The following is a 114,480-nucleotide window of genomic DNA, read 5'->3' as shown; positions in this document are numbered from 1 at the left end:
CAGGTATCTCCCCGGCTGATAACAATCGGGCATGGCACGGGAAGCTCGCTGGCAGCGGTTCTGGGATCGCAGTGCACCCAACTACGACAGACAGATGGCCTACTGGGAACGCAAGCTCTTCCGCGACTCCCGCCAGTGGGCCTGTGGGCAGGCCACCGGGGACGTGCTGGAGGTCGCCGTCGGGACCGGGCTCAACCTGCCCTTCTACCCCGAGGACGTCGCGATCACCGGGCTCGATCTCAGCGACGGCATGCTCGAGCTGGCCAGGGCCCGGGGGCGGGCCGCGGTACTCCAGCGGGGCGACGCCCACGACCTGCCCTTCCGCGACGGCTCGTTCGACACAGTCGTCTGTACGTTCGGGCTCTGTGCCATCCCCGACCCGGACCGCGCCGTCGGGGAGATGGTGCGCGTGCTCCGGCCCGACGGGCGGCTGATCCTCGTCGACCACGTCGCCGGTACGTCCTGGCCCGTGCGGACACTGCAGTGGCTGCTCGAACGCGTGACCGTCCCCCTCCAGGGTGAGCACTTCCTCCGGCGGCCGTTCCTGCGGGTCCAGGCCCTGGGCCTCCACGTCGAGCAGCGGGAGCGGTTCGCCCGCGGGGTGGTCGAGCGGCTCGTCGCACGCAAGGGTGTGTGAGCCGCGACCCGATTGGACCCGGTCGGCATGGCCGTTCTCGCCCGGCTGCGTAGGCTGAGGTCGTGCGACGCTGGCGTGGGTTGGACGACCTGCCCGGTGGCTGGGGACGATGCGTTGCCACCATCGGGGTCTTCGACGGGGTGCATCTCGGGCACCAGGAGCTCATTCACCGGGCCGTGACGCTCGCCGAGGAGCGGGACGTCCAGAGTGTGCTGCTCACCTTCGACCCCCACCCCTCCGAAGTCGTGCGGCCCGGCAGCCACCCCGCGCAGCTGACGACCCTCCACCGCAAGGCCGAGCTGGTCGAGGGCATGGGCATCGACGTCTTCTGCGTCCTCCCCTTCACCCTCGAGCTGTCCAAGGTGCCGCCGGACGAGTTCGTGCACGAGATCCTCGTCGAGAAGCTGCACATCGCGGCCGTCGTGGTCGGCGAGAACTTCCGGTTCGGGCACCGCGCCGCAGGCAGTGTGGCCACGCTCACGCAGCTCGGCTCCCGGTTCGGGTTCGCGGTCGAGGGGGCCAAGCTCGTCACCGTGCCCAACCACCGGGCCGGCGAGGAGATCACCTTCTCCTCCACCTACATCCGGGCCTGCATCAACGCGGGCGACGTCACCGCGGCCGCCGCGGCACTCGGGCGCCCCCACCGGCTCGAAGGGATCGTCGTCCGGGGTGACCGGCGGGGCCACGAGCTGGGCTTTCCCACCGCCAACCTCTCCACCCCGCGCTATGCCGCCATCCCGGCCGACGGGGTCTACGCCGCCCGGTTCTCCCTGCTGAACTCGCCCCACCGGGGATCGCTCGCCGCGGCCGTCAGCGTGGGGACCAACCCGACCTTCTCCGGGCGGGAGCGGCGCGTCGAGGCGTTCGTGCTGGACGTCGACGAGGACTTCTACGGCCAGCGGGTCGCCGTCGACTTCATCGCCAAGCTGCGTGACATGGAGAAGTTCCCCTCGACGGAGGCACTGGTCGAGGAGATGCACCGCGACGTGGCGAGGACCCGCGACCTGCTTTCGTGATCACCCCGAGACCGTGCAGATGCGAACAGCTGTCCGGATTTGCCGCGTATCCCGCGCACTACTGGCAAGATGCTCTGAGGTCGGGAGCGAACACAAAGCGTCAGGTGAGCGGGACCCAGGGGAGTAAACGACGGTGGAGGACCACAAGATCGTCCAGCGCAACCTCGCGCTGCAACGCGAGTGGTATGGCGAGCCCCTCGGCGACCGGGTGCGCAGGCTGGTCGTCGCCTTCGACATCTCCCAGGCCTACCTCGCCGAGGTGCTCGGCATCAGCGCCCCCATGCTCAGCCAGGTGATGAGCGGGAGGCGCGCCAAGATCGGCAACCCCGCGGTGCTGGCCAGGCTGATCATGCTCGAGCGCAAGGTCCTCGTGCCGGACGTCGCGGCAGGCAAGAAGGAGGCGCTCATCCGCGCCCTCGAGGAGGTCCGTGCCTCGCGACCGTCCGTGACCAGGGACAACCTTCCGGTCGACATCGGGCGCAACGACCGGGTGGCGGTCGCCGCGTTACGCCGCGTCGCCGACGCCGGTGACCTCACCGCCGCCGCCGGCCTGCTCAACGGCCGGTTCCCCGAGCTGGCCGACCTGCTTCGGCGGGCAGGTCAGCCCCAGTAGGGACATGGTCCGCCTCTTCTCCGCGATCGAGCTGCCCGGCGAGGTCCGCGACGAGCTCGCCGACCGGCTCTCCGCCGTCCGGGCCACCGCGCCCGAGCTGAGCTGGAGCCCACCGGAACGCTGGCACATCACCCTCGGCTTCTACGGCGACCGCGAGCACGCCGACCGGCGCACCACCTGGTTCCGCGAGCGGGCCGCCCCGCTGCGTGGCTTCCGCGCCAGGCTCCGGGCCGCGGGCCGCTTCCCCGGCGTCCTCTGGATCGGCGTCAACGTGCTGGACGGCGAGCACGCGACCGCCCTGCGCGAGATGGCGGGTGCCCTCGCCGACCAGCACGTCGACCAGCTGGCGTTCGTCCCGCACGTCACCGTCGCGAGGTGGCGGCGGGGGCGTCCCGGCAACGACGTCGCGGCACGGGCGGCCGCCGCGCTGGACGGGTATCGTGGACGGTGGTGGCTGACCGACGAGGTCGTGCTGTACCGCAGCGACCCGACTCCGGAGGGACCGACGTACACGGCCCTGGACCGGGTCGCACTCTCGGGTGCGCCCGGTAAACAGCACTGATTACTCGCCTGTTAACCTTGGCCTTTGGGTCCGGCTGCGGTCCGTGGCGGCTGGTACCGACAACTCGGGTTTCCGGGACCGGAATCACGGCACATCTCAACCGAGGAGAACAACGAGTGGCGCTGTCCACCGACCAGAAGAAGACCATCCTGGACGAGTACGGGGTCCACGAGAAGGACACCGGCTCGCCGGAGGCCCAGGTCGCGATGCTGACCAAGCGCATCAGCGACCTGACCGAGCACCTCAAGGTGCACAAGCACGACCACCACTCACGTCGGGGCCTGTTGCTGCTGGTCGGCCGTCGCCGCCGGTTGCTCAACTACCTGACCAAGGTGGACATCGAACGCTACCGGTCGCTCATCCAGCGACTCGGCCTGCGCCGATAGGGACCCGGAGGGGGAGTGGTCAGATCGAGACCGCTCCCCCCGAGTCTTTATCGGACTGACAGAAAGACGTAAAGGGTTAGCGCTCGCCGCGTGCGGGGATCAGATCGCCGGTCCTCGGTAGTGGTCTCCGGGTGAAGAAGAACCCCGGGGACTTCGATCGAAGACCGGCCTTGTTCGGACCTCGACCCCCGTGCCCTGTTGCCCCGTATGGGGTGTGCGCGCGCCCGTGAGGACAACGAGGAGTTTCTACATGACCGACTTCAGCCAAGCTGGAGTTCACGAGACCACCGCCGTGATCGACAACGGCAACTTCGGCAAGCGCAGCATCCGGTTCGAGACCGGTCGCCTTGCCAGGCAGGCAGCGGGCAGCGTCGTGGCCTACCTCGACGAGGAGACCATGCTGCTGTCCGCGACGACGGCCTCCAAGCACCCGAAGGAGCACTTCGACTTCTTCCCGCTGACGGTCGACGTCGAGGAGCGCATGTACGCGGCGGGCCGCATCCCGGGCTCGTTCTTCCGCCGTGAGGGACGTCCCTCCACGGACGCGATCCTGACCTGCCGCCTGATCGACCGCCCGCTGCGCCCGTCCTTCGTGGACGGTCTGCGCAACGAGATCCAGGTCGTCATCACGGTCCAGTCGCTCAACCCGCAGGACCCCTACGACGTGCTGGCCATCAACGCGGCCTCCGCGTCGACGCAGCTCGCGGGCCTGCCGTTCTCCGGTCCGGTCGGCGGTGTCCGGGTCGCGCTGATCGGTGAGCAGTGGGTCGCGTTCCCGACCTACGAGCAGCTCGAGAAGGCCGCGTTCGACATGGTCGTCGCGGGTCGGGTCACCGACACTGGCGACGTCGCGATCATGATGGTCGAGGCCGAGGCCACCGCCAACGTGCTCGACCTGATCGCCGAGGGCCAGCAGGCGCCGACCGAGGAGGTCGTCGCGTCCGGCCTCGAGGCGGCCAAGCCGTTCATCAAGGCACTGTGCGAGGCGCAGGCCCGGCTCGCCGAGGTCGCCGCCAAGGAGACCCGCGACTACCCGACGTACCCGGCCTACCAGCCGGACGCGCTGGAGGCCGTCACGGCGGCGGTGTCCGACGAGCTGGCGCAGGCGCTGACCATCGCGGGCAAGCAGGAGCGCGAGTCGACGATCGACGAGCTCAAGGCCACGACCCTGGAGAAGGTCGGTGCGGTCGAGGGCGGCGCGTTCGAGGGTCGCGAGAAGGAGATCGGCGCCGCGTTCCGGTCGCTGAACAAGAAGCTGGTCCGCCAGCGCATCCTCCGCGACAAGATCCGCATCGACGGCCGGGGCATCACCGACATCCGGCAGCTGTCCGCCGAGGTCGCGATCATCCCGCGGGCGCACGGCTCGGCGCTGTTCGAGCGCGGCGAGACCCAGATCCTGGGTGTCACCACGCTGAACATGCTGCGCATGGAGCAGCAGATCGACTCGCTGTCCCCCGAGCAGCACAAGCGCTACCTGCACCACTACAACTTCCCGCCGTTCTCCACCGGTGAGACGGGCCGCGTCGGCTCGCCGAAGCGGCGCGAGATCGGCCACGGCGCACTCGCCGAGCGGGCACTGCTCCCGGTGCTGCCCAAGCGCGACGAGTTCCCGTACGCCATCCGCCAGGTCTCCGAGGCGCTGGGCTCCAACGGCTCGACGTCCATGGGCTCGGTGTGTGCCTCGACCATGTCGCTGCTCAACGCCGGTGTGCCGCTGAAGGCGCCGGTGTCCGGCATCGCCATGGGCCTGGTGTCCGACGAGGTCGACGGTGAGACCCGCTACGTGGCGATCACCGACATCCTCGGTGCCGAGGACGCGTTCGGCGACATGGACTTCAAGGTCGCGGGCACCAAGGAGTTCGTGACCGCGCTCCAGCTGGACACGAAGCTCGACGGCATCCCGTCCGACGTGCTCGCCGGCGCGCTGGCCCAGGCCCGCGACGCCCGGTACACGATCCTGGAGGTCATGGCCGAGGCCATCGACCGCCCGGACGAGATGAGCCCGTACGCGCCGCGCGTCACCAGCGTGAAGATCCCGGTCGACAAGATCGGCGAGGTCATCGGCCCCAAGGGCAAGATGATCAACTCGATCACCGAGGAGACCGGCGCCGACATCTCCATCGAGGACGACGGCACGATCTACGTCGGTGCGGCGGACGGCCCGTCCGCGGAGGCCGCGATCAACAAGATCAACGCCATCGCCAACCCGCAGCTGCCGAAGGTGGGCGAGCGCTTCCTGGGCACCGTGGTGAAGACGGCCGCGTTCGGCGCGTTCGTCTCGCTGCTGCCCGGCAAGGACGGCCTGGTCCACATCTCGAAGCTGGGCAACGGCAAGCGCATCGGCAAGGTCGAGGACGTCGTCAAGGTCGGCGACAAGCTCCGCGTGGAGATCGCCGACATCGACCAGCGCGGCAAGATCAGCCTGGTGGTCGTCAAGGAGGACGCCGAGGGCGACAAGGCCGAGGCACCGACCGACGTACCAGCGGAGGCATAACCGCGTTGGCGAGTAGTGCGAGCACCCGGGTCCTGGAGCGGACCGACGGCGGGTGCGTGGTCAAGCGCACCGTGCTGCCGGGTGGCCTCCGGGTCATCACCGAGCACGTGCCGGGTGTCCGGTCGGCCTCGGTCGGCATCTGGGTAGGAGTGGGTTCCCGCGACGAACAGCAGTCCGTCGCGGGGGCCGCCCACTATCTGGAGCACCTGCTCTTCAAGGGCACCGCGAAGCGCACCGCGGTGCAGATCGCCGAGGAGATCGACGCGGTCGGCGGTGAGCTCAACGCGTTCACCGCGAAGGAGCACACCTGCTACTACGCGCACGTGCTCGACACCGACCTGCCGCTGGCCATGGACCTGGTGTGCGACGTCGTGTTCGACGCGGTGCTCGCCGAGCGGGACATGGAGATCGAGCGCAGCGTGGTCCTCGAGGAGATCGCCATGCGCGACGACGACCCCGAGGACCTGCTGCACGACACGTTCTGCGAGGCGTTGCTCGGCGACCACCCGCTCGGCCGCCCGGTGCTCGGCACCGAGGAGTCGATCACGGGGATGAGCCGCAACGCGCTGAACGGGTTCTACCGCCGCCGGTACGCGATGCCGAGGATGGTGCTGGCCGCGGCGGGCAACATCGACCACGGCACCGTGCTGCGGCACGCACGCAGGCTGCTGACCGACCGGCTGACCGGCGAGCCCGCCGCCGTCCCCCCGAGGACGGGCCGGGCACGTATCGCGCAGCCGCAGAAGCTGGTGCTGCACACCGACGACACCGAGCAGGCACACCTGATGCTCGGCATGCGTGCCCTCGACCGGCACGACCCGCGCCGGTGGACGCTCGGCGTGCTGAACACCGCGCTGGGCGGCGGCATGAGCTCGCGGCTGTTCCAGGAGGTCCGTGAGCGGCGTGGCCTGGCGTACCAGGTCTACTCGTCGGTCGCGTCCTATGCGGACACCGGCCATCTGTCGGTGTACGCGGGTTGCCAGCCCGACCGCCTCGGCTCCGTCGCGGGCGTCGTGCACACGGTGATCGAGGACGTCGCGAAGGACGGCTTCACCGACGACGAGGTGGCGCGTGCGAAGGGCCAGCTGCGGGGCAACCTGGTGCTGGGCCTGGAGGACACCAGCTCCCGGATGTCGCGGATCGGCAAGGGCGAGCTGAGCTACGGCCAGTACCTGACGGTCGAGCAGACGCTCGAGCACATCGACGCGGTCACCGCCGAGGAGGTGGCCGACCTGGCCGCCGTGCTGCTGGCGCGGCCCGCCGCGGCCGCCCTGGTGGGACCCTACGCGAGCCGGGACGACGTGCCCGTCGAAGTGGTGAGGTGAACGTGGTGGGGACCTCCGTGCGGGTCGGTGTGCTCGGTGCGGGTGGCCGCATGGGTGCCGAGGTCTGCGATGCCGTGGACGCGGCACCGGACCTGACGCTCGTGGCCAGGGTCGACATCGACGACTCGCTGTCCGACCTCGTGGACGCGGGCGCCGACGTGGTCGTGGACTTCACGCACCCGGACGTCGTCATGGACAACCTCCGGTTCTGCGTGGAGCACGACCTCCGCGCCGTCGTCGGCACGTCCGGCTTCGCCCCCGAGCGGCTGGAGACGGTCCGAGGGTGGCTGTCGGCGAAGCCCTCGCTCGGCGTGCTGATCGTTCCGAACTTCGCGCTCGGTGCCGTCCTGTCCATGAAGTTCGCGCAGCTCGCCGCGCGGTTCTACCCGTCGGCGGAGATCATCGAGCTGCACCACGCCGGCAAGGCCGACGCCCCGTCCGGCACGGCCGCGCACACGGCGTCCCTGATCGCGGCGGCCCGCGCGGAGGCAGGCCTCGACAAGGCGCCGGACGCGACCACGTCGGCTCTGGAAGGCGCAAGGGGAGCGTTGGTCGACGACGTCCGCGTCCACTCGGTCCGCCTGGCCGGCCTGGTGGCCCACCAGGAGGTCCTCTTCGGTGGCGAGGGCGAGACCCTGACCATCCGCCACGACTCCCTCGACCGGAAGTCGTTCATGCCGGGTGTCCTGTTGGGGGTCCGCGAGGTCATGGGCCGCCAGGGCCTGACCGTCGGCCTGGAGAACGTCCTCTCCCTCTAGCCTCTTTGGTCGCTGTGCACGTCGCTGTTCGCGCTGTTCACAGCCGTCCGACCGTGCAACTGTGACTGAATTGGTCCATTCGCGGTGTCCACCTGCTCCGGTTGGTCGACGCGCGAAACGGGTACCGGCAAGTAGCGTCGGGCCTGTCAGTAGCTAACTAACTCTTGTCTGTTCGTGCGAAAGTCCCACCCCTGCTCCGGGACCTGTGCGCGATGAGGGCCAGGCGAGAGACCAGGTGAGCCCATGTTCCCTGCACGGGCCGCACCTCTCCTCGTCATGCCCTCGTGACGCGTGGCTCCGGGCTTCCCGAAGGGAACGACCCATGACAGAACTGGATCCGAGGGCACCCACGACCAACGAGGCGTCGTGGTTCTGTTGCGGCGCGGCCTGGGGCCCCTGCGGCTCCGCGGGCGGCGGCGCCTGTGGCAACTGCAAGTCCGGCAGCAGGCACTGCGCCTGGCCCAACACGTCCGACTCGTGCTACTCGATCACCAGGCCCGACAAATGCGGTAACGACGTCTTACGCCGCACCTGCGGGCACACCTTCTACGTCAAGAACCTCTGTGGCACAACGGAAATCTCCGTGGCGATCGCCGACTGCGGGCCGCAGACCGACCTGTGGTGCGGCGAGAAGGTGTGCTGCAGCGGCAAGTGCGCGACCAACCGCCTGATCGACCTGACGCCGTCCGCCTACAGCGCGATCGGCAACCTGTCCACCGGCATCATCCCCGTGACCATCAGGAGCTGAGGAACATGGCGGACATCCTGGGACGCAGGCGTTTCCTGTCCAGTGCCGTGCTCGGCACCACCGCGACCGTCGTCGCCGCGACGACGATGGGTTCACTCGCCCCCGAGGCCATGGCCGACCCCAAGCTCGACGTCGAGGCAGGCGCGGTCGACCCGAACTTCGTCGAGGGCCGGATCACCGGCATCGTCGGCGGCCTGCTGATCACCACCAGCTCCGACCGGACGATCAACCAGATCCACCTGACCAAGGCGACCAGCGTGTGGAAGCTGCGCCCGACCACGACCGACGCGGCGCAGGTCGGTGACGGCCTCTACGCGCGGGGCGTGCGCATGCCCGACGGGACCCTCGCCGCGGACGCCGTCTGGCTCAACATCGTGAACCTGCAGGTCCACATCACCTCCATCGGGCGCAACGTGCTGCACCTCGACCACAACGGCGACCGGATCGTCGGCCACGTCGTCGCGGGCACCACTGCGGCGGTCTACAACAACACCCCCGCCGTCGTGGACCTCTCGCTGCTTGAGGTCGGCAGGCACGCCCAGGTGATCGGCGCGTGGCGGCCGGACACCAACGAGGTCGACGTCGCAACGGTCTACGCGGCCGCGTGACCCCGGACGGCCGGGCCCACCACCCCGGCCGTCCCTTCCCAAGGAAGGACCTGCCCGTGATCGAACTGTTGGCGAGCACGCAGCAGGCCGTCGTCGGCGGCGTGCTGCTGTGGGCTAGTTGGTTCAAACTCCTACACCGCAACGCTTCCGCGGCGGCGCGCCGATCAGTGCTCGCCCGGCTGGTCGGCAGGGACCGTGCCCCGGCCGCGTACCGCGTGGTCGGCGTGGTCGAGGCCGCGGTGGGCCTGCTGCTCATCGCGCCACCCGCCCATCCGGCGGAAGCCGTTGCGGCGGCGGCACTCTCGGTCGGCATGCTGGGATATCTGGCGTACGGCAAGCTCAGGGCGCCGGAGTCGTCGTGCGGGTGCCTCGGCGACAAGCAGACACCGGTGCGCGGCCGAGCCTTCGCGCGGGCGGCCCTGCTGCTCGTGCTGAGCGCTTTTGCCGCCACGGCAAGCACTCCGTGGCTCGAACGTCCACTCGCGACGATCGGGCTCGTGGTCGTGGAGGCGGCTCTCGTCGTCGCACTGTCCCCGGAGCTGGACCGGCGGTGGCTGATCCCCCTGAGGCGGTGGCGGGTCCGGCGCAGCCACCCGCTGGCGACCCGCAGCGTCGAGGTGCCGCTGGAGTCGACCGTGCAGCAGCTGACGAAGAGCGAGGCCTATCGGTCGGTCGTCACACAGCTGACGTCTGACCTGATGGACCACTGGGACGAGGGTGAGTGGCGAATTCTCACCTATTCCGCGCGTATCCCGTCCGGTCCGGTAACAGCGGTTTTCGCGGTTCCCCGCCTGGCTTACGAGCCGGACCGGGTACGCCTCGCACTGGTGCCAACAGACGAAGAAGTATTCGTGTGACAATCGTACGGGTGGCGGATCTGCGGCTCCGCCGCCCGTACGACAAACTGTGCGCCATGAGCGACCAGGTGCGCGTGAGCTTCGCATTGGTGCAGGACTCGGAGGGTTGGCCGCCCGTGTCCGCCGAGCGGATGTGGGCGACCCCGACGAGCCAGGACAACGTGGTCGTGCTGGACAACATCCCGTTCTTCGTGCGCGATGTCGCGTGTTACGACGTTGTTGCCGTCACCGAGGACGACGAGGGTGTGCTCTGGGGCGGAAAGACCCTCAAATGGTCCGGTAACTGCACTATTCGGGTTATCCCGTTCCACGACGGCCCGTTGCAGGGCAACCGGCAGGCGGTGCTCGACGCGTTCGCACCGTTCGGTGTCGACGGGGAGGGCGCCGCGTCGCTGGCTCTCGTCGCCCTCAACGTGCCCGCGGACGCGGATCTGGTCGCGGTGAAGCGTCTTTTACGTGAAGGCGAGAAGGACAGGCGCTGGACGTGGGAGGAGGCCTGCATCGGCGACGCGTGGGCGGACGCCTAGAAGAACCATCCCGCGCAGATCGCGGGTGACGCGGCGAGCACGCTGAACCGGATGAACCGTCCGACCAGGCCCGCCCCGAGGAACGCCGCGAGGCTCATCCGCACCATCCCGGCGAGCACGGACGTCGCCATGAACGGCGGCAGGCCGAGCACCGAGCTGACACCGTAGGTGCCGACCATCCACCGAGGGTGCCGGTGACACTTCTCCCGCAACGCTTCCACCCACATGCGGATCCGCTTCGTCCTGCGGTGCCAGCGGACCTGGCGGGGCGTCTCGATCTTCTGCTTGCGGTGCATGAAGTTCGGCAGGTGCAGGTCGCCCTTGGCCGCGTAGTAGTACAGCAGCTTGCCGCTGACCTGCCCGATCGCGACGACCGCGCCGAGACACAGCCACGGGATGTGCGGCTGCTGCACGACCAGCCCGATCAGGAAGATCTCGATGCTGATCAGCGGGATCAGCGCGGACCCGAAGGCGACGCCGAGCGTCAGTCCGAGCCACGCGATCACCGGCAGACCTCCAGGTCGAGAACGGCGAGCAGCGTACCCGAGCGTTCGGCCGCTCGAGGCCACTCCTGCGAACAGCGGGCGACCGGGTCACCCACACTAGGGAGACGTCGCACACCGCCATGCGGTTGTGTCTTATTTCTCGAGTTCGAGACTCAGCGTGCCGGTCATACGTACCTCACGTAGCGGCCGGCCACCGGCATCGAGGGTACGCACCGTGCCGTCGGCCGCCCATCCGGCCAGCCCCCAGAAACCCATCGACGCCTTGTCCGCCTCGGCGACCCAGCTGATGCCCCTGGCCAGGCCGTCCTTTCGCATCGCGGCCGATGCGGCGGCGAGCAGCCTGCCGCCGTGGCCGCGGCGCCCCCAGCGTGGTTCGACGAGCAGCGTGCTGACGAGCGCGACCTGGTCGGCGTCCGGCACGGGCGTCCCGTCCGCCGCGGCGGACTCGTCCTGGGGTGACATCCCGGCGGCCACGAAACCGACGTGCCACGGGCCCTCGGTCGCCACGAACACGCGGGCGGGGCCCTGCTCGATGGTGTGCCGCCAGGTCTCCTCGGCCTCGGCGCCGTCGAGGGCGTCGAGCACGTCGGCGGGCAGCAGGTCGCGGTAGGCGGCCCGCCAGGTGGTGACCTGGATGCGGGCGATCTCGACGGCGTCGGAGGGCTCGGCGAGGCGGACGGAGGCTTCGGCCATGCGGACGAAACTAGTTGCTCTCGGCGACGGGCCCACCACGAGGTTCGATACCGGGCCGATCGCGAATATTGCTCAGCTACGCTTCCGTCCGTGACCGTCTCCGTCCCCGGCTACCAGATCGCCGACGTGCTGGGACGCGGCGGTTTCGGCGTGGTGTACCGCGCCCGCCACCTCACGATCGACCGTGAGGTCGCGATCAAGGTCGACACGCGGGTGATCCTCGACGACCGCGACCAGCGCCGGTTCCTCCGCGAGGTCAGGGCCGCCGGGCGGCTCTCGGGGCACCCGCACGTGGTGGAGATCTACGACGCGGGCGTGCTGCCGGACTCGCGGCCCTACATCGTGATGGAGCTCTGCTCCGGCGGGTCGCTCGCCGATCGCGGCCCCATGGCGCCCCGCGACGTCGCCGAGATCGGCCAGAGGATCGCGGACGCGCTGGCCGCCGCGCACGACCTCGGCGTGCTGCACCGGGACATCAAGCCGGGCAACATCCTGGTCAAGCGGTACGGCACGGTGGCGCTGTCCGACTTCGGCCTCGCCGCGCTGATGGAGACCGGCCGGGACACGTCGGTCACGCTGGAGGCACTGACCCCGGCCTACGCGGCGCCCGAGCAGTTCCACCTGGTGCCGCCGACGCCGCGGTCGGACGTGTACGCGCTGGCCGCGACGCTCTACACGTTGCTCAGCGGCCACCCGCCGCGTTACCCGGCCGACCGCGAGCTGAGCCTGCCGGAGATCATCCGGCTGCACGACACGCCGCTCGACGACCTGCCGGGCGTGCCGCCGCAGTTCATGGCGGTGCTGCGGCGGGGGCTCGCCAGGGACCCGGCGCACCGGTACCAGGACGCCGCGGCCCTGCGGGCGGACCTGTCGCAGCTCAACGTGGGTGACCTCCCGAGCCCCCGGCACGCGGTGACGTCGCCGGTCATGACGGCGGCCACGCCGAGGTACCCGCCGCCGACCCCACCGGGCGGGATGCCGCCGCAGTACCCGGTGGCCCAGCACCCGACGCCGCCCCCGTCCCGCCGCGCGGGCAGGGTCGGGATCTGGGTGGGTGCCGCGCTCGCGGCCGTGCTGGTGGTGACGGGGGTCTGGTACTTCGCGTTGCGCGACACCGGTGGCGGGGGCCACGGGGCGGCCGACACGATCAACCCCACGACGACGAGCCCCACGAAGACGCCGACCGAGACCTACGGCGTCCGGACGGTGACCGAGGGGTGTCCGGCGGCCGGGATCAAGGACGCGCAGGCCGCGTGCGTGGAGAAGGCCGAGTGCTGGTCGGGCATGGTCGTGATCAACGGCGAGATCGAGAGCATCCGCAGGCTGCCCTGCGACCAGGGGCACGTCTACGAGACGTACGCGATCGCGCTGGTGCCCGGCGACGTCGCGGACCCGTACGCGGACGTGCTCGAGGCGCACCCCGTCGTGCAGAAGGTGTGCTCGATGGACACGCTGCTGGCGTCGCGGTACGGGGACGCGTTGCAGTACGGGCCGGAGCGGTGGAAGCCGGAGGTCCTGCCGCCGTCCTCGGACGACAGGTCCACGGAGCTGGGTGTCTACCGCTGCGTGGCCACGATCACCGAGATCGGGACGATCCAGGGATCGGCCTTCCGCCCCCGCTGAGTCCTTTTTGTCGGTGCTCCGTGCGATCGTGTCCGTCATGAACGTCACGACCACGCTCAGCGCCGACGCCGCGCGGCGGATCGCGCTGGGCGCGCAGGGCTTCACCGATGCCCGGCCCGGGGGAGAGGTGTCACGGCGACACCTGCGCAGGGTGCTCGACCGGGTGCGGCTGATCCAGCTCGACTCGGTGAACGTCGCGGTCCGTGCGCACTACATGCCGCTGTTCAGCAGGCTGGGTGCCTACCCGGTCGACCTGCTGGACGAGGCCGCGTGGACGCACCGGGCGCGCCGCCCTCGGTTACTGGTCGAGTACTGGGCACACGAGGCGAGCCTGCTCCCGGTCGAGGACTGGCCGCTGTTCCGGTGGCGGATGAGGCACTTCGAGGCCAAGTACGCCCACCGGTACGCCGCGCTGCTCAAGCGTGCCCCCGGCCTGTTCGCCGACGTGCTGGCCGCGGTCAAGGAGCTGGGTCCGGTCGGGGCTGGCGCGCTGGAGGACGAGCTGGGCCTGACCAGGGCACAGGCCAGGAAGGCGCCGGGCGGCTGGTGGAACCGCTCGGACGTCAAGCACGCCTGCGAGTGGCTGTTCTCGACCGGCGAGCTGACGACCGGAACACGCCGCAGCTTCCAGCGCCTGTACGACTTACCCGAGCGGGTGCTCCCGCCCGAGGTGCTGTCCGCACCGCCGGTCCCCGACGACGAGGCCGCGCGACGGCTGATGCTGGGCGCCGCGGTGGCGCACGGCGTCGGCACCGAACCGGACCTGCGGGACTACTACCGCCTGCCGCCCGAGCGCAGCAAGGCGGCCCTGTTCGACCTGGTCGAGGAGGGGCTGGTCGAGGCGGTGACGGTCGCGGGCTGGCGCCACCCCGCGTACCGGCACGTCGACGCGCGCACGCCTCGTGGCATCACGGGCCGGGCGCTGCTGTGCCCGTTCGATCCCCTGATCTGGCGCCGCGAGCGAACCGAACGGATCTTCGACTTCCACTACCGCATCGAGATCTACGTGCCGGAGCCCAAGCGCGTGTACGGCTACTACGTCTTCCCGTTCCTGCTGGACGGCGAGCTGGTGGGGAGGGTGGACCTGAAGACCGACCGCCCCGCGGGGGTGCTGCGCGCCCGCGGCGTGTTCGCGGAACCCGGCGTGGATACCAGGCGGGTGGGCGTGGAGCTGGCGGCAGAGCTGCGGTCGATGGCCGACTGGCTGGGCCTGGACGAGGTGGTCGCCGGCCCGAACGGCAACCTGGTGAAGGAGGTGGGCGCCGCTCTGGCGGCGAGCGGGTGAGCTAGGGTCGCGCACCTGAAAACGCTGTGGGGGCCACGTGAACACCGACGATCTCGACGATCACCCTGACTTACAGAACCTGAGGCTGTCCAGGAAGGACCAGCGAGCGGCCCAGGCGGAGGCACGACGAAGGCAACGCCAGGCGTTCGACATGCCGGCGGCGCCGTCGTTCCTGCGCCGAAACCGAACCGTGTTGGTGGTGGTCGGCGTCCTGGCGGCGCTGGTGGCGGCGAGTGTGGCACTGGTGGACCGCGCGCGTCCGGATGCGGCTCCGACCGTCAGGAACACGCTGGTGGCCGAGTCGCCGAGCGTGGACCTGGCGCACCCGTTCACGGGCACACCGGCCGCCGACTGGGCGGATGGCGTGGCGGGCATAGCGCCGCCGGCCGCCGCACCGGTGGGCTCGTACGGGGCCGACCAGGTGGCAGCGGGCTTCGAGCGTGTCCGGCAACTGCTGGTGACCGAGCGTCTGGATCCCGCCGTGCTGACCGGCCACGACTTCGGCCGCGTACTGACGCTCCTGGCGCCGAGGGCCCGGTCCGAGGTGGACCTGTCGACCCCGTCCCAGAACGCCTACCTGACGGCGACCCGAGTCGCGGACGGCTTCACGCTGCTGCCGGTCCCGCCGAAGGTGACGGGCACCATGTCGGCGGAGCAGGCCCCGGACGGTGCGCTCGTGGTGCACACGAACTACGTGTTCGCCTACGCCTTCGCACCCGAGGACCCGGACGAGATCACCAACCCGATGGAGATCGTGACGGTGGACCGCTTCGAGACCGACTACACGATCACCGACGAGCGCTGGACCCCCGAGGACCAGGGCGTCTGGCTGACCTCGATCCAGGGCTTCGGCTACGCGATGGCCTGCGACGCCTACGAACGAGGCGAACTCGCCCCCGGCTACAGCGAGCCACCGAAACCGGGCGCCGACACCATGGACAGCACGAGGGCCTTCGACCCCGACGTCCCGATCCCGACCACCTCGAACTGCTGACCGCCAGGTCGACCCGCCGAAGAGGCCTGGGCGGCGCCGCCGCGCTGGGAGCGGAGGCACCACCCAGGCCAGCCCCTCGGTCGGGCTCGGTGGGCGCCCTACTCGGCGGCCGTCGTGACCAGTGCGCCGCCGGAGCCGCTCCGGCCCCGGACACGCAGCGCGGGCTTGCTCACCGGCGGCGAGTTCGTCAGTTCCAGCTCACTGCGGACCTCACCCGAGCCGGACGACAGGTCGACCTCCGCCGGACTCCCCCTGCGGACACCGACGTGGATGGCACCGGACCCGGTGTGCAGCTCCAACTCCCCGGACGCGGCGTTCGCGATGGTCACCCTGCCACTCCCGGTGCGCGCGAGGACGTCACCGGTCACCGCGCCGAGCCAGACGTCGCCGCTGCCGGTCACGACCGTGCTGGCAGCTCCGATGGCGGACACCTCGATGTCGCCCGTGCCCGACTTGGCCCGCAGGCCCGCGACCATCGGCCCCAGGCGGACCGTGCCGGAGCCCGTGTCGACCTTCGCCGAGCCCTCGGCCTGGTCCGTCGTGATGCGGCCCGAGCCCGTGTGCAGCGCGAGACGCCCCGCACGGCCCGAGACGGTCACGTGCCCGGCGCCACTGGACGCCTCGACGTGCGACCCGGCCGGCGCCTGCACGGACACGGCGATCGGCACGTTGCGCAGCTGCATCTCCTTCGGGGTCCGGACCACGAGCCTGCCCGCGGCGTAGTCCACGCGGGTCTGCCGCACGGCCTCGGCCTCGGCGCTGGAGTCGGCGGGCACCGTCTCGCCGAACTGGCCGCCGAACTGCGGGAACTGTGTGTTCACCCAGCTCATGATGCTGGTCAGGCCCTGCGCCCACGGGCTGCCCGCCCCCGGGTCGTGCCTGACCTCGACGTGTACCCCCGGCTCGTCGACCAGACGAACCGTGATCGTGCCGCCCCCTGTCCCGAGGTCCAGCTCGACCGGCCCCTCGGCCTCGAAGCTCTGCCGCCGCACAACCTTGTCCTCGGTTCCCTCGGTCACCGCTACCTCACCCCTCGTACCAGCCGTGCACCCTGTTCGACCCGCGTTCGGGGCCCCCGCCCCAGCCGCCGCGGTTCCACTCGCGGCTCCAGTCCTTGCCGCCGCCGAAACCGCCGCCCTTGCGGTGCAGTGCCCCCTGGACGGCCTGCTGCACGAAGGTGTTCAGCGACACCCCCTGCGCCGACGCCGCCTGCTCGGCCTTGGCCTTGAGCTGCTCGAACAGCCGCAGCGTCATCCGGCTCATGTCGCCGGACTCGTCGACGGGTGGCACGTCCTCCGTGCGCGGGTCGTCGTGCGGCGTCCCCCTGCCGGTGACGACGACCTGCACGTCCCGTCCGGCGAGCCGGACGTCGACCACGTGGTCGTCCAGCGACGCGGTCACCTCGGCGGCCAGGTCGGACAGCGCGGTCATGATGGCGAGGCGTGCGGCAGGCTCCAGGGCCGCCGCGAGCACCTCGGCCGCGCGACGGGTGTTCTCGTCGCCGGCAGACGCGGCTGTGACGAGATCCTCCCGCAACGAGGCGATATACGGTGTGAGATCCATGGTGCCATGTTGACACCACATCTGACATCACGCAAGTGTCGGCGGTGACAGCACCATCGGCGACGAGTCGTTCACCCGGGCACCCGAGTCCGGCGGTTACGCTCTTCGGCATGACGGAGACGGTGTCGCCCAGGGTCCAGCTGATCGCGAAGACGGAGTTCTTCCCGCCGGAGGACGTGCCGTGGTCGACCGACGCGGAGGGTGGCGAGGCGCTCGCCGAGTTCGCGGGCCGGGCGTGCTACCAGTCGTGGAAGAAGCCCAACCCGGCCACCGCGACCAACGCCGGCTACCTGCGCCACATCCTCGAGGTCGGACACCTGTCCGTGCTCGAGCACGGCACCGTCAGCTTCTACATCTCCGGCATCTCCCGCTCGCTGACCCACGAGCTGATCCGCCACCGCCACTTCTCCTACTCGCAGCTCTCCCAACGGTACGTCCCCGAGCGCAACGCAGCCATGGTCGAGCCGTCCGTCATCGCGAGCGACCCCGTGCTGCACGAGAGGTTCCTCGCCGCGGCCGAGGCGAGCGTCGCCGCGTACGCCGAGCTGCTCGAGGGCCTCGAGGAGCACTTCGCCGACCTCCCGAACGCGACCCTGCGCCGCAAGCAGGCCCGCCAGGCCGCCCGCGCGGTGCTCCCGAACGCGACCGAGACCCGCATCGTCGTGACCGGCAACTACCGGGCCTGGCGCCACTTCATCGCCATGCGGGCCAGCGAGCACGCCGACGTCGAGATCCGCGAGCTGGCCGTGGAGTGCCTGCGCCAGCTGCAGAAGGCCGCGACGAACGTGTTCGACGACTTCGTGGTGTCCACGCTGCCGGACGGCACAGAGGTCGCGTCCAGCCCCTTCGTCACCGAAGGCTGACGCGGGTGAAGCGGCTCGTCGTCGACGTCGCGCCGGGGGAGTACACGATCACGCGCCTGCCGCAGGGTGAGCTGCCCGGCATCCGGACGTCCGGTCTGGTCTCGGTCACCACCACGGCCGACGGGATGTCGGTGATCTGCCCGTCGAGTGCGGCGCCGCCGAGCGAGGACAGCAGGCCGGGGTGGCGGCTGTTGACCGTCCGGGGCCCGCTCGAGTTCGACCTCACCGGCATCATGGCGGCCATGGCCGGCGAGCTGGCCGCGGCGGGCGTCACCATCCTCGCCGTCTCGACCTACGACACCGACCACGTGCTGGTGCCCGCCACCGACCTCGACCGCGCCGTCGAGGCGCTCCGCGAGGCAGGCCACGAGGTCGCCTAACCCCCGCCGGCCGTACTGAAGGACGCCTTCGTAACGCCGGCCGTACTGAAGGACGCCTTCGTAACGCTGGCCGTACTGAAGGACGCCTTCGTAACGCTGGGCGTACTGAAGGACACCTTCGTAACCCTGGACGTACTGAAGGGCGCCTTCGTAACGCCGGGCGCGCCGAACGCCGGCCGTACCGAAGGACGCCTTCATTACGTTGGGGCGTGCTCGTCCGGGAACTCCGCCCGCACACCGAGCAGCCGGATCGGCCGGTCCAGGTCGAACTTGGCCAGCACCTCCAGCGCGGCCTCCTCCAGCAGCGCCGCGTCGGAAGTGGGCGCGGGCAGCGTGATGCTGCGGGTGTGCGTGAAGAACGGCGCGAACCGCACCTTCACCGCCACCCGGCTCGCCGGCCTGCCCTCGTCGACCACGTCCTCGGCCACGCGGTGGGCCAGCGCCACGACCTCCGCGGTGATGTCCGGCGGCGACGTCAGGTCCTCCTGGAACGTCGTCTCCCGGCTCCGCGACTTCGCGACGTACGGCGTGCTCGAGACCTCCGCGCTGCCCGCACCCCGCGCCAGCCCCCGGTACCAGGGCCCCATCCTCGGCCCCAGCTCCGCGGCGAGCACCGACGGGTCCGCCCTGGCCAGCTCCGCCACGGTCGCGAACCCCAGCGTCTCCAGCTTCTTGGCCGTCTTCGACCCGATGCCCCACAGCGCGGACGTCGGCCGGTTCGCCATCACCGCGAACCAGTTGACCCGCGTGAGCTTGAAGATCCCCGCCGGCTTCGCGAAACCCGTGGCGAGCTTCGCCCTCGGCTTGTTGTCGCCGATGCCGACCGAGCAGGCCAGTCGCGTCGACGACAGCACCTCCTCCTGGACCGTCCTGGCGAACGCGAACGGGTCCTCGACGTCGACGCCGAGGAACGCCTCGTCCCAGCCGAGGATCTCCACCGGCACGTCGAACGACCGCAGCACGGCCATCACCCGCGCGGACGCCTCGTCGTAGGCGCGGGCGTCGTGCGGCAGGAACACCGCGTCAGGACAACGCCGCAGCGCGAGCCGCAGCGGGATTCCCGAGTGGACCCCGAACTCCCTGGCCTCGTAGGAGGCCGTGGCCACCACCGCACGCTCGCTCGGGTCGCCCCGACCACCCACGACGACCGGTCTCCCGGCCAGCGACGGCTGCCGCAGGACCTCGACCGCCGCGATGAACTGGTCGAGATCGACGTGCAGGACCCAGGACGGCATGACGCCATCTAACATGCTGCGGGTGACCCAGCAGCCTGAACAGGTCACCCGACAAAGGGTGATCGCCGGCCGGTACACGCTCCTGCAGGAGATCGGCCGAGGTGGGATGGGCGTCGTGTGGCTGGCCGACGACCGGACCATCGGCAGGCACGTCGCCATCAAGGAGCTGCACCTGCCCGCGGGCGTGCCCGCCGAGGAGCGGCGGGTGCTGGAGGAACGCGTGCTGCGGGAGGCCCGTGCCGCAGGCCGCCTCAACGACCCTGGCGTGGTCACGGTGTACGACGTCGTCCAGGAGAACGGCGCCACGTTCATCGTGATGGAGCTGATCCAGGCCCCCACGCTCACCGCGATCGTCGAACGGCAGGGTCCGCTCTCGCAGGACGCCGTCGCGCGCCTCGCCGGGCAGCTGCTGGACGCACTGGACTCGGCCCACGCGGCGGGCATCGTGCACCGCGACGTCAAGCCGTCGAACATCATGGTCCTGGCCAACGGGCGGGTGAAGCTCACCGACTTCGGCATCGCACAGTCCACCGACGACCCGCGCCTCACCACCAGCGGCACGCTCGTCGGCTCGCCGACCTACCTCGCCCCCGAGGTGATCCGCGGTGAGCAGGCCGACGCGGGCTCCGACCTGTGGGCGCTGGCCGCCTCCCTGTTCTACGCGGTCGAGGGGCGTGCGGCGTTCGACCGCCAGACGACGGCCGCCACCATGCACGCCATCCTCAACGAGGTCCCGTACCTGACGCGCTGCCAGGGCCCGCTCGCGTCGGTGATCATGGGCCTGCTCAACGTCACGCCGCAGGCCCGTCTGAGCACCCAGCAGGTCCGCGGCCTGCTCGCCCAGGTCACGCAGCCGAACACCGACCCGCGCGGCACCGCCATGTACACGCCGCCGCCGACCACGCTCCCCGCGACCGCCGCCCCGGTCCGGCGCGGGCCGCGGTGGCCGTGGGTCGCGGTGGCGGCCGTGCTGGTCGTGGGCGCCTTCGCGGGCGGCTGGTTCGCCGGGCGCACGGGCCTCGTCGAGCCGGTCGTCGACGAGGCGAAGGGCTCGACCTACAGCTTCGGCGGCAGCGGCGCCGACATCCCGGCGTTCGAGCTTTACCAGAGCCAGTGCGCGCCTGCCCAGCTCGAGTCCGGCCGCAGCTACACCAACAGCGCGGACTGCGCCGGTCCGCACGACTTCGAGGTGCTGTACGTGCTCGACCCGTTCAACTCCGAGGACGACATCCCCTACCCGGGGCTCGCGTCGCTGAAGGCACTGGGTGAGGCGTCGTGCGCGCTGGTGTTCGGCATGGAGGACGTGATCCCGGCCGACGACCGCGGCCGGCTGCTGCACTCGTCCATCGTGCCGACGGAGGACTCCTGGGTCGGTCCGTCGTCCGACCGCGACCGGTCCATGTACTGCGTGATCTCGCGCCGCGACGGCAAGCAGCTCACCGAGCAGGTGCTTCCGCAGAACTGACAGAGTGGTGGCATGTCTGTCAGCAGCGATGAGCGTGCCGCCCTGTGTGACCTGTTCGACCGGCTCGGTCCCCACGAGCCGACCCTGTGCAGGGGGTGGCAGACAAGGGACCTCGCCGCGCACCTCGTCGTGCGTGAGCGCAGGCCGGACGCCGCGCCCGGCATCCTGCTGAAGCCCTTCGCGGGCCACACCAGGCGGGTACAGGACTCCTACGCGCGCCGCCCGTGGCGCGAGCTGGTCGACCTCGTCCGGGGCGGTCCGCCCGCGTTCTGGCCGACGCGGCTGCCTGCCGTCGACAGCGCGGTCAACAGCGTCGAGTTCTTCGTCCACCACGAGGACGCGCGCCGGGGTCAGGACGGGTGGGAGCCACGCGAGCCGGACGCCGCGCGGGACGCGGCCGTGTGGACGGGCGTGCGTCGCACGTCGCGGATGACGCTGCGCCGGTCACCCGTCGGCCTGGTACTGCGCACACCGGGCGGCGAGGAGGTCGTGGCCAAGCGCGGCCCGGACACCGTCACGGTCACCGGTCTACCCGGTGAGCTGCTGCTCTTCGTGACCGGCCGGGACGCGATCCGGGTCGGGTACGAGGGCGGTCGCGAGGCGGTCGCCGCCGTCCAGGGCCTGCGCCGAGGTTTGTAGCGCGGTCGCGGGAACCGTTCTGCCCTTCCCCCGGTCGGATGACCGAACAGGACAGTGGGAAGGACACGACGGTGACCCAGGACCAGCTGCGGGCGACCGAGCGCGTGGTCGCGGGCCGGTACTCGCTCGTGCGGGAGATCGGCCGGGGCGGCATGGGCATCGTGTGGCTCGCGGAGGACCGGACGATCGGCAGGCGCGTCGCGATCAAGGAGCTGCACCTGCCAGACGACGTCGACCCGGCCGAGCGGACCGTCTTCGAGGAGCGGGTCCTGCGTGAGGCGCGTGCCGCGGGCCGCCTCAACGACCCGGGCGTCGTCACGGTCTTCGACGTGGTGCGCGAGTCGGGCACCACGTTCATCGTGATGGAGCTGATCCAGGCCCCGACGCTGGCGCAGCTCGTCGAGCAGCGGGGCCCGCTGCCGCAGGGCGCCGTCACACGTCTGGCGGAACAGCTGCTGTCCGCGCTGGAGGTCGCGCACGCCGCGGGCGTGGTGCACCGGGACGTCAAGCCGTCCAACATCATGGTGACGCCCAACGGGCGGGTGAAGCTGACCGACTTCGGCATCGCGCAGTCCACCGACGACCCGCGCCTCACGACCAGCGGCATCCTCGTCGGCTCGCCGGTCTACATGGCGCCGGAACGCCTGCGCGGCCACGACGCGGACGCGGGCTCCGACCTGTGGTCGCTCGGCGCCGTCCTCTTCTTCGCGGTCGAGGGCTACGACGCGTTCGAACGCTCGTCGACGGCCGCGAGCATGAACGCCATCCTCAACGAGGTCCCGTTCCTGTCCCGCTGCCACGGCCCGCTGGCCGCGGTGGTCACCGGCCTGCTGAACACCCACCCGCGGGCCCGGCCGACCGCGGCCCAGGTCAGGGGCCTGCTCGCACAGGCGACGCACACGCCGCCCGCAGGCCTCACCGCGCCGGTCCCCGGCCATCCGGGCACCGCCCGCTACCAGCCGCCGCCACGGCGGCGCCGGACGAGGCCGACGGTCGTGCTCGCGGTCGTGCTCGCCGTGGCGCTGCTGGCGGGTGGCTACCTCCTGCGCGTGGCCACCGAGCCCGCCGACACCGGCCCGGTCGCCCGGGACTCGGCGCTCACCTACGGCGAGGGCGGCTACCTCCCCGAACTGACCTGGAACCCCGACTACCCGGCGGGCGGGTGCCTCAACAGCGACCTCGGCCAGGGCAGGCGGATCACCGACAGCGCCCAGGTCGAGTGCGACGACCCGCACGGCCTCCAGGTCTTCGAGACGAGGACGTTCTGGGCCAGGCCGGACGAGTACAGCACCGGCGCCGTCGACCTCGACTACCCCGGCGAGGCGGGCCTGACCGGGTACGCCGAAAGCGTTTGCACGATGGTCTTCGGGTCGAACGAGGTGCCCGACACCCGCGGCCTTCGCTACCGGGCGCTCGTACCGACGCGGAAGGGCTGGGACAGCGGTGAGCGGGAGGTCGTCTGCGTGCTCTACCACGAGAAAGGCGACCAGCTCGACAAGTCGTACGTCGCGGGCGGCGAATAGCCGGAACGTTTCCTGCCGACGACCGCTTGACAGGCGCGCCGGGCGTCGTGGAGTAGCGTCTACGGGCATGAACACGTGTCCGACCGCCAAGCCAGGAAGGCCGTTCGGCCAGGTGCTCACCGCCATGGTCTCCCCGTTCGACGCGAACGGGAAGCTCGACCTGGGTGGTGCGCAGCGCCTCGCCGCGCACCTCGTCGACCTCGGCAACGACGGTGTGGTCGTCAGCGGGACCACCGGCGAGTCGCCGACGACCTCCGACACGGAGAAGGCCGACCTCATCCGCGCGGTCGTCGACGCGGTGGGGGACCGCGCGACCGTGGTCGCCGCCGTCGGCACCTACGACACCGCACACTCCGTGCACCTCGCCCGCGAGGCCGAGCAGGCGGGTGCGCACGGGCTGCTCGTCGTCACCCCGTACTACTCACGGCCGCCGCAGGCAGGCCTCATCGCGCACTTCACGGCCGTCGCCAACGCGTCCGGCCTGCCGAACATGCTCTACGACATCCCGCCGCGCTCGGTCGTGCCCATCGAGGTCGACACGCTGCGCAGGCTCGCGGAGCACCCCAGGATCGTCGCCGTGAAGGACGCCAAGGGCGACCTCCTCGCGGGCAGCGAGGTCATCGCCAGCACCGACCTCGCCTACTACTCCGGTGACGACGCGATGAACCTCCCGTGGCTCTCGGTCGGCGGCGTCGGCTTCGTCAGCGTCATCGGGCACGTGGTCGCCGGGCGGCTGCGCCGGATGCTGGAGACCTACGAGAACGGCGACGTCGGCACCGCGCGCACTGTCCACCGTGGCCTTCTGCCGGTCTACCGGGCGATGGGTAGGGTCGGTGGCGTGATCTTCGCCAAGGCCGCGCTGCGGCTGCGCGGGCAGGACGTGGGAGACCCGCGCCTGCCGCTGCCGCCTGCCACGCCGGAGCAGTTCAAGCTGATCGCGGGTGACCTCGGCGACGCCGGGGTGCCCCTCGCGGACGCGTCGCCGTCCGACCTGGCCGCCTCGCGGGTCGCCAGGGCCGACGCGGCCGCCGCGTACGTCTCGCCAACCACTCACACGAGCGCCGGGCAGGTTCATTAGTGATTCCACAGGCTCCACCCGGTCCACTCGCCGAAGGGGGACTGCGCGTCGTCGCGCTGGGCGGGATCGGCGAGATCGGCCGCAACATGACCGTGTTCGAGTTCGGTGGGCGGCTGCTCATCGTCGACTGCGGCGTGTTGTTCCCCGAGGACCAGCAGCCGGGCGTCGACCTGATCCTGCCCGACTTCCGCGCGATCGAGTCCAGGATGGACCAGGTCGACGCGGTGGTGCTCACGCACGGCCACGAGGACCACATCGGCGCGGTGCCCTTCCTGCTGCGCCACCGGCCCAACCTGCCGGTCGTCGGGTCGCGCTTCACGCTCGCGCTGGTCGCGGCCAAGTGCAAGGAGCACCGGCTCACCCCGAACCTCGTCGAGGTAGCCGAGGGCGGCCGCGTGTCGTTCGGCGACTTCGAGTGCGAGTTCTTCGCGGTCAACCACTCCATCCCGGACGCGCTGGCGGTCGCCATCCGCACCCCCGCCGGCGTGGTCCTGCACACCGGCGACATCAAGCTGGACCAGCTGCCGCTCGACGGCAGGCTCACCGACCTCGCCGGGTTCTCCCGTCTGGGTGACGACGGCGTCGACCTGTTCCTCGTGGACTCGACCAACGCCGAGGTGCCCGGCTTCGTCATGGCGGAGCGGGAGATCGGCCAGGTACTCGACGGGGTGATCGCGCGGGCACAGCAGCGGGTGATCGTGGCGTGCTTCGCGAGCCACGTGCACCGCGTGCAGCAGGTGCTCGACGTCGCCGTGCGGCACGGCCGCAGGATCGCGCTCGTCGGCCGGTCGATGGTGCGCAACATGGGCATCGCGGCCGACCTCGGGCTCCTGCACGTGCCGGAGGGCCTGCTGGTCGACCTGGACGAGGCACTGCACCTGCCGGAGCACGAGGTGCTGTTCGTGTCGACCGGCTCGCAGGGCGAGCCGCTGTCGGCGCTGTCCAGGATGGCGCGCGGCGACCACCGGCAGATCAAGATCTTCCCCGGAGACACGGTCGTGCTGGCCAGCTCGCTGATCCCCGGCAACGAGACCGCGGTGTTCGGCGTGGTCAACGAGCTGTCCCGGCTCGGTGCCAACGTGGTCCACCAGGGCAACGCCCGGGTGCACGTGTCCGGCCACGCCTCGGCGGGCGAGCTGCTGTTCCTCTACAACGCGGTCCGGCCGTCGAACGTCATGCCGGTGCACGGCGAGTGGCGCCACCTGCGCGCCAACGCGGCACTGGCGGTCGCGACGGGCGTGCCGCCGGACCACGTGGTGATCGCCGAGGACGGCGTGGTGGTCGACCTGGTGGACGGCCGCGCCGCGATCAGCGGGCGCGTCGAGGTGGGACACGTGTACGTCGACGGCCTGTCGGTCGGCGACGTGGGCGACTCCACCCTGTCCGACCGCCTGATCCTCGGCGAGGGCGGCTTCATCGCGATCACGGTGGCCGTCGACTCGACCACCGGCCGCGCGGTGGCGCCGCCGACGATCTCGGGCCGCGGCTTCTCCGACGACCCGAAGGCACTCGACGAGGTCGTCGCGCTGGTGGAGAAGGAGCTGTCCCACTCCGAGGCCGAGGGCATCACGGACACGCACCGCATCGCCCAGTCGGTGCGGCGGGTGGTGGGCCGCTGGGTGGCCGACACCTACCGCCGTCGCCCGATGATCGTCCCGACTGTCATTCCGGTATGAGAGCGTCGCCCGGGACGACCGGGCGACGCGACGCCAGCTGCACCACGGTCGCACCGGCCAGGAGCACCACCGCGCCGACGACCTGCGCGGCCGAGAGTTCCTGGCCGAGCACCAGCCACGCGAGCACGGTCGCCACGATCGGCTCGACCACGGCGATCACGCTGACCACGTTCGCGGGCAGGAACCGCATGGAGTTGATCGACAGCAGGTAGGCCACCGCGGTGCTCACCACCGCGCACGTCACCAGCAGCACCCACACCGGCACCTGCCACCCGCCGAACGCCGCGTCGGCGCCGAGGACCTCACCCGGCAGCGACCACGGCGGTGCGATCACGCCGATCACGACCGCGCCGATGACCATGCCCCAGGTCACGAGCCCCAGCGCGGGCAGTGCGCCGACCGCGCGGCCGCCGACGAGGAAGTACGCCGCCGCGCACAGGGCCGCGCCGACGCCGAACAGCAGCCCGAGCGCGTCGAGCCGGAGGCCCTGCCACACCTCCGCGACGAGGGCGAGCCCGACCAGGGTCAGCGCGGTGCCGACCCACATCCGTGGCGGCAGCACGACCCGTCGCACGAACCGGACCCACAACGCGACCAGCACCGGCGAGGTGAACTCCAGCAGCATCGCCACGCCGATCGGGATCCGGGACACCGCGGCGAAGTACAGCAGCTGCACCGCCGCGACACCGACCAGCCCGTAGCCGAACAGCAGGGGAAGGGCGGCACGCGGCACCTTCAGCAGCGCGGGCCTGGTGAGTCCCACGAACCCCAGCAACAGCACGGCCGCGAGCGCGATCCGGAAGCTCGCGACCTGCTGCGGCGAGAGCCCGGCGTCCATCGTCGGCTTCACGAGCGGTCCCGAGGTGCCGAAACAGACCGAAGCGAACACGATGAGCGCCGTCCCACGCGTGACGGTCGAACTGGACTCACCGGTGGTCTGCGGCGAGGGAGCCGTGATCGTCATAGAGGCCCGACCCTTTCGTCAGCGGGGACTTCGTGTCACAACGCTAAGCGAATCGCCGCGGACGGCGATTGAATTCTTTCCCGGGCTGACGCAATATTTTTGCGTGAAGCTGGACGAGATCGACCACCTGCTCCTCGACGAGCTGCAGACCGACGCGGGCCGGACGCTGCGGGAACTCGGCGAGATCGTCGGCCTGTCGCCGAGCGCGGTGCACCGGCGGATGGAGCGCTACCGCGAAAGTGGCCTCTTGGCCCGCATCGCGGCCGTCCTCGACCCCAAGGCGGGCCACGACCTGGTGATGGCGGTCGTCCTCGTCGCGGTCGAGCGTGAGTCACCGCGCCTGCACGGCTCGTTCCGGCGTCGCATGCTCGCGGCGCCGGAGGTGCAGCAGCTCTACGACTGCTACGGCGAGTGGGACTACGTCGTCGTGCTGACCACGTCCGGCATGGCGCATCTCAACGAGCTGTCCGAGCGCCTGTTCAACGCGGCCCCGAACGTCCGGCGCTTCACCACGATGCTCGTACTGAACCCCATCCGGACCGGCATGGCCATCCCGACCCGCGTGCTGGACCTATAGGGCGGGTTTCCAGGGAGACGTGCTGTCCGTTGGCCGCGTCGGGTCGTGGAACCTGGGGCGTTCCAGCTGGTCGGCACGCAGCGGGACGAGATTGTCGGTGATGGCGCGCATGATGCGACCATGAGCACGCATCGCGTCACCCCGAGTAGCCGCCGACAGGTCGGACAGGTCGACCACGGGTCCGAAGTGGACCTTGAACTTCGGCCTGCGCCAGATGGCCCGCAGCCACGACGTCAGCCCCGGCACGAGGTCCCGCCAGCCGGTCACCACCTCGGTGCCCCAGTACACGGCCTCGTGCGCACCCCACTGGCTGATCGTGAGCACGGGAATCTCGCTGGCCAGCGCCATCCGCGCCACGCCGGTCTTGCCCTTCTCCGGCCACAGTCCCGGCTCCCGGCTGACCCGGCCCTCCGGGTACACGAGCACCGGGCCGGGGGACTCCCGCAGTGCCGAGGTGGCCCGCTCGAACGCCTCGGCGATGTTGGCCTTGCCGCGGTCCACCCGGATGCTGCCGCCCTGGCGCAGCCCCCACCCGACCACCGGTGCGTCCAGCAGGCCGCCGGTGAGCATGAAGCGCGGGGTGATCCCCGCCTCCTCCAGTGCGCAGGTCAGCACGAACGGGTCGAACATCCCGATGTGGTTGGCGGCGATCAGGAGCGGCCTGTCCCGCAGCTCCGGCGGGATCGTCCCGGTGACCTCCAGCCGTCCGACGAGTCGGACGAAGCCCCGGTTGACGTACATCATGGCCTTCCACGCCGGCGACACCTTCCGGGGCCGGGACGGCGGCCACCGGCGTGTCGACTCGGAACTGCGGCGAGACAGCGCGACCATGACCGGAGCATCGCACGAACCCAACACGATCTCGTCAGCGGTACCACCCGATGGAGTGACCGCGTGCCAGGGGAATGCGGAGCGGAGTCATCGGGCACTACTCCGCTCGCGTTGTTCGTGTGGTGGGAGTGACTGATGTGGCGAGAGCCGACTACCGTGTGGGGTATGGCGAACCGGACAGCCTCTTCCAGGTCCAAGGGCCGCGGCTCGGGTAGCGGCTCCGGAAGCGGTGCTCGCAAGCGTCCGCCTGCCAAGTCCACGGCACGCACCACGCGTACGTCGACGGCACGCAAGCCCCCGATCCGCAAGACCACCAGCAAGCACTCGGTCAGCCGCGCGCTGTTCCGCGGGCTGCGCGGTGGCTGGAACCTGCTGGCCAAGGGCGTCGGCGGCATCGCCCGCACCGTCGGGCGCACCAAGGACCTCGACCAGGCCCACCGCCGTGACGGGCTCGCGTTCGCGCTGATCGCCGTCGGCGTGATCGCGGGCGCGGGCATCTGGTGGCACGCGGCCGGCCCGATCGGCCACTACCTGGAGGTCGGCGCGCGGTCCGTGGTCGGCGCCGCCGCCATGGCCCTGCCGCTGACGCTGCTGGTCATCGGCATCGCGCTGATGCGCTCGGACCCGCTGCCGGAGAAGCGGCCGAGGCTGGTGATCGGCACGCTGCTGTTCGTGCTGGCCATCCTCGGCATCCTGCACATCTTCTCCGACCTGCCCGCCGACAACTACAACCAGCGCTACGCGGGGGGCGCACTCGGCTACTTCTCCGGCGGGCTGCTGTCGAAGGGCGTCACCGCGTGGGTCGCGCTGCCGCTGCTGGTCCTGGTGCTCGGCTTCGGCGTGCTCGTGTTCACCGGCACCCGGTTCAGGGACATCCCGTCCCGGCTGCGTGAGCTGGGCATGGACCCGGAGGACCGCGAGGCGGAGGGCCTGGACCTGCCCGGCCTGGAGGAGCCTGACGTCGACGCCACGGCCGCCCAGGAGGCGTCCGAGGCACCCCGCCTGCGCCGCCCGTCGCGCCGTCGCCAGGCGACCATGGCCGACGAGACCGAGCAGCTGCCGCTGCCCGAGACCGGCGTCGGCGAGGAGATCCCGCCGCCGCCGGAGCCCCCGGCCGCATCCGTTCCGCCGCCCCGCAAGCGCCCGAAGGCCACCGAGGTCAAGGAGACCCCGCAGGCCAAGGAGCAGCAGGGCCAGCTCGCGCTCACGCCGCGCGTGGTGGACGGCGACTACACGCTGCCGGACCCGAACCTGCTGGAGGCGGGTGCCGAGCCGAAGTCCCGCAGCCGCGCCAACGACGCCATGATCGAGGCGATCACCGGCGTGCTCGACCAGTTCGGCATCGACGCGCAGGTCACCGGCTTCACCAGGGGCCCGACCGTCACGCGGTACGAGGTCGAGCTGGGCATGGGCGTGAAGGTCGAGAAGATCACCGCGCTGACGAAGAACATCGCCTACGCCGTGGCCACGGACAACGTGCGCCTGCTCGCGCCGATCCCCGGCAAGTCGGCCGTGGGCATCGAGGTGCCGAACTCCGACCGCGAGATGGTCCGGCTCGGCGACGTCCTGCGGTCCAACACCGCGGTCAAGGACACCCACCCGATGGTGATCGGCCTCGGCAAGGACATCGAGGGCCACATGGTCACCGCGAACCTGGCGAAGATGCCGCACCTGCTGTGCGCCGGTTCGACGGGTTCCGGCAAGTCGAGCTTCGTCAACTCGATGCTGGTGTCGCTGCTGGCCCGCGCGACGCCGGACGAGGTCAGGATGATCCTGATCGACCCGAAGATGGTGGAGCTGACCCCGTACGAGGGCATCCCGCACCTGATCACCCCGATCATCACGCAGCCGAAGAAGGCGGCGGCCGCGCTGACGTGGCTGGTCGAGGAGATGGAACAGCGCTACCAGGACATGCAGGTCAACCGGGTCCGGCACATCGACGACTTCAACAAGAAGGTCAAGTCGGGGGAGATCGCGGCCCCGCCGGGCTCCGAGCGCGAGTACCGGCCCTACCCGTACATCCTCGCGATCGTCGACGAGCTGGCCGACCTGATGATGACCGCGCCGCGCGACGTCGAGGACGCGATCGTCCGCATCACCCAGAAGGCCCGTGCGGCGGGCATCCACCTGGTGCTGGCGACACAGCGCCCGTCGGTGGACGTGGTGACGGGCCTGATCAAGACGAACGTCCCGTCCCGCCTGGCCTTCGCGACGTCGTCGCTGACCGACTCGCGGGTCATCCTGGACCAGCCGGGCGCGGAGAAGCTGATCGGCATGGGCGACGGCCTCTACCTGCCGATGGGCGCGTCGAAGCCGGTCCGCATCCAGGGCGCGTTCATCACCGACGAAGAGATCAACGCGATGGTCTCGTTCGTCAAGGAACAGGCGCAGCCCGAGTACACCGACGGTGTGACTGCGGCCAAGGCGGCCGAGAAGAAGGACGTGGACGAGGAGATCGGCGACGACCTCGACGTCCTGCTCCAGGCGGCCGAGCTGGTGGTGACGTCCCAGTTCGGGTCGACCTCGATGCTCCAGCGCAAGCTCCGCGTCGGCTTCGCGAAGGCGGGTCGCCTGATGGACCTGCTGGAGAGCCGGGGCGTGGTGGGCCCGTCGGAGGGCAGCAAGGCCCGCGACGTGCTGGTCAAACCCGACGAGCTGGACGCCGTCCTGTACACCATCCGCGGCGGCGGCCCACCCCCGTCGGAGGACGAGGACTTCGACGAGGACTGAGGCGTAACGCGGCCCGACCACTCCGCCGAACGGCCCTTTGCTCTGCGTCGCAGGGTGCCTACTGTGGGGTAGCTACCTTCGAGTAGCTACTTCTGCGAACCGGAACCCTGCCGATCGCAAAGGAGCGATTATGCCTGTTCGCCGCCTCTTCGCCCTGCTCTCCTGCGCCCTGCTGGCGCTCTTCGCGCTCACCGTCACCGACGCCGCCGCCGAGCCGAGGGCCGCCGCCGGCGATGTCGTCACCGCGCGGTCCGTCAACGCGCCCGGCTTCTTCTACGCCAGGACCTGGATCATCACCTACCGGTCGACCTCCACGACCGGGCAGCCCATCACGGTCAGCGGCACGGTCATCGTGCCGTTCGGCGCCAACGCCAACACCCCGGTCATCGGTTACGCGCCAGGCACGCACGGCCTCGGCGACCAGTGCGCGCCGTCGGTCCACCTCGAGGCGGGCGACGAGACCGAGGGCCTGCTGATCCACCAGTACGCGACCCGCGGCTACGCCGTCGCCGTCACCGACTACGAGGGCGTCGGCACGCCGGGCCCGCACACCTACATGGCCGGCCGCTCCGAGGGCGCGGCGACGCTCGACATCGTGCGGGCCGCGCTCAGGCTGCCGGGCACCGGGCTGTCGACGGGCGCGAAGGTCGCGATCGTCGGCTACTCCCAGGGCGGGCACGGCGCGGGCTGGGCCGCGCAGCTGGCCCCGACCTACGCGCCGGAGCTGAACATCAGGGCGTACGCGGTGGGCGCCCCGCCTGCCAACCTGAAGACCGTGGCCGACCACAACGACGGCGGCGACAACGCGGGCCTGGTCTTCGCCGCGGGTTACGGCATCGACGTGACCTACCCCGAGCTGGACATGACCCCGTACCTGAACGAGACGGGCCGCGCCGTGCTCGCGGACCTGTCCGACGACTGCACCGAGGAGCTGCAGTCGGACAAGTACGCGGGCCACAGCCTGTCCGAGTACACGACCGAGGACGTCCTGGCCCGCCCGGAGTGGCGCGCCAGGGTCGACGCCCAGAACCTCGGTGCCACGGCCCCGCGTGCTCCCGTCCTGCTCTACCACTCCAACAACGACGAGATCCTGCCCGTCGAGGTGAGCGTCAACCTGCGAGCGGCCTGGTGCGCGGGTGGCGCGAACGTGACGTTCATGCGCACGAACACCGGCCCCCACTTCGTCACGGCGGCCCTCATGAGCCCGACCGCGACCAGCTGGGTGGCCGACCGCCTGGGCGGCAACGTCCCGACCGGCAACTGCTGAGCCGGCAGGCGTGTTCCCGAGGGGCAGTGCCCGTCCTACCGTGGCGGGCGGGCACTGCCCCTCGACGGCTCAGGCGATGTTGGCCAGGGCCTGGGCGGTGGTCACCGAGCTGTTGCCGAACTGGCGGACGGCCGCGTAGTACACGTCCGCGACCCGGTTGCACGCCCAGTTGCCCGCGCAGATCTCGTACAGGTCCGACTTGAAGTGGTTGTCGATGGACAGCCGCGTGGTCTCGTTGAACCGCGCCTGCCGCTTGAAGTTGCGGTAGCCGAAGTCGTGGCGGTAGCAGGCCTTCACGAAGTTGAACCCGAACGGGTTGTCCGGTGAGCTCGAGCACCCGTCCGAGCCCCAGTCGAGCTGGTCGGCGTACGGCTGCTGCGCGCGAATGGTCTGGAAGGTGTTCAGCGCGGTCGAGAACGAGTACTGGTCGGTCACCTGACGTAACTGCGCCGGATCGAGCGCGGCGGACGCGGTGGCGGCACCGGCCAAGACGGTCACGGCGACGACGACTGTGGTGATGGTCGCCCGGGCGGCACGACGCAGGGTTGACGTGGCCACGGATGATCTCCCTCACGATCGGGGGACAGGGTCCGGACCATTACGCACGCCCGCACGTGACGTGCAAACCCCCGATCGGCCGAAGATCAGGTATCGATTCGGGTACTCGGCCGCTCACAGCTCGAGGAGCATCCGCGAGTTGCCCAGGGTGTTCGGCTTGACGTAGGGCAGGTCGAGGAACTCCGCGACCCCCTCGTCGAACGAGTGGCGCATCTGCTCGTACACCTCGGCGGTCACCGGCGTGCCCTCGATCTCGACGAAGCCGAACCTCGCGAAGAACTTCGTCTCGAAGGTGAGCACGAACACGCGTTGGAGGCCGAGCTGCCGCGCGACCGACAGCAGCCGCTCGACCAGGTAGCCGCCGATGCCGAGGCGACCCGCGTTCGGGAGTACCGCGATCGAGCGGATCTCGGCGATGTCCTCCCACAGCACGTGCAGGCCGCCGCAGCCGACCAGCTCGCCATCCACCTCGGCCACCCAGAACTCCTGGACGTCCTCGTAGAGGGTCACGAGTTCCTTGGCCAGCAACACCTTGCCGACGTACGAGTCGATGATGGACTTGATGCCGCGCACGTCACTGACCCGCGCCCTGCGCACAACAACCGGCTCACTCACGGACACCAAACCTGCCACGTCCGGGCCACGCCCCACACATCGGGCCATGTAGAGGCGCGCGTGCAAGTTACTCTGAACCCCGTGCCAACACCACCACCGTCGCGTCGTGCCGCCCTGCTCACCCTCGGGTGCGCCCGCAACGAGGTCGACTCCGAGGAACTCGCGGGCCGGCTGGCGGCTGGTGGCTGGGAGATCTCCGACGACGGTGCGGGCGCTGACGTCATCGTGGTGAACACCTGCGGCTTCGTCGAGTCGGCCAAGAAGGACTCGGTGGACGTGCTGCTCGACGCCGCGGAGAGCGGCGCGAAGGTCGTCGCCGTCGGGTGCATGGCCGAGCGGTACGGCGCCGAGCTGGCCGAGAGCCTGCCCGAGGCCGCCGCCGTGCTCGGCTTCGACCACTACCCGAACCTGGGGGAGCGGCTCGACGACGTGGTCGCGGGCCGCGCCATCGCCGCGCACACCCCCGTCGACCGGCGCACGCTGCTGCCCATCACCCCCGTCGAGCGCACGGCGAAGGACGTGAGCGTGCCCGGCCACGGCTGGGGCCCGCGCGTGCTGCGCAAACGCCTCGACGACGCCCCGTTCGCCTCGCTCAAGATCGCCTCCGGCTGCGACCGGCGGTGCTCGTTCTGCGCGATCCCGTCCTTCCGGGGCGCGTTCGTGTCCCGCACGCCGGACGAGATCGTCGCCGAGGGCGCGTGGCTCGCCGAGCAGGGCGTGCGTGAGCTGTTCCTGGTCAGCGAGAACTCCACCTCCTACGGCAAGGACCTCGGCCGCGAGCACGGCGGGCCCGACGCGCTGGCGCTGCTGCTGCCACGGCTGGCGGACCTCCCCGGCATCGCGCGGGTCCGCGTGTCCTACCTCCAGCCGGCCGAGACCCGGCCCCAGCTCCTCTCGGCCATCGCGGGCACCGAGGGCGTGGCCGACTACTTCGACATGTCCTTCCAGCACGCCAGCTCGACCGTGCTGCGCAGGATGCGCCGCTTCGGCGGCACCGAGTCGTTCCTCGCGCTGGTCGACCAGATCCGCGCGCTCGCCCCCGACGCCGGCATCCGCAGCAACGTGATCGTCGGTTTCCCCGGCGAGACCGAGGAGGAGCTGGCGGAGCTGGAGCATTTCCTCACCGAGGCACGGATGGACGTGGTTGGCGTGTTCGGGTACTCCGACGAGGACGGCACCGAGGCCGAGAGGCTGCCGGACAAACTCGATCCCGAGGAGGTCGCCGCGCGGGTCACGCGCGTGTCCGGCCTGGTCGAGCAGCTCACGGCACAGCGTGCCGAGGACCGCGTCGGCGACGAGGTGCGGGTGCTGGTCGAGCGCGACGACGAGGACGGCGTCGCAGGGCGGGCCGCGCACCAGGGCCCCGAGGTGGACGGCGAGTGCCTGCTGCTCGACGCCGACGACGTGTCGGTCGGTGACTTCGTGGTGGGGAAGGTCGTCGGGTCCGAGGGCGTGGACCTGGTGGTGCGGCCGATGGAGGTGCTTCGCGAGCTCTCGGGCGTCGCGTCGGGGCCGGGCGACCGGGAGGGGTCGTCGTGAGTGCCACGCCTGCCGACGGCACGACGCCCGCCGAGGCGTTGGGCGCTGCCGTCGCACGGGTCCCGCTGGTCAACATCGCCAACATCCTCACCGTGACCAGGCTGGTGCTGGTGCCGGTGTTCCTGATGGCGCTCTTCCAGGACGGCGCGCACGCGACCGGGTGGCGGATGGTGGCGTTCGTCGTGTTCGCCGTCGGGTCGATCACCGACTTCATCGACGGCCACCTCGCGCGCAAGTACGGCCTCGTCACCGACTTCGGCAAGGTCGTCGACCCCATCGCGGACAAGGCGCTGACCGGCGCCGCGCTGTTCGGGCTCTCGATTCTCGGCGAGCTGCCCTGGTGGGTGACCCTCACGATCGCCGGCCGCGAGCTGGCGATCACGCTGCTGCGTTTCTGGGTGATCCGCTACGGCGTGATCGCGGCGAGCTACGGCGGCAAGGTCAAGACGTTCGCGCAGATCATCGCCATCGGGCTCTACCTGCTGCCGCTGCCTGCCGCACTCGACCCGCTGCTGTGGGTGGGCATGGGCATCGCGCTGGTGCTGACCGTGGTCACCGGCCTCGACTACGTGGTGCGCGCCACCCGCCTCCGCGCCACCCGTGGCTAGGAACCCGCTGGCCGAGGCCGTCGGTGTCGACCCGGAAGGACTAACCGGGCTGATCGCCGCGTTGAAGGACAGGGGTCAGACGGTCGCCACGGCCGAGTCCCTCACCGGCGGGCTCGTGGCGGCGGTGCTGACCAGCGTGCCCGGCTCCTCGGCCGTGGTGCGCGGTGGTCTGGTCGTGTACGCGACACCGCTCAAGCACCAGCTGGCAGGCGTGGACGAGGACCTGCTCGCCGAGTACGGCCCCGTTCACCCGGACGTGGCCGCCCAGCTGGCGGACGGTGCACGCACCGTGTGCGGCGCCACCTGGGGCATCGGCCTGACCGGCGTGGCCGGTCCGGACCCACAGGATGGGATCGAGCCCGGTGTCGTGTACGTCGGCGTGTCGGGTCCGTCCGTCGTCGAAGTTCGCACGATCGGGTACGACGGAAACCGTCACCAGGTGCGCGCGGCGGCCGTCGGCACCGCGTTGGACCTGCTCAGAGGCCTGGCGAACTAGCGAGCCTAGGGCTGTCCTCCAGTGTTGGCGTCATACTGGGGGGAACACCGCGGTGTGGCCGGTCGTTCGCCCTTGGCGTACGGAAGGTGATGTCGGTGCCGATGATCGCAAGGTCTCGGTAACGTGGTCACCATGCCGGACCCACCCGATCCGGCGGATGATCTTGAAGGGAGGCGAGCGATGACCGTGCTGTTGCGCGAGGCGATCGGTGATCGGCTCCGACACGCCCGCACGAACCAGCGACGAACGCTGCGTGAGGTCTCCCGAGCCGCCAGGGTGAGCCTGGGATATCTGTCCGAGGTCGAGCGCGGGCGCAAGGAGGCGTCGAGCGAGCTGCTCGCCGCCATCTGCGACGCACTGGACCTGCCGCTGTCCGCACTCATGCACAACGTCGCTACCGACATCGGCGCGCTCGAGTCCGTCGAGCTGCCGGAGACCGCGGAGCAGGTCGAGCGGAGCGAGGTGGGGTCCGGGGACAGCTCCGGCGCCCGCGCGTCGGTCGGCGCGGTCGAGGGCGGTCGCCTGGTGCCTGCCGTGGTCGGCGACAACCTGGCCGACCTGCGTCTTCAGCCGGTGCTGAGCCACCGCATGGAGTCCTCGCTCGGCATCCGCAAGGCCGGGGCCATCTTCGCGGCGTAGTAGACACACCAGCTCGGAAAGGGCCGTTCGGACGCTCACGCGTTCCGAACGGCCCTTTCCTGTCGGATGACCGTCACCGCGGGGGAGGGGGAGCGGCCCGCGTTCGGCGCCGTGGCCGGCGGACACGTCGTCATGGAGCTGAGGATCACAGTGCGCCGCCTGGCCGGGCGCAACGACTCGTTGCCCCTGTCGGGGGACGAGCACTCGACCCTGACCGTGGCGGTCGCCCAGGCCGAGGGCACCCCGGCCTGACCCGCTCGCTCGATGCGGTGATCGCCCGGCTGGATGCCGCGTCCGGTCAGTGCGAGGCCGGGGACGCGCTGGTCGGGAGGGTGTGCGCCACGGTCACGGTGCCGGCTCGGACGAGGGACGAGCTGTCCGGGCCGATCACGGGAATGACCAGGTCGTTGACGGTGAGTGCCGAGACGATGGCGGCGCTCGCGAGTAGGCTCGACGGCCTGCGGGAGGGTCTGGTCGAGGGGCGTGGCGAGGTGCACCCCGAGATCGGCCCGCCCGGTCAGGGCCATCCCTGAACAAGTCCTGATTTCTACCGGGTCCAGTGGTGAGGAGCACCGCGTACCTGACACGATGGAACCCACAGTGATGACGGGGCGTTGCCATACCAACCGGTAGTCCGGTAGGTGCGGTAGACGGTGAACGAAGCGACCAGCGCGGAGAAGGCAGGCGGAGGAGATGGCCAACCCGTTCGTGAAGGCTTGGAAGTACCTGATGGCGGCCTTCTCGTCGAAGATCGACGAGCACGCCGACCCCAAGGTGCAGATCCAGCAGGCCATCGAGGAGTCACAGCGTCAACACCAGGCGCTCTCCCAGCAGGCCGCGGCCGTGATCGGCAACCAGCGTCAGCTGGAGATGAAGCTCAACAGGCAGCTCGGCAACGTCGAGAAGCTGCAGGCGTCGGCGCGTCAGGCGCTGGTGCTGGCCGACGAGGCCCGCTCCAAGGGTGACGAGGCCAAGGCCACGCAGTACGAGCAGGCAGCGGAGTCGTTCGCGACCCAGCTCGTGACGGCCGAGCAGGACATCGAGGACCTCAAGACGCTGCACGACCAGGCACTGCAGGCGGCGACGCAGGCCAAGTCCGCGGTCGAGCGCAACGCGATGATGCTGCAGAACAAGCTGGCCGAGCGCACGAAGCTGCTCAGCCAGCTCGAGCAGGCGAAGATGCAGGAGCAGGTGTCCAAGTCGCTCAACCAGATGAGCGAGCTGGCCGCCCCCGGCAACACGCCGTCGCTCGAGGAGATCCGCGACAAGATCGAGAAGCGGTACACGACCGCGCTCGGGTCCGCGGAGCTGGCGCAGAACTCGGTGCAGGGCCGCATGATGGAGGTCCAGGCGTCCACCACGGAGATGGCGGGCAAGTCGCGGCTGGACCAGATCCGCGCGTCGATGGCGGGTGGCGGCACACCGCAGGTCACCAGCGGCAACAGCGGGTCCACGTCGCAGAACATCCAGGCGGAGATCGCGCAGCGGGTGGCGCAGGAGCAGAAGGCGAACCCACAGGGCAACTGATCCCTGTCGTTTCGACAACCTAGGGGAGGCTGCCGATGGCGCCGCGTGGACGTGACATCTACCAGCTGACCCAGATGGTCCAGAAGTACGTGAACGCCGACGTGCGGAACTCCGTGATGACGCACGTCCAGGAGGCGATGGCCCGCAGTCAGGAGGCCATCGCCAGGAGCCGGGACGAGAACGTCCGCCTGGAGCGCCAGCGCCGCAAGCTGGAGCGCAAGCGGCTGTGGGCGTCGCGCTGGGCTCTCGCGTGGGCGATCGTGTGCGTGTTCCTGGTGGTCTACGTCGCGATGGCCTTCACCGGCATGGTCGGCGACGGCCCGGACGCGTCGATGATCGCCGGTGGCGTCGCGGGCGTGGCCGCCACGGGTGCACTGTCGATCCGCTCGACGCGCCGGATGGTGCTGCTGAAGCGGGCAGGCGAGCGTTTCGACGCGGAACACCGGCCGGCGGTGGTGGCCCCCACCCGGCCGCCGCTCCCGCCGAAGAGCTCGGCCGCCTACGAGCCGATGCAGCGGCTGGGGGAGGCCGAGGACGCGTTGGCACAGCTGGTTCGCCAGCTGTCCGGGACGCAGGGCACGCCGGCCTCGGTCCCGCTGGAGTCGGTGCTGGAGGCGGAACGCGCGGCTGCCGAGGCGGCGCAGGCGCTGCGAGCGGTCGCGGCGCAGCTGGCGGCGGTGGAGCTGGCCCGTGACCATGCCCCGCCGATGGAGCGCGCGCCACTGGTCGAGGGCGTCCGCCGTCTGCGTGAGCAGCTGGACGAAGGCCTGACGGGCTACCGAGGTCTGCTGGCGGCGGCAGGACGCGTCGTGGCGGCGAGTACGTCGGCGGGCCCGAAGCAGGAGCTGGCGGACGCGACGGACCACCTGGCCGGCCTCGCTGTGGCGCTACGGGAGCTGTCCGACCCGAGCTGAGTCCTGGCGGTTGATCGCGCGGACCAGCGCGGGCCCCCGGTAGATGAACCCGGTGTAGACCTGCACGAGCGAGGCGCCGGCGTCGAGCATGCGCATGGCGTCGTCTGCGGAGTGGATGCCGCCGACGCCGATGACGGGCAGCGAGCTCTCCTTGGCCACGAAGGTGACCACCTCGAGGGCGCGGCCGGTGAGAGGTCGCCCGCTCAGGCCGCCGGCCTCGCCCGCCGTCCCGCTGTCGGCGGCGGCGATCCCGTCGCGGGACAGCGTGGTGTTGGTGGCGACGAGCCCGGCGACGCCGTGTGCGGCGCACACCTCCAGAACGTCGCCGATGGCGTGTTCCGAGAGGTCGGGTGCGATCTTGACCAGGAGGGGCACGGCGGTGTCGAGGGCGCCGAGCAGGGCGTCGAGCGCGCCCTTGTCCTGTAGCCCGCGCAGCCCGGGGGTGTTGGGCGAGCTGACGTTGACCGCGAAGTAGTCGGCGAAGGGTTCCAGGACCGCCAGGGACGACCGGTAGTCCTCGACGGCCTCGTCGACGGGCGTGACCTTGGACTTCCCGATGCTGATCCCGAGCGGGACGGTCAACGGCCCGAGGGCCGCCAGCCGGTCGGCGAGTGCCGAGGCGCCGCCGTTGTTGAACCCCATCCGGTTGATCACGCCCTCGCTGTGGGGCAACCGGAAGAGCCGAGGTCGGGGGTTCCCAGGCTGGGCGTGCCGGGTGACGGTGCCGACCTCGACGAACCCGAACCCGAACGCGGGCCACGCCTTCAGCGCGCGCCCGTCCTTGTCCATCCCGGCGGCCAGCCCCACCGGCCCGGGAAACCGGACCCCGAAGACCGTGCGGCTCGCGGACCCGCCGAAGTACCGCCGCAGCCCGGCCACCACGGGCGCCGCGCCGGCGAGGCGAGCAGTCATCCGAAGGGTGCGCTCGTGTGCCACCTCGGCGTCCCCGCCGCCCATCCGGAACAGGGCCCGTCGCACGACCCGCTGGTAAACCACCCGAACATCGTCGCACCGCCACCGGCGGGGCAGGATGGGGGTGTGCCTGCCGACCTGGACGCCGCCGCCGACGAGCTGTACGCCGGCACCCGCGAGGACTTCACGCCGAGACGCAAGGAGCTGTCCAAGGAGGCGAAGACGGCGGGCGACACCACGCTGGCTGCGGCGATCGACAAGCTGGCCAAGCCGACCACGTCGGCGTGGATCGCGAACCAGCTGGCGAGGGACGGGTCGTCGGACGTGGACCAGGTGGCGACGCTGGGGGAGTCGCTGAGGAAGGCCCACACGGACCTGGACGGCGCGGAGCTGCGGACCCTGTCCCAGCAGCGGACGAAGCTCGTGAACACGCTGATCCGCCAGGCGGGGAAGGTGGCGCAGCTGACGGAGTCGGTGACCAGGGAGCTGGAGGACATCTTCACGACGGCGATAGCGGACCCGGAGGTCGCGCGGGTGCTGCTGGCGGGCCGGTTGACGTCGGCGAAGGACCTGGCGGCGGCAGCGGCGGCATGGCCGTCGTCAGACGCCTCGGCAGGCGTGGCGGACACACTGGCGGCGAGCGTGGCGGCCAGACCCAAGAAGCCGAAACAGGACACCGCGGAGCTGGACCGCAAGCGCGAGGCGGCGCGCAGGGAGCTGGACGAGGCGAAGGCGGCGGTGAAGGAGGCGGAGGCGGACCGCAAGGAGGAGGAACGGATCCTCGAGCAGGCCCAACACGCCGTGGACGAGGCGACGGAGCGCGTGCGGCGGGTGTACGAGGAGCTGGACGCAGCGGAGGCCGAGGAGAAGGAAGCTCGCCGGCGTGTGGGCTCGGCGAGCCGGTCGGTCAAGGACGCCGAACGGCGGGCGGGCCAGGCGTGGCGCACGGTTCAGCAGACAGAACAGAAGCTGGCGGACCTGAAGGACTGAAGGTGTTTCTTCGGGTCGGCGGGGTGGGCCCAGGGTCCGGGCGGCGTCGGGACATGGCGCTTCCCGAGGCCGGGCCAGGGCATAAAGCAGCCCCCGGGCTTCTCCTGCCGTAACAGGCTCAGGGGCGGACTAGGTCCCTGAGGGCACCGGGGGCTGGGTGACTGCCTGGTATTCGCCGACCACACCGCGCGTCTACGGCATCGGCAGAGCCGATGTCAGCCGTGTTGCGCAGCCGGCACCAATGTCCGAATGGGTGGTCCTAGCGGACAGCCACCTCACGCGTCCTATGGGAATACACCGTTGGACCACCTCCTCTCTCGTGTACAGCCGACATTACGTCGGAGTGGCGGGACTGGCAAAGGCATTTAGAGGCATTCACCCGGAGCGAAACTGGATCTTCTTGTGATCCTTTAGGTGACTCACCCGTACGGGTGAGGTAGATTGCGCCTCTAACTACCAGTGGTCGGCTGGACACACCCGAAGGACACCAACATGGGGTCCACCCTGCATCCCGGGCACGGCAGGCTGGCCGTGGGAGCCGTCGTGGGCGCGATCGTCTGCACACTGTTCGCCCTGGGCACGCTCACTGACGACGCGCCAGAGCGCGACCCGTCCGAACTGGGGGCGGTAGAGCCGATCCCGCCGGCCTCACAGTCAAGCGGCGCCGCCACGACGACAGCCAGCACCACACCCGAGCAGTCCGGCGAAAACCCCGCCACGACAACAACGACGACAACCACCACCTCGACCAGGTCCACAACAACCACGACCAACGACAAGCCGACCACGACGACCACCACGACGACCACAACCACCCGCAGACCAACCACGACGACGACCACACGGCGCACCCCCACCACGACGACCACGACGACGTGCTCGGCGCTGATCTGCATCGGCGGTTGAGTGGGGTCTGACGTTGGGATCAGGGCTCGCGCGATCACGCCTGACGGACGAGGCACCAGGGCGGCGGCTTGGTATCCGACGATGAGCTGGAGGGTGCCGGGAGTCGTTGATCCCCCGGCGTTGATCCGCGTCCGCAAGGTGGTGGCCAACGCCACGCGAGCCACTTCGACGCATCCCCCGAACCAGGGGCCCTCCCTCATCTGGAGCCTGACTCACAAGATCAACGAGGAGGAAAGCGGCCTGAGACCCCAGCCGATGCAGTTCACCCGTTGGTGAAAACGAGCACCCTTCGGGTGACAAACACTTCCGAGGGTGACGGCCTCGACCTTGTGATCGAGGTGCGGCGAGTGGCGACGGCCCGACTGTTTCGTGACGACGCCTCCGTCGATGCCGGCTCGACGGTCAGTGAGGACGCGGCGATTGGTGCCGGCTCGACAGTCAGTGACGACGCGGCAATTGGTGGTGGCTCGACCGTTGGTGGTGGCCGGCGGTTCGTGGTGGGGCAGCAGTTGGTTGCGGCGCGGCGGTTGGCGTGGTCGGCTGTTCGCGACGAGACGACGGCTGGTGACGACGCGGCAGTCGACGGTGGCGGACTGATGGTGATGGCTCAGCAGTTTGGTGGTGGGGCGTCATCCCCACGGACGCCGCCCACGCAGCGCTCGGTGACGAGGCGGTGGTTGGTGGTGGCGCGGCTGTCGTGACGGGCTCGGCGGTTGGTGATGCTCGGCTGTAGGCGGTGGCCGGCGGCTGGTTGCGGCGCGGCGGTTGGTGTGGCCGGCTGTTCGTGACCAGACGGCGGTTGGTGACGACGAGACGGCAGTTGGTGACGACGGGGCCGTTGGTGGTGGCTGGGCGGTTGGTGGGGCGGCTGTTGGTGGTGGGGCCGCGGTTAGCGGTGGCTCGGCGAGTGGTGGTGGGGCGGCTGTACGTGGCGGCTCGGCGGTTGGCGACGACGCGGCCGTCGGTGATGGCCTGCGTTGGTGGTGGCTCGGCCACTGGGGTGGCTCGGCTGTTCGTGAGGACGCAGCCGTTGGTCTTGGCCAGCCGTGGGTGGTGGCTGGGCGGTTGGTGGTGGGGCGACCGTGAGTGTGGCTCGGTTGTCGGTGAGGTCCAGCCGTGGGTGGTTCGGCGGTTGGCGACGGCTTGGCGGTGGTGGCGGGTGGGACCACGCGGTCGTCGGTGGTGGCCTGCGTTGGCGGTGGCTCGGTCTTTTGGAGGTGGCTCGGCTGTTCGTGACGACGCGGTCGTTGGCCTTGGCCAGCCGTGGGTGGCGGTTCAGCGGTGTTCGTAGTGGCGCGGCTGTCGTGGCCGGCTCGGCGGTAGATGGCGGCGCGGCTGTCGTGGCGGGCTTGGCGGTTGGTGGCGGGCTCGGCGGTTGGCCGGTGGGCGGCAGTCGGGGATGGCGGCCGTCGGGGATGGGCGGCCGTTGGTGGTGGTCCTGCCGGGGATGGTGGTCCAGCCGTGGATGGCTCGGTCGTGAGTGGTGGCCGGCGGTCGGGGCTGGGCGTGGGTGGTGCGGCCGTGGTGGCTCGGCCGTGGTGAGGGCTTGGGGTTGTGTTGGTCAGCCGTCTGTGACTACGCGCTCGTCGTCGTCCTCGTCCTCGGTTGTGCGGATTACTGGGCGTGGCCTTGGCTTGCCGGTGGTGCGCAGCACCCTTGCCAGCAGCAGGTTCAGGGCCAGTGCCACCTCGCGGGAGCCTGGGGTGCCCCACGCGTGGATCGGTAGGCACGCGCCCTGTGCCTGTTGGACGGCGAGCCTGTCCGGTAGTGCGACCGGCATGACCAGGTTGCCGAAGTGCTCGCGCAGTTCGGCGATCCGGTACTGGTGTTCGTAGGACTGCGGCCGCACTCGGTTCACCACCACACCGAGCGGCGACAGCCCTGAGTTGTGCTCCTCCGCGGCCTGCTCCACCGCCTCGAACGCGCGTTGTGCGCCGGACACCGCGAACAGCGTCGGCTCCGTCACCAGCAACGCGCCGTTTGCCGCCATCAGGGCCGACTTGGTCAGCCTGCCCAGTGATGGCGGACAGTCGAGCAGGACCAACCGGTAGGGCTGCTCCTCGTCCTCCACCAGGTGCTTCAGCTCCGTCAGCGCCACCGAGAGCTTCTGTAACCGCCGGGGATCCGGGTCCTGGTCGTTCAGCAGCTCCAACGACTCGGACCCGACCAGTACGTCGACCTCCTCGCCCCAGCCACTACGGCCGATCGCCTCCCGGATCACGGCGGGGCGCGGCGTCTCCAGCACGTCCGCGAGCGTCGCCTTGGTGTCTTCCGGGTCGAGCGTGGCCGTCGCGTTGCACTGTGGGTCGAGGTCGACCACCAGGGTGCGCGCGCCACGACGCTGCGCGGCCGACGCCAGGCCGAGCACGATGGTCGTCTTTCCGACACCACCCTTGAGGCTGAGCACCGCCACCGTTTGCACGCTATGCACCCTACGGGGCTTACCCTTTCGCATCATGCGACCGGATGCAGTTCGCCTCGCGCTCGACGCGGAGCTCGCCGCCGCGCGACGCCGTCGCGGCGGCGAACCACCACGCGTGCTCGACGTCGGCGGTGGTAGTGGCGTTCTGGCGGTCCCGTTCGCGGCCGGAGGCTGTGTCGTGACCGTCGTCGAGCCCAACCCCAACGCGCTCGCGACCCTGTCGCGACGGGCGACCGACGCGGGTGTCGGCGACCGCATCACGGTGTTCCAGGCGGACAGCGACGCCCTCGGACAGGTGGTCCCGGCGGGCTCCGCGGACCTCGTGCTGGCGCACGGGCTCCTGGAGGTCGTCGACGACCCGAAGAACACCGTCGCCGCGATGGCCGAGGCGGTCGCTCCCGGTGGCGTGGTGTCGGTGCTGGCGGCCAACCGCACGGCGGCGCTGCTCCACCGCGCGGTGACGGGCAAGCTCGACGAGGCGACGAGGCTTGCCGAGGACCCGACGGGACGACTGCCGGGGGAGACGCTGCTCCGCCGCTTTGACACCGAGGGCCTGCTCGCACTGCTGACCGACGCGGGGTTGACGGTCGAGATCCTGGTCGGGCACGGCGTGCTGAGCGAACTGGTGCCGGGATCGGTGCTGCGGCAGGACTCCTCGGCCCGGGACGCGCTGGCCGCGCTCGAGCTGAAGCTGGCGTCGACCCCGCCGCTGCGGGACATAGCGGCCCGTCTGCACGCGATGGCTCGACGGGCCGGGGGCGGAAGCAGATGACTGGCTGTGTTCGTGTCATGACTCAACGATGACACCGGGTGGCGGAGTTGTCAGCGGGGAGCCCGCGCGAATGGGACTCTCGCACGGGTTTGTGAACGGCGCGGCGCGGAACTGTCGGTCGTCTCTGCTTAGCTGCACACATGGGTCGCAGCGGGGATCTGCCGCGCGGTTTGGTGGACCGCTACAAGGCGAAGGACGGTACGTGGCCGGATGACACCGGCTGCTCGGTGCTGCACGTCGACATGGACGCCTTCTACGCGTCCGTGGAGATCCGTGAGCGCCCCGAGCTCGCGCACCGGCCGGTCGTCGTCGGCGGCACCGGTGGCCGAGGCGTGGTCAGCTCGGCCAACTACCTGGCGCGCACGTTCGGCGTCCGCTCCGCCATGCCCACCGCGCACGCCCGCCGCCTCTGCCCACAGGCGGTCTTCCTGCCGCCGACGTTCTCCCTCTACACCGAGGCGTCCGCGGGCGTGATGGCGATCTTCCGCGAGATCACCCCGCTCGTGGAGCCGCTGAGCCTCGACGAGGCCTTCCTGGACGTCGCCGGCGCACTGCGGCGGTTACGCATGACCCCCGGCCAGATCGGTGAGCAGATCCGGGCACGGGTCCTCGCCGAGTGGGGCATCACGTGCTCGGTCGGTGTCTCGGCGACCAAGTTCGTGGCCAAGCTCGCCTCCGGCCTCGCGAAGCCGGACGGCATGCTGGTCGTCCCCGGCACCGACATCCTCGACTTCCTGCACCCGCTGCCGGTGTCCGCGCTGTGGGGCGTCGGCAAGAAGACGGCCGAGCGCCTGACCGGCATCGGCCTGAACCGGGTGTCGGACGTGGCCGCCATGCCGCTGCCGAGGCTCAGGAAGGCCATCGGTGTGGCCGCCGCCGAGCACCTCCACGCCCTCGCCCTCGGCCACGACAACCGCGCGGTGGTCCCGGAGTCGGTCGACAAGTCGGTCGGCGCGGAGGAGACCTTCGAGGTCGACCGCACCGACCGGGAGGCGGTCAGGCAGGAGCTGCTGCGCCTGGCCGAGCGCACGGCGACCACCCTGCGCCGCAGGGGCCTGTGCGGCCGGACGGTGTCGATCAAGGTCCGCTTCGGCGACTTCACGACCATCACGAGGTCCCGCACCCTGCCGGTGGCCACGGACGTCACCCAGGAGATCTACCGCACCGCCTGCCGGTTGCTCGACGAGCAGACGCCGCCGGGTGCCATCCGCCTCATCGGCGTCCGGGTCGAACAGCTCGAGGAGGGCGCCGCGGGCGGCCAGCAGCTCCTCCTCGACGCCCCGGAACGCGGCTGGCGCGACGCCGACCAGGCCGCCGACCTGGCCCGCGCCAGGTTCGGCGGCACCGCCATCCGCCCGGCGTCCCTGCTGGGCGACACGAGAGGGGAGTCCCCGAACCGCCGCCGGTGACCAGGGGCGCGATTCCTCGTAAGGTGTGGTCATGGCAGGCAACCTGGTGTTGCTCGCGATCGCGGTGATCGCGCCCAGCCTGCTGTTCTGGGCGATCGTGCGCGTCCCGAGGACCGTCGACGCGGTAGGCGCGCACCTTCGGGCGCGACGCGGCCCCGTGCCCACCGCACCGCCCATCGAACGGCTCGCCGCCGACCTCCGACGCGTGCACCGGACCCTCGCCGAGTTCCCACCCGGCACGCCTGCCCTGCGGCGACGGGCCACCCGCCAGGCCTACGACGCGCTCCTGGCGCAGGCCTGTGCCGCGGTCGACGTGCCGCACCGGTTGGACGGCATGGCCGAGGGGGTCGACCGCGAGGTCGAGCGGCTGCGTGTGGCGCAGGCCCTGCGCGACGCGGGCGTACGGGTCAGCTGACCAACGCGGGCAGCACCTCGCCGAGGGGACCCCGCAGCACGACCGCCGCCATGTCGTCGTACGGCGTCTCCGACGCGTTGCAGATGACCACCGCCGCGCCGGCCCGTGCCGCGAGCCCGACGAGCCCCGCAGCCGGCTGGACCGACAGCGAGCTGCCCACCGCGAGCATCAGGTCGCACGACAGGACGGCGTCGCGCGCCGCCGTCAGCACGTCCGTGTCCAGGGGCTGGCCGAACGAGATGGTCGCGGACTTGAGAATCCCCCCGCAGACCAGGCACTCCGGGTCGGCAGCGCCTGCCGCCACCCGGTCGAGCGCCTCCCGCATGGGCCTGCGGTCGTCACACGCCAGGCACACCGTGTCGTGCATGGTGCCGTGGATCTCCAGCACCGACGCCGAGCCCGCGCGCTGGTGCAGGCCGTCGATGTTCTGCGTGACCAGCGCGACGAGCCTGCCCGCCTCCTCCAGCGACACCAGCGCCCGGTGCGCGGCGTTCGGCTCGGCCGTCCACGTCGGGTGCGTGAGCCGCGACTGCCACGACCGCCGCCGTACCTCCGGGTCGTCGCGGTAGTCCTGGAAGCTCGACATCTTCTCGGCGCTCGGGTCGCGGGTCCACAGCCCGTTGGGGCCGCGAAAGTCCGGTATGCCCGACTCCGTGGAGATGCCGGCGCCGGACAGCACTGTGATTCGCGTCGCTTCCGCCAGCACGGCCACGCCGTCCGCCAGCTCGTCCGGTTCCCTCACCAGCCGCCACCTCCGCCGCCGAACCTACCCCCGGGCCGTCCACGCCAGCAGATCCTCCGCGGACCACGTGTTGATCACCCGTCCGGGTGGCACGCCGGACTCCTCCGCCCGCTCGCAGCCGTACGGCAGCCAGTCCAGCTGGCCCGGCGCGTGCGCGTCGGTGTCGATGGAGAACACGCAGCCGATCTCCACCGCCTGGGTCAGGAGCCTGCGGGGCGGGTCGAGCCGGTCCGGCCGGCAGTTGATCTCCACGGCCTTCCCGTGGTCGCGGCAGGCGGTGAACACGGCCGCCGCGTCGAACTCCGACTCCGGGCGCCCCCGGCCGACGACCTTGCGGCCGGTGCAGTGGCCGAGGACGTCCAGGTTCGGGTTCTCGACCGCGGCCAGCATGCGTGCGGTCATCTCGGCGGCGGGCATCCGCAGCTTCGAGTGCACGCTGCCGACCACCACGTCCAGCCGTTCCAGCAGGTCAGGCTCCTGGTCGAGGGCGCCGTCGTCGAGGATGTCGACCTCGATGCCGGTCAGCAGCCGGAACGGCGCCAGGTCGCGGTTCACCTCGGCCACCACGTCCAGCTGGCTGCGCAGGCGCTCCGCGGACAGCCCGTTCGCGACCGTCAGGCGGGGGGAGTGGTCCGTCAGGACCATCCAGTCGTGCCCGAGGAGGACGGCGGTCTCGGCCATCTCGCGGATGGGGCTGCCGCCGTCGGACCAGTCGGAATGGGTGTGACAGTCGCCCCGAAGGGCCGCCCGCATGGCCTCGCCACCCGGCACGACCGGTTGCAGCCCGTTCGCGAGGAGGCGCTGGAGGTAGGCGGGGGACTCGCCCCTGGCGGCCTCGAAGATCACCGAGGCGGTCGTCTTGCCGATGCCGGGCAGCGTGGAGAGCGTCCCAGCCCGCAGCCGATCGTCGAGCTCGCCCTCCGCGAGCCCGTCGACGACGGCCGCCGCACGGCGGAACGCCTTTACCTTGTGTGTGGGCTCGCCTACACGTTCGAGTAGGAACGCGATCTGCCGAAGCGCTGTCGAGGGGTCCATCAACCCACCTGACGAGGGCGGAGCGGCCCCGTGACACACTTCGTAACGGCCGGGTTTTGCTGACGCATACGACCATGATTCCGGATCGGGTAGTCGCGGAGGCCCGGGACTCGTATCCTGGGGAGTGACGCCCCCACAGTGGGGCGCCCGCCGGGTCCGGCGGCCAAGACCCGTATCGCCCGGCGCTCGCGACCGCTGTGCCGGAGGAGGAACTGATGCCACTCTCCGAGCACGAGCAGCGACTGCTCGACCAGATTGAGCGTGCGCTTTACGCCGAGGATCCCAAGTTCGCATCCAGCGTGCGGGGTGCGCGGCTGCGCCGCCCCTCACGGCGTCGACGCCTGCAGGGCATCGCGCTGTTCGTGCTGGGTGTCGCTCTTCTGGTCCTGGGAGTCATCCTGCCGCTGAAGCCTGGCGGTGTCCCCGTAGTCAGCTTGCTCGGCTTCCTGGTCATGTTCTTAGGTGCGCTGCTCACGCTCTCCGCCATGCGACGAGGCGGGGACGGTGAGGAGAGCACCGCGGACGGTGAGGGCGGCGGCACGCCGAAGGCGCGCCGAAGCTCGTTCTCACAAAGGATGGAGGACCGCTTCCGTAAGCGGTTCGAGGACGAACCCTAGTTAGTCAGTCGACCTGGTCGGGCGTCCGTACGCGGACGCCCGATTCGACTGCGCCTAACGGGTGACATTCTTACTCGTGGGTAACTTTCGGGCGTGACTTCCGACGCAGACTCGATGACTTCTCCAACCTCCCGGGTGACGATCGCTGTGGGATCTCGTCACTGCGATGGAGGTTGGGTCGTGGCTTTGCGCATCCCCGAGCACGCACAGTGGGCACGTTTGGCGGAGCGGGTCGCCCAGGTGGCGCCCGACGGTTTCGCTGGTGATCGCCTGCGCAACCTGTACGAGGGACGGTGGCAGGACGGCGGCGAGCGGGCGCCGATGGTCTCGCCTGTCGACCAGTCCACGATCGGCCAACTGTCCAAGATCGACGAACCGACCGCGCTGAAGGCCGTCTCGGCGGCCCACCAGCAGCACCGCGACTGGGGCGAGGTCCCGCTCGCGGAGCGCAAGGACAGGGTGAGCGCCGCGGTCGACGCCATGACCGGGGCGCGGGACGACCTCGCCCTGCTGCTCGCCTGGGAAATCGGCAAGCCGTGGAAGCTGGCCTGCGCGGACGTGGACCGGGCGCTCGACGGCGTCCGCTGGTACCTCGACAACATCGAGGAGATGCTCGGGACGGACGCCCAGGGCAGGCCGTTCGAGCGGACGCCGTTGCCGGGACCGGTCAGCAACATCGCGAGCTGGAACTATCCGATGTCGGTGCTCGTCCACGCCGAGCTGGTCCAGCTGCTGGCAGGCAACGCGGTGATCGCCAAGACACCGACCCAGGGTGGCGCGGTCTGCCTCACGGTCGCCCACGCCCTCATGAACGACGCGGGCCTGCCCGTCACCCTGCTCTCCGGTGACGGGTCGAAGCTCTCCAACGCGCTGGTGCGGTCGGTGGAGATCGGCGCGCTCGCGTTCGTCGGCGGCCGCGACAACGGCGGCAAGATCGCCGCGCAGCTCGTCGACACGGGCAAGCGGCACATGCTCGAGCAGGAGGGTCTGAACTGCTGGGGAATCTGGGACTTCTCCGACTGGGACGGCCTCGCCAAGCACCTGAGGAAGGGCTTCGAGTACGCGAAGCAGCGCTGCACCGCCTACCCGAGGTTCGTGGTCCAGCGTGATCTGGTCGACTCGTTCCTCGCGACGTACCTGCCGGTCGTGCAGTCGATCCGGTTCGGGCACCCGCTCGCGGTGGACACGAACGCCGACACGCAGGAGCTGCCCGTACTCGACTTCGGGTCGATGATCTCCTCGGCCAAGGCACGCGATCTCGGCAAACGGGTCGACGAGGCCCTGCGCCACGGGGCGGTGCCGCTCTACCGGGGGTCACTCGACCAGGGCAGGTTCCTGCCGGGTCAGGACACGTCCGCGTACGTCGCGCCGACCGCGCTGCTCGCGCCGCCCGGGGCGTCGCGGCTCATGCACGAGGAGCCGTTCGGGCCGGTCGACACGATCGTCGTGGTGGACACCAAGGCCGAGCTGCTCGCGCAGATGAACGCGTCCAACGGCGCGCTCGTCGCGAGCATCGCCTGCGACGACGAGGAGCTGGCCACCGACCTGGCCCAGCACGTGCAGGCGTTCAAGGTCGGCGTCAACAAGCCCCGCTCGCGTGGCGACCGCGAGGAGCCCTTCGGCGGGCGCGGCGGTTCGTGGAAGGGCGCGTTCGTCGGCGGGGTCCACCTGGTCCACGCGGTCACGCAGGGCCCGACCGACGAGCTGCTGTACGGCAACTTCCCCGACTACAACCGCTACCCGGCCGTCTAGCGCCTGGCCAGCGCCACCAGGTACCGGCAGGGTTCGCCGGTGCGGTTGACGAACGCGCACGCCTGGGGCGGGCCGAGCTGGAGACAGTCGCCCGCCCCGAGGTCGTGCTCGACCGGACCCTCGCGGAAGGTCAGCCTGCCCGCGAGGACCCAGATCTGGTGGTGCGTCAGCACGTACGCCGCGGCCGGGAAGGCGACCTCGGCGCCCGAGGGCAGCTCGACCTCGACCAGCTCGAGCGGGCCGCCCGCGATCGGGGACACCGCGCGCCGGACGTAGCCGGTGTCCGGGTCGGTCCAGGTCGGCTGGTCGGGGTGGCGGACGAGCCGGCGCTGGTCCTGCTCGGCCTGCGCGACCAGCTCCGACAGGGTCATGCCCAGTGCCGCCGCCAGCCGCGCGAGCAGTGCCGCGGTCGGCTGGGTCTCGCCCCGCTCGATCTTGCTGATCATGGCGCGGGACACCCCGGAGCGGTCGGCCAGCACGCCGCCGGACAGGCCACGTGCCTGGCGCGCGGCATGCAGTGTCTCGGCGATCGCGGTGCTCAGGTCAGTCACGTCTTCACAATAGTGGACGTTTCTGTTTACTATCGTTGACATGTTGGTTCGGGACGCCTCAGCGGCCGGGGACGCGGCGGCATGCGCGGCGATCTACGCGCCGTACGTGCGGGACACGGCGATCACCTTCGAGTGGGACCCACCCACCGTGGCGGAGATGTCGGAGAGGATCGCGGCGTCGCGGCGCTCCCACGCCTGGCTGGTCGGCGAGGAGGACGGCCGGGTCGTCGGCTACGCGTACGGCGGCCCGTTCAAGACCCGCGCGGCCTACCGGTGGTCCTGCGAGGTGAGCGTGTACGTCGAGCTGGGCCGCCGCCGCACTGGCGCGGGCCGCGCGTTGTACGAGGAGCTGTTCACCCGCCTCGCCGACCGCGGCTACCAGACGGCGGTGGCGGGCATGACCCTGCCGAACGACGCGAGTATCGGCCTGCACAAGGCGCTCGGCTTCGAACCGGCGGGCACCTACCGCCGCATCGGGTGGAAGCACGACGCCTGGCACGACGTCACCTGGGCCCAACGTCCCCTCGGCGAGCAGGTGACCCCACCGACCGGGCCGGCCTAGTGCCGTGTCCAGGAGGGGTGGGTCGTTTATCCGTGGATCCGCCTGGGCCGCGGAGAAACGTGCCCTCCTCGCCTGGACGCGGCACTGGTCCTCACCGGCGCAGGACCGACTTCGGGAGGATCTTCCCGCGCAGGCCGAGCGGCGCGTTGCGCCGGATGCCGTCCATCAGGTCGTCGTAGGCGGGGGCCAGGGTCGGGTCGGGGGTCTCGCTGTCGCCGTACCAGGACCTTTCGACCTCGCTGACGACCGTGCGCAGGGCCCGCTTGCCACCGTCGTCGAGGGAGTGCTCGCGGGCGATCCGGCGCGCTGCCGTGCGGACCGTCTCCGTCGAGCCGACCTCGATGCCGCGGTCACGGGACTCGGCAAGCAGTTCCGACCACGCGGAGGACGCCGCCGCAGGCCCGCCCCGGTGCACGTCGTTGCGGTGGGACAACCGTCTGCGTTCCCGGATGACGCCCGGCGTCGCCGAGAAGATCAGCAGCACCACCAGCAGCGCGAGCCACCAGGACACCACGCCGGCGACGGCCACCGCGACGAGTCCCCACGCCGCCACCGCGAACGGCAGCAGGCGTGCCCGCCGCCTCGGCCTGCTCCCACTGGCGGCCGTCCCCGCGGTCAGCAGGATCGCGACGAGCACGATCGCGCCCGCCGTGATCCACAGCCACGACTTCGACGACTCCTCCTGCGTGGCGCCGTTCGCACCGGCCTGCTGCGTCGGGTCGTCGCTGCGTGCGGTCGAGGTCGGGGCGTTCGGTGTCGATGGCGCGGTCGAGGTCGCGCTCGGGTCGTTCGGGTCGTCCTCCGGACCGGACGGGCCGGAGCCGGTGGCGTAGGGCGGGTCGTAGGAGGTGCCGTCGGACAGCGGCGTCGGGTCGAACGTCACCCAGCCCGACGACGGGAAGAACACCTCGACCCACGCGTGCGCGTTCTGCGTGGTGATCGTCCGGTACTCGCCGTTCTGGTAGCCGGCGGTGTAGCCCATGGCGACGCGGGACGGGATGCCCGCCGCCCGCAGCAGGATGCCCATGGCCGACGCGAACTGCTCGCAGAACCCGGTCTTGCTCTTGAACAGGAAGTCCTCGAGCCCGCTCTCGTCGGTGCCGACGGCGGTCTGCGTGTCGTAGCGGAAGCCGTTCGCCGTGTCGAAGTAGCGCTGGATGGCCAGCACCCGGTCGAGGGTGGTGAACTGGTTCGCGGTCAGCCGTGCCGCGAGCGCGGTGACGTCGTCGCTGATGCCGTCCTTGCGCAGGTAGACGTCCGAGACCAGGCCCGTCTCGCTGAACGAGCCGTCCCCGCGCAGGTCGTCCGAGGTCGGCTCGGACAGGTCCGCGTCCTCGGTGTAGGCCGACAGCGACCGGGACTCGGAGCCGTAGACCATGCCGCTGTCCTCGTCGTAGCGCATGTCGTCCGGCAGACCGCGCAGCCGAACCGGCGTGCCTGCCACGGCCGCCCAGTAGTCGACGGAGTGGACGGGCTCGATCTGGATGTTCGTCAGCTCGCTCGACTGCGGCCGCTGACGGCCCGGCGAGCGCAGCACCTCGTCGGCAGGGACGCCGGCGGGCATCTCCTTGGTCTCCCGCTCCCAGCCGCCGTTCTTGTTGTAGGAGGGCAGCGTGATGGCACGCAGGTAGCGGGCCCGATCGTCGCCCATGCCACGCACGCGGAACAGTTCGACGTTGCCCTCCTGGTCGAGCATGCCGCGCAGTGACGTGAACGGGTTGAGCCCCAGCCCGCCGGAACCGGAGCCGTTGTTGCCGCCGGGGAGCTGGCCGACCGTGCCTATCACGGTCACCGTCGCGCCGGCGAGCAGCGCGATCGCCACCGCGCCGGACACCAGCGCCGCCGGGCCGCCGAAGCCGCCGTTCGTGCCCTGGACCGTCGGCCGGTTGCGCCACAGCTGGTGGCGGTGTGCGCCGTCGACCGCGAGCAGCGCGGCGAACGACGCCGCGCCCAGCACGAACGCCCACCAGGGCAGCATCTCGTCGGCCAGCGAGGCGGGCACCGCGTAGACGCACAGCAGCACCAGGCCGGAGGCGGCAGGCGTGCCCGCGGACACCGCGAGCGTGTCCACCAGGACCGAGACCAGCCCGATCGCGATCACCACCAGGCACAGCACGGCCTGGGTCGCGGGCACGGGCGGCACCCCGGTCCGCACCACCTCGATGCTGTTCTCCAGCACGTTGCCGAGGTCGCCCAGCGAGGCAGGCCCGGGGAGGAAGCCGAGGACCCCGCTGTCGGTGAACAGCGACACGAGCAGGCACAGGATCGCGAACATCTGCGCGAGGCCGACCAGCAGGACAGGCGTGCGCAGGGCCCGCAGCCCCAGCCCGATCGCGGTGACCACGGTGACCGCGACCCCCGCGTAGCCCCACCAGCGCAGCCCGTCGATCACACCCGACAGCGCGAGCGACGCGCAGAGCGTGGTGATGGCCGCGACCACCGGGGTGACGGTCATCGACCACTGCGCGGAGGTCAGCTCGCCGCCGCCACCGGCGGGCGGGGGCGGCGGACCGGACGGCCTGCCTGCCGGTGGTCTGGTCGGGGTTGCTGTCGACACCGTGAGAAGTCCCCTCGCTATCCCGAGCCCGTGATCACGGCGTCCGTGCGGGAGCCGTGGGTGCGGCAGAGCGTCGCCCACGTCGCCGTCATCGGGATGTTCGGCCGGGCCACCGTCACACCCCAGCCAGCGCCCCGCAGCAGTGCGGTCGCGCCGTCGATGTCCGTCCCGTCGCCGCCGTCGCCCCAGGCAGCCGTGTCCAGCAGTACCGCGAGGCTCCGGTTGCCCCTCGGCCGCTGGCTGATCAGCTGTGACAGCGCCTCGGGGGTCGTGGCGCCGAGGACGGCGATGAGCTCCTGCCCACCGCCTGGGTCGTTGCGGCTGTCCATGGCCTGCGCAGGCACGGCCTGCAGTGCGGCCAGCGCGTCGAGCACGGCGTTGTCGTTGTGCATGCCGTCGCCGGAGTCCTTGACGATCGTGGCGCCGGACTCGGTGACGAGCCGGATGCGCTGGCCGTAGCGGTGCAGGTGCAGGCACACGCTGGCGACGAAGGACACCGCCCACTCGAGGCTGGAGTTCGCGCCGACGCCGCGGTGGGCGGGCGCCCGGCGATCGAGCAATACAGTCGTACCGCCACGCCACGGGCGTTCCTCGACGCGCACCATCATCTCGTCGCGCTTGGCCGTCGAGCGCCAGTGCACCTTCCGCAGGTCGTCGCCCTGGCGGTAGGGCCGCACGATCGCGTCGTCCTCGCCCTGGCCCGCGTTGAGCCGCACCGAGCCGTCGTCGCCCGAACCCAGCCCGGACCCGCCGGGCACACCCACCAGCCGCACCACCCTGGGCACCACGATCAGCCGCGAAGTGTGCGCCAGCTCCCGCTCGAACTCGGCGAGGCCGAACGGGTCGGTGATCGTCGCCTTCAGGGGGCCGAGCTGCTGGATGCCACGCAGCATCGGCTGGACGTGGTAGCGCAGCCGCGTGCCGGTGTGCCTCGGCAGGTGCTCGATGACGAACCGGGGCTTGCCGCCGAGGGAGTAGGGCACGCCGTCGGAGACCAGCAGTCCGCCCGTCGGCAGCCTGCCCGTCGACGTGATGTGCAGGGTGACCTCCGAGCGGCCACCGACCGGCGAGCGCACGGGGTTGAGCTCGCGTTGCGCGTGCAGGCCGACCCGCGCGACGGCCGTCAGCAGGCACACGAGGATCGGCAGCGCCACCACGAACACCGACACCCGCAGCAGGTCGCGCTCGTTCAGCACCACCGAGCACAGCGCCGCCGCGAGCCCGGCGGCGAGAAGACATCGCCCGCGCGTGGTGAGACCCGACAGCGCACCCTTCAGCGGCCGCGCCACCGCCGCCTACCTGGTCCCGCGACCGGCGCCACCGTGCTGGGGCACCGGCACACGCTGTACCAGCGCACGGATGAGGTCGGCGGGTGCCCGGCGCCCGGCCTGGGCCTCCGGCGTGAGCACGAGCCGGTGGGCGAGCACCGGCACGGCCACCGCGTGCACGTCGTCGGGGACCACGAAGTCGCGTCCCGACAGTGCCGCGTGCGCACGGGCCGCGCGCACGAGGTGCAGCGTCGACCGTGGCGAGGCGCCGATGCGGATCTCGGGCAACCTGCGGGTCGCGGAGGTCAGTTCGACGGCGTAGCGGCGGATGTCGGGGGAGAGCTTGACCGCGCGCACGGTCTCGATCAGGTGCTTGACCTGCTCGCCGTGCGAGACGGGCTGCAGGTCGTTGAGCGGGTTGTGGCCCGCGTGCTCGTCGACCATGGCCAGCTCGGCGGCCGGGTCCGGGTAGCCGATCGACACGCGCGCGGTGAACCGGTCGCGCTGGGCCTCGGGCAGGGCGTAGGTGCCCTCCATCTCGATCGGGTTCTGGGTCGCGATCACCATGAACGGCATGTCCAGCTGGTAGGTGTTGCCGTCGACGGTGACCTGCTCCTCCTCCATGCACTCGAGGAGGGCCGACTGCGTCTTGGGCGACGCGCGGTTGATCTCGTCGCCGACCACGATGTTCGCGAAGACCGGACCCGGCCGGAACTCGAACTCGTTGCTCTGGCGGTTGAAGATCGACACCCCGGTCACGTCGGAGGGCAGCAGGTCGGGCGTGAACTGGATGCGGCTGACCGTGCAGTCGATCGACCTGGCGAGCGCCTTGGCCAGCGAGGTCTTCCCGACCCCCGGCACGTCCTCGACCAGCAGGTGGCCCTCGGCGAGCAGGGTGACGAGCGCGATGCGCACGACCTCGGGCTTGCCGACCAGCACCCGCTCGACGTTGGCGGCGATCCGCTGGGCGGTCTGGCCCAGCTCGTCCAGCGGCGAGACCTGGCGGTAGCCGTGGTGGTTGTTCTGCGACTGGTCGCCCGCCGGATGGGTGGCACCGGTCGAGAGCTGCTGGGCGTAGGGGTCGCCGCCGTGTACCGGGTAAGGGTTGCCGGACAGCGCCGATGGCGGGGTACTCGACGTCACGCGACCTCCTGTGAACTTCGTTCGGCCCAAAGCCTGCTACGAAGTGTGTCAAACCTGTGAGAAGTCCCCTACCCCGTCGTTACACGGGTAGGGGTATAGGTCCTTCCTATTTCTACGCCTCCGGGGCCCGGAGTGTTCCTGCTCCGGGTGGATTGCCGTCCACTTCGTCCATCCGGGAATCCCCACGACGCCCCACCCCGAACCTCCCGCCCCGCCATATGGACGTGAATGACTCCGTTTGGTTGCCCGATCGAGGACCGGGGGTTGCCCGAACGGCACCCGGTCGGGGGAGTCCCACCACCACGCCCCACCACGCCCCCCACTCGTTCACCAGGGCAAATGCCGGCGAACGGGCGCTCGTTCACAGTCATTCGCCGTTGACTGTGGTGAAAAGTGGGGTACGGTGGCCGCAAGTGGGGCGGAAGGGGGCTCCATGGCTGGTCCGCACGGACCGGTGGGGAGGTGCGGACCCTCATGTTCCTTGGTACGCACACCCCGAAACTGGACGACAAGGGGCGGCTGACGCTGCCTGCCAAGTTCCGGGACGCGCTCGCGGGTGGGTTGATGGTCACCAAGGGACAGGACCACTGCCTCTACGTCTTCCCACGTGCGGAGTTCGAGGAGATGGCACGCAAGGTGGCAGCGGCGCCCCTGACGAACGAGGCGGTACGCGCCTACCAGCGGTATCTGTTCGCCGGCACCGACGAGCAGCGACCGGACGGGCAGGGGCGGATCGCGGTCGCACCGGAGCTACGGCGCTACGCCGGGCTGACCAAGGAGTGCGTGGTCATCGGTGCGATCACCCGTCTGGAGATCTGGGACGCGCAGGCGTGGCAGACCTATCTGGACGAACACGAGGACGACTACTCCCAGGCACGGGAGGAGGTCCTGCCCGGCGTGTTCTGACGGGAGATTCCCGGGCATGGACGCGGGTGCCGCCAGGCCTCCGTTCCGCTCGCTTTCGACCCTGGCACACCTTCCCCGGCGCCAGGTGCGACGAGCGGGCGGGGACCTGGCGACACCCGCTTAGACATCTATCGGTGGGAGAGGGGGTGTCTTCGGCATGTCCACACACGTTCCGGTTCTGCTCGACCGCGTGCTCGAGCTGTTCGCACCGGTCCTCGACACGCCGGACGCCGTCCTCGTCGACACCACCCTCGGCCTCGGCGGCCACGCCGACGCCCTCCTGTCCGCGCACCCCGGCCTGACGCTGGTCGGCCTCGACCGCGACCCCGACGCCCTGGCCCGCTGCCGGGACCGCCTGTCGGTCCACGGCGACCGGGTCCACCTCGTGCACGCCGTGTACGACCAGCTGCCCGACGCGCTCTCGCGGCTGGGCATCGACCGCGTCACGGGCGTGCTCATGGACCTCGGCGTGTCCTCCATGCAGCTCGACGTGGCTTCCCGAGGTTTCGCCTACGCCCACGACGCCCCCCTCGACATGCGGATGGACCAGACCGCGCCGCTGACCGCGGCCGAGGTGCTGAACACCTACCCACCCGGCGACCTGGTCCGGATCCTGCGCGACTACGGCGAGGAGCGGTTCGCGAGGCGGATCGTCGAACGGGTCGTGCGGGAACGGTCGAAGGAGCCGTTCACGTCGAGCGGCCGCCTGGTGGAGCTGCTGTACGAGGCGGTGCCCGCGGCGTCACGGCGTACCGGGGGCCACCCGGCGAAGCGGACCTTCCAGGCGTTGCGCATCGAGGTCAACGGGGAGCTGGACGCCCTTCGGGCCGCGCTGCCCGCCGCCCTGTCCGCGCTGCGGGTGGGTGGCCGGATCGTGGTGGAGGCCTACCAGTCACTGGAGGACCGGCTGGTCAAGCAGGCGTTCGCCGCCCTCGCCAAGTCCCGCACGCCGGAAGGCGTGCCGATGGAGCTGCCAGGCCACGGTCCGCAGCTCAGGTTGCTGACTCGTGGCGCGGAACAGGCCGACGAGCAGGAGAAGGAACACAACCCGCGGGCGGCCTCGGTCCGGTTGCGTGCGGCCGAACGGATTCTGGAGGTGCATGCATGACTGTCCAGACCGAGTCGACGCGTACCCGAAAGCGCCCCGCCACCGACACTGTGACGGCACCGGAGGCTCCCGAGACCCGTCGGTCCGCACCCGCCAGGTCGCGCACGGCGGCCACCCAGCGTGCCTACGCCCGGCGGGCCACCCGCGAGGGCAGGCGCGTCGAGCACCCGGCGGTGGACGACGACCACCTCGACCAGGGTGCGGGCCGTGCCTCGTTCGTGGTGCTGATCATCGTCGTGCTGGCGGTCGGCGTCGCTGCGACGCTGTGGCTGTCCACGCAGGCCATCGAGGACTCCTACCGTCTGGAACAGGCCAAGCAGGAGGCCGACCGCCTGTCGGAACGGGCGGCCGAGCTGCAACGCGAGGTGACGAGGAACGAGTCGGCCGCGTCCCTCGCCGAGCTGGCCAAGGCCATGGGCATGGTCCCGGCAGGCGACCCGGCGCGGCTGATCGTCCAGCCGGACGGCACGGTCGTGGTGGTCGGCGAGCCGACCCCCGTCCAGCCGCCCCCGCCGCCTCCCGCGGACCAGACCCAGCAGGGCGGTCAGGACCAGCAGAACCAACAGGGTCGACAGCAGGACGGTCAGCCTCCGGCGGGGACGCAGGGAGCCGGCTGATGCACACCCCCGCGCTCCCACCTCGGACCGCGGCAGGCACACACACCAGGGCCCGGGGAGGCTGCTGATGCCCGGCCAGCCCCGGATCGACCGGCCGCACCCCGGTCGTCGCCCCGGCGCGCCCGCTCGACGTCCCGTGCAGCGGGTCGCCGCCGCGGGCGTGCCCTCGCGTGGCCGTGGTGGGCTGCCGCCCCGGGGTGCCGTCCACGGTTCGGGGCGGCCGTTACCGCCGGTCCACCGGCGGCCCGTGGGACCTCGGCGGCTGCCGAGGAAGAAGAGGAGGCAGGCCAACCACCACCTCCGGGTGATCACCGTGCGGTTCCTGCTCATCGCGGCGCTGGTCGCGGCGGGGCTCAAGCTGGTCCAGGTCCAGGGGTTCGAGGCAGAGGCTCTCGCCGCCAAGGCGCAGCGGCAGCGCACCACCGAGATCGACCTGCCGGCCAAGCGCGGCTCCATCGTCGACCGGAACGGGGTCCAGCTCGCCTTCAGCGTCGAGTCCAGGGCGCTCGCCTTCCGCCCGAACGCCATGCGCGACGACGTCGCGACGTACAACAAGAACATCAAGGACGGCAAGACCGAGGGCACGCCGCTGAACTACGACACCGAGACCGAGGCCATCGCGAAGGGCGTCTCGCGGAAGGTGCACGTCGACGAGCACGAGCTGCTCGGCAAGCTGCGCTCGGACAAGGACTTCCTGTACCTGGCGTTCAACGTCGAACCGGCCGTCGCACGGGAGCTGCAGCAGGAGTTCCCGTCGCTCATCACCGAGTACCGCGCCGACCGGGAGTACCCGGGCAAGACGACCGCCGCCAACATCATCGGTGTCGCGAACTGGCGCACGGACGACCCCGACCCGGAGAAGCACGACCTGCACGGTCTGGCCGGTCTCGAAGGACTGCGCGACAACCAGCTCGCCGGCACGCCCGGCCGCCAGACCGTCGCGACCGAGGAGGGCAACGACGGCGTCGTCATCCCGGGTCCCGAGCGTGACGTGAAGCCCGCGGTCGACGGCTCGAGCATCGAGCTGACCATCGACGCCGACCTCCAGTACTTCCTGCAGCAGTCGCTGTCCGACTACGTCGCGAAGGCGCAGGCCCGCGGCGGCAGCGCGGTGATCATGGACGCGAAGACCGGCGAGATCTACGCGCTGGCCGACGACAAGACGTTCGACCCGAGCCAGTCCGGCTGGGACCCGGCGCTGATGGGGGACCCGGCGTCGACCACCCCGTTCGAGCCCGGCTCGGTGAACAAGATCATCACCGCGCTGTGCTCCATCGACTACAACATCACCTCGCCGCTGGACGTGCACCAGGTGAAGGGCTCGATCCGGGTCGCCGACCGCACGATCGAGGACGCGTGGAGCCACCCCACCCAGCCGTTCACGACGACGGGCATCTTCGCGAAGTCGTCGAACGTCGGCACGCTGATGCTCGCCCAGGAGTGCGGTGAGGACCGGTTCTCGGACCTGGTGAAGAAGCTGGGGCTCGGCAAGCGGACGGGCGTGGGCCTGCCGGGCGAGAGTGCCGGCCGGGTGCCCCCGCGTGGCCAGTGGTCGGGTTCCACGTTCGGCAACCTGCCGATCGGCCAGGGCCTGTCGATGACCGTGCTGCAGATGGCCGGCATGTACCAGGCGGTCGCGAACGACGGCGTGCGCGTGCCGCCGAGGATCGTGGCGGCACGCGTCACGCCGGACGGCAAGCGGATCCCGGAGCCCGCGGCCAAGCCGGTCAGGGTGGTGGACGCGAAGACGGCGAAGACCGTACGGGACATGTTCCGGGCCGTGGTCCAGAAGGGCGGGGGCCTGAACAACGGCACCGGCGTGCCCGCCGCGCTCACCGGCTACCAGATCTCCGGCAAGACCGGCACCGCGCAGCAGACGAAGGACGACGGCACCGGCTACAGCCAGGAGGACTACTGGATCACGTTCGCCGGCATCTTCCCGGCCGACGCACCGAGGTTCGTGGTGGGCATCATGATCGACCGCCCGCACTACTTCGGTGGCCCCCCGGAGGGCAAGTCCGCGGCGCCGCTGTTCCACGACGTGGCTTCCCACCTGGCGCAGAAGTACAACATCCCGCTGTCGAAGGAAGAGAGCCCGGTGGTCCCGCTCATCACGTCGTAGTGTGACCGGCATGGTGCTGCGTACTGACGAGTCGAGGTTCGGGTCGCTGCCGGACTTCCCGTACGAGCCGGCGTACGAGTCGGTCGACGGCCTGCGCATGGCGTACGTGGAGAGCGGTCCCTCGGACGGTCCGGTGGCGCTGCTCCTGCACGGCGAACCGAGCTGGTCGTTCCTCTACCGCAAGGTGATGCCGGTCCTGGCCGAGGCGGGGATCCGGTCGGTGGCCCCGGACCTGGTCGGCTTCGGCCGCTCCGACAAGCCACCTGCCGCGGCGCACACCTACGCCGCCCACGTCGAATGGACCCGGGCACTGGTCTTCGACGCGCTGGACCTGACCGACGTCACGGTCGTCGGGCAGGACTGGGGCGGGCTGATCGGCCTGCGGCTCGCGGCGGAGCACCCGGAACGCGTGGCCAGGATCGTCGCTGCGAACACGGGCCTGCCGACGGGCGAGCACGGCATGCCCGCGGTGTGGTGGGAGTTCCGCAGGGCGGTGGAGAAGGCGGAGGTCCTCGACATAGGCCGCTTCGTGCAGTCGGGCTGCCGGACGAGGTTGCCGGACGAGGTCAGGGCCGCGTACGACGCCCCGTTCCCGACGGAGGAGCACAAGGCGGGCCCGAGGACGATGCCGGGCCTGGTCCCGGTGTCGCTGGAGGACCCGGCGGCGCCCGCGAACCTGGCCGCGTGGCAGGTGCTGCGGCAGTGGCAGAAGCCGTTCCTGTGCGCGTTCAGCGACAGCGACCCGATCACCGGCCCGATGGCGCCGATTCTGCGTAAACACATTCCTGGCGCGGCCGGTTCGACGCATCCCACGATCGAGAACGCGGGCCACTTCCTGCAGGAGGACGCAGGCGGTCGTCTCGGCGAGGAGATCGCGACGTTCATGCGGGCCTGAAACGCTCATTGTCGGTCCCATACGATTCAATTCCCCCATGGCCTGGTTCACCGAAGACGACCTACGCACCGCGGCGGGCGAAGCAAGCTTCGAACGTGGCCGCGACTACGTGCCGGAGGTGGGGGAACTGCGTCCGACTGCGCTCGGCGTGTGCGCGAGCGTGAGAGGCAAGGACGTCTACGAGGTGTGGCTGGGTCGGGAGAACGAGGGGCTGGTGGGGGACTGCCAGTGCCCGTACGGCCTGGAGGGCAACTTCTGCAAGCACTGCGTGGCGGTGGGCCTGGTGGTGCTGGCGGACGGGACGCAGCCGCGAGAAGCGGACCTGGAGACGTATCTGCAGACGCTCGACCAGCAGGAGCTGGTGGGTTTGCTGCTGGAACAGGCACGGCGCGACGCGACGCTGTACCGGCAGCTGATGCTGAGGGCGGGTACCACCGGCACGCCGCAGGTGGCGGTGCTGCGCCGTCACCTGGAGGAGGCGCTGAAGGTGAAGGCCTTCGTGGACGCCGACTACGTGGCACGGGCGAAGGACGTGCTGGACACGGTCCAGGCCCTGGTGGACGCCGGTCATGCGGCGGAGGCGAGGCCGCTGGCACGGCACGCGGTGGAGCTGCTGGCGTCGGCGATGGGGGCGGTGGACGACCCGGTGGGGGCGGTGTCGGGAATCTGCCGGCGGGCGGTGAAGCTGTACGCGAAGGCGTGCGCCGAAGCGAAACCGAACCCCGTCAAACTGGCGTCGTGGCTGTTCAAGCTGCGCCTGGCGTGGACGACGTGGCCGACTGTGGACATCTCCGACTTCACATCCGCGCTGGCCGAGTCGGGAATTGCGGAATACCGAAGGCTGCTGACGGAATCGGAAGCGGATCCGGCAACGCTGCGCCTGATGCGGGAACAACTGGCCAGGTGCACGGGCGACGCCGACACCATGATCGAGGCACTGGCGGAGGACCTGCCGTCCCCGAAGGCGTACCGGGCGATAGTGATCACCCTCCGTGAGGCGAACCGCATGGACGAGGCGATCGACTGGGCGGAAGAAGGCGCTGCGAAGGACCAGTCGCTGACGGGCTTGCTGGTGGAGACGTACCTGGCGGGAGGGCGTGGGGAGGACGCGGTAGAGCTGAGGAAGGCGGCGTTGAGGGAGGCGCCGACCCGGCATTGTTACGCCTGCCTGAGGGAGACGGCGACCGAGGCGGGGACGTGGTCGGGCCTGAGGTCGTGGGCGCTGGCGGTGATGGCGGCGGCACCGGCGGAGCTGGTGGGCGCGCTGCTGGATGACGACGAGGTGGAGGAGGCCTGGGAGACGGCCGTCAAGCACGACTGCGTGGGGGTGGAGGTGGCCCGGCGGCGGGGGATGACGGACCCGGCGGAGGTGGTGCCTGCTTATCGGGCGTTGGTGGAGGCGAGTTTGTCCCGTGGGGGGAGGGACGCGTACCGGGAGGCGGGGATCCTGCTGCAGGAGTTGTCCAAGGCGGCCGCGACCTCGGGTGAGTCGATCTCTGGCTTTGTGACCGAGTTGAAGGCTCGGCATGCGCGGAAGCCGGCTCTGTTGGACGAGTTGCAGCGGGCTGGGTTCTGATCGGTTGTCGTTCAGGTGGGTGGGGTGGGGCGGGGGCCGGGTGGTGGAGGCCACGGTTTGGGACGGGGTGAGTTTGGTCGGGGGGCCCGCCCCCGCGTTATGAAGGCGTCCTTCGTTGCGCTGGGCGTTATGAAGGCGTCCTTCAGTGCAATCGGGTGGTGGCGTTGAGAGGCTGGGCAACCCAGATTGGTCCGACTCGGTCTCGCCAACTCAGCCCCGCGTCGAAAACTCGCTCTCACCCACCCAGACCCGCCCCCACCTCGGCCTGCCACCTCGGCTTGCCACCTCGGCCCTCCAACCCTCCGGCCCCGGCGGTCCTCCTCACCCCGGACCCCGTCCGGAGCCTCACCGCGGACAGGCCCCACCGCAGCAAGGCCTTCGCTGCGGCCAGGCCCTCTTTGCGGCTAGTCCCTCGCCGAGGCCAGACGCTTGCTGCAGCCAGACGCTTGCCGTGGCCAGGCCTTCACTGGGACATCGCTATCCGTTCCTGTGCGTCGGCCATGTCTGCCTCTGTTGGTGCGTCGTCCTGTGTCAGGCGGGCACGCCAGTAGCCGGTGAACTCTATGGCGGTCTTCGGGAGTCCTTTTGCGACCAGCGATCTGCGTAGGGCGCGGACCATCGTTGCTTCGCCTGCCAACCACGCGAACGCCGATCCTGGCGGGATCTCCAGGTTCTCCACCGCCATTGTCAGTCGTTGGCCGTGTGGGGACTTGTTCCGGTGTAGCCACGTCACGCCCGGCAAGGGTTGTTCCTCAGCCTCGTCGGCTACCTCCACCAGTACTTTGGCTCCTGGACGGGGTAGTAGCGAACCTATGGCCGGTAGTGCGGTCTCGTCGCCCGCCAGTAGGACCCATGACGCGTCCAGGGCCAACTCCTGGCGGTACGCCTCTGCCGGGCCGTACCTTCCCAGGACGTCGCCCGGCGCGGCGGTTCTGGCCCACGTCGATGCCGGGCCGCCGTGTTCGTGTAGGACGAAGTCGATGGTCATCCGACCGTCTGCCAGGGAGCGAACCGTGAAGCTTCGCATGGTGGGGCGGTCTTCCACCGGCATGGACTGGTACGCCAGGTACCACGACATGCCGTCGCCCTCCGCCTTTGCCGCCGGCAACACCAGTGGGCGGTTCTTCGGCGGGAACAGCAGTTTCAGTTGCTGGTCTGGCCACGTCTCCAGTGTCGACAGGCCGTCGCCGGTGAAGGTTACGCGGGTCATCCTCGGGGTCAGGGGCTCTACCTGCTCCACGGTCAGTGGAGCTACCAGCGTGTTCATGGGCGCTCCAGGTACTTGCGCAGGTGTTGTGCCGTCAGTGAGTCACCGGTTTTCACCAGGGTCTCCGGCGTGCCTTCGAACACCACCTGGCCGCCGTCGTGGCCCGCGCCCGGGCCCAGGTCGATCAGCCAGTCCGCGTGGGCCATCACTGCCTGGTGGTGTTCGATGACGATCACTGTGTTTCCGTTGTCCACCAGGCGGTCCAGCAGCGCCAGCAGGTTGTCCACATCTGCCAGGTGCAGGCCTGTCGTCGGTTCGTCCAGGATGTACGTGCCTGCACCTTCCGCCATGTGGATGGCCAGCTTTACTCGTTGGCGCTCACCGCCTGACAGGGTTGTCAGTGGCTGGCCCAGCGTCAGGTAGCCCAGGCCCACCTCTGCCAGCCGGTTCAGGATCGCTCGGGCGTTGCCGCTGGGGAAGAAGTCGCGGGCCTCGGTTACCGGCATGGCCAGTACCTCGCTGATGTTCTTGCCTCGCAACAGGTAGCGCAGGACCTCCGGGGTGAAGCGCCTGCCCTCGCACTGTTCGCACACCGACGCGACGCCGGCCATCATCGCCAGGTCCGTGTACACCAGGCCAATGCCCTTGCACTTGGGGCACGCGCCCTCCGAGTTGGCGCTGAACAACGCCGCCTTCACGCCGTTGGCCTTCGCGAACGCCGCTCGGATCGGGTCGAGCAGGCCCGTGTACGTCGCCGGGTTCGAGCGCCTCGAGCCTCGGATGGGGGCCTGGTCCACCACCGTCACGTCGTCCCTCGTGGACAGTGAGCCGTGGATCAGTGAGCTCTTGCCCGAGCCTGCCACACCGGTCACCACCGTCAGCACGCCCAGTGGCACGTCCACACTCACCTTGCGCAGGTTGTGCAGGGACGCCTCCCGGATCGGGATCGAGCCTGTCGGGGTGCGGAACCGCGAACGCAGCTTCACTCGGTGGTCCAGGTGACGGCCTGTCAGGGTGTTCGACGCCCGTAGACCCGCCACGTCACCCGTGTAGCAGAGCCGGCCGCCCGCCGGGCCAGCGCCGGGGCCCAGGTCCACCACGTGGTCGGCGATCTCTATGGTTTCCGGCTTGTGCTCCACCACGAGCACCGTGTTGCCCTTGTCCCGCAGGCGGATCAGCAGCTCGTTCATCCGCTGGATGTCGTGCGGGTGCAGGCCCACGGTCGGCTCGTCGAACACGTACGTGACATCGGTGAGGGCGGAACCCAGGTGCCGCACCATCTTCACGCGCTGCGCCTCGCCGCCGGACAGCGTGCCGGACTCGCGGTCGAGCGACAGGTAACCGAGGCCGATCTCCACCAGCGAGTCGAGCGTTTCTCCCAGTGTCCTCAGCAGCGGGGCGGCGGACGGGGCGTCCACGCCGCGCAGGAACGCCGCCAGGTCGCTGATCTGCATGGCCGAGCACTCGGCGATGTTCAGGCCGCCGATCCGCGACGACAGTGCCGCCTCGTTCAGCCGCGCGCCCCGGCACACCGGGCACTGGCTGAACGTGACCGCCCGCTCGATGAACGCGCGGATGTGCGGCTGCACCGCCTCCTTCTCCTTCGACAGGTACAGCCGCTGCACCTTCACCACGAGGCCCTCGTAGTTGGTGTTCATGGTGCCGTACTTGATCTTCGTGGCCGGCTTGTGCAGGAAGTCGGCCCACTCCTGCTCGGTGTAGTCCCGCAGCTTCTTGTCCGGGTCGACGAAACCCGAGTGCGCCATCGACTGCCAGTACCACGAGTCGACCGCGAAGTTGGGCACCGTGATGGCACCCTCCTTCAGCGACAGGTCCCTGTCCACGAGCTGGTCGACGTCGATCGAGTTGACCTTGCCGATGCCCTCGCACTCCTGGCACATGCCGTCGGGCAGGTTGAAGCTGAACGCCGTGGACGGGCCGACGTACGGGTCGCCGACGCGGCTGAACACGATCCGCAACATCGTGTGTGCGTCCGTCGCCGTGCCCACGGTGGACCGCGAGTTCGCGCCCATCCGCTCCTGGTCGACCACGATCGCCGTGGACAGGTTGCGTAAGCCGTCGACGTCGGGACGGCTCGGTGCCGCCATGAACGACTGCAGGAACGCCGAGTACGTCTCGTTGATCAGTCGCTGTGACTCGGCCGCGATGGTGCCGAACACCAACGACGACTTGCCGGAGCCCGAGACCCCGGTGAACACCGTGAGCCTGCGCTTCGGCACGTCGAGCGAGATGTTGGCCAGGTTGTTCTCCCTGGCGCCGCGCACCTCGATCCGGTCGTGGCTGTCGGCCGCTGTGCTTCCCATCGCCGCCTCTCTCTTTATGGTGTAAAGTGATGCAGGCGACGATACTTTACGTGGTAAGGAGACGCAAGTTGGTGGTGTATGCCGGGCAGGGCGACCAGCGGCGGGTCATGGAGCTCCTCTGGCGCGCGGAGCGCGAGGAGTCACCGAAGCCGGGGCCGAAGCCCGCGCTGACCGTCGAGCTGATCGTCGCCGCCGCCATCGACATCGCCGACGAGCGGGGCATGTCGGCGCTGTCGATGCGTGCGGTCGGTCAGCGCGTCGGGCGCACCGGCATGGCGCTCTACACGTACGTGCCCAGCAAGATGGAGATCATCGACCTCATGTACGACACGGTGATCGCCGAGACCCACCGCGCCTACGACCTGGGCAACGGGTGGCGGGCCGCGCTGACCGAGTGGGCGGAGGACATGTGGGCGTTCTACCTGCGCCACCCCTGGGTGCTGTCCGTCTCGCAGGCCCGGCCCGTGCTGGGGCCCAACGAGTACGTGCTGCTGGACACGGTCTTCGGGATCATGTTCGAGACCGGCCTCGAACCCGTCGAGGTCCGACGACTCACCGGCGCGCTGTTCCAGCTGGTGCGCGGGGTGACGCAGGTCGTGGCGGAGGCCAAGGACGCCGCCGCGAGCACCGGCACGAGTGACGACGAGTGGTGGCACGCCCGCGCGCCCCTGCTCACCGAGATGGCCCCCGACTTCGCCGAGCGCTTCCCCATGGTCACGAAGCTGGCCGGGGCGGACGCCTTCGCGATGGACGACGAGACACAGTCGTACCTGGAGCAGTCGACGAAGGAGTCGTTCCGCTCGGGCCTGCGCACCTTCTTCGACGGGATCGAGGCGAGCGTGGCCCGCAAAACGTGATCGTCGCGAGCTTCTCGCCGCGCGCGGGCGCCGAATAGTGTCCCGGCGTGAGCACATTGCCGAGCCCGCGACCGACTCCGGCACAGGACGACGACGGGTCGCTGGCCAGCCCGCTGGGCCGGGCGGCCGCGCTCAACGTCGGGTTCCTCGCGATCCTGTGGATCGTCGAGCTGGTCAACGCGGCCACCGGGCGGGAACTCACGCAGGCCGGCGGCATCGTCGCACGTGACGCGGGCAGCCTGGTCAACATCGTGACCGCGCCGTTCGTCCACGGGAACACCGAGCACCTCATGGGCAACGCGCTGCCGCTGTTCAGCCTGGGACTCATCGCCGCGATCCCGAGCCCGAGGCGGTTCCTGCTGATGACGGTCGTGGTGATCGTGGTCGGCGGCCTCGGGATCTGGCTCACCTCACCCGTCGGCACGGTGACGATCGGCGCGAGCGGTGTCGTCTTCGGCTACTTCAGCTACCTGCTGCTGCGCGGACTCGTCGACCGGCGGCCCGCGGACGTGCTCGTCTCCGTCGGCATCGCCATCGCCTACGGGTCCTACATGTGGAGCGCGGTCGGTATCGGCGCCACCGGCGTGTCCTGGCAGGGCCACGTCTCCGGACTGATCGGCGGCGTCGTCGCCGCGATAGTCGTGCGCACACCGAGGAAGAAGACCGGGCTCGTGGCGTCCGGCGACTCGCTGCCGAGGCTGCCGCCCGCCGTCTAGCCGAACCCGACACGGCGTCCGCACCAGGGTGTCCTTGATCGCCCTGCGTGCGCAGGTAACCTTCCGCGACGTGCCCGCCAAGCTTGTTGGCAAGGCTGTCACGGCACCGCCTCGCCCCGTCAGGATCACGCCAGTCCCGCTCACCACGTTGGTGGCGCGGGCGAACGCGCGCGCCCTCCGGCCGCCGGACCACGAGCTGCCCGTCAGCGGCATCACGCTCCGTGCGCAGCACGTGCTGCCCGGCGACGTGTTCGCCGCGCTCCCCGGCGCCCACGTCCACGGCGCCGACTTCGCCGAGGGCGCCGTCCGCGCCGGTGCGGTCGCGGTGCTCACCGACGCGGCAGGCGCGGCCCGGCCCGCACTGCGGGACGTCCCCGTGCTGGTCCACGACGACCCGCGCCGCGTCCTCGGCGAGATGGCCGCCTGGATCTACGGCGAGCCGTCGCTGCGTCTCGCGGTCATGGGCGTGACCGGCACGTCCGGCAAGACCACCACCACCTACATGATCGACGCCGGCCTCCGGGCCGCCGGGATCACCACCGGCCTGGTCGGCACGGTCGAGACCCGCATCGCGGGCGAACGGCTGGCCAGTGCCTTCACCACCCCGGAGGCCCCGGACCTGCAGGCGCTGCTCGCCGTGATGGTCGAGCGCGGCGTGACGCACGCGCCCATGGAGGTGTCCAGCCACGCGCTGTCGATGGGCCGCGTCAACGGCACCCGCTACCGCGTCGGCGCGTTCACCAACCTCTCGCGCGACCACCTGGACTTCCACCCGACCATGGAGGACTACTTCCAGGCGAAGGCCCTCCTGTTCGACGGCCGCTCCAGCGCCGAGGTCGTGTGCGTCGACGGCGAGTGGGGCAGGCGGCTGGTCACCCCGAAGACGGTCACCGTCGCGACCGAGGGCGCGGGCGACTGGACCGCGAGCGGCGTGACGACCTCCGTCACCGGTGAACAGGCGTTCGTCGTCCACGGCCCAGGCGGCTTGGAGATGCCCGTGACCCTGCCGATGCCCGGCGGCTTCAACATCGCGAACGCGCTGGTCGCGGCCGCCTGCCTGCACGAGGTCGGCGTCGGCGCGGCCGACATCGCGGCAGGACTGGCCGCCGTCCAGGTGCCGGGGCGGATGGAACGCGTCGTGCTCGGGCAGGACTACACCGCGGTCGTCGACTACGCCCACAAGCCAGCCGCCGTAGCGCTCGCGCTGGACGCGATGCGGGCCCGCACCGACCGGCGCGTCATCGTCGTGCTCGGCTGCGGCGGCGACCGCGACGTCGAGAAGCGCCCGATGATGGGCGAGGCCGCCGCCCGGCGAAGCGACCTGCTGATCGTCACCGACGACAACCCCCGCACCGAGGCCCCGACCGCCATCCGCGCCGCCATGCGCGCGGGCGCCGAGGCGGTGCCGCCCGGCGAACGCGGCGACATCCTCGACATCGGCGACCGCAGGACCGCGATCACCGAGGCGGTGAACCGGGCCGGGCCGGGCGACGTCGTCGTGATCGCGGGCAAGGGCCACGAGACAGGCCAGGAGATCGACGCGGTGGTGCATCCGTTCTCCGACCTCGACGAGCTGGAGGCCGCCATCCGCACCCGGCTGGAGGCAGACAAGTGAGCGGAGCGACCCAAGGATGGCAGCCGACCTGCGGCTGGACGCACGAATGGGACTCTCACCCGGGTTCATGCAGCAACGAATGGGACTTTCGTAAGGGTCCAGGGAGCAGGATGGACGGTTTGCTCGTTGCCATGTGGATAGCGTCGGGCGGGGCAGGCGAGGGCGCGTCATGATTCCGCTGAAGCTCATCGAGATCGCCGCCGCCACCGGTGGACGGGTGCACAACGCGACCGGCGACGAGGCCGTCAGCGGGCCCGTGGAGTTCGACTCGCGGGAGATCGGGCCGGGCGGGTTGTTCGTCGCGGTGCCGGGGGAGCGGGTCGACGGGCACGACTTCGCCGCCGCGGCCGTCGCGAAGGGCGCCGCCGGAGTGCTCGCCGCGCGTGAGGTCGACGCGCCGTCGGTCATCGTGCCGTCGGTCGCCGACGCGCCCACCCGGTCGGTCGCCCTGGCAGGCGACACCGACGGGTCCGGCGCCGCGGTGCTGGCCGGTCTCGCCGCGCTCGCGCGGGCCGTCGTCGACCGGCTGCCCGCGCTGACCGTCGTCGGCGTGACCGGGTCGTCCGGCAAGACTTCCACCAAGGACCTCATCAGCCAGGTCCTCGAGCCGCTCGGCCCCACAGTCGCCCCGCCCGGCTCCTTCAACAACGAGCTGGGCCACCCCTGGACCGTCCTCCGCGCCGACGAGACCACCAGGCACCTCGTCCTGGAGCTGTCCGCCCGCGGCCCCGGCCACATCCGCGCCCTGTGCGAGGTCGCGCCGCCCAACATCGGCGTCGTGCTCAACGTCGGCTCCGCGCACCTCGGCGAGTTCGGCTCCCGTGAGGGCATCGCGCAGACCAAGGGCGAGCTGGCCGAGGCGGCGACCGACGTCGTGATCCTCAACGCGGACGACCCGCTCGTCCGCGCCATGGCCGAGCGGGCCAGGGCACGGGTCGTCCTGGTCGGCACCAGTGCGGACGCCGACATCAGGGCACACGATGTCCAGCTCGACGAGCAGGCCAGGGCCACCTTCCAGCTGGTCACGCCCAAGGGCACCGTCCCGGTCACCCTCGGGCTGCACGGGGCGCACCACGTCGGCAACGCGTTGTCCGCCGCCGCCGTGGGGCTGGAGCTGGGCGCCACACCGGAGGACATCGCGGCGACGCTGTCGGGAGCACAGCGCCGCTCGGCACGTCGCATGGAGGTCACGACCCGGGACGACGGCGTCACGGTCGTGAACGACTCCTACAACGCCAACCCGGAGTCGATGGCGGCGGCACTGCGCACGCTTGCCAGGATGGCCGGACCGAACGGGGAGCGCCGCACGTGGGCGGTGCTCGGCGTGATGGGTGAGCTCGGCGATTCGGGTGCCGAGGCGCACGAGGGGATCGGACGGCTCGCGGCCCGGCTGGGCATCGACCGTCTGGTGGTAGTCGATGAGCAGGCCGGCGCCATCCAGCACGGCGCCAGGCTCGAGGGGACAGGAACTGGAGAGGAGCCCGTGCTGGTGCCCGATGTGGAAGCGGCCGTCGCGCTGCTGGACACCGAGCTGCGTCCCGGAGACGTGGTACTGGTCAAGGCGTCGAAGGTGGCCGCCATCTGGCGGGTCGCCGACGCGCTGCTAGGGAGCCGCGCGTGAGCGGAGCCTGCGGAGCGAACCGTCAACACGAACGACGCCACCGAGCCTGCGGAGCGTTCCGGCGCCGCGGAGCGAGCGAGGGGGCGTTGTGATCGGCATCCTGGTCGCCGCCGCGATCGCACTGATCGTCTCGATCATGTTCACCCCCTACCTGATCCGGGTGTTCTCCCGGCAGGGCTTCGGACAGGAGATCCGCGAGGAGGGACCGCAGGGCCACCAGTCCAAGCGTGGCACCCCGACCATGGGTGGCGTCGCGATCCTGGTCGCCATGGTGGTCGGCTACGCCGTCGCCCACGTGATCACCTCGATGGTCTCCGACGACAGCGAGGCCCCGACCGCGTCCGGCCTGCTGGTGCTGTTCCTGGCCGTCGGCCTGGGCCTCGTCGGCTTCCTCGACGACTTCATCAAGATCCGCAAGCAGCGCAACCTCGGCCTGAACAAGACCGCCAAGCTGGTCGGCCAGCTCGTGGTCGCCATCGCGTTCGCGGTGCTGGCGGTCAACTTCGCCGACGAGTACGGCTTCACGCCCGCCTCGATCCGGCTGTCGTTCGTCCGCGACCTGACGATCATCTCGTTCGGCACCATCGGGTTCGTCGTCTTCTGCTACCTGCTGGTGTCCGGCTGGTCGAACGCGGTGAACTTCACCGACGGTCTCGACGGCCTGGCGGGCGGCTCGTCGGCGATGGTGTTCGGCACCTACGTGGTCATCACGTTCTGGCAGTTCCGCTACAACTGCGGCCTCAAGACCCCGACCGTCGGCTGCTACGACGTGCGAGATCCGCTCGACCTGGCCGTGGTCGCCGCCGCCGCCATGGGCGCGTGTATCGGCTTCCTGTGGTGGAACGCCGCTCCGGCGAAGATCTTCATGGGTGACACCGGCTCGCTCGCGCTCGGCGGCCTCGTCGCCGGACTGTCGATCACCACCCAGACCGAGCTGCTGATGGTGATCGTCGGCGGCCTGTTCGTGGTGGAGATGCTGTCGGTGGTCCTGCAGATCGCGGTCTTCCGCACGTCGAGGCGAAGACTCTTCCGCATGGCTCCGTTCCACCACCACTTCGAGCTCGCCGGGTGGGCGGAAACCACGGTGATCATCAGGTTCTGGCTGCTGGCCGGGATCTGCGCGATGTTCGGCCTCGGCCTGTTCTACTCGGAGTGGCTGACGGCGGTCGGCAGCTGACATGTTCGCAGGCAAGCACGTCCTCGTCGCGGGTGCCGGGGTCACCGGGAAGTCGGTGGCCTCGGCGCTCCTCGGCGTGGGCGCCCGCGTCACGGTCACCGACGGCGTCGCGGACCGCCTCACCGGCCTGCCCGCGGGCGCGGACACGGTCGCGGGCCTGACCGTCCCGCCGGACGGCACGGACCTCGTCGTCACGAGCCCTGGCTGGCCGCCGACCACGCCGCTGCTCGTGGCCGCCGCCGAGGGCGGTGTCGAGGTCATCGGCGAGGTCGAGCTGGCGTGGCGACTGGGAATGTCGCTGGACGCCCCGCCCGCCTGGCTCGCGGTCACCGGCACGGACGGCAAGACCACGACAGTCGGCATGCTGGAGTCGATACTGCTCGCGTCCGGCGCCAAGGCCGTGGCCTGCGGGAACATCGGCCTGCCGGTCGTGGACGCGGTGCTCGCCGGGTACGACGTGTTGGCCGTCGAGCTGTCCAGCTACCAGCTGCACTGGCAGTCCTCCATGCACGCGGACGCCGCCGCCGTGCTCAACATCGCCGAGGACCACCTCGACTGGCACGGCTCGATGGCCGCGTACGTGCGGGACAAGGGCCGCGTCTACACCGGCGCCGGTCTCGCGGTCTACAACGCGGACGACGTCGAGACCGAGCGCCTCGCCGCAGACGCGGTCGAGAAGGTCGGCTTCACGCTCGGCCCGCCCGCACCGGGTCAGTACGGGGTCGTCGACGGTGAGCTGGTGTACGGCGACCTGCGGCTCGCGCCCGTTGCCGAGGTACGGCCGGTCGGCCCGCACAACGTCGCCAACGCGCTGGCCGCGGCCGCGCTGGCCAGGGCGTACGGCGTGGCCCCCGAGGCGGTCCGCGCCGGGTTGAACGCCTACACCCCGCCGAGCCACCGCGTCGAGCTGATCGCCGAGCACGACGGCGTCCGGTACGTCAACGACTCCAAGGCCACCAACACCCACGCGGCTCAGGGCTCGCTCGGTGCGTTCGACTCGGTGGTCTGGGTCGCCGGTGGCCTGCTGCACGGCGCCGCGGTCGACGACCTCGTCGCGCAGGCGGCCACCCGCCTGCGCGGTGCCGTGCTGATCGGCGCTGATCAGGACGTGTTCGCCGCCGCACTCGCGCGACACGCGCCGGATGTGCCGGTGCATCGGGTCGGATCAGGAGACGATGACCCCATGCTCACTGCGGTGCGCGTGGCGAACGCGATGGCAACCCCCGGCGATGTGGTGCTCCTCGCGCCTGCCGCCAAGTCCCACGACCTCTTCGCCAGCTACACGCACCGCGGCACGGCTTTCGCCGAAGCCGTGCGGCACGTGCTGGCGGAGCGTGGATGACCGCGTTAGACGACTCCAGGAACACCTCGGACAAGGAAGCCGCGCAGAGCAGGCCGGGCAAGGCCCGTGAGCGCGCCGGCCGGATCTGGGCGGCACGCACCGCGCTGACCGCGTGGCTCGGCCGCCCGCTCGCCTCCTTCCACCTGCTGCTCGCGATCTGCGCACTGCTGATCGTGATCGGCCTGGTCATGGTGCTGTCCGCGTCCGCGGTCATCTCGATCAACCAGGGCAGTTCGGCGTACACGGTGTTCGGCAAGCAGGTCGTGTTCGTCGCGGTCGGCCTCGTGCTGTTCTGGATCGGCGTGCGGGTGCCGCTGCGCCAGATCCGCGCGATCAGCCCGATCGCGCTGTGGGTGTGCGTGATGATGCTGGTCCTCGTGCTCACCCCGCTCGGCTCCACGATCAACGGCACCCGCAGCTGGTTCAAGCTGGGCCCGCTGTCCGTCCAGCCGGTCGAGTTCGCCAAGCTCGCGCTCGCGCTGTGGGGCGCGCACATGCTGGTGGTCAAGCGCGGGCTGCTGCACCAGTACCGGCACCTGCTCGTGCCGGTCGTGCCCGCCGCGCTGGTGCTGTTCGCGTTGGTCATGCTGCAGCCGGACCTCGGCGGCACGGTCACCCTCGGCGTGGTGCTGATCGCGTTGCTGTGGTTCGCGGGCGCACAGTTGCGGCTCTTCGGCGCGCTCGCGCTCGGCGGCCTGGCGGGCGTGGTCCTGCTGGCCATCGGCACGGGCTACCGCCTCGCGCGTGTCGTGTCGTTCCTCAACCCGGGCGAGGACGACCTCGGCGCCGACTACCAGGCCAACCAGGCGCTGTACGCGCTCGCGGACGGCGGGTTGTTCGGCAGGGGCCTTGGGCAGGGGCCGTCGAAGTGGAAGTACCTGCCCAACGTGCACAACGACTTCATCTTCGCGTTGATCGGGGAGGAGCTCGGCTTCCTCGGCTGCGCGCTGGTGCTGGGTCTGTTCGGTTCGCTCGCGGTGGTCGGCATGCGGGTCGCGACCCGCAACATCGACCCGTGGATCCGCATGGTCGCCGCGACGCTGACCGTCTGGCTGGTCGCGCAGGCCGCGATCAACATCTGCTACGTGGTCGGGTTGCTGCCGGTCACGGGCATCACACTGCCCCTCATCTCCTCCGGTGGCACGTCCGTCGTGACCACCATGCTCGTGTTCGGGGTCCTCGCTAACTGTGCGCGCCATGAGCCCGAAGCAGTGGCCGCACTACGCTCTCAGGGGCCGGGCCGATTCGGCCGGCTGATGCGGCTCCCCGCTCCGGAGCCCTACCAGCCGCCGGTCAGGCGCAAACCGGTCCGGCGACCAGCCCCGCAGCGAGGTAGTGGTGGTAACGCGGCCGTCCGGACGCGGCAGCCCGCCCCGCGCCGCAAGCTAGGAGGACGTTCTTGAGCAACCCTGCACACCGAGGTCCGTGCGTCGTCGTCGCGGGGGGAGGGACCGCCGGGCACATCGAGCCCGCGCTCGCCCTGGCCGACGCCGTGCGCCGAATCCGGCCGGACGCGCGTGTCGTCGCGCTGGGCACCGAGCGCGGCCTCGAGAAGCAGATCATCCCGGCGCGGGGCTACCAGCTGGAGATGATCCCCCCGGTGCCGATGCCGAGGAAGCCCAACGTCGACCTGCTCAAGCTGCCGCTGAAGGTCCGCGCGGCGATCAGGCAGACCCGCGAGGTGCTCGACCGCGTCGGCGCGGACGTCGTCGTCGGCTTCGGCGGCTACGTCGCGTTACCCGCCTACCTCGCCGCCCGTGGCCGCACCCCGATCGTCGTGCACGACTCCAACGCGCGCGTCGGCCTCGCCAACAAGGTCGGCGCCCGGTTCGCCGCCAGGGTCGCCGTCGCCACCCCGGACTCCGGGCTCCCGAACGCCGAGGTGATCGGCATCCCGCTGCGCGGCTCGATCATCGGGCTGGACCGGCCGAGGCTGCGCATGCAGGCCCGCCAGTTCTTCGGGCTGCACCCGACCGCGCCGACGCTGCTGGTGACCGGCGGCTCCCAGGGCGCGCGGACGATCAACAACGCGATCTCGGCGTGTGCGCGGATCTTCGCCGACCGCGGCATCGGCGTGCTGCACGCCTACGGGCCGAAGAACTCGCTCGCCGTGCAGGAGGTGCCCGGCAGGCCGAGGTACGTGTCCGTGCCGTACCTGGAGCGGATGGACCTCGCCTACGCCGCCGCCGACGCGATCCTGTGCCGCTGCGGCGCGATGACCGTCGCCGAGGTGTCCGCGGTGGGACTGCCCGCGGTCTACGTGCCGCTGCCGATCGGCAACGGCGAGCAGGCGCTGAACGCCAAGCCCATGGTCGACGCGGGTGCCGCGCTGATGATCAAGGACGCAGAGCTGACCCCGGAGCGCGCGGCCGAGCTGGTCGTGCCCCTGCTGACCGACCCGCTGCGCCTGCGTGCGATGAGCGCCGCCGCGCAGGGTTCCGGGCACCGCGAGGCCGCCGACGTGCTGGCCCGCATGGTCCTCGAGGTGATCGGCAAGTGACGCCGGCCGACGCGACCGGCGTGGTCGAGCTCGGGGAGTCGGAGCGGGTCCACCTCGTCGGCATCGGCGGTGCCGGGATGAGCGGCATCGCGCGGATCCTGCTCGACCGGGGCATGGCGGTGTCCGGGTCCGACGCGAAGGAGTCCACGACACTGACGACGTTGCGGGCGCAGGGCGCTCGGGTCGCCGTCGGCCAGTCCGCCGCGAACCTCGACCTCCTCGACGGCGGCCCGACGGTGGTCGTCGTGTCGAGTGCGATCAAGGCCGACAACCCGGAGCTGGCCTCGGCACGCGAGCGTGGGCTGATCGTGCTGCACCGGTCCGAGGCACTCGCCGCGCTCATGGCCGACCACCGCGTCGCCTGTGTCGCGGGCACGCACGGCAAGACGTCCACGACCTCGATGCTGACCGTCGCGCTGCAGCACTGCCGGCTCGACCCGTCGTTCGCGATCGGCGGCGACCTCAACGACTCCGGCGCCAACGCACACCACGGCGCGGGCGGGATCTTCGTGGCCGAGGCCGACGAGAGCGACGGGTCGTTCCTCGCGTTCGCCCCGCTGGTCGCGGTCGTCACCAACGTGGAGGCCGACCACCTCGACCACCACGGCACGGTCGAGGCCTACAACGCCGTCTTCGCGGCCTTCGTGGACCGGCTCGAGCCGGACGGCGTCCTCGTGGCGTGCGCGGACGACCCCGGGTCGGCCGCGCTCGCGTTGCTGGCGGAGTCCAGGGGCGTGCGGGTCCGCCGGTACGGCAGGGCCGCCGCCGACGTGACGCTCACGGCCTACGAGCCGGTCGGCGAGGGTGGGGTCGCGTCCGTGCTGGTCGACGACGCGCCGGTCGAGATGCGGGTCGCGGTGCCCGGCGAGCACATGGCGTTGAACGCGATGGGCGCGCTCGTCGCCGGGCTGGAGCTGGGTGCCCCGCTCGACGGTCTGGTCGAGGGCATCGCCGGGTTCGGCGGGGTGCGGCGCCGGTTCGAGTTCCGGGGCAGGGCGGGCGGCGTTCGCGTGTACGACGACTACGCCCACCACCCGACCGAGGTGGCCGCGCAGCTGCGTGCCGCCCGGCCCGCGGCGCACGGCGGCAGGCTCGTCGTGATCTTCCAGCCGCACCTGTACTCGCGGACCCGCCTGTTCGCCAAGGAGTTCGGCGAAGCGCTCGCCCTGGCCGACGAGGTCGTGGTCCTGGACGTCTACGGCGCACGTGAGCAGCCGGAGCCCGGCGTGAACGGCAGGCTCATCGCGGGCAGTGTGCCGTTGCCGGGGGAGCGGGTCCACTTCGAGCCGTCCTTCGACAAGGTGCCCGCGCTGGTCGCGGACCTCGCCGAGGAGGGCGACCTCGTGCTGACCATGGGCGCGGGCGACGTGACCATGCTGGGCCCGGAGCTGATCGCGGAGCTGGACCGGCGGGTGCGGGTCTGACATGGCGGACGCGGAGGACGGGGACGAGCGGCGGTCCCGCCGCGCCCGGTCCACGCGCGACCGCCGAGGCCGCACCACGGAGCGCCGGTCCCAGACCCGGCGCTCCCGCACGGACCCGCCGGAGGAGCCGTCCCGCCGGGCGGAGCAGGAACGCGGCCGGGCCACGCCGGACGCGTCCCGGGCAAGGCGCAGGCGCCCGTCCGACGACGCGGCACCGAAGACGACCGGCCGTGCCTCGACCACGCGCCGGACCGACACCAGGACCCGCCGCAGGACCGAGCCCGCCCGGCCGGACTCGTCGGGCACGTCGAGGGCCCGAGGCACCGGCCGCGACGCGGGCCGCCCGTCCACGCGGCGCCTGCGCCCGGACGCGGTCCGGGTCCTCCGGGGCGAGCCGGGCAGGCGCCCGGCGCCGACCAGGGCCCGCTACCTCAGGCGCCGCTGGGTCGCCGTGCTGGTCGCGGCGTCCGTGCTGGTCCTGACCTACGCCGTCCTGTTCACCTCGCTGCTCGGCGTCCGGTCGGTCGAGGTCGTCGGGGTCAGGGAGATCCCGAAGGACGACGTGATCAGGGCGGCCGACATCGCCGACGGCACGCCCATGGTCCGCCTCGACGCCGACGAGGCCGCGGCCCGCGTCGCGAAGCTGCCGAGGGTGTTCGAGGTGCGGGTCGAGCGGTCGTGGCCCAGCACGGTCCAGATCATCGTCACCGAGCGGGCGCCGGTCGCGGTGCTGCGGGCCGGGTCCGAGATCCACCTCGTCGACGAGACCGGGCTCGACTACGCCACGGCCGCGACCGCCCCGCCGAACCTGCCGACGCTGGCCATGGCGAACGTGAAGCCGGAGAACCCGGCCACGCGGTCGGCCGTCAGCGTCCTCGGCGCGATCCCCAGGCAGCTGCGGGTCCAGGTGACCACGGTGACCGCCGAGACCCCCGGCGACGTCCGGCTCACCCTCACCGACGGCCGGGTGGTCAAGTGGGGCAACGCCGACGAGAACGCGCGTAAGGCGGCGGTGCTCGGGGCGCTGCTGACCCGCCCGGGCAGGACCTACGACGTGGCGACACCGGACTTCCCCACGGTCTCCGGATAACTCGGTCGGCCGAACGGGCGCGCTCCGGCACACTGCGCGCCATGACTTCGACCAGCACCCGCCCCGAGGCGCCGAAGACCGGCGACCTCCGTGAGCAGCTCACCGCCTACCTCGACTTCCTCCGCTCCGCGGTCGTGCTGAAGGCCACCGGACTCACCGACGAGCAGGCCAGCCGCTCGCTCCTACCGTCCGAGCTGACCACGATCGCCGGCCTCGTGTCCCACCTGACCTACGTCGAGCAGTACTGGTTCGGTGTCGTGGTCGAGAAACGGCCCGATCCCTGGACCGAACGGTTCAGGGCCGACATCGACGCCGAGTTCACCGCCGCGCGCGACGTGCCGATCGAACAGCTCGTCGCCGAGTACGCGGCCGAGTGCGACCGGAGCAGGGCCGCGACGGCACGCCACGACCTCGACGACCTGGTCTCGACCCCCAAGGGCGCACCGGTCAACCTGCGGTGGGTGCTCATCCATATGATTGCCGAGACCGGCCGCCATGCCGGGCATCTCGATCTGCTCCGCGAGCTCATCGACGGCAGCACCGGCGAGTGACCAAGAGTGAATGCGGCACACAACACCGCAACTACACGGCGTGGCGGCTGGAATCGAGAACGGTCTCTGCTTACCGTCCTGATTCGACGTCAGAGCTTGACATAACTCTAAGTCTCTCGTAGAGGTTGAGGGTTTCGGTCCGGCGATGGCGGTCGGGGACAGCACAAGGCTTCAGATCATGGAAGGCGGTCCGATGACGCCCCCGCACAACTACCTGGCGGTGATCAAAGTCGTCGGCATTGGCGGCGGCGGGGTCAACGCGGTAAACCGCATGATCGAGGTCGGCCTCAAGGGCGTCGAGTTCATCGCGGTGAACACCGACGCGCAGGCGCTGCTGATGTCCGATGCCGATGTCAAGCTCGACATCGGCCGAGAGCTCACCAGAGGTCTCGGCGCGGGTGCCAACCCGGAGGTCGGGCACAAGGCCGCGGAGGACCACCGCGAGGAGATCGAAGAGGTCATCAAGGGCGCCGACATGGTGTTCGTGACCGCGGGCGAGGGTGGTGGCACCGGTACCGGTGGCGCGCCGGTCGTCGCCTCGATCGCCCGCAAGCTCGGCGCGCTCACCATCGGCGTGGTCACCCGCCCGTTCGCCTTCGAGGGCAAGCGGCGTGCGCGACAGGCGGAGGAGGGGATCACCGAGCTCCGCAACGAGTGCGACACGTTGATCGTGATCCCCAACGACCGGCTGCTGCAGCTCGGTGATGTCGGCGTCTCGCTGATGGACGCGTTCCGCTCGGCCGACGAGGTTCTGCTCTCCGGCGTCCAGGGCATCACCGACCTGATCACCACGCCCGGTCTGATCAACCTGGACTTCGCCGACGTCAAGAGCGTCATGTCCGGCGCGGGCAGCGCGCTCATGGGCATCGGCTCGGCGCGGGGCGAGGGCCGGGCGGTGCAGGCCGCGGAGAAGGCGATCAACTCGCCGCTGCTCGAGGCGTCCATGGACGGTGCCCACGGCGTGCTGCTGGCCATCGCGGGCGGCTCGGACCTCGGCCTGTTCGAGATCAACGAGTCGGCGACGCTGGTGCAGGAGGCCGCCCACCCCGAGGCCAACATCATCTTCGGGACGGTCATCGACGACTCGCTCGGCGACGAGGTCCGGGTGACGGTGATAGCGGCGGGCTTCGACAGCGGCACGCCGACCCACAAGAAGCTCGACCCGACGATGGTCGGCTCGCGGCAGACGACGGTGGCGCCGGCGCAGTCCGGTCACCTCAGCCAGCCGGCCCGCCCGGAGCCTCCGCCGCAGGCACCCGAGCAGGCACCGGAGCAGACCGCTCCACCCGCGCAGTCGCAGGACGACTACTCGGCACCCGGCCAGGCGAACCCCTCGCCGCAGCCGGCACCGTACGTGGGGGAGAGCACCTCGACGTCGCAGTCCGCTCCGTCGCCTCGCCAGGCGGCGGTGGCCGGTTACGCCAGCCCGCTGGGTGGGGCGAGTGTGCCGCCGACGGCGTCGCCCCGACCGAGGACACCCGGCGCGGGTGGCAGCCTGCCGGGCCGCGCGGTCCCGGTGACCGACGAGCCGGATGACGAGGTCGACGTCCCGCCGTTCATGCGTCGCTGACCCAAGACCACAATGCCCTGAAGGGCGCACCCTCCCGGAGGGGCGCTGTTCAGGGCATTGCCAACTCAAGAGGAGAGCGTTGTGCGGATCAGGCGGGTCGTCACCACCCGTGCCGGCGGCAGGTCGAAGCCGCCCTACGACTCGTTCAACCTCGGCGGCGGGGTCGGCGACGACCCGGACGCCGTGGCCGCCAACCGCCACCGGCTCGCCACCGAGCTGGGCCTGGAACCCGACCGGCTGGTCTGGATGGAACAGGTCCACGGCCGCAACGCCGAGATCGTCGACGGCCCGAGGGCGTCGGCCGTCGAGGCCACCGACGCGATCGTCACCACCGAGCCGAACCTCGCCCTCGTCGCGCTGTGCGCCGACTGTGTGCCGGTCCTCCTCGCCGACCCGCGGGCCGGTGTCGTCGGCGCCGCCCACGCGGGCCGCGTCGGCGCGCGGGTCGGTGTGCTGCCCGCCGCCGTCAGGGCGATGACCGAGGCAGGCGCGAGCGTCGACCGGATCGAGGTGCTGCTCGGCCCGTCCGTGTGCGGCGAGTGCTACGAGGTGCCCGCCGCGATGCAGGCGGACGTCGAGGCGCACCTGCCAGGTAGCGCCTGCAAGACGCGGAAGGGAACTCCCGGTCTGGATCTTCGCGCCGGGCTCTGGCGTCAGCTCGCCGACGCGGGCGTCGCCAAGATCGGACTCGACCCGAGGTGCACGGTGGAGGACAAAACGCTGTTCAGTCACCGCAGAGAAGGCGCCACTGGGCGATTGGCCGCGCTGACCTGGCTCGACCCCGAGGGCGACTCCGCGGGCCCGATCTCGCACGGTGCGTCATGATCCGGGAGCGCAGCGAAGCAGCCGAGTGCCGGATCGAGGGGTTGGGGAGGCGAATAAGCGAATGAGTGATACAACTCAGTCGAACGGGCGACGAAGCGAGATCGAGACCGCACTGAGCGTAGTCCGTGACCGAATCGCGACCGCTTGTCGCACCGCCGGGCGCTCAGAGTCGGCCGTTCGGCTCATCGCGGTCACCAAGACATTCCCGGTCGAGGACGCCGCCCTCCTGACCGACCTCGGCATCACCGACCTCGGTGAGAACCGTGAGCAGGAGGCGGGCCCCAAGGCGGCCGAGCTGGCGGAGCTGCGGCCGAACGCGCAGGTCAGGTGGCACATGCTGGGTCACCTCCAGCGCAACAAGGCCCGTGCCGTGGCTCGCTGGGCCGCCGAGATCCAGTCGGTCGACTCGGACCGTCTCGTGGACGCCCTCGACAAGGCCGTGCGCACCGCCAGGGAGGCGGGCGAGCGCGTTGAACCACTCGACGTCCTTGTCCAGGCGAGCCTCGACGGGGACCCGACACGCGGCGGCGCGCCGCTCGACACGCTGATGCAAATTGCAGATCGAGTAGCCCATTCGAGTGAATTACGACTACGTGGTCTGATGGCGGTCGCGCCCCGGGAGGTGTCTGCGGACGACGCCTTCGCGCGCCTCGAGACGGCCGCCGGACGCCTGCGTGAAGATCATCCGGAGGCCACCGAGATCTCCTCGGGAATGACCGGTGATCTGGAGGCGGCCGTCATCCACGGCTCCACCTGCGTGCGTGTCGGAACCGCGCTCCTGGGCGCCCGTGGCCTAGCCTCGCCATAACACGTTTCGGTCTTCCAAATGGGCGAGGGGCAGGGGTATGGGCACGCTTCAGAAGCTGAAGGCCTACTTCGGCATGGTCCCCGCCGACGAGTACGACGGTTACGACCTCGATGACCTCGACGAATACGACGACCGAGGCGAGTACCGGGGTGCCTACCGGCGGGCAGAGTACCCCGTCGGCGAGGACGAGTACGACCCCTACGCGGAGCGTGTCGGCCGCCGAGGCCCCGCCCGCTACGAGGACGACCGCTTCGAGCCGGAGCCGGTCGCGCGTGCCGACTTCCCCGGCCGACCTGCCGCGCGGCCGCGTCCGCCCTGGTCGGCGGATGCGCCGGTGCAGGGCGCGCTCGCCATGGAGCCCCGTCGCGAGCCGCCTCGCCCCCTGCCGTCCCCAGTCCCCTCCCCGTCCCAGTCCACGGCGGCCAAGCCGAGTGCCGGAGGCTACCCGATGGGCCGGATCGTGACCCTGCACCCGGCGAGCTTCACCGACGCCCGCACCATCGGTGAGCACTACCGGGACGGCACCCCGGTGATCATGAACCTCACCGAGCTGGACGACTCGGACGCACGTCGCCTGGTCGACTTCGCGGCCGGGCTGGTGTTCGCCCTCCGGGGCTCGATGGACAAGGTCACGAACAAGGTGTTCTTGATCTCACCGCCGAACCAGGACCCCACGGCGGAGGACAAACGACGGATTGCGGAGGGCGGGTTTCTCAACCGAAGCTGACTGATGGCAGAGTTGTCACGTGGATGTCGTGTGGCTGCTCGCGGGTTGGGTACTCTTCGCCTTCATGCTGTTCCTGACCGCGCGCGTCGTGGTGGAGATGGTTCGGTCCTTCTCCAGGGAGTGGCATCCAGGTGGCGGGGTTGCGGTAATCCTTGAAACCATCTACACAGTGACCGACCCCCCGGTGCGCTTGGTTCGGCGACTGATCCCGAACGTGAACATCGGAGGCATCAGGCTAGACGTATCCGTTACCGTTCTGTTGTTGGTTGTGTTCATCGCGATGCAGATCGTCTGGTGACGGGGACGCCGGATGGAAGTAGCCATGAGAGTGCGTGAGGTGATCAGATGTCGTTGACCCCCGCTGACGTGCACAACGTCGCGTTCAGCAAGCCTCCTATTGGCAAGCGGGGCTACAACGAGGACGAGGTGGACGCTTTCCTTGACCTGGTCGAGGTTGAGCTCTCCCGCCTGATCGAGGAGAACAACGACCTGCGTGCGCAGGTCGAGCAGCTCGACGCCCAGCTCGAGTCGGCACGCGCCGACATCGAGGAGGCGCGTACACACGCACCCGTGCCACAGCCGGTGGTCCAGGAGCGACGGCTCACCCCGGTGCCGCCGCCCAGCGCACTGGAACAGACGTCGCCGGGAGCCACGGGTGGTGACCATCACGTGCAGGCCGCCAAGGTCCTGGGTCTTGCCCAGGAGATGGCGGACCGCCTGACCGGCGAGGCGAAAGCCGAGTCGGACGGCATGCTCGCGGAGGCGCGCACGAAGGCCGAGCAACTCCTGTCCGAGGCCCGTACCAAGTCGGACACGATGATCAACGAGGCGCGCACGCGTGCCGAGACGATGCTCAACGACGCGCGCACGCGTTCCGAGACGCTCGAAAGGTCCGCCCGTGACAAGGCGACGACCCTCGAGCGCGAGGCGCAACGGCAGCACGCCGAGGTGCTGGGGCAGGTGCAGGCGGAACGGACGGCGCTCGAGAAGAAGATCGACGAGCTGCGTACGTTCGAGCGGGAGTACCGCACCAGGTTGAAGACGTTCCTCGAGTCGAGTCTTCGAGAACTCGGTGACCGCGGGTCCGCGGCGCCGACCACCGGTTCGTCGGACGGCGGCAGGTCGGGACAGGGCTATGCCTTCGGTCCACGAGCCGCCGAAGCCGGCTGACGCTGCGTAGTCACACCTGATCAGTGCTGTACATAGTCCTGGCGTTGGTGCTGGCGGCCTTCGGGTTGCTCATCGGCGCGCTGACCACAGCCAACACGCTGTGGGCCTGGATCTCCGTCGTCGTGAGCGTGGTGGCGGCCACGCTTCTCGTCATGGACTGGCTCAAGGGCAGGCGCGCCAAGGCGGCCGGCACCGACGAGTCCATGCGGCCTCGGTCGGTCGTGGTGGGTGGCTCGCGGCAACGTCGCGAGGAACCCGCACCGGTCGACGACCTGGATGACCTCGACGACTTCGATGACGGCTTCGACAAGTTCGACGAGCCGCCGAAGGAGTTCCCGCCGAGGGACATCCAGCGCGAACCGATCTCGAACCTCGCCTTCGAGCCGCCGGTGAAGGCAGAGCTGCCTGGCGGCCCGATGGACGAGCGGACCGTCGTGACCGAGGCGGTCGAGAAGCCCGACGCCGGTCCCGAGAGCCTCGACCTGGCCGGCGAGCCGGGGGAGGAGCCGACCGACGCGAGCGACCTGCTGGTGGTCGCCGGCCTCAGTGCCGAGGTACGCGTCGTCGACGAACATCCCCGCTACCACCTGGCGACGTGTGTGTGGCTGGCCAACCGGCCGACGATCCCGGTAGCGGTCTCCGAGGCACGACAGCTGGGCTTCACCCCCTGCGCCCGCTGCGGTCCGGACGGGGTGCTGGCGGCCAGACACCGGGCCGCGCGTTAAGGCACTTGCCAGCTCTGGCATCCTTGAAGTACAGGCGTTGAACCGGCCATCACCGGTGAGCCTCCGGAAGAACGGGCCTCGGCCTCACTAGAACCGGACGGGTGCGGCCCGTGACAGCCGTCCAACGAGCGGTCGGTGTGCTCGCGCACCGGCAAGCGGGGTGGTACCGCGGCATTACGTCGTCCCCGTGTGGAGACGCACAGACGACGTAGGTAGGGACCACCGATGGCATACCCCAAGGCGCAGTTCGGCTCGGACAAGGGCGTGGCTTCCCAGCCGTCCTTCCCGAACCTCGAGCTGGCCGTGCTCGACTACTGGAACACCGACAACACGTTCCAGGCCTCCATCGAAGCGCGCCCCGCCGGCGAGAACGGCGCGAACGAGTTCGTCTTCTACGACGGCCCGCCCTTCGCCAACGGCCTGCCGCACTACGGCCACCTGCTGACCGGCTACGTCAAGGACGTCGTCCCGCGCTACCAGACCATGCGCGGCAAGCACGTCGAACGCCGGTTCGGCTGGGACACCCACGGCCTGCCCGCCGAGTGGGAGGCCGAGCAGCAGCTCGGCATCAAGACCAAGGCCGAGATCGAGGAGATGGGCGTCGCCGCGTTCAACGACGCCTGCCGGACCTCCGTGCTGCAGTACACGCAGCAGTGGCGCGAGTACGTGACCCGCCAGGCACGCTGGGTCGACTTCGACAACGACTACAAGACGCTCGATCTCGACTTCATGGAAAGCGTCATGTGGGCGTTCAAGTCCCTGTGGGACAAGGGCTTGGTATACGAGGGCTACCGCGTCCTCTGGTACTGCTGGCGTTGCGAGACGCCGCTGTCCAACACCGAGACCAAGATGGACGACACCTACCGCGACCGGCAGGACCCGGCCGTGACGGTCGGCCTGCGCCTCGAGACCGGCGAGCTGGCGCTGATCTGGACGACGACCCCGTGGACGCTGCCGTCGAACCTGGCGATGGCGGTCCACCCCGAGGTCGACTACGTGACGGTGGAGGCGAACGGCGAGAAGTACCTGCTCGCCGAGGCCCGCGTCGCCGCGTACGCGCGTGAGCTGGGGGAGAACCCGTCGGTCGTCGCCCGCTACAAGGGCAGCGAGCTGCTGGGCCGCAAGTACACGCCGCCGTTCGACTTCTTCGTCGGCACGGAGAACGCGCACCAGATCCTGGCCGCCGACTACGTCACCACCGAGGACGGCACGGGTGTCGTGCACATCGCGCCCGCCTACGGTGAGGAGGACAAGGTCGTCACCGACGCGGCGGGCATCACACCCGTCACGCCGGTCGACCCGCACGGCCGCTTCGACGCGACCGTCCCGCCGTACCAGGGCATGCACGTCCTCAACGAGGCCAACGGCCAGATCATCAAGGACCTCAAGGCCAACGGGAAGCTGCTGCGCCACGAGACCTACGACCACGCCTACCCGCACTGCTGGCGCTGCGGCAACCCGCTGATCCAGCGCGCGGTGACGTCGTGGTTCGTGGCCGTGACCAAGTTCCGCGACCGGATGGTCGAGCTGAACAAGCAGATCAACTGGGTGCCCGCCCACGTCCGTGACGGCCAGTTCGGCAAGTGGCTGGAGAACGCCCGCGACTGGTCGATCTCCCGCAACCGGTTCTGGGGCAGCCCGATCCCGGTGTGGGTGTCGGACAACCCCGAGTACCCGCGGGTGGACGTGTACGGCTCGCTGGACGAGCTGGAGCGCGACTTCGGCGTGCGCCCGACCGACCTGCACCGGCCGCACATCGACGAGCTGACCCGCCCGAACCCGGACGATCCGACCGGCCGGTCGACGATGCGCAGGACCCCGGAGGTGCTGGACTGCTGGTTCGAGTCCGGCTCGATGCCGTACGCGCAGGTGCACTACCCGTTCGACAACCGCGAGTGGTTCGAGCACCACTACCCCGGCGACTTCATCGTCGAGTACAACGGCCAGACGCGTGGCTGGTTCTACACCATGCACGTACTGGCGACGGCGCTGTTCGACCGCCCGGCGTTCCGCAACGTCGTCGCGCACGGCATCGTGCTCGGCGACGACGGGCAGAAGATGTCCAAGTCGCGGCGCAACTACCCGGACGTCAACGAGGTGTTCGCCCGCGACGGCTCGGATGCGATGCGCTGGTTCCTGATGTCGTCGCCGATCCTGCGGGGCGGCGACCTGGTGGTGACCGAGCGCGGCATCCGCGACGCCGTGCGCCAGGCCGTGCTGCCGCTGTGGAACACGTGGTACTTCCTGGCGCTGTACGCGAACGCGGAGGGCGTCGAGGGCACGTGGCGGACCGACTCGAAGCACGTGCTCGACCGGTACGTGCTGGCGAAGACGCAGGAGCTGGTGGTCGACACCCGCGCGGCGCTGGACGTGCTGGACCTGTCCGGTGCGTGTGCGGGTGTGCGGGAGTACCTGGAGGCGCTGACCAACTGGTACGTCCGCCGGTCGCGTGACCGTTTCTGGGCGGGTGACCAGGACGCGATCGACACGCTGCACACGGTGCTGGAGGTCGTGTCCCGGGTGGTCGCGCCGCTGCTGCCGCTGACGGCGGAGGCGGTGTGGCGTGGCATCACGGGTGAGCGGTCGGTGCACCTGGTGGACTGGCCGGGCGACGACCTGCTGCCGTCGGACGCGGCCCTGGTGAGCGGGATGGACCGGGTTCGCCAGGTCTGCTCGGCGGCGCTGGCGCTGCGGAAGTCGAACAAGCTGCGGGTCCGGCTGCCGCTGGCCTCGCTGGTGGTCGCGGCGCCGGACGCGGACCTGCTGGAGCCGTTCACGGACCTGGTCGCCGACGAGGTGAACGTCAAGGAGGTCACGCTGACCACGGATGTGGCGGCACACGGCCACTTCGAGCTGGTGGTCAACGCACGGGCCAGCGGGCCCCGGCTCGGTGCGGACACGCAGAAGGTCATCCGCGCGGTGAAGGCGGGCGAGTGGACCATGTCCGGCGAGACCGTGGTGGCGGCGGGCATCGAGCTACTGCCCGGCGAGTACCAGCGGCGACTGGTGGCCACGGACAGGGGCGCGACGGCCGAGCTGCCGTCGTCGTCCGGGCTCGTGGTGCTGGACACGGAGACCACCCCGGAGCTGGAGGCCGAGGGCGTGGCCCGCGACCTGGTCCGCGTGGTCCAACAGGCCCGCCGCGACGCTGATCTCGACGTCGCCGACCGCATCACGGTGACGGTGTCGGCGCCCGAGGAGGTAGTGGCTGCCGTGCGCCCGCACGAACAGTTCCTGGCCGGCGAGACCCTGGCGAACGAGGTCACCTACGGCCCCGCCACCGACGGCTTCGCAGGCACGGTAGGCGACGGCGTCGACGTGAAGGTCACGGTCACGAAGGCCTAGATCATCCTGGCCGGCACGCACGGAGCTGTGCTCCCATGTGTGCCGGCCAGGCGGTGTCCACGATCGGGGCGGCGAACCCGGTGGTCAGGAAGGCGTCGACGCAGGGCGGGTGACGGCCGCGAGCAGTACTGGCGCCATCTGGCGGGTCAGTTCGTGCGGTGCGAGCTTGTCCGGCTCGACGTAGGCCTGGGTCACGCCGCCCTCGTTGAGGGCGAACAGCCAGCGCGCGAGGTCGTCGGCGGACACGGTCAGCTCGAGGCCCATCTGCTCGACGACCTCGGTGACGTGCTTGGCGAAGATCGCCCGGGTCTTGTTGCGGGCCGCGGCGAAGCTCGCGCCCGCGGCCGGGTTGCGGATGGCGTGGAGGGCGAACTCGGCGTTGACGAGGAACCAGCGCCGGTCGTGGGGCACCGACGTCAGGGTCTCGGTGACCATCGTCGCGAAGTCGCCGTCCGCGGTCCTCGCCGCGGGTAGCGCGTACTTGTCCAGCGCCGCCAACACCCGTTCCGACTGGCGGTAGTACAGGGCGATCAGCAGCTCCGTCTTCGAGGAGTAGTTGCTGTAGAAAGCACCTCGGCTGAATCCCGCCCGTTCACAGACTTCTTCGACCGAAGTGCCGTGAAATCCTCGCTCCGCGAACGCGTCTAAGGCAGCATCCAGTAAGCGGGCTTGCGTCTGTCGCCGTTTGCGGGACAGTGGTCGGGTGGCGGCGCTCTCCGCTGTCTGAACTGGCTGACCCATACCCCCAAGAGTACATTGTCGTATCGGATACGGGAATGTATATTTTGGGGAGGTCGTGTGATCGAGGCGACGGGCTTGGGCCTGCGCACCCGCCGGGGCTGGGTGTACCGGGACGTCGACCTCACGCTGCCGCCGGGCTCCGTGGCCGCCGTCGCCGGACCGGCAGGCAGTGGCCGCACCATGCTCCTCCTCACCCTCGCCGGCCGCGCGCGCCCGACCGCGGGCGAGCTGCGTGTCGGCGACGCCACCAGCCGATCGGCCCTCCGCCGCGAGGTCACGGTCGCCCGTGCCACCGGCGCCGTCGAGCTGGACCCGGACCTGACCGTCGGCGACCACCGCCGCGAGGCCGGCCTGCTCCACCGCGGCGCGGATCCCGGCTGGGCGGAGGAACTCGTCGGCGTCGACCTCGACGGCACCACGGTCGTCGGCGACCTCGCGCAGGACGACGCGACGCTGTTCGCCCTCGCGCTCGCCATCTCCGCCCGCCCGGCCGCCGTCGTGCTCGACGACGTCGACACCCGCACCACCCAGGAACAGCAACGCCGCGTCTGGGCCGCGCTGGCCGCCGTCGCCGATGCCGGCATCACCGTCGTGTCGAGCACGACCGACGCGGGTCTCGCCGACGGCGTGCTCGTGTGCGACCTCGGAAGGGACCTCAGTGGCGCCGTTTAGGTTGGCCTGGTTCGAGATCAAGCGGTTCCGCACCCCACTGCAGCGTCTGGCGCTCGCGTTCGTCGTGCTGGTGCCGCTGCTGTACGGCGGGCTGTACCTGTGGTCCAACTGGGACCCGTACGGCAGGCTCGACCAGATCCCGGTCGCGGTGGTGAACGAGGACCGCGCCGTCACGGTCAACGGCCAGCAGGTCGACGCCGGGAAGCTCTTCGTGGACGAGCTGAGGAAGGACCGGATCTTCGACTGGCACTTCGTCGACCGCGCGGAGGCGGCCCGCGGCGTGCACGACACCGACTACTACTTCCAGATCTCCGTGCCCCGAGACTTCTCCCGCAAGCTCGCGAGCGGCGCGGAGGCGACACCCCAGCGTGCCCGCATGCTGATCACGCTCGACGACGCCAACGGCTACATCGTCGGCAAGATGGCGCAGACCGTGCAGGCGTCCCTGGAGAACAAGATCAGCGCGGCGGCCGTCAGCGCGTACTTCCAGTCGGTGTTCGACAACCTCGAGAGCCTGCGTGCCGGCATCCACCAGGCCGCCGACGGAGCCGGACAGCTGCGGGACGGCGCCGCGACCGCCGAGCAGGGCAGCGCGACCCTGGCGAGCGGCATCGGTGACCTGAAGGCTGGCGCGGACGAGCTCGCGCCCGGCGCACAACAGGTCTCCGACGGCGTCTCGGCGATCGCCAACGTGGTGGTGCCCGCCGCGAACACGATCGCGGACGCGCTGCCGTCCTTCACCCAGGACGCGGCTACCGCGGCGTCGGCGGCGGACTCACTGGCCGGCGCGGCCGCGCAGACGGCCGACACCGTGGCTGGCGGCGCCGACTCGGTGCAGAGCCGGGTGACCGCGGTGGGACAGGCACATCCCGAGCTGCAGGCCGACCCCGGCTACCAGGAGCTGGTGCGGGTGACCGGCCAGGCGGCGGGCTTCGCGAACCAGGTCGACGCGTCGGCGACGGCGCTGAGGACGACGACCGCGTCCGTGAACGCGCACGCGCAGCAGCTCGCGGCGGACGCGCCCCGCCTCCAGTCGGAGGTCCGCGGCGCGGCGACGCAGATCTCGCAGCTGGACTCGGGTGCCAAGCAGGTCGCGTCCGGCGCGGCACAGCTGGACGACGGCCTCGGCACGGCGGCGACCGGCGCGACCTCCCTGCACGACGGCGTGGCGAAGCTGTCCTCTGGCGCGGCGTCGCTGGCGTCGGGCCTGTCGGACGCCGAGACCAGGATCCCCGTCCTGTCCGACGACCAGAAGAAGACCAACGCCGCGACCCTGGCGTCGCCGGTGGACGTGGCGACGGAGAACCTCCACCCCGCGGTGACCTACGGGCGCGGCCTGACCCCGTTCTTCTTCGCGATCGCACTGGTGGTCTTCGGCATCACGGCATTCCTGATCCTGCGCCCGATCTCGGCGCGGGCCCTGGCGTCGCGGGCGGGTGACGTGACGGTGGCGCTCGCGGGCTGGCTCCCCGCGGCGACGTGCTGTGTCGTCGGTGGCCTGGTGCTGTTCCTGGTGCTGGACGTGTTCCTCGGCCTGGACCCGACGCTGGCGTGGGCGATGATCGGCCTCGTGGTGCTGGCCGCGGCCGCCTTCACGGCGATCGCGCACCTGTTCCGGACGTGGCTCGGCGGTGTGGCGAGCGCGGTGGTGCTGGTGTTGTTGCTGCTGCAGCTGACCGCGTGTGCCGGCACGTATCCGTACGAGACGCTGCCGGGCTTCTTCCGGGCGCTGCACTGGGTGCTGCCGATGACGTACTTCGTGGACGGCCTTCGGGTGACGACCACGGGTGGCAACACCGCCCACCTGGTGCGGGACGCGTTGGTACTGGCGGGTTTCCTGCTCGTGGCACTGGCGCTGACGACGCTCGTGGTACACCGCGAACGCGAGTGGACGATCGCGAAGCTGAAGCCGGACCTCAGCCTCTGAGCAGTTCCCGCAGCCGTTCTGGTGCGTCGGGCAGCTCGACGACCTTGTCCCGACCCCGATCACCGGCGACGATCACGACGTCCTGCCTGCGCACGCCGAACGCCGTGGCGAGGGCCCTGCGCACGGCCTCGTTGGCCTTCCCGTCGACAGGAGGCGCGGCGACCGCGACGACGAGCGCGTCCCCGTGCCTGCCGCCGACGGCCTCCCGCCTGGCGCCGGGCTTCACGCGGACCGCGAACCTCACGCCAACACCTCGTCCGCTACGTGGCGCCGGAACGCTCCGCGGGCTCCGCTGCACCGGCGCCCTCCGCGGTCGAGGTGTCGGCCTGAATATCGTTGGTTCGCTTCGCAGGCTGCGCTCACGCCGCCTCCTCGTCCGCTACGTGGCGCCGGAACGCTCCGCGGGCTCCGCTGCACCGGTCGAGGTGTCGGCCTGGATTCCGGTGGTTCGCTTCGCAGGCCGCGTTCATGTCGCCTCCCCGTAGGTCCTCGGACGCAGGGGCAGGTCCGTGCGGACGACCCCGGCGGGCGTGAACCCTTCCGGCCACGCGGTGTCGTCGTCGACCACCGCCCCGGCGAGCGTGGCACCGTCGAGCTCGGCTCCGGTGAGGAGGGCGCCGCGAAGGTCCGCCTGTTCGAGCCGGGCGCGGTCGAGGTGCGCGCCGGTGAGGTCCGCTCTGGACAGGTCGGCGGCCCGAAGATCGACATTGCTCGCGAGGACCCCGGCGAGGTCCGCGTCCCGGAGGTCGGCCTGGTGCAGGGAGGCGTCGATCAGCGTGGCCGCCCGGAGGTTGACCCCGCTCATGTCGGCACCCGCCAGGTCGGCGCCGAACAGGACGGCCGAGGAGAGGTCGGCGAAGTGCAGGTCGGTTCCCGCGAGCCGCGCGAACCGCAACCGGACGTCGGGCGCCTGGACGCGGTCGAGGACGAGCGGCGTCCGTCCGGCACGCCGCCCGAGGACGAGAAGGGCGACGTTGACGTCGGTCTCGCGCTGCCCGGTGACGGCCCGTCGCTTGACGAACAGGCACAGGACCTCGTCAACGGCCTGCCGGTCTGCCCTGGAGGTGCGGGCGATCCGTTCGAGGGCGTAGATCCCGCCGAGGCGGACGCTCTCCTCCGGATCGCCGAGGTGGGTGATGGCGCCGGCGAACGCGTCCGTGACCTGACCGGCGCGGCTGACCTGCACCTGCCGCCAGGTGAGGGCCGCGCCGATCACCACCACGAGCCCGCCGACCGCCTGCAGCACGCCGGCACGGACGTCGTTGACGGCCCGCGCGCGGTCCGGGGTGGTCGCGCCCGCGAGGTCCCAGTCGAGCAGCAGCCGGGGGAGGAACAGCGCGGCGAACACCACCACGACCGCCGCGGCGACGCCGAGCGCGACGCGGACGGTCGAGCCCCGCCAGGCCGTGGCGGACGGCTGTTCGAGGCGAGGGGGATGGCCGGGTAAGGGAGGGAACCGATCCTCGAACCGTGCCACCGGAACCTCCACGCGCCATGGTCCGGTTTGGCCTCCGGCCCCCGGTTCCATGATCTCACGGACCACCGACGGTGACGGGGGCCGTAACCGGGCGAGCGCTTGCGTCGTAACCATTCCCGCCGCGAACGGGGTGATGATGTCGACCACTCGTGTGTCGCGGGGAGGTGGATCGCGCTAGGTTTTTTCGTCGGGTATCTCCGAATCGACCATGTGCAGGAGGAAGGTGTGGCCCAGGAGTTGTCGGTCGTGCTCGGGGCCGTCGCCGCCGTCCTGTTGGTCTCGGTGCTGGCCGTGCGGGTCTCGGTGCGGCTCGGGTTCCCGTCTCTCGTGCTCTACCTCGCCATCGGTGTCCTGCTCGGCGAGGGCGGCATCGGGATCGAGTTCGAGAACGCCGCGCTGACCGAGTCGCTCGGGCTCGCGGCGCTGGTCCTCATCCTCACCGAGGGCGGGCTGACCACGCGCTGGTCGGAGGTCCGCGAGTCGTTCTGGCCCGGCGTCGTTCTGTCCACTGTGGCCGTCGCGGTGAGCATCGCCGTCACCGGTGCCGGCCTGCACCTGGTTCTCGGCCTCGACTGGCGTTTCGCGCTTCTCTGGGGCGCGGTCCTCGCCTCGACGGATGCCGCGGCCGTCTTCAGCGTCCTGCGCAACCTCTCGGTCAGCAGGCGGCTGGCGGGTGCCCTGGAGCTCGAGTCCGGCATGAACGACGCGGCGGCCTACCTGGTCGTGGTGCTCCTCGCGGCCGGCAGCACGGCAACCTGGCTGGACCCGCTCCTGGCGATCTACGAGCTGGTGGTCGGCGGACTGGTCGGCGTGGGTCTCGGCTGGTTGGGCAGCCACGCACTGCGCCGCGCGGCCCTGCCCGCCACGGGCCTCTATCCACTCGCGACGGTCTCCGTCTCCGTCCTCGCGTTCTCGGGAGGAGCGTTCATCCACGCGTCGGGCCTGCTGGCCGCCTACGTCGCCGCGCTGGTGCTGGGCAACTCCAAGCTCCCACACCGCAACGACACGCTCTCCTTCGCGGAGGGGCTCGGGTGGCTGTCCCAGATCGGCCTGTTCGTCCTGCTCGGACTCTTCATGTCACCGAACCGCCTCCTGGACGCGGTCGTCCCCGGCCTGGTCGCGGGCGTGGTGGTCACACTGCTCGCGAGACCCATCTCCGTCGCGGTCTCGCTGATGCCGTTCCGCGTGCCGTGGCGGGAACAGGCCTTCCTGTCGTGGGCGGGCCTGCGCGGTGCGGTGCCGATCGTGCTCGCGATGATCCCGATCACCGAGGGGGTGCCCGGCGCGCACCGGCTGGTCGACGCCGTGTTCGTGCTGGTCATCGTGCTGACGATCGTCCAGGGCAGCACTCTGCCACTGGTCGCGAGATGGCTGGGACTCGCGAAGACGGGCGAGACCCGCGAGGTCGACGTCGACGCCGCCCCACTGGACGAGCTGGGCGCGGTGCTGCTGACCTTCACCGTGCCCGCCGACTCCCGGATGCACGGCGTGTACCTGCGTGAGCTGCGCCTGCCGATCGGCGCGACCGTGAGCCTGCTGGTCCGCGAGGGCGTCGGCCACACGCCCGCGCCGACGATGCGCCTGCAGGAGAAGGACCAGCTGCTGGTCGTGGCCACCGAACAGGCCCGCGACGTGACGGAACAACGCATCCGCGCGGTCGACCGGGCAGGCCGCTTCGCCCGCTGGCGCGGCGAGACCGGCAAGGACTGAGCCGTCACACAAGCCCGGCCTCGTAGGCGACGATCGCCGCCTGAACCCGGTTGGCGACCTCGAGCCGCCGAAGGATGGAGGTGACGAAGACCTTCACCGTGCCCTCCACGATGTGCAGCCGCCGCGCGATCTCCGCGTTGGGCAGCCCTTCCCCGATCAGCGCGAGCACTTCGCGTTCCCGAGGTGTCAACGAGTCGACACGAGCCCGCGCCCGCGCCGAACTGGCGAGGCGGTCACCGCCGACCTGCTGGATCACCCGGTGCGCGACAGCGGGCGACAGGAACGCGGCCCCACCGGCAACCGCCCGGATGCCGGCGAAGAGCTCGAGGGGGTCACCGGTCTTGAGCAGGAATCCCCGCGCCCCACCCCCGAGCGCGGCGGCAATGTGCTCGTCGGCGGAGAACGTCGTGAGCATGAGGACGCCGGTCGCGGGCACGGTCCTGGTGATCTCCGCCGCGGCGGCCAACCCGTCGAGCACCGGCATGAGGATGTCGAGCAGCACGACATCCGGCCGATGCGCGGCCACCAACTCGACGGCCTCCCGCCCGTCCCCGGCCTCCGCGACGACCTCGAACTCGGGCTCGGCCGCCAACACGGCCCGGATCCCGGCCCTGGTGAACGCCTCGTCGTCGGCGATCAGCACACGGATCATCTCGGCACGGCCTCCCTTTCGGGTAGACAACGGCCGACGAACGGCACGCAGCCATACTGCCCGAACACCTCCACGGCCGGCCCGCCGGCATGCTGGTCGTGGGGCACAGCAGAGCTACATGTTGAAAAGGTTGGTCCCATCGCCGGGGAAGAACGGCTCGTCCACCCACACACCTTCGACGCGTTGTCCGACCGGGAAGTCGTCGGTGTCGAAGGTCAGGAAGACGTCGGCTTCCTGTTCGATGGCACCTGCCAAGTGGATGGCGTCGCAGGTGCCGCCCTTGATGACGTTGGCGAGCAGGAGCTGCCGCGCCTTCAGCGCCGTCGCGCGGTTGACTCGACGAGCAGCAGCGGCAAGATCATCAGGTCGACTGGTTGGCTTCGGCGGCACGAATCAGCCGGTCGACCAGCTCCCATCCGGGCATGCGTCGCATGTACCGGATGAAGACGTTGCTGTCGAAGTAGACCAGGTCGAAGGAGTCAGGACGCGTCACTCGCCCACGTTCCAAGCAGTTCGGTGAGCGGAGGAGGACACCGCTCGCCTCGATCCGCTTCCCGAGAGCGGCAGTGACGGAGTCGAGCAACTCGGGAGTGAACTTGATCGCCACCCCGTGCTGCGCCCCGGCCGTCCGTGTGCGGTCACGTCCTCGATGCTCTTCAACAGATCCAGGACGTGCCGAAGGCCCACGAGTACCTTCCCGGCGTCTATCTCGCCAGGCGTCCCGTGTACGTGAATCCCCAGCTCGGCCGCCATGCCCCTATCGTCTCACGCCGATGCTGGACCGCGACGTGCCTCGCATGCCCCGATCGCGTGACACATCGGGCGCCGTATCACCTTTCTGACGTCAGCGTGTCCGACGCTCATTCCGTCAGCATGCTGATCTGGCGCATCTTGTTGGTGGCGTCCAAAGCGGCGACCTTGTACGACTCGGCGAGGGTCGGATAGTTGAACACCGTGTCCACGAGGTAGTCCACGGTGCCGCCACAGCCCATCACGGCCTGTCCGATGTGGACAAGCTCCGTCGCGTTGGTGCCGAACACGTGCACGCCGAGCAGTGACCGGTCCTCCGGCGACACCAACAGCTTCAGCACGCCGTACGAGTCGCCGATGATCTGCCCGCGGGCCAGCTCCCGGTACCGCGACACACCGACCTCGAACGGGACCCGCTGCTCGGTCAGCTCGTCCTCGGTCCGACCGATGTAGCTGATCTCCGGAATCGTGTAGATCCCGATCGGCTGGAGCTTGTGCATCTCGTGCACCGGTTCGCCGCACGCGTGGTGCGCGGCCAGCCTGCCCTGCTCCATCGACGTCGCCGCCAGCGCCGGGAAGCCGATCACGTCGCCGACCGCGTAGATGTGTGCCACCTCGGTCCGGAACGACGAGTCGACCTTGATCCGCCCACGCGCGTCCGCCGCGAGGCCCGCGGCCTCCAGACCGAGCTCGTCGGTCATGCCCTGTCGCCCGGCGGAGTACATCACCGTGTCCGCCGGGATCTTCTTGCCGCTCTCCAGCGTCGTGACCGTGCCCCGCGCATAGCGCTGCACCGCGGTGACCGTCTCGCCGAACCTGAAGGTCACGGCCAGGTCCCGCAGCTGGTACTTGAGCGCCTCGACGACCTCGGTGTCACAGAAGTCGAGCATCCGCATCCGCTGCTCGATCACCGTCACCTTCGTGCCCAACGCGGCGAACATCGACGCGTACTCGATGCCGATCACACCGGCACCGACCACGATCATCGTCCTGGGGATGCGTTCCAACCCGAGGATGCTGTCCGAGTCGATGATCGTCTGGCCGTCGAAGTCCACAGTGTCCGGTCGCGCGGGCCTGGTGCCGGTGGCGATCACGATCTTCTCGGCCGTGACCTTCCGCTCCTGCCCGCTGCCGTCGGTCACCTGCACCGTGTGCGGGTCCAGGAACCGGCCCATCCCGGGCAGCAGCGCGACCCCGTTGCGCGAGAGCTGACTGCGGATCACGTCCACCTCGCGACCGACCACGTGCGACGTGCGCGCGGTCAGGTCGGCGATCGTGATGTCCTCCTTGACGCGGTAGCTCTGCCCGTACAGGTCCCGCTGGGACATCCCGGTCAGGTACATCACCGCCTCGCGCAGCGTCTTCGACGGGATCGTGCCCGTCTGGATGCACACGCCGCCGATCATGTTGCGCCGCTCGATCAGCGCCACGGACGCGCCGAGCTTCGCGGCGGCGATCGCCGCCTTCTGCCCACCCGGGCCCGAGCCGAGCACCAGTAGGTCGTAGTCAGCCATGGCGCCCAGTCTGACAAGCGTCACAACCATTGGACAGGTATTCAGCCCATCGGCTACCTTTTCTTCACGTAGGTCATGAGCGCCAGCGTCAAGCCCCGGCTCGCTGGCCGGCAACCCTCCAGCCGCGGTGGGGTGCCCCGGGTGAGGACCAGGCCTCCCGCGGGGTGCGGGTTGGCAAGCGCGGACCCTCGTGAGCACAGGGTCCCCGGACCCAGGAGACGCATCAGATGACGCTCGCGATCCCACACGCACGGGCCGCGGTCGAAGTAACCGCCTCGGTACCGTCGGTGGCAGGCAGCCGACTCACCGTCCCACTGGTCGACGGCAGGACAGTCCAGTACGCGAACCTCGACCACGCGGCGAGCGCGCCGTGTCTCGACGCGGTCCAGGACGCGGTCAACGAGCTGCTGCCCTGGTACGCGAGCGTGCACCGCGGCGCCGGGTACGCGTCGCAGGTGTCGACCAGGGTGTACGAGCGGGCACGTGAGGTGGTCCGCGAGTTCGTCAACGCGCGCCGCACCGAAGAGGTGATCTTCACCCGCAACACGACCGACGCGCTGAACCTGCTGGCCAGGGCTTTGCCGAGGTTCACGTCGGTGATCGTGTTCGACACCGACCACCACGCCGCCATGCTGCCGTGGCGCGGGCCGAACGTGTTCAGGGTCACGCCGACGGACAGCGTCGAGCGCGACCTCGACGAGGCGCTCGGCCAGACGCCGACCGGGCCCCGCCTGGTGGTGGTCACCGGCGCCGCGAACGTGACCGGCGAGCTGTGGCCGGTGGCCCGGCTCTCGGCGGTCGCCCGCAGGCACGGCGCCAGGATCGTCCTCGACGCCGCCCAGCTCGCCCCGCACCGGCCCGTCGACATGCGGGCGCTGGACGTCGACTACGTGGTCCTCTCCGGCCACAAGCTGTACGCGCCCTTCGGCGCGGGCGCGCTAGTCGGCCGCGCGGACTGGCTGCGTGCCGCCCACCCCTACCTGGCGGGCGGTGGCGCGACCCGGCAGGTCACCGAGCACGGCGTCTCCTGGCACTACGGACCCGAACGGCACGAGGCGGGCACACCGAACGTGGTCGGCGCCCACGCGCTGGCCGTGGCCTGCGAGACGCTCGGCAAGCACTGGGACGCGGTGGCCGCCCACGAGGAGGCGCTGCTGGACCGGCTGCGCACCGGGCTCGCCGCGATCCCCGGCGTCCGGCAGCTGTCGATCTTCGGCGACGACTCGCCCAGGGTCGGGGTCGTCAGCTTCACCGTCGAGGGCCAGGACCCGGGGCTGGTCGCCGCGTACCTGTCCGCCGAGCACGGCATCGGCGTGCGGGACGGCCTGTTCTGCGCGCACATCGCGACCGCGCGGCTCGCCGGTGGCCGGGCGCTGCGGGCGAGCCTCGGCCTCGGCAGCACGGCCGAGCACGTGGACCGCCTGCTCACGGCGCTGCGCCAGGGGCCTGCGGAGGAGTACGAGCTGGTCGACGGCCGGTTCGCGCCGGTCGAGGACTCCCGTCCGCTGCCCGCCTTCCTGTCCACGTCATGAGACCGTGGACAATGGGTGGGTGACCGAAGAGACCAGCGCCGATCTCCCCACGGCGACCGACACCGACCAGGCTCCACCACTGCCGACGCGGCGGGCGTGGCTGGTCGTGATCGTCGCACCGGTCGTGCTGGCCGCCGACCTGGTCAGCAAGCAGCTCGCGTTGGGCGGGCTCGAGGGCGAGCAGCCGGTCCGCGTGCTCGGCGGGCTGTTCTACCTGCAGATCGTGCGCAACCCGGGTGCCGCGTTCGGCATGGCCACCGGCATGACGTGGGTGCTGACGCTGATCGCACTCGCCGTGGTCGTCGGCATCATCTGGGTGATGCCGAAACTTCGCTCGACCGGGTGGGCCATCGGCCTGTCGCTGGTGCTCGCCGGCGCGGTCGGCAACCTCGTCGACCGGTTCTTCCGCGCCCCCGGCGCACTGCACGGCCACGTCGTGGACTTCCTGTCCCCCTTCGCGCCCAACGGCGACGTGTTCCCGGTGTTCAACCTGGCCGACTCGTCGATCGTGTGCGGTGGCGTGCTGATCGTGCTGATGGCACTCATGGGTCGCGACTACGACGGCAGCCGAACGGCGGACAAGAAGTGAACTCTCGAACCCTCCCGGTGCCCGACGGCCTCGACGGCATGCGGGTCGACGCGGGCCTCGCGAAGCTGCTCGGCCTGTCCCGCACGGTGATCGCCGCGCTGGCCGAGTCCGGCGACGTGAGCCTCGACGGCCGCGCAGCGGGCAAGTCCGACCGCCTCACCGCGGGTGCCTGGCTGGAGATCACCCTCCCCGAGCCGGAACGCGAGGGCGAGCCGGCGCCCGCCATCGAGGTCCCCGGCCTGAAGATCGTCCACGAGGACGACGACATCGTGGTCGTGGACAAGCCGGTCGGCGTGGCGGCCCACCCGAGTCCCGGCTGGACGGGCACGACGGTGATCGGCGGCCTCGCCGCGGCGGGGGTGCGCGTGTCGACGTCCGGGGCCGCGGAACGCCAGGGCGTCGTGCACCGGCTGGACGTCGGTACCACGGGTGTCATGGTGGTGGCCAAGAGCGAGCACGCGTACACGGTGCTCAAGCGCGCGTTCAAGGAACGCACCGTGGAGAAGGGCTACCACGCGCTCGTGCAGGGGCACCCGGACCCGTCGGCGGGCACGATCGACGCCCCCATCGACCGCCATCCCAAGCACGACTACAAGTTCGCCGTGGTCGCGGGCGGGCGGCCCAGCGTGACGCACTACGAGACGCTGGAGGCGTTCCGTGCCGCGTCGCTGGTGGACGTTCGCCTGGAAACCGGCCGCACACACCAGATCCGCGTCCACTTCGCCGCGCTGCGCCACCCGTGTGTCGGCGACCTGGCCTACGGCGCGGACCCGACGCTGGCCAAACGCCTCGGTATGACCAGGCAGTGGCTGCACGCGCGGCGCCTCGCGTTCCACCACCCCTCGGACGGCCAGTGGGTGGAGTTCACCAGCGAGTACCCCGACGACCTGCGCAGGGCGCTGGACCGGCTGGCCGCCGAGAGCTGAGGATCTCCCACCGCCCCGCCGTTTCGCGTACGTTGGACGGCAACCCGACGAGGGGTGAGGTGGCGCATGCCGGACGGACAAGAGCACTTCCTGGTCGACGGTGTGGCTCCGGCCGTGATCGGCGGCGGCCCACCGGAACCGGCGTCCGAGCCGAGGCGCCCACCGGCGAACACCGAGCCGCCGACCTCGCCCATCCCCGTGCTCGACCCGTACGCGACCCAGCCCCGGCAGGAGAAGCGCGGGTCCTGGGTGTCCAGGATGTTCCGGTCGGAGTGACCGTCAGTTCTCGACCGTCCAGGTCAGCGCCCTGGACTCCTCGTCGGGGCGGGGGCTCCACCGCACGGACGTGACCTCGGTGTTCTCCGGCACCACGTAGACCGTGTGCCCACCCTGCGTCTCCCCGGGCGGCACACCGATCCGGTGCGGCGGCCGAGACGACAGCGACACCGGCGCCTTCGAGATCGTCCTGCCCTCGGGCGTCACCAGCACCAGGTACAGGTCGGGCAGCGACTGGAACGCCACCGCTCCCCGGTTGGTCAGCTCCGTGTGCACGACCACCGACCGCTCACCCTCCTGCAGCCGGTAGCCGGCCGCGGTGAACAGGTAGTCGGCGGGGTCCACGACCTCCACGAGCGTGATCGACAGCCGCTCGCCCTCGAGCCCCTCGGTCTGCAGCGCCGACCCGACCTTGCCCTGCCGCACGTCAGGCTTCTCGGCCCGGACGGTGGGCTGCGTCATGTCCTGCGGCGGGGCGTCGCCCCTGGCCCACGTCGACGTCTGCGGCGGACCCCACATGCTGATCGGTGCCTCGACCTGGGGTAGCGGCTGCTGCACGGGTGCGGCGAACGGCTGGCTCGGCGGGCCGGTCTGCGCGGGGAACGGCGAGCTGGGTGGTCCCGTCCGGTGCATCATCGGCTGCTGCTGCACGACCGGCTGCTGCATCGGCTGCATCTGGTGCGGCCCGGACTGCGGCCCGACCGGCCCCTGCTGCTGGTACGGCGCCTGCATCGGGCCGGACGGCGGGTAGGGCCCGGTCGGGGTGCCCTGCACGCCGTAGGGCTGCTGCATCCCGTACTGCGGCTGTGCCGCGGCCATCGCGACCTGGCGGAGGCGGACCGGGTCGCACTCGACGCCGACGAGCAGGGGCAGACCGGTGGCCGAGAGCGCGACCAGCCGCGAGGCGACCTCGCGGGGGTCCATGCCCACTCGTGCGGCCACCTCGTGCACCGCGGCCCTGCCCATCTCGGCGACCACGCCGAGGAGCCGGACGTCTACCGGATCCGTCACGGCTCGCACGCTACCCCGTCCACTCGATCATCGCGGCGGAAGCCGCGCCCACCGGAGGCATTCTCCTCCCCGTCCAGCGGACAGGTACTGGCAGGATCTACCCATGGGCGCCCCCACGATCCACCGAGGCTTCTGGACACGCGATCTGAGAGCTGACAAGCACTGGCCTCTGCTTCCCTTCGACGTGCCGGCCGGCTGCCGGTCCATCGCCGTCGAGCTGGAGTTCGACCCGGCCTCCGGCGCGGTGATCGATCTGGGCTGCGAGGGTGCCGGCGGCTGGCGGGGCTGGTCCGGCGGCGCCCGGCGCGATTACGTCATCACCCCGGAGGCGGCGACCCCCGGCTACGTCCACGGCGACCTCGAGGCGGGGGAGTGGCACGTCGTCCTCGGCCTGCACCGGATCCCCCCGACCGGCGTCGAGGTGACGGTCACGATCCGCACCGACGTCGACGTGGAGCTGCCGCAGGCCCGCCCCAACCCGCCCGTGCCCGCCAAGCCGAGACCGAGGGGCCTCCCGTCGGCCGCGGGCATGCGCTGGGTGGCCACGGACCTGCACGCCCACACCCTCCACTCCGACGGCACGCTGACCGTCGCGGAGCTGGCCGCGGAGGCGGTGGCCGCGGGCCTGGACGCGCTGGCGGTGACCGACCACAACACGGTGAGCCACCACGCCGAGCTGGCCGAGGTGGGTCGCCGCTACGGCATCGCGTTGATCCCCGGCCAGGAGGTCACGACCGAGTTCGGCCACGCCAACGCGTTCGGCGACATCGGCTGGGTCGACTTCCGTGAACCCGCGGCCAACTGGGTGAAGACCGTCCGTGAACGCGGTGGGCTCCTGTCGGTCAACCACCCGCTCAGCGGTGACTGCGCGTGGCGTCATCCCCTGCCGGAGCACCCGCCGCTCGCGGAGGTGTGGCACTCGAGCTGGCAGGCCCGCGAGTGGGGCGGCCCGGTGGCGTGGTGGCAGGCGTGGGGGACGACGGCGACGCCGATCGGCGGCAGCGACTGGCACCGTCCCGACGTGGGCGTCCGTCTCGGCGCCCCGACGACCTGGGTGGCGGTGGACGCCCACGCCCGCAACGCCGAGGAGCTGGTCCCGGCCGTGCTGGAGGGCCTGCGCGCCGGCCGCACGGCGGTGTCCGCCGACCGCACCGGCCCGGTGCTGCTCCCGGTGGACGGCAAGATCATCGCGCTGGACGCCCCCGGCACGCTGGTCGTGGGCCCGGAGGCGACGCACAAGGTCCGCTTCGACCGGGACGCCTTCGACCCGCCCGGCCGGCACGGACACGTGCTGTGCGCCCACGACGGCTCGGTCCTGGCACTGGCCGGCACCCCACACTGAGTACTCGCGCGCAACAGATGCTCGCGTGTGGCGCGATCCGGCGCTAACCTCCGTCCCGTTCGGACCCCTGTTGGTGAAACTCCAACGAACTCGACGACGAGAGGTGCCGAGATGCGAGCACGACGCACACTGGCGCTGGTCGCGACCGCCGCCACGGCGATGACGCTGGCCGGCTGCCTGGGGCAGCAGGAGGATTCGGACTCCGCGCGCAACGCCGACGCCAAGGACGTGACCCTCACGATCACCTCCAACTCGGTGGCGGGCGGCAAGAACGACCTCGGCGCCCGCTGGGTCACCGACTGGGTGATCCCGGAGTTCACCAGGCAGCAGAAGGCCAAGGGCGTCAACGTCAAGATCGAATACGACGGCACCGGCGTGGACGACGCCGACTACAAGGCCAAGATCGCGCTCGACTTCAACACCGACATCGGCGGCGACGTCGTCGAGCTCGACGGCATCTGGCTCGGCGAGTTCGCGGAGGGCGGCCAGGTCCGGCCACTCGACGACATCGTCGGCAAGGACAAGACCGACGCGTGGGACGGCTGGGACCAGATCCCCGACGCGGTCGAGGCACTCGGCGAGTTCGACGGCAGGCGCTACGGCGTCCCCGTCGGCACCGACGGCCGCGTGATCTTCTTCAACAAGAAGCTCTTCACGCAGGCAGGACTCCCCGCCGACTGGCAACCCAGGAGCTGGGAGGACATCATCGCCGCGGCCACCTCCCTCAAGCAGCTCCCCGGCGTCACCCCGGTCCAGCTCAACGCCGGCACGGCCATGACCGAGGCGACCACCATGCAGGGCGTCCTCCCGCTCCTGGTCGGCACCGGCCAGGAGATCTACCAGGGCGACAAGTGGCAGGGCGCCACCAGGAACATGAAGGACGTCCTCGACTTCTACCAGCAGGTCTACCGGGGCGGCCTCGGCGACCCGGTGCTCGCGCAGGAGGCCAAGGGACGCGACAAGTCGTTCGAGCTGTTCTCGCAGAACAAGATCGGCATGCTGTTCGAGAGCGACTACTTCTGGCGCTCGGTCGTCGACCCGGCCACCGGCGTGGCGAGGATGGCCGACCGCGACTCGGCCGTCGGCTGGGCGAAGATCCCCGCGAAGGCACCCGGTGCGGGCGTCGGCGGCCAGGACTTCGTCAGCATGTCCGGCGGCTCGATCCGCGTGGTCAACCCCAAGTCCAAGTATCCGCAGCAGGCGTGGGAGCTGCTCCAGTTCATGAACTCGGCGGAGGCGACGAAGCAGCGGCTCGGGGACACCGCCCAGGTGACGCAGCGCGAGGACGTCAACGCCGAGGTGCTGAAGAACGACCCGATGCTCGGCTTCGTCGCCGAGGAGGTCCTGCCGATCACCCGCTACCGGCCGGGTCTCGCCGACTATCCCAAGGTCTCGAGCGCACTCCAGCAGGCGACCGCCGACATCATCGCGGGCAAGAGCGCCGACGAAGCCGCGGCCGCCTACCAGGACGCGCTGGTCAAGGCAGTCGGCGAGGACAAAGTTGCGCGCTAGGGAGCGCGGGCGGACGAGCGGAGCGGCCAGGACAGGGCAGGACTCCTCCGGGCTGGGAGTGGCGCGGGCGGTCGCGTTCGTATCGCCCGCGCTGCTGCTCATCGGTCTGTTCCTGGTCTTCCCGGCCCTGTGGACCATCTACATCGGACTCACCGACTACACGCTGACCGGGCCGTCGTCGGTCGCGCCGTCGTTCGTCGGGCTCACGAACTTCGCGAACGCCCTGGACGACGCCCTGTTCGGCAATGCGGTCTGGCTGACGCTGGTGTTCGTGATCGGGTCCGCCGTGCTGGGGCAGAACCTGCTCGGGTTCGCGCTCGCGTGGGTGCTGCGCAAGGCCCGCCCGTGGGTCCGCCGCACCACCGAGGCGTTCGTCCTGCTCGCCTGGATCCTGCCGAGCGTCGTCGTCGCCTACCTGTGGACGGCGGTGCTCGACCGGGACGGCGGCACGCTGAACACCCTGCTGGGCAACGGTTCCACGGCGTGGCTCGTCGAGTACCCGATGGCCTCGCTGATCGTGTTCAACACCTGGCGCGGCACGGCGTTCTCCATGATGCTGTACAGCTCGGCACTCGCCGCGGTGCCGCCGTCGCAGCTGGAGACCGCGAGGACCGTCGGCGCGAGCGGCTGGCAGACCGTGCGGGACGTGGTGCTGCCGCACATCCGTGGCCACGTGCTCACCAACACGCTGCTCATCTCCCTGTGGACGGCCAACGACTTCTCGCCGTTCCTGCTCACCGCGGGCGGCCCGAACCACGAGTCGGAGACGCTGCCGGTCTTCATCTACCAGCAGGCCATCGCGAACGGCGAACTCGGCTACTCGGCGGCCATCTCGTTCCTGCTGCTGATCGTGAACCTGGTGGTGGCGCTGCTGTACCTGCTCCTGCTGAGGAGGCGCGCGTGACCTTCAAACCGATGCTGCGCCGTTCCCTCTACACCGTGCTGATCGCGGTCGTGCTGGCGTTCTTCGCGATCCCCATGCTGTGGCTCGCGTCCGCGCCGTTCGACAGCGACCCGGGCGTCGGCCTGCGCTGGCCGGACTGGACGCTCGACAACTGGCGCGTCACGTTCGAGCACCCGTACGCGATCGGGTCACTGGTGAACTCGATCGTGTTGTGCGTGGTCGCCACGGTGGTGACCACGGCGCTGGGCACGCTCGCGTCCTACGCCCTGTCGCGTGTGCGCATCCCCGGCCGCGACGCGTTGCTGTACGTGCTGTTGCTGCTGTCCAGTGTGGTCACCGGCACGGCCGCGATGGTGCCGATCTTCGTGATGATGCTGCAGCTGGGCCTGATCAACTCGCAGTACGCGACCGGGCTGGTGATCGCGGGCGGCATGCTCCCCGCCGCGATCTTCATCCTCAAGGACTTCATCGACACGGTGCCACGGTCCTACGAGGAGTCGGCCCGGGTGTTCGGCGCATCACCCGGTCAGGTACTACGCCACGTGGTCCTCCCCGTCGCCAGGCCGGGCATCGCGACCATCCTGGTGTGGGCGTTCGTGCAGGCATGGGGCAACTTCCTGCTGCCGTTCCTGTTGCTCCGCGACGTCACCGAGCAGCCTGCGGCCGTGCTGCTGCGCACGCTCAGGGACGAGGGCGGCAGCGCGAACCTGACGGTCATCCCGGTGTTCTCGCTGCTCTACGCGATCCCGGTGGTGGCGCTCTACCTGTTCGTCAGCAAGCGGTACGGGTTCCGCTTCCACGGAGGGATCAAGGCATGAGCGGAGCTCGCGGAGTGAATCATCAGTACTCAGGGCGGCGCCGAGCCCGCGGAGGGCGCCGATGTGGCGGAGCCTGCGGAGCGTTCCGGCGCCACGCAGCGGGGGAGGGGGCGGCCTGATGGCGGATATCGAGCTGACTGGTCTGTCTACGGTGTACCCGAACGGGGTACGTGCCGTGGACGGCCTCGACCTGTCCATCACGGACGGTGAGTTCTTCGCGTTGCTCGGCCCGTCCGGGTGCGGCAAGACCACACTGCTGCGCACGATCGCGGGCCTCGAGCAGTCCGCCGAGGGCACCATCGTCCTCGGCGAGAAGGACGTCACCAGGGTCGACGCGGGCAAGCGTGGCGTCGCGATGGTGTTCCAGGACTACGCGCTCTTCCCGCACATGACCGTCGCGCAGAACATCTCCTACCCGCTGCGGGTCCGCCGGGCGTCCAAGCAGGCACAGCAGGACGCGGCCACGTCGACCTCCGCGGGTCTCGGCCTGTCCGAGCTGCTCGAACGCCGCCCTGCCCAGCTGTCCGGCGGCCAGCAGCAACGCGTGGCGCTGGCCCGCGCGATCACCATGTCCGCCGAGGTGCTGCTCCTGGACGAGCCACTGTCCAACCTGGACGCCCGCCTCCGCCTGGAGGCCAGGACGTTCCTCAAGCGACTCCAACGCGACCTCGGCCTGACCACCGTCTTCGTCACCCACGACCAGGCCGAGGCACTGGCGCTGGCCGACCGCATCGCGGTCATGGCGGAAGGCCGCATCCGCCAGCTGGGCACCCCGAAGGAGGTGTTCCAACGCCCGGCGGACACGTTCGTGGCCAACTTCATCGGCTCGACCCCGATGAACCTGCTGACCGGCACCTACCGTGACGGCCTCGTCGAAGTGGCGGGCACCCGCCTGGCACCACCGGGTGACCTGACCCTCACGGACGGCACCCCGGTAGTCGCCGGCATCCGCCCCGAGTACCTCCACCCCGCGTCGGACGGCATCACCGGAACGGTGTCGATCGTGGAGAACCTGGGGGTGACCTCGCTGGTCACCCTGGAGTGCCCCGGCGAGGTCCTGGTCGGACTGACTGTCCCCGAGCAGGACGAACCGGCGGTCGGCACGACGATGACCGCCGCCCCCGCCAAGGGCCGCCTGCTCGTGTACGACGGCGAGACGAACCAACTGGTCTAGTGCGTCGACCGCGTGGTCCGGAGCCCGTCCATCAGGAGGTTCAGCAGGCGGCCGGCCTTGGCCTCGTGCTCGGGCCGGGGGGCCACCGTGAAGATGCCGATGAGCGAGGCGGCGATGTCCTCGGCGGTGACGTCGGCGCGCAGGTCGCCCGCCGCCCGCCCGGCGTCGAGAATCGCGGTGACGGCCGCCAGTAGCTCGGTCCGGGTCCGCGCGTGGGCGATCTCACCCGACTCGATCATCGCCGGCAGCGTGTCGAGCATGCCGTTCTTGGTCGCGATCCACTCGCCGAACAGGTCCATCCAGCGACGCATCGCAGCGGCGGGGGGCAGCCGGCCGAGCAGCTCGCGGGCGCCGGTCGTCAGCCGCACGACCTGGTCGCTGTAGACCGCGTCGACCAGCGACTCGCGGGTCGGGAAGTGCCGGTAGAGCGTGGCGATGCCCACCCCGGCCTCGCGGGCGATCGCACGCATCGACGGCTCGCCCTCGGCCGAGGCGAACACGCGGGTCGCCACCGCGAGCAGCTGGTCGCGATTGCGGGCCGCGTCCGCCCGAGGCGCACGCGCCTCCGCGTCAGTCAAAACGGATCACGCTCCGTTTGTGTTACGGTCGAGGTAACCGGAGCATAGTCCGTTTCAGTGGCGCCAAGGAGACACAAGATGTGGCAACAGGGCGAGCAACCATCGACGGGCAGGGCAGTCCTGCTTGACTCGTTCGGCGGCCCCGAGGTCCTGGGCCTCCGCGAGATCCCCGCTCCGCAGGCCGGCCCGGGACAGCTCAGGGTGCGCGTCACCGCGGCAGGCCTGAACCCGATGGACTGGATCATGACCGCCGACGCGGACACCGCGGCCCGGTTCGGCCTGAGCCTCCCGGCCGGGTTCGGCACCGACTACGCGGGAGTGGTCGACCAGGTCGGCGACGGGGTGACCGGCTTCGCACCCGGCGACCGCGTCTTCGGTGGCGCCCTGTCCCGCGCGGTCGCCGACTTCGTGCTCATCGACCCGGCCGAGGGGATCGCGGCGAACGAGGCCCACCACACCCCCGACGGCGTCGACGACCGCACCGCCGCCACCCTCGCGATCGCAGGCCGCACGGCCTCCGCCGCCCTCGCCGCGGTCGACCCCGGCCCGGACGACACACTGCTGATCGGCGGCGCGGCGGGCGGAGTCGGCGTGTTCGCCGTCCAGCTGGCCCGGATCGCCGGAGCACGCGTGATCGGGACCGGATCGGCCACCTCGGCCGACTTCCTGCGCGACCTCGGAGCCGAGCCGGTCACCTACGGCGACGGCCTCGCCGATCGGGTCCGCGCCCTCGCACCCGGCGGTGTCACCGCCGCCATCGACCTGCACGGCGTGGACACAGTGCACGCCGCGAGGGAGCTCGGCGTCCCGGACGACCGCATCTGCACCATCGCCACCCAGGTCGACGGCGTGTCGGCGGCCAACGGCGCGAACGCCGCTCCCGGCGCCCTCGAAGAGATCGCCCGCCTGGTCGCGGCGGGCCGGCTCCGGGTGCCGGTCGCGGCGAGATTCCCCGTCGAGCAGATCCGCGACGCGACCGAGCTGCAGGCAGGCCGACACGTGCACGGCAAGGTCGTCATCGACCTCTAACGGTCGGCGACCAGCCGGACCGCGAGCCCACCGAAGATCGCCGCCGACACCCGGTTGAGCCACCGCTGGATCGCCGGACGCGACAGCAGCAGCTTCGACAGCGTGCCCGACACCAGCCCCACGGTCGCGTCGACGGAGAATCCGACCACGATCAGGACCCCGCCCATCACGAGGAACTGCACCGGCACCGGCCACCCGCCCTCGGTGACGAACTGGGGAAAGAACGCCAGGTAGAAGAACACAACCTTGGGGTTGGACAGGTTGACCAGCGTGGCCATCGCGAAGGTGCGCCGCAGCGACCGCTCCCCGAACCGCGCGGGCGCGGTCCTGGCGACGTCCTTGGCCGACCGCAACGTCGTGATCGCCATGTACACGAGGAACACCGCCCCCGCGATCCGCACGGCCTCCAGCGCGACGGGCGCCGCCTGGAGGAGTGCCCCGAGCCCGAGGGCGGCAGCGACCGTGTGCCCCAGCATCCCCGTGGACATCCCGGCGGCGGCAACCACCCCGGTCCTGCGCCCACGGGCGATCCCGTTGGCCATGATGAACATCATGTCCGGCCCGGGTACCACACTGATCACCACGCACGCCACGGCGAACGCCAGCACGATCGACAGCTCCATGACCGCATCCTCAGTCATCCGGACGTGTCATGTCGCGGGGATTTCCGGCCACGACCGCATCGTGGAACACTGCCGCACGTGTTGAAGCAGGAAGAGATTGACGAGATCGAGGAGTTCGTCCGTCCACTCGTGAACGGCGGCTTCACCGAACGTGACGACGTGGCCCAACACGTCACCGACTACTTCGAGGACCAGTTTCCCGAACAGGAACTGGAACCACTCGTCGCCCGCGTGTGGGCGGAACGACTCGCCGAACAGGCGACCTGGCCGGCGGAGACGGAGACCGAACGCGTCCTCAACGCCCTGGACTCCCTGTCCGCGAAGGGCATCGTCGCCCGAGCCAACTTCACCTGCTGCGCCACCTGCGGCGCGGCCGAGATCGGCATCGAGGCGAAGGACGGCGACCGAGGCTACGTCTTCTTTCACCAGCAGGACACCGAGTCGGCGGCCGTCGGCGGCGGCCTCTACCTGTCCTACGGCACCTTCGACGACGAGACCGACGCCGCCGCGATCGCCGAAGAGATCGTGGCAGCCCTGACGACGGCCGGCGCGACCACCGTCTGGAACGGCGACGTCGACCGGCGGATCCTCGTCAGTCCACTCAGGTGGCAGGTCCGTCTGAAGTAGGCAGTTCCGAACGCACCATCCGGTACATGATCTCGTCCCGCCAGGCCCCGTCCCGGAAGATCCGCCCCTTCAACTCGGCCTCCCTGGTGAAGCCGGCCTTCTCGAGCGACCGCTGCTCGGCGAAGTTCTCGGCGTCGGTGATGGCCTGGATGCGGTTGATCGGCGCGTGCGCGAACAGGTACCGCGCCAGGAGCCGTTGGACGGTCGTCCCGTGCCCCTTACCGCGGAAGTCCGGCCACAGGCTGATCCCGAACTCGAGGAAGTAGGAGTTGGCCGAAGTGTTTTCCCGGTTCCAGGACACGAACCCGATCGCCGCCCCGTCCAGTTCGGCGATCAACACGCTCTTGTCGGGTGCGAGGAGACGGTTCTCGGCCCACATCCGCCGCCATTTCGCCGCGCTGCCGAACCCACCCCAGTTGAACACCCCGATCATGTCGGGATCGGCGAACATCACGTCGAACGAATCAAGATCTGCCTCGGCGACCGGCCGCAGCCGCAACCCCTCACTCATGAGGCGGCACGCTACGCGGAAACCCACCCCGGGGTCGCGTGGTTATCAACACGACGATGACCTTCCAGCCGACCCACCCGCGCGGACCGGTCCGGCGAGCCGCGCCACCAGCGTCACGAAGGCGTCCTTCGTAACGCCGAGCGTTACGAAGGCGTCCTTCATCCCGCCACCGGGCCCACCCCCGGCCAGAAACCGAGGGTCAGACCAGCTCGGCGTCGAGCGTGATGGTCGTCCCCGCCAGAGCCTTCGAGACCGGGCAGTTCTTCTTGGCGTCCTCGGCCGCGGCAGCGAAGTCCTCCGCCGAGAGACCGGGGATAGACGCCCGTACGGTCAGGTGGATCCCCGTGATCCCCTCACCCGGCTGGAACGTCACGTCCGCCCTGGTGTCCACCGTCTGCGGCGGCGTCCCCGCCTGGGCGAGCCCGTGCGAGAGCGCCATCGAGTAGCAGGTCGAGTGCGCGGCCGCGATCAGCTCCTCGGGACTGGTCTTCCCGTTCGCCTCGGTCGCGCGAGACGCCCAGGACACCTCGTAGCTGCCGATGCCGGACGAGTCCAGCGAGACGGAGCCCGCGCCGTCGAGCAGCGCGCCCTCCCAGTGGGCGTTCGCGGTGCGTGTGGTTGCCATGTAGGTCCTCCTCAGTCGAGTGCGCAGACGAGTCTGCCCCACGGCACCGACAGGCGCGCGAGGACATGACCCGATCGGTCACCGCCTCGGGATGCGCTCGCTCAGACGTTCGATTAAGGTGACTCGTCAAGCACAGCGGGACGCACCGGATCGTCCACTCGAACCGCGAAGTCGGCCAGGTCGAGTGGGTGCACCGTCGCGTCGTACCGCTCGAACGCGGGGAGAGCCCACGCCTCGGTGAGGCGGCGGCGCAGGGCAGCAGGGGAGAGCCACAGGTGAACGGAACAGTCGAGAGGAAAACCACGGCCGAGCAGCAGTTCGCCGTCGAGCACGAGCACGCCGCCAGCCGGCAGCGTCACGTACTCCGCCCGCGAGGCACGGTCACGCGGCGCGTCCCAGAACGTGGGCAGGACCCGCCCCGACCCACCCGCACCCAGCGGCCCGAACACCTCACGGTTCAACGCGCCCACGTCGAGCCAGTCGTCGTACCGGGAGTCCGGATCGGTGCGCCCACGCTCGTACCGCAGCGACGCGGGCCGCAGGAAGTCGTGCGAGGACACCCGCAGCACCGCACGCCCCAGCACCCGCAGCTCCTCGGCGAGCCGGTCGGCGAACTCCCCGGTCGACGTGGGCGGCGCCCCGTCGACCGCGACACGGGTCCACGAGTCGTCCGCGCGCCGGATGATCCTCTCGGCCACTTCGGTGACCAGCAGGCCGGGCGAGATGGGCCGGAAGCGCATGCCGTCGATCATGCCTCCGCGCCGGAACTG

The 114,480-nt window shown here is 70.6% G+C and carries 113 protein-coding genes and 1 riboswitch; of the genes, 80 read left to right on the top strand and 33 right to left on the bottom strand.

The annotated features are described in order from the left end of the window. Positions 1-31: 31 nt before the first annotated feature. From CLV71_RS28920 to CLV71_RS28865, 12 genes are all read left to right on the top strand, one after another. On the top strand, positions 32-637 hold the full coding sequence (locus tag CLV71_RS28920) for a class I SAM-dependent methyltransferase (protein ID WP_133906008.1): 606 nt from the start codon (positions 32-34) through the stop codon (positions 635-637). A 62-nt stretch (positions 638-699) separates the two neighbouring features. After that, a complete protein-coding gene (locus tag CLV71_RS28915) occupies positions 700-1,653 on the top strand; it encodes a bifunctional riboflavin kinase/FAD synthetase (RefSeq protein ID WP_133906007.1) in 954 nt (317 codons plus the stop codon). A 133-nt stretch (positions 1,654-1,786) separates the two neighbouring features. Next, positions 1,787-2,266: a helix-turn-helix domain-containing protein gene (locus CLV71_RS28910; RefSeq protein ID WP_133906006.1), complete on the top strand. Its 480-nt coding sequence runs from the start codon at positions 1,787-1,789 to the stop codon at positions 2,264-2,266. Positions 2,267-2,270: 4 nt separating this feature from the next. Further along, complete coding sequence (thpR, locus tag CLV71_RS28905) at positions 2,271-2,828, top strand: RNA 2',3'-cyclic phosphodiesterase (RefSeq protein ID WP_133906005.1); 558 nt, start codon at positions 2,271-2,273, stop codon at positions 2,826-2,828. A gap of 116 nt (positions 2,829-2,944) precedes the next feature. Beyond that, complete coding sequence (gene rpsO / locus CLV71_RS28900; protein WP_133906004.1) at positions 2,945-3,214, top strand: 30S ribosomal protein S15; 270 nt, start codon at positions 2,945-2,947, stop codon at positions 3,212-3,214. Between the two features lie 250 nt (positions 3,215-3,464). Further along, positions 3,465-5,708 carry a polyribonucleotide nucleotidyltransferase gene (locus tag CLV71_RS28895; protein ID WP_133906003.1) on the top strand — a complete coding sequence of 748 codons (2,244 nt, stop codon included), beginning with the start codon at positions 3,465-3,467 and terminating at the stop codon, positions 5,706-5,708. Positions 5,709-5,713: 5 nt separating this feature from the next. Next, on the top strand, positions 5,714-7,033 hold the full coding sequence (locus tag CLV71_RS28890; protein WP_243866760.1) for a M16 family metallopeptidase: 1,320 nt from the start codon (positions 5,714-5,716) through the stop codon (positions 7,031-7,033). Between the two features lie 5 nt (positions 7,034-7,038). Then, the gene (dapB, locus tag CLV71_RS28885; RefSeq protein WP_166664295.1) at positions 7,039-7,791 is read left to right on the top strand and encodes a 4-hydroxy-tetrahydrodipicolinate reductase; all 753 of its coding nucleotides are present in this window, start codon (positions 7,039-7,041) and stop codon (positions 7,789-7,791) included. 322 nt (positions 7,792-8,113) lie between these two features. Then, entirely contained in the window at positions 8,114-8,539 is a 426-nt protein-coding gene (locus tag CLV71_RS28880) for an RlpA-like double-psi beta-barrel domain-containing protein (RefSeq protein WP_133906001.1), read from the top strand. 5 nt (positions 8,540-8,544) lie between these two features. Then, a complete protein-coding gene (locus CLV71_RS28875) occupies positions 8,545-9,147 on the top strand; it encodes a cell wall protein (RefSeq protein ID WP_133906000.1) in 603 nt (200 codons plus the stop codon). A gap of 56 nt (positions 9,148-9,203) precedes the next feature. Beyond that, positions 9,204-10,004, top strand: a complete 801-nt coding sequence (locus CLV71_RS28870) for a MauE/DoxX family redox-associated membrane protein (protein WP_208297798.1) — start codon at positions 9,204-9,206, stop codon at positions 10,002-10,004. Between the two features lie 11 nt (positions 10,005-10,015). Continuing rightward, positions 10,016-10,531, top strand: coding sequence for a DUF4265 domain-containing protein (locus CLV71_RS28865; RefSeq protein ID WP_133905999.1), 516 nt, complete (start codon positions 10,016-10,018; stop codon positions 10,529-10,531). Here CLV71_RS28865 and CLV71_RS28860 read toward each other — a convergent pair. Both CLV71_RS28860 and CLV71_RS28855 read right to left on the bottom strand, forming a co-directional pair. Continuing rightward, positions 10,528-11,037: a YqaA family protein gene (locus CLV71_RS28860; RefSeq protein WP_208297797.1), complete on the bottom strand. Its 510-nt coding sequence runs from the start codon at positions 11,035-11,037 to the stop codon at positions 10,528-10,530. The two genes, CLV71_RS28865 and CLV71_RS28860, sit on opposite strands and share 4 nt — an antisense overlap. A 132-nt stretch (positions 11,038-11,169) precedes the next feature. Further along, positions 11,170-11,730: a GNAT family N-acetyltransferase gene (locus CLV71_RS28855; RefSeq protein ID WP_133905998.1), complete on the bottom strand. Its 561-nt coding sequence runs from the start codon at positions 11,728-11,730 to the stop codon at positions 11,170-11,172. Between the two features lie 90 nt (positions 11,731-11,820). Here CLV71_RS28855 and CLV71_RS28850 point away from each other — a divergent pair, with 90 nt between their 5' ends. Genes CLV71_RS28850 through CLV71_RS28840 form a run of 3 tightly spaced genes read left to right on the top strand, consistent with a single transcriptional unit; the run spans position 11,821 to position 15,632 of the window. Further along, a complete protein-coding gene (locus CLV71_RS28850) occupies positions 11,821-13,353 on the top strand; it encodes a serine/threonine-protein kinase (RefSeq protein WP_133905997.1) in 1,533 nt (510 codons plus the stop codon). Positions 13,354-13,390: 37 nt separating this feature from the next. Then, positions 13,391-14,638, top strand: coding sequence for a winged helix-turn-helix domain-containing protein (locus CLV71_RS28845; RefSeq protein WP_133905996.1), 1,248 nt, complete (start codon positions 13,391-13,393; stop codon positions 14,636-14,638). A gap of 37 nt (positions 14,639-14,675) precedes the next feature. Beyond that, positions 14,676-15,632, top strand: a complete 957-nt coding sequence (locus CLV71_RS28840) for a hypothetical protein (protein WP_133905995.1) — start codon at positions 14,676-14,678, stop codon at positions 15,630-15,632. Between the two features lie 98 nt (positions 15,633-15,730). Here CLV71_RS28840 and CLV71_RS28835 read toward each other — a convergent pair whose 3' ends face one another. Together CLV71_RS28835 and CLV71_RS28830 are read right to left on the bottom strand one after the other, a co-directional pair. Further along, a complete protein-coding gene (locus tag CLV71_RS28835) occupies positions 15,731-16,651 on the bottom strand; it encodes a DUF4097 family beta strand repeat-containing protein (protein WP_208297796.1) in 921 nt (306 codons plus the stop codon). A gap of 7 nt (positions 16,652-16,658) precedes the next feature. Further along, positions 16,659-17,195, bottom strand: a complete 537-nt coding sequence (locus CLV71_RS28830) for a toxin-antitoxin system HicB family antitoxin (RefSeq protein WP_133905994.1) — start codon at positions 17,193-17,195, stop codon at positions 16,659-16,661. A 110-nt stretch (positions 17,196-17,305) separates the two neighbouring features. Between CLV71_RS28830 and thyX the strand changes: the two genes are divergently transcribed. Continuing rightward, positions 17,306-18,058, top strand: coding sequence for an FAD-dependent thymidylate synthase (gene thyX / locus CLV71_RS28825; protein ID WP_133905993.1), 753 nt, complete (start codon positions 17,306-17,308; stop codon positions 18,056-18,058). 5 nt (positions 18,059-18,063) lie between these two features. After that, positions 18,064-18,438 carry an ACT domain-containing protein gene (locus CLV71_RS28820; protein WP_133905992.1) on the top strand — a complete coding sequence of 125 codons (375 nt, stop codon included), beginning with the start codon at positions 18,064-18,066 and terminating at the stop codon, positions 18,436-18,438. Between the two features lie 197 nt (positions 18,439-18,635). Here CLV71_RS28820 and CLV71_RS28815 read toward each other — a convergent pair whose 3' ends face one another. After that, positions 18,636-19,673, bottom strand: a complete 1,038-nt coding sequence (locus CLV71_RS28815) for a DNA polymerase IV (RefSeq protein WP_133905991.1) — start codon at positions 19,671-19,673, stop codon at positions 18,636-18,638. A gap of 22 nt (positions 19,674-19,695) precedes the next feature. Here CLV71_RS28815 and CLV71_RS28810 point away from each other — a divergent pair, with 22 nt between their 5' ends. From CLV71_RS28810 to CLV71_RS28790, 5 genes are all read left to right on the top strand, one after another. Continuing rightward, a complete protein-coding gene (locus CLV71_RS28810; RefSeq protein WP_424923914.1) occupies positions 19,696-21,138 on the top strand; it encodes a serine/threonine-protein kinase in 1,443 nt (480 codons plus the stop codon). A gap of 12 nt (positions 21,139-21,150) precedes the next feature. After that, entirely contained in the window at positions 21,151-21,777 is a 627-nt protein-coding gene (locus CLV71_RS28805; protein ID WP_133905989.1) for a TIGR03085 family metal-binding protein, read from the top strand. Between the two features lie 71 nt (positions 21,778-21,848). After that, positions 21,849-23,300 (top strand): serine/threonine-protein kinase, encoded by a 1,452-nt coding sequence (locus CLV71_RS28800; protein WP_243866759.1) that lies wholly within the window; start codon positions 21,849-21,851, stop codon positions 23,298-23,300. Positions 23,301-23,367: 67 nt separating this feature from the next. Continuing rightward, positions 23,368-24,378, top strand: a complete 1,011-nt coding sequence (gene dapA / locus CLV71_RS28795; protein ID WP_133905987.1) for a 4-hydroxy-tetrahydrodipicolinate synthase — start codon at positions 23,368-23,370, stop codon at positions 24,376-24,378. Then, on the top strand, positions 24,378-26,054 hold the full coding sequence (locus CLV71_RS28790; RefSeq protein WP_133905986.1) for a ribonuclease J: 1,677 nt from the start codon (positions 24,378-24,380) through the stop codon (positions 26,052-26,054). The genes dapA and CLV71_RS28790 overlap by 1 nt, the downstream gene beginning before the upstream one ends. Here CLV71_RS28790 and CLV71_RS28785 read toward each other — a convergent pair. Next, complete coding sequence (locus tag CLV71_RS28785; RefSeq protein WP_133905985.1) at positions 26,041-27,018, bottom strand: EamA family transporter; 978 nt, start codon at positions 27,016-27,018, stop codon at positions 26,041-26,043. The genes CLV71_RS28790 and CLV71_RS28785 overlap by 14 nt on opposite strands. A 103-nt stretch (positions 27,019-27,121) precedes the next feature. Between CLV71_RS28785 and CLV71_RS28780 the strand changes: the two genes are divergently transcribed. Beyond that, positions 27,122-27,595 (top strand): Lrp/AsnC family transcriptional regulator, encoded by a 474-nt coding sequence (locus CLV71_RS28780; RefSeq protein ID WP_243866758.1) that lies wholly within the window; start codon positions 27,122-27,124, stop codon positions 27,593-27,595. Here CLV71_RS28780 and CLV71_RS28775 read toward each other — a convergent pair. Further along, positions 27,590-28,426, bottom strand: a complete 837-nt coding sequence (locus CLV71_RS28775; protein WP_133905983.1) for a lysophospholipid acyltransferase family protein — start codon at positions 28,424-28,426, stop codon at positions 27,590-27,592. The genes CLV71_RS28780 and CLV71_RS28775 overlap by 6 nt on opposite strands. Positions 28,427-28,591: 165 nt before the next feature. Here CLV71_RS28775 and CLV71_RS28770 point away from each other — a divergent pair, with 165 nt between their 5' ends. Further along, complete coding sequence (locus tag CLV71_RS28770) at positions 28,592-31,156, top strand: FtsK/SpoIIIE family DNA translocase (RefSeq protein ID WP_208297795.1); 2,565 nt, start codon at positions 28,592-28,594, stop codon at positions 31,154-31,156. Positions 31,157-31,286: 130 nt separating this feature from the next. After that, positions 31,287-32,423, top strand: coding sequence for a lipase family protein (locus tag CLV71_RS28765; protein ID WP_133905982.1), 1,137 nt, complete (start codon positions 31,287-31,289; stop codon positions 32,421-32,423). A gap of 69 nt (positions 32,424-32,492) precedes the next feature. On the opposite strand, the gene CLV71_RS28760 is transcribed toward CLV71_RS28765, so the two are convergent. Next, positions 32,493-32,981: a phospholipase gene (locus CLV71_RS28760; protein WP_341771677.1), complete on the bottom strand. Its 489-nt coding sequence runs from the start codon at positions 32,979-32,981 to the stop codon at positions 32,493-32,495. A 114-nt stretch (positions 32,982-33,095) separates the two neighbouring features. Beyond that, positions 33,096-33,644, bottom strand: a complete 549-nt coding sequence (locus CLV71_RS28755; protein WP_133905981.1) for an amino-acid N-acetyltransferase — start codon at positions 33,642-33,644, stop codon at positions 33,096-33,098. 33 nt (positions 33,645-33,677) lie between these two features. Here CLV71_RS28755 and rimO point away from each other — a divergent pair, with 33 nt between their 5' ends. From rimO to pspM, 8 genes are all read left to right on the top strand, one after another. After that, entirely contained in the window at positions 33,678-35,135 is a 1,458-nt protein-coding gene (rimO, locus tag CLV71_RS28750; protein WP_243866756.1) for a 30S ribosomal protein S12 methylthiotransferase RimO, read from the top strand. Beyond that, positions 35,132-35,743, top strand: coding sequence for a CDP-diacylglycerol--glycerol-3-phosphate 3-phosphatidyltransferase (pgsA, locus tag CLV71_RS28745; protein WP_133905980.1), 612 nt, complete (start codon positions 35,132-35,134; stop codon positions 35,741-35,743). The genes rimO and pgsA overlap by 4 nt, the downstream gene beginning before the upstream one ends. Further along, positions 35,736-36,239 carry a CinA family protein gene (locus CLV71_RS28740; protein ID WP_243866755.1) on the top strand — a complete coding sequence of 168 codons (504 nt, stop codon included), beginning with the start codon at positions 35,736-35,738 and terminating at the stop codon, positions 36,237-36,239. Before pgsA ends, CLV71_RS28740 begins: the two co-directional genes overlap by 8 nt. A gap of 180 nt (positions 36,240-36,419) precedes the next feature. Further along, positions 36,420-36,878: a helix-turn-helix domain-containing protein gene (locus CLV71_RS28735; RefSeq protein ID WP_133905979.1), complete on the top strand. Its 459-nt coding sequence runs from the start codon at positions 36,420-36,422 to the stop codon at positions 36,876-36,878. 66 nt (positions 36,879-36,944) lie between these two features. Continuing rightward, a complete protein-coding gene (locus CLV71_RS28730; RefSeq protein ID WP_133905978.1) occupies positions 36,945-37,130 on the top strand; it encodes a hypothetical protein in 186 nt (61 codons plus the stop codon). A gap of 17 nt (positions 37,131-37,147) precedes the next feature. Further along, the gene (locus CLV71_RS28725; protein WP_133905977.1) at positions 37,148-37,411 is read left to right on the top strand and encodes a hypothetical protein; all 264 of its coding nucleotides are present in this window, start codon (positions 37,148-37,150) and stop codon (positions 37,409-37,411) included. Between the two features lie 160 nt (positions 37,412-37,571). Continuing rightward, positions 37,572-38,405 (top strand): PspA/IM30 family protein, encoded by an 834-nt coding sequence (locus CLV71_RS28720; protein WP_133905976.1) that lies wholly within the window; start codon positions 37,572-37,574, stop codon positions 38,403-38,405. Between the two features lie 35 nt (positions 38,406-38,440). Beyond that, entirely contained in the window at positions 38,441-39,319 is an 879-nt protein-coding gene (gene pspM / locus CLV71_RS47990; RefSeq protein WP_166664294.1) for a phage shock envelope stress response protein PspM, read from the top strand. Here the strand turns inward: pspM and CLV71_RS28710 are convergent. Next, positions 39,293-40,315: a quinone-dependent dihydroorotate dehydrogenase gene (locus CLV71_RS28710; RefSeq protein ID WP_133905975.1), complete on the bottom strand. Its 1,023-nt coding sequence runs from the start codon at positions 40,313-40,315 to the stop codon at positions 39,293-39,295. The genes pspM and CLV71_RS28710 overlap by 27 nt on opposite strands. A 42-nt stretch (positions 40,316-40,357) precedes the next feature. Between CLV71_RS28710 and CLV71_RS28705 the strand changes: the two genes are divergently transcribed. Next, positions 40,358-41,221, top strand: coding sequence for a hypothetical protein (locus CLV71_RS28705; RefSeq protein WP_133905974.1), 864 nt, complete (start codon positions 40,358-40,360; stop codon positions 41,219-41,221). 449 nt (positions 41,222-41,670) lie between these two features. Here CLV71_RS28705 and CLV71_RS28700 read toward each other — a convergent pair whose 3' ends face one another. After that, a complete protein-coding gene (locus CLV71_RS28700; protein ID WP_133905973.1) occupies positions 41,671-42,117 on the bottom strand; it encodes a hypothetical protein in 447 nt (148 codons plus the stop codon). Between the two features lie 303 nt (positions 42,118-42,420). Here CLV71_RS28700 and CLV71_RS28695 point away from each other — a divergent pair, with 303 nt between their 5' ends. Continuing rightward, positions 42,421-42,828 (top strand): hypothetical protein, encoded by a 408-nt coding sequence (locus CLV71_RS28695; protein ID WP_133905972.1) that lies wholly within the window; start codon positions 42,421-42,423, stop codon positions 42,826-42,828. A gap of 860 nt (positions 42,829-43,688) precedes the next feature. On the opposite strand, the gene CLV71_RS28685 is transcribed toward CLV71_RS28695, so the two are convergent. Further along, positions 43,689-44,549, bottom strand: a complete 861-nt coding sequence (locus CLV71_RS28685) for a ParA family protein (protein WP_133905970.1) — start codon at positions 44,547-44,549, stop codon at positions 43,689-43,691. Between the two features lie 34 nt (positions 44,550-44,583). Between CLV71_RS28685 and CLV71_RS28680 the strand changes: the two genes are divergently transcribed. The 3 genes from CLV71_RS28680 to CLV71_RS28670 all read left to right on the top strand — a co-directional run bounded on the left by CLV71_RS28680 (position 44,584) and on the right by CLV71_RS28670 (position 47,145). Then, on the top strand, positions 44,584-45,321 hold the full coding sequence (locus tag CLV71_RS28680; RefSeq protein WP_133905969.1) for a class I SAM-dependent methyltransferase: 738 nt from the start codon (positions 44,584-44,586) through the stop codon (positions 45,319-45,321). Between the two features lie 140 nt (positions 45,322-45,461). Beyond that, the gene (locus CLV71_RS28675) at positions 45,462-46,730 is read left to right on the top strand and encodes a DNA polymerase IV (protein ID WP_133905968.1); all 1,269 of its coding nucleotides are present in this window, start codon (positions 45,462-45,464) and stop codon (positions 46,728-46,730) included. A 31-nt stretch (positions 46,731-46,761) separates the two neighbouring features. Further along, positions 46,762-47,145: a hypothetical protein gene (locus tag CLV71_RS28670; protein ID WP_133905967.1), complete on the top strand. Its 384-nt coding sequence runs from the start codon at positions 46,762-46,764 to the stop codon at positions 47,143-47,145. Here CLV71_RS28670 and CLV71_RS28665 read toward each other — a convergent pair. Both CLV71_RS28665 and CLV71_RS28660 read right to left on the bottom strand, forming a co-directional pair. After that, entirely contained in the window at positions 47,138-47,890 is a 753-nt protein-coding gene (locus CLV71_RS28665; protein WP_133905966.1) for an SIR2 family NAD-dependent protein deacylase, read from the bottom strand. The genes CLV71_RS28670 and CLV71_RS28665 overlap by 8 nt on opposite strands. A 21-nt stretch (positions 47,891-47,911) precedes the next feature. After that, the gene (locus CLV71_RS28660) at positions 47,912-48,922 is read right to left on the bottom strand and encodes a PHP domain-containing protein (protein ID WP_133905965.1); all 1,011 of its coding nucleotides are present in this window, start codon (positions 48,920-48,922) and stop codon (positions 47,912-47,914) included. Between the two features lie 215 nt (positions 48,923-49,137). Between CLV71_RS28660 and CLV71_RS28655 the strand changes: the two genes are divergently transcribed. Continuing rightward, on the top strand, positions 49,138-49,539 hold the full coding sequence (locus CLV71_RS28655) for a DUF3040 domain-containing protein (RefSeq protein ID WP_133905964.1): 402 nt from the start codon (positions 49,138-49,140) through the stop codon (positions 49,537-49,539). A gap of 180 nt (positions 49,540-49,719) precedes the next feature. After that, positions 49,720-51,291: an aldehyde dehydrogenase family protein gene (locus CLV71_RS28650; RefSeq protein WP_243866754.1), complete on the top strand. Its 1,572-nt coding sequence runs from the start codon at positions 49,720-49,722 to the stop codon at positions 51,289-51,291. On the opposite strand, the gene CLV71_RS28645 is transcribed toward CLV71_RS28650, so the two are convergent. Further along, positions 51,288-51,842 carry a helix-turn-helix domain-containing protein gene (locus CLV71_RS28645; RefSeq protein ID WP_133905962.1) on the bottom strand — a complete coding sequence of 185 codons (555 nt, stop codon included), beginning with the start codon at positions 51,840-51,842 and terminating at the stop codon, positions 51,288-51,290. The genes CLV71_RS28650 and CLV71_RS28645 overlap by 4 nt on opposite strands. A gap of 40 nt (positions 51,843-51,882) precedes the next feature. Between CLV71_RS28645 and CLV71_RS28640 the strand changes: the two genes are divergently transcribed. After that, positions 51,883-52,404: a GNAT family N-acetyltransferase gene (locus CLV71_RS28640; protein ID WP_133905961.1), complete on the top strand. Its 522-nt coding sequence runs from the start codon at positions 51,883-51,885 to the stop codon at positions 52,402-52,404. A gap of 91 nt (positions 52,405-52,495) precedes the next feature. Here the strand turns inward: CLV71_RS28640 and CLV71_RS28635 are convergent, their stop codons facing one another. From CLV71_RS28635 to CLV71_RS28625, 3 genes are read right to left on the bottom strand one after another with little or no spacing between them, the layout of a single operon-like run. Next, positions 52,496-54,961 carry a transglutaminase TgpA family protein gene (locus CLV71_RS28635; protein WP_243866753.1) on the bottom strand — a complete coding sequence of 822 codons (2,466 nt, stop codon included), beginning with the start codon at positions 54,959-54,961 and terminating at the stop codon, positions 52,496-52,498. A gap of 17 nt (positions 54,962-54,978) precedes the next feature. After that, positions 54,979-56,238, bottom strand: a complete 1,260-nt coding sequence (locus CLV71_RS28630) for a DUF58 domain-containing protein (protein WP_133906068.1) — start codon at positions 56,236-56,238, stop codon at positions 54,979-54,981. 18 nt (positions 56,239-56,256) lie between these two features. Further along, positions 56,257-57,219 carry an AAA family ATPase gene (locus CLV71_RS28625; protein WP_243866773.1) on the bottom strand — a complete coding sequence of 321 codons (963 nt, stop codon included), beginning with the start codon at positions 57,217-57,219 and terminating at the stop codon, positions 56,257-56,259. A gap of 627 nt (positions 57,220-57,846) precedes the next feature. Between CLV71_RS28625 and mraZ the strand changes: the two genes are divergently transcribed. The 6 genes from mraZ to CLV71_RS28595 all read left to right on the top strand — a co-directional run bounded on the left by mraZ (position 57,847) and on the right by CLV71_RS28595 (position 64,596). Further along, positions 57,847-58,278, top strand: coding sequence for a division/cell wall cluster transcriptional repressor MraZ (gene mraZ / locus CLV71_RS28620; RefSeq protein WP_133905960.1), 432 nt, complete (start codon positions 57,847-57,849; stop codon positions 58,276-58,278). A 157-nt stretch (positions 58,279-58,435) separates the two neighbouring features. After that, on the top strand, positions 58,436-59,386 hold the full coding sequence (gene rsmH / locus CLV71_RS28615; RefSeq protein WP_133905959.1) for a 16S rRNA (cytosine(1402)-N(4))-methyltransferase RsmH: 951 nt from the start codon (positions 58,436-58,438) through the stop codon (positions 59,384-59,386). Then, the gene (gene ftsL, locus CLV71_RS28610) at positions 59,383-60,003 is read left to right on the top strand and encodes a cell division protein FtsL (RefSeq protein ID WP_133905958.1); all 621 of its coding nucleotides are present in this window, start codon (positions 59,383-59,385) and stop codon (positions 60,001-60,003) included. Before rsmH ends, ftsL begins: the two co-directional genes overlap by 4 nt. 67 nt (positions 60,004-60,070) lie before the next feature. Beyond that, entirely contained in the window at positions 60,071-62,125 is a 2,055-nt protein-coding gene (locus CLV71_RS28605; RefSeq protein WP_133905957.1) for a peptidoglycan D,D-transpeptidase FtsI family protein, read from the top strand. Between the two features lie 10 nt (positions 62,126-62,135). Next, complete coding sequence (locus CLV71_RS28600; protein ID WP_133905956.1) at positions 62,136-63,020, top strand: haloalkane dehalogenase; 885 nt, start codon at positions 62,136-62,138, stop codon at positions 63,018-63,020. A gap of 37 nt (positions 63,021-63,057) precedes the next feature. Continuing rightward, positions 63,058-64,596: an SWIM zinc finger family protein gene (locus tag CLV71_RS28595; RefSeq protein WP_133905955.1), complete on the top strand. Its 1,539-nt coding sequence runs from the start codon at positions 63,058-63,060 to the stop codon at positions 64,594-64,596. Between the two features lie 463 nt (positions 64,597-65,059). On the opposite strand, the gene CLV71_RS28590 is transcribed toward CLV71_RS28595, so the two are convergent. Both CLV71_RS28590 and CLV71_RS28585 read right to left on the bottom strand, forming a co-directional pair. Then, positions 65,060-65,863 (bottom strand): siderophore-interacting protein, encoded by an 804-nt coding sequence (locus CLV71_RS28590; RefSeq protein ID WP_133905954.1) that lies wholly within the window; start codon positions 65,861-65,863, stop codon positions 65,060-65,062. Beyond that, positions 65,860-68,127: an ATP-binding cassette domain-containing protein gene (locus CLV71_RS28585; RefSeq protein WP_133905953.1), complete on the bottom strand. Its 2,268-nt coding sequence runs from the start codon at positions 68,125-68,127 to the stop codon at positions 65,860-65,862. Before CLV71_RS28585 ends, CLV71_RS28590 begins: the two co-directional genes overlap by 4 nt. A gap of 71 nt (positions 68,128-68,198) precedes the next feature. Here CLV71_RS28585 and CLV71_RS28580 point away from each other — a divergent pair, with 71 nt between their 5' ends. The 19 genes from CLV71_RS28580 to ileS all read left to right on the top strand — a co-directional run bounded on the left by CLV71_RS28580 (position 68,199) and on the right by ileS (position 90,190). Continuing rightward, positions 68,199-68,984 (top strand): TetR/AcrR family transcriptional regulator, encoded by a 786-nt coding sequence (locus CLV71_RS28580; RefSeq protein ID WP_341771678.1) that lies wholly within the window; start codon positions 68,199-68,201, stop codon positions 68,982-68,984. A 47-nt stretch (positions 68,985-69,031) separates the two neighbouring features. Beyond that, positions 69,032-69,700: a rhomboid family intramembrane serine protease gene (locus CLV71_RS28575; protein ID WP_208297793.1), complete on the top strand. Its 669-nt coding sequence runs from the start codon at positions 69,032-69,034 to the stop codon at positions 69,698-69,700. 70 nt (positions 69,701-69,770) lie between these two features. Continuing rightward, positions 69,771-71,315 (top strand): UDP-N-acetylmuramoyl-L-alanyl-D-glutamate--2,6-diaminopimelate ligase, encoded by a 1,545-nt coding sequence (locus CLV71_RS28570; protein WP_133905951.1) that lies wholly within the window; start codon positions 69,771-69,773, stop codon positions 71,313-71,315. 169 nt (positions 71,316-71,484) lie between these two features. After that, positions 71,485-72,936, top strand: coding sequence for a UDP-N-acetylmuramoyl-tripeptide--D-alanyl-D-alanine ligase (locus CLV71_RS28565; protein WP_133905950.1), 1,452 nt, complete (start codon positions 71,485-71,487; stop codon positions 72,934-72,936). A gap of 88 nt (positions 72,937-73,024) precedes the next feature. Beyond that, the gene (gene mraY / locus CLV71_RS28560; protein WP_133905949.1) at positions 73,025-74,113 is read left to right on the top strand and encodes a phospho-N-acetylmuramoyl-pentapeptide-transferase; all 1,089 of its coding nucleotides are present in this window, start codon (positions 73,025-73,027) and stop codon (positions 74,111-74,113) included. Position 74,114: 1 nt separating this feature from the next. Then, positions 74,115-75,455 (top strand): UDP-N-acetylmuramoyl-L-alanine--D-glutamate ligase, encoded by a 1,341-nt coding sequence (gene murD, locus CLV71_RS28555; RefSeq protein WP_133905948.1) that lies wholly within the window; start codon positions 74,115-74,117, stop codon positions 75,453-75,455. After that, a complete protein-coding gene (ftsW, locus tag CLV71_RS28550) occupies positions 75,452-76,858 on the top strand; it encodes a putative lipid II flippase FtsW (RefSeq protein WP_133905947.1) in 1,407 nt (468 codons plus the stop codon). The genes murD and ftsW overlap by 4 nt, the downstream gene beginning before the upstream one ends. Further along, positions 76,855-77,955, top strand: a complete 1,101-nt coding sequence (murG, locus tag CLV71_RS28545; RefSeq protein ID WP_133905946.1) for an undecaprenyldiphospho-muramoylpentapeptide beta-N-acetylglucosaminyltransferase — start codon at positions 76,855-76,857, stop codon at positions 77,953-77,955. Before ftsW ends, murG begins: the two co-directional genes overlap by 4 nt. A gap of 77 nt (positions 77,956-78,032) precedes the next feature. Next, entirely contained in the window at positions 78,033-79,379 is a 1,347-nt protein-coding gene (murC, locus tag CLV71_RS28540) for a UDP-N-acetylmuramate--L-alanine ligase (protein ID WP_243866772.1), read from the top strand. 1 nt (position 79,380) lies between these two features. Next, entirely contained in the window at positions 79,381-80,469 is a 1,089-nt protein-coding gene (locus tag CLV71_RS50190) for a cell division protein FtsQ/DivIB (RefSeq protein WP_133905945.1), read from the top strand. Positions 80,470-80,510: 41 nt separating this feature from the next. Further along, the gene (locus CLV71_RS28530; RefSeq protein ID WP_133905944.1) at positions 80,511-81,020 is read left to right on the top strand and encodes a DinB family protein; all 510 of its coding nucleotides are present in this window, start codon (positions 80,511-80,513) and stop codon (positions 81,018-81,020) included. Between the two features lie 193 nt (positions 81,021-81,213). Then, positions 81,214-82,590 carry a cell division protein FtsZ gene (gene ftsZ, locus CLV71_RS28525; protein WP_133906064.1) on the top strand — a complete coding sequence of 459 codons (1,377 nt, stop codon included), beginning with the start codon at positions 81,214-81,216 and terminating at the stop codon, positions 82,588-82,590. A gap of 81 nt (positions 82,591-82,671) precedes the next feature. Further along, a complete protein-coding gene (pgeF, locus tag CLV71_RS28520; protein WP_133905943.1) occupies positions 82,672-83,415 on the top strand; it encodes a peptidoglycan editing factor PgeF in 744 nt (247 codons plus the stop codon). Between the two features lie 61 nt (positions 83,416-83,476). Next, positions 83,477-84,223 carry a YggS family pyridoxal phosphate-dependent enzyme gene (locus CLV71_RS28515; RefSeq protein WP_133905942.1) on the top strand — a complete coding sequence of 249 codons (747 nt, stop codon included), beginning with the start codon at positions 83,477-83,479 and terminating at the stop codon, positions 84,221-84,223. A gap of 37 nt (positions 84,224-84,260) precedes the next feature. Next, positions 84,261-84,950, top strand: coding sequence for a cell division protein SepF (locus tag CLV71_RS28510; protein WP_133905941.1), 690 nt, complete (start codon positions 84,261-84,263; stop codon positions 84,948-84,950). A gap of 19 nt (positions 84,951-84,969) precedes the next feature. Next, positions 84,970-85,248 carry a YggT family protein gene (locus CLV71_RS28505; RefSeq protein WP_424923912.1) on the top strand — a complete coding sequence of 93 codons (279 nt, stop codon included), beginning with the start codon at positions 84,970-84,972 and terminating at the stop codon, positions 85,246-85,248. Between the two features lie 47 nt (positions 85,249-85,295). Continuing rightward, complete coding sequence (wag31, locus tag CLV71_RS28500; protein ID WP_133905940.1) at positions 85,296-86,120, top strand: DivIVA-like cell division protein Wag31; 825 nt, start codon at positions 85,296-85,298, stop codon at positions 86,118-86,120. 23 nt (positions 86,121-86,143) lie between these two features. Then, positions 86,144-86,845, top strand: coding sequence for a hypothetical protein (locus CLV71_RS28495; RefSeq protein ID WP_133905939.1), 702 nt, complete (start codon positions 86,144-86,146; stop codon positions 86,843-86,845). 225 nt (positions 86,846-87,070) lie between these two features. Further along, a complete protein-coding gene (gene ileS, locus CLV71_RS28490) occupies positions 87,071-90,190 on the top strand; it encodes an isoleucine--tRNA ligase (protein WP_133905938.1) in 3,120 nt (1,039 codons plus the stop codon). 84 nt (positions 90,191-90,274) lie between these two features. Here the strand turns inward: ileS and CLV71_RS28485 are convergent, their stop codons facing one another. Continuing rightward, positions 90,275-90,931 (bottom strand): TetR/AcrR family transcriptional regulator, encoded by a 657-nt coding sequence (locus CLV71_RS28485; protein WP_133905937.1) that lies wholly within the window; start codon positions 90,929-90,931, stop codon positions 90,275-90,277. A 57-nt stretch (positions 90,932-90,988) separates the two neighbouring features. Here CLV71_RS28485 and CLV71_RS28480 point away from each other — a divergent pair, with 57 nt between their 5' ends. Beyond that, complete coding sequence (locus CLV71_RS28480) at positions 90,989-91,603, top strand: ATP-binding cassette domain-containing protein (protein ID WP_166664293.1); 615 nt, start codon at positions 90,989-90,991, stop codon at positions 91,601-91,603. A gap of 1 nt (position 91,604) precedes the next feature. Further along, positions 91,605-93,530 carry a YhgE/Pip family protein gene (locus CLV71_RS28475; RefSeq protein WP_166664292.1) on the top strand — a complete coding sequence of 642 codons (1,926 nt, stop codon included), beginning with the start codon at positions 91,605-91,607 and terminating at the stop codon, positions 93,528-93,530. On the opposite strand, the gene CLV71_RS28470 is transcribed toward CLV71_RS28475, so the two are convergent. Both CLV71_RS28470 and CLV71_RS28465 read right to left on the bottom strand, forming a co-directional pair. Continuing rightward, positions 93,520-93,774 carry a DUF167 domain-containing protein gene (locus tag CLV71_RS28470; RefSeq protein ID WP_133905934.1) on the bottom strand — a complete coding sequence of 85 codons (255 nt, stop codon included), beginning with the start codon at positions 93,772-93,774 and terminating at the stop codon, positions 93,520-93,522. The genes CLV71_RS28475 and CLV71_RS28470 overlap by 11 nt on opposite strands. A gap of 222 nt (positions 93,775-93,996) precedes the next feature. Further along, positions 93,997-95,007: a pentapeptide repeat-containing protein gene (locus tag CLV71_RS28465; protein WP_166664291.1), complete on the bottom strand. Its 1,011-nt coding sequence runs from the start codon at positions 95,005-95,007 to the stop codon at positions 93,997-93,999. Between the two features lie 225 nt (positions 95,008-95,232). Here CLV71_RS28465 and CLV71_RS28460 point away from each other — a divergent pair, with 225 nt between their 5' ends. Beyond that, entirely contained in the window at positions 95,233-96,717 is a 1,485-nt protein-coding gene (locus CLV71_RS28460; protein WP_243866751.1) for a potassium/proton antiporter, read from the top strand. A 4-nt stretch (positions 96,718-96,721) separates the two neighbouring features. Here the strand turns inward: CLV71_RS28460 and CLV71_RS28455 are convergent, their stop codons facing one another. The 4 genes from CLV71_RS28455 to sthA form a co-directional block, all read right to left on the bottom strand. Further along, positions 96,722-97,369, bottom strand: a complete 648-nt coding sequence (locus CLV71_RS28455) for a response regulator (RefSeq protein ID WP_133905932.1) — start codon at positions 97,367-97,369, stop codon at positions 96,722-96,724. Positions 97,370-97,483: 114 nt separating this feature from the next. Continuing rightward, the gene (locus tag CLV71_RS28450) at positions 97,484-97,759 is read right to left on the bottom strand and encodes a PIN domain-containing protein (protein WP_133905931.1); all 276 of its coding nucleotides are present in this window, start codon (positions 97,757-97,759) and stop codon (positions 97,484-97,486) included. Next, a complete protein-coding gene (locus CLV71_RS50185) occupies positions 97,731-97,862 on the bottom strand; it encodes a hypothetical protein (RefSeq protein ID WP_279588760.1) in 132 nt (43 codons plus the stop codon). Before CLV71_RS50185 ends, CLV71_RS28450 begins: the two co-directional genes overlap by 29 nt. Positions 97,863-98,229: 367 nt before the next feature. Next, on the bottom strand, positions 98,230-99,633 hold the full coding sequence (gene sthA / locus CLV71_RS28445) for a Si-specific NAD(P)(+) transhydrogenase (protein ID WP_133905930.1): 1,404 nt from the start codon (positions 99,631-99,633) through the stop codon (positions 98,230-98,232). Positions 99,634-99,704: 71 nt separating this feature from the next. Then, positions 99,705-99,820: riboswitch (SAM riboswitch) on the top strand. Positions 99,821-99,860: 40 nt separating this feature from the next. On the opposite strand from sthA, the gene CLV71_RS28440 reads away from it, so the two are divergent. From CLV71_RS28440 to CLV71_RS28425, 4 genes are all read left to right on the top strand, one after another. After that, positions 99,861-101,165 (top strand): aminotransferase class V-fold PLP-dependent enzyme, encoded by a 1,305-nt coding sequence (locus tag CLV71_RS28440; protein ID WP_133905929.1) that lies wholly within the window; start codon positions 99,861-99,863, stop codon positions 101,163-101,165. 19 nt (positions 101,166-101,184) lie between these two features. Further along, on the top strand, positions 101,185-101,754 hold the full coding sequence (lspA, locus tag CLV71_RS28435) for a signal peptidase II (protein ID WP_133905928.1): 570 nt from the start codon (positions 101,185-101,187) through the stop codon (positions 101,752-101,754). Positions 101,755-101,792: 38 nt separating this feature from the next. Then, positions 101,793-102,680: an RluA family pseudouridine synthase gene (locus tag CLV71_RS28430; RefSeq protein WP_166664300.1), complete on the top strand. Its 888-nt coding sequence runs from the start codon at positions 101,793-101,795 to the stop codon at positions 102,678-102,680. Positions 102,681-102,746: 66 nt separating this feature from the next. Further along, entirely contained in the window at positions 102,747-102,956 is a 210-nt protein-coding gene (locus CLV71_RS28425) for a hypothetical protein (RefSeq protein ID WP_133905926.1), read from the top strand. 3 nt (positions 102,957-102,959) lie between these two features. On the opposite strand, the gene CLV71_RS28420 is transcribed toward CLV71_RS28425, so the two are convergent. Next, positions 102,960-103,967, bottom strand: coding sequence for an AsnC family protein (locus CLV71_RS28420; protein WP_243866750.1), 1,008 nt, complete (start codon positions 103,965-103,967; stop codon positions 102,960-102,962). A gap of 103 nt (positions 103,968-104,070) precedes the next feature. On the opposite strand from CLV71_RS28420, the gene CLV71_RS28415 reads away from it, so the two are divergent. From CLV71_RS28415 to CLV71_RS28395, 5 genes are all read left to right on the top strand, one after another. Next, positions 104,071-105,309 carry a CehA/McbA family metallohydrolase gene (locus CLV71_RS28415; RefSeq protein ID WP_133905925.1) on the top strand — a complete coding sequence of 413 codons (1,239 nt, stop codon included), beginning with the start codon at positions 104,071-104,073 and terminating at the stop codon, positions 105,307-105,309. A gap of 111 nt (positions 105,310-105,420) precedes the next feature. Beyond that, the gene (locus CLV71_RS28410) at positions 105,421-106,821 is read left to right on the top strand and encodes an extracellular solute-binding protein (RefSeq protein ID WP_133905924.1); all 1,401 of its coding nucleotides are present in this window, start codon (positions 105,421-105,423) and stop codon (positions 106,819-106,821) included. After that, positions 106,811-107,725 (top strand): carbohydrate ABC transporter permease, encoded by a 915-nt coding sequence (locus CLV71_RS28405; RefSeq protein WP_133905923.1) that lies wholly within the window; start codon positions 106,811-106,813, stop codon positions 107,723-107,725. Before CLV71_RS28410 ends, CLV71_RS28405 begins: the two co-directional genes overlap by 11 nt. Next, complete coding sequence (locus CLV71_RS28400) at positions 107,722-108,543, top strand: carbohydrate ABC transporter permease (protein ID WP_133905922.1); 822 nt, start codon at positions 107,722-107,724, stop codon at positions 108,541-108,543. The genes CLV71_RS28405 and CLV71_RS28400 overlap by 4 nt, the downstream gene beginning before the upstream one ends. Before the next feature lie 118 nt (positions 108,544-108,661). Next, the gene (locus CLV71_RS28395) at positions 108,662-109,717 is read left to right on the top strand and encodes an ABC transporter ATP-binding protein (RefSeq protein ID WP_133905921.1); all 1,056 of its coding nucleotides are present in this window, start codon (positions 108,662-108,664) and stop codon (positions 109,715-109,717) included. On the opposite strand, the gene CLV71_RS28390 is transcribed toward CLV71_RS28395, so the two are convergent. Beyond that, the gene (locus tag CLV71_RS28390; protein WP_133905920.1) at positions 109,714-110,295 is read right to left on the bottom strand and encodes a TetR/AcrR family transcriptional regulator; all 582 of its coding nucleotides are present in this window, start codon (positions 110,293-110,295) and stop codon (positions 109,714-109,716) included. The genes CLV71_RS28395 and CLV71_RS28390 overlap by 4 nt on opposite strands. 78 nt (positions 110,296-110,373) lie before the next feature. On the opposite strand from CLV71_RS28390, the gene CLV71_RS28385 reads away from it, so the two are divergent. Further along, entirely contained in the window at positions 110,374-111,324 is a 951-nt protein-coding gene (locus CLV71_RS28385; RefSeq protein ID WP_133905919.1) for an NADP-dependent oxidoreductase, read from the top strand. Here CLV71_RS28385 and CLV71_RS28380 read toward each other — a convergent pair. Then, positions 111,321-111,947 (bottom strand): LysE family translocator, encoded by a 627-nt coding sequence (locus tag CLV71_RS28380; RefSeq protein ID WP_133905918.1) that lies wholly within the window; start codon positions 111,945-111,947, stop codon positions 111,321-111,323. The two genes, CLV71_RS28385 and CLV71_RS28380, sit on opposite strands and share 4 nt — an antisense overlap. A 78-nt stretch (positions 111,948-112,025) precedes the next feature. On the opposite strand from CLV71_RS28380, the gene CLV71_RS28375 reads away from it, so the two are divergent. Next, on the top strand, positions 112,026-112,574 hold the full coding sequence (locus CLV71_RS28375) for a DUF6891 domain-containing protein (protein ID WP_133905917.1): 549 nt from the start codon (positions 112,026-112,028) through the stop codon (positions 112,572-112,574). Here the strand turns inward: CLV71_RS28375 and CLV71_RS28370 are convergent. The 3 genes from CLV71_RS28370 to CLV71_RS28360 all read right to left on the bottom strand — a co-directional run bounded on the left by CLV71_RS28370 (position 112,549) and on the right by CLV71_RS28360 (position 114,450). Next, positions 112,549-113,085, bottom strand: a complete 537-nt coding sequence (locus CLV71_RS28370) for a GNAT family N-acetyltransferase (protein ID WP_133905916.1) — start codon at positions 113,083-113,085, stop codon at positions 112,549-112,551. The genes CLV71_RS28375 and CLV71_RS28370 overlap by 26 nt on opposite strands. A gap of 199 nt (positions 113,086-113,284) precedes the next feature. Next, on the bottom strand, positions 113,285-113,710 hold the full coding sequence (locus CLV71_RS28365; protein WP_133905915.1) for an OsmC family peroxiredoxin: 426 nt from the start codon (positions 113,708-113,710) through the stop codon (positions 113,285-113,287). 113 nt (positions 113,711-113,823) lie between these two features. Next, positions 113,824-114,450 (bottom strand): nucleoside/nucleotide kinase family protein, encoded by a 627-nt coding sequence (locus CLV71_RS28360; protein WP_133905914.1) that lies wholly within the window; start codon positions 114,448-114,450, stop codon positions 113,824-113,826. Positions 114,451-114,480 lie beyond the last annotated feature (30 nt).

The sequence above is a fragment of the Actinophytocola oryzae genome, from assembly GCF_004364325.1.
Lineage (GTDB): Bacteria > Actinomycetota > Actinomycetes > Mycobacteriales > Pseudonocardiaceae > Actinophytocola > Actinophytocola oryzae.
The sequence above is the reverse complement of the archived record's forward strand: the minus strand, read 5'-3'. Positions and strand labels throughout refer to the sequence as shown.

Bases quoted from the DNA above. Each gene is read 5' to 3' on its own strand.
- CLV71_RS28920 (WP_133906008.1), top strand. From the start codon at position 32: ATGGCACGGGAAGCTCGCTGGCAGCGGTTCTGGGATCGCAGTGCACCC.
- thpR (WP_133906005.1), top strand. From the start codon at position 2,271: ATGGTCCGCCTCTTCTCCGCGATCGAGCTGCCCGGCGAGGTCCGCGAC.
- CLV71_RS28895 (WP_133906003.1), top strand. From the start codon at position 3,465: ATGACCGACTTCAGCCAAGCTGGAGTTCACGAGACCACCGCCGTGATC.
- CLV71_RS28880 (WP_133906001.1), top strand. From the start codon at position 8,114: ATGACAGAACTGGATCCGAGGGCACCCACGACCAACGAGGCGTCGTGG.
- CLV71_RS28875 (WP_133906000.1), top strand. From the start codon at position 8,545: ATGGCGGACATCCTGGGACGCAGGCGTTTCCTGTCCAGTGCCGTGCTC.
- CLV71_RS28855 (WP_133905998.1), bottom strand. From the start codon at position 11,730: ATGGCCGAAGCCTCCGTCCGCCTCGCCGAGCCCTCCGACGCCGTCGAG.
- CLV71_RS28845 (WP_133905996.1), top strand. From the start codon at position 13,391: ATGAACGTCACGACCACGCTCAGCGCCGACGCCGCGCGGCGGATCGCG.
- CLV71_RS28830 (WP_133905994.1), bottom strand. From the start codon at position 17,195: ATGGATCTCACACCGTATATCGCCTCGTTGCGGGAGGATCTCGTCACA.
- thyX (WP_133905993.1), top strand. From the start codon at position 17,306: ATGACGGAGACGGTGTCGCCCAGGGTCCAGCTGATCGCGAAGACGGAG.
- CLV71_RS28815 (WP_133905991.1), bottom strand. From the start codon at position 19,673: ATGCCGTCCTGGGTCCTGCACGTCGATCTCGACCAGTTCATCGCGGCG.
- CLV71_RS28805 (WP_133905989.1), top strand. From the start codon at position 21,151: ATGTCTGTCAGCAGCGATGAGCGTGCCGCCCTGTGTGACCTGTTCGAC.
- dapA (WP_133905987.1), top strand. From the start codon at position 23,368: ATGAACACGTGTCCGACCGCCAAGCCAGGAAGGCCGTTCGGCCAGGTG.
- CLV71_RS28785 (WP_133905985.1), bottom strand. From the start codon at position 27,018: ATGACGATCACGGCTCCCTCGCCGCAGACCACCGGTGAGTCCAGTTCG.
- CLV71_RS28775 (WP_133905983.1), bottom strand. From the start codon at position 28,426: ATGGTCGCGCTGTCTCGCCGCAGTTCCGAGTCGACACGCCGGTGGCCG.
- CLV71_RS28770 (WP_208297795.1), top strand. From the start codon at position 28,592: ATGGCGAACCGGACAGCCTCTTCCAGGTCCAAGGGCCGCGGCTCGGGT.
- CLV71_RS28765 (WP_133905982.1), top strand. From the start codon at position 31,287: ATGCCTGTTCGCCGCCTCTTCGCCCTGCTCTCCTGCGCCCTGCTGGCG.
- CLV71_RS28755 (WP_133905981.1), bottom strand. From the start codon at position 33,644: ATGGCCCGATGTGTGGGGCGTGGCCCGGACGTGGCAGGTTTGGTGTCC.
- CLV71_RS28735 (WP_133905979.1), top strand. From the start codon at position 36,420: ATGACCGTGCTGTTGCGCGAGGCGATCGGTGATCGGCTCCGACACGCC.
- CLV71_RS28730 (WP_133905978.1), top strand. From the start codon at position 36,945: ATGACCGTCACCGCGGGGGAGGGGGAGCGGCCCGCGTTCGGCGCCGTG.
- CLV71_RS28720 (WP_133905976.1), top strand. From the start codon at position 37,572: ATGGCCAACCCGTTCGTGAAGGCTTGGAAGTACCTGATGGCGGCCTTC.
- pspM (WP_166664294.1), top strand. From the start codon at position 38,441: ATGGCGCCGCGTGGACGTGACATCTACCAGCTGACCCAGATGGTCCAG.
- CLV71_RS28700 (WP_133905973.1), bottom strand. From the start codon at position 42,117: ATGCAGATCAGCGCCGAGCACGTCGTCGTGGTCGTCGTGGTGGGGGTG.
- CLV71_RS28680 (WP_133905969.1), top strand. From the start codon at position 44,584: ATGCGACCGGATGCAGTTCGCCTCGCGCTCGACGCGGAGCTCGCCGCC.
- CLV71_RS28675 (WP_133905968.1), top strand. From the start codon at position 45,462: ATGGGTCGCAGCGGGGATCTGCCGCGCGGTTTGGTGGACCGCTACAAG.
- CLV71_RS28670 (WP_133905967.1), top strand. From the start codon at position 46,762: ATGGCAGGCAACCTGGTGTTGCTCGCGATCGCGGTGATCGCGCCCAGC.
- CLV71_RS28660 (WP_133905965.1), bottom strand. From the start codon at position 48,922: ATGGACCCCTCGACAGCGCTTCGGCAGATCGCGTTCCTACTCGAACGT.
- CLV71_RS28655 (WP_133905964.1), top strand. From the start codon at position 49,138: ATGCCACTCTCCGAGCACGAGCAGCGACTGCTCGACCAGATTGAGCGT.
- CLV71_RS28640 (WP_133905961.1), top strand. From the start codon at position 51,883: ATGTTGGTTCGGGACGCCTCAGCGGCCGGGGACGCGGCGGCATGCGCG.
- mraZ (WP_133905960.1), top strand. From the start codon at position 57,847: ATGTTCCTTGGTACGCACACCCCGAAACTGGACGACAAGGGGCGGCTG.
- rsmH (WP_133905959.1), top strand. From the start codon at position 58,436: ATGTCCACACACGTTCCGGTTCTGCTCGACCGCGTGCTCGAGCTGTTC.
- ftsL (WP_133905958.1), top strand. From the start codon at position 59,383: ATGACTGTCCAGACCGAGTCGACGCGTACCCGAAAGCGCCCCGCCACC.
- CLV71_RS28605 (WP_133905957.1), top strand. From the start codon at position 60,071: ATGCCCGGCCAGCCCCGGATCGACCGGCCGCACCCCGGTCGTCGCCCC.
- CLV71_RS28600 (WP_133905956.1), top strand. From the start codon at position 62,136: ATGGTGCTGCGTACTGACGAGTCGAGGTTCGGGTCGCTGCCGGACTTC.
- CLV71_RS28595 (WP_133905955.1), top strand. From the start codon at position 63,058: ATGGCCTGGTTCACCGAAGACGACCTACGCACCGCGGCGGGCGAAGCA.
- CLV71_RS28590 (WP_133905954.1), bottom strand. From the start codon at position 65,863: ATGAACACGCTGGTAGCTCCACTGACCGTGGAGCAGGTAGAGCCCCTG.
- CLV71_RS28585 (WP_133905953.1), bottom strand. From the start codon at position 68,127: ATGGGAAGCACAGCGGCCGACAGCCACGACCGGATCGAGGTGCGCGGC.
- CLV71_RS28565 (WP_133905950.1), top strand. From the start codon at position 71,485: ATGATTCCGCTGAAGCTCATCGAGATCGCCGCCGCCACCGGTGGACGG.
- murD (WP_133905948.1), top strand. From the start codon at position 74,115: ATGTTCGCAGGCAAGCACGTCCTCGTCGCGGGTGCCGGGGTCACCGGG.
- ftsW (WP_133905947.1), top strand. From the start codon at position 75,452: ATGACCGCGTTAGACGACTCCAGGAACACCTCGGACAAGGAAGCCGCG.
- murC (WP_243866772.1), top strand. From the start codon at position 78,033: ATGAGCGGCATCGCGCGGATCCTGCTCGACCGGGGCATGGCGGTGTCC.
- CLV71_RS50190 (WP_133905945.1), top strand. From the start codon at position 79,381: ATGGCGGACGCGGAGGACGGGGACGAGCGGCGGTCCCGCCGCGCCCGG.
- CLV71_RS28530 (WP_133905944.1), top strand. From the start codon at position 80,511: ATGACTTCGACCAGCACCCGCCCCGAGGCGCCGAAGACCGGCGACCTC.
- ftsZ (WP_133906064.1), top strand. From the start codon at position 81,214: ATGACGCCCCCGCACAACTACCTGGCGGTGATCAAAGTCGTCGGCATT.
- CLV71_RS28515 (WP_133905942.1), top strand. From the start codon at position 83,477: ATGAGTGATACAACTCAGTCGAACGGGCGACGAAGCGAGATCGAGACC.
- CLV71_RS28510 (WP_133905941.1), top strand. From the start codon at position 84,261: ATGGGCACGCTTCAGAAGCTGAAGGCCTACTTCGGCATGGTCCCCGCC.
- wag31 (WP_133905940.1), top strand. From the start codon at position 85,296: ATGTCGTTGACCCCCGCTGACGTGCACAACGTCGCGTTCAGCAAGCCT.
- ileS (WP_133905938.1), top strand. From the start codon at position 87,071: ATGGCATACCCCAAGGCGCAGTTCGGCTCGGACAAGGGCGTGGCTTCC.
- CLV71_RS28485 (WP_133905937.1), bottom strand. From the start codon at position 90,931: ATGGGTCAGCCAGTTCAGACAGCGGAGAGCGCCGCCACCCGACCACTG.
- CLV71_RS28455 (WP_133905932.1), bottom strand. From the start codon at position 97,369: ATGATCCGTGTGCTGATCGCCGACGACGAGGCGTTCACCAGGGCCGGG.
- sthA (WP_133905930.1), bottom strand. From the start codon at position 99,633: ATGGCTGACTACGACCTACTGGTGCTCGGCTCGGGCCCGGGTGGGCAG.
- CLV71_RS28440 (WP_133905929.1), top strand. From the start codon at position 99,861: ATGACGCTCGCGATCCCACACGCACGGGCCGCGGTCGAAGTAACCGCC.
- CLV71_RS28430 (WP_166664300.1), top strand. From the start codon at position 101,793: ATGCGGGTCGACGCGGGCCTCGCGAAGCTGCTCGGCCTGTCCCGCACG.
- CLV71_RS28425 (WP_133905926.1), top strand. From the start codon at position 102,747: ATGCCGGACGGACAAGAGCACTTCCTGGTCGACGGTGTGGCTCCGGCC.
- CLV71_RS28415 (WP_133905925.1), top strand. From the start codon at position 104,071: ATGGGCGCCCCCACGATCCACCGAGGCTTCTGGACACGCGATCTGAGA.
- CLV71_RS28410 (WP_133905924.1), top strand. From the start codon at position 105,421: ATGCGAGCACGACGCACACTGGCGCTGGTCGCGACCGCCGCCACGGCG.
- CLV71_RS28395 (WP_133905921.1), top strand. From the start codon at position 108,662: ATGGCGGATATCGAGCTGACTGGTCTGTCTACGGTGTACCCGAACGGG.
- CLV71_RS28385 (WP_133905919.1), top strand. From the start codon at position 110,374: ATGTGGCAACAGGGCGAGCAACCATCGACGGGCAGGGCAGTCCTGCTT.
- CLV71_RS28380 (WP_133905918.1), bottom strand. From the start codon at position 111,947: ATGGAGCTGTCGATCGTGCTGGCGTTCGCCGTGGCGTGCGTGGTGATC.
- CLV71_RS28370 (WP_133905916.1), bottom strand. From the start codon at position 113,085: ATGAGTGAGGGGTTGCGGCTGCGGCCGGTCGCCGAGGCAGATCTTGAT.
- CLV71_RS28365 (WP_133905915.1), bottom strand. From the start codon at position 113,710: ATGGCAACCACACGCACCGCGAACGCCCACTGGGAGGGCGCGCTGCTC.
- CLV71_RS28360 (WP_133905914.1), bottom strand. From the start codon at position 114,450: ATGCGCTTCCGGCCCATCTCGCCCGGCCTGCTGGTCACCGAAGTGGCC.